Raw genomic sequence first — 87,932 nt, forward strand, 5'->3', positions numbered from 1 at the left:
TCAAGGGGCGAGGGCAAATTGGTTGCTGCATGGCGGCTCCAGGGCACGGAAAGGTCGCGCATTGTCGAGCCGCTCCTATGCTGTGTCCGTGAAGGTTCAGTGAAAAAAACGTCAAGCCGCCTGAATTCATCCAAAGGCTGGCACCCCGCAGGCTTAGGCCTTAAGCTGCGCCTGCCGCGCATCACCGCGAGCAGCGTCGCACAGGAGAAATTCATGCGCATCCTCTTGGTTGAAGACAACCGCGATATTCTGGCCAACCTTGCCGACTACCTTGGCATGAAGGGCTATACCGTCGACTGTGCCCAGGATGGGTTGTCGGGCCTGCACCTGGCAGCGACCGAGCACTATGACCTGATCGTGCTCGACATCATGTTGCCGGGTATCGATGGCTATACGCTGTGCAAGCGCCTGCGCGAAGACGCCCGCCGCGACACGCCGGTGATCATGCTTACCGCCCGCGATCAACTGGACGATCGGCTGCAAGGCTTCCGCTCCGGCGCCGATGACTACCTGCTCAAGCCCTTCGCCCTGTCCGAGCTGTCCGCGCGTATCGAGGCTGTGCTGCGCAGGGCGCAGGGGGGTGGCCGTCGCACGCTGCAGGTCGCCGACCTGAGCTACGACCTCGACACACTGGAGGTCAGCCGGCAAGGCCGCCTGCTCAAGCTCAACCCGGTCGGCCTGAAACTGCTGGCGGTACTCATGCAGAAGAGCCCGCACGTGTTGCGGCGCGAAGTACTGGAAGAGGCCCTGTGGGGCGATGACTGCCCTGACAGCGACAGCCTGCGCAGCCATGTACACCAGTTGCGTCAGGTGATCGACAAACCTTTCGAAAAACCCCTGCTGCATACCGTCCATGGCGTCGGCTATCGCCTCGCCGAGGGTCGCGATGGAGTTTAAACAGAGCCTTGCCCAGCGCATCATCATTGCCTTTGCGCTGATGAGCGCGCTGGTGGCCGGGGCTTTCGCGGTGGGTATCGTTTCCACCGTGCACCTGGTGGAAGAGCGCCTGATTTCCTCGGTGCTCGGCGGTGACCTGCAGCGGCTGTTGCGCATGGACAGCGTCAGCGACTGGAGTCACCGCCCGCGACCGGACCAACTGTTCTACTTCAGCGGGGGGCGGGACGACTTCGAGCTGCCCAAGGACCTGCGCCATCTGGACCGAGGTTTCCACGAGGTCTTTCGCGACCAGCTTTCGTATCACGCCATGGTGGAGATCGTGGACGGTCGTCGTTACGTGCTGTTGCAGGATCAAAGCGACTTCGAGGAGCGAGAGCGGCTGCTGTTCGCCGTAGTGGTCGTAGGGTTCGTATTGAGCCTGGTGCTCGCCGTGATCCTGGGCTGGTTGGTGGCGCGTCGGGTGATGGCACCGGTCATCCGCCTGGCGCGCCAGGTGCGCCATCGCGACCAGCTGCTTGGGTTGGCGCCACCCTTGGCACCTGACTACGCCGCTGACGAGGTCGGGCAGTTGGCAGTGGCCTTCGATGACACCCTGGGCCGTCTGCGCGATGCCTTGACGCGCGAGCGCCTGTTCACAAGTGACGTCAGCCACGAGTTGCGTACACCACTGATGGTGCTGGCGACCTCATGCGAGTTGCTCATGGAAAACCCGGCCTTGGATGCGCGTTCGCGCAGTCAGGTCGAACGGGTGGCACGCGCCACCGAGGAAATGCGCGAGCTGGTGAAAACCTTCCTCATGCTGGCCCGGGCCCAAAGGGACGAAGGTGCTGTGGCATCGCGGGCAACCCTGCGCGAAGTAGGGGACGAATTGATCGGGGTTTGGCGCGACACCATCGAACAAAAGGGGCTGACGCTGCATTACGAAGGCCGTGGCAACGCAGGTCCGGTCTTGTACAACGCCACCTTCCTGCAATCGGTTATGGGCAACCTGCTGCGTAACGCCGCCCATTACACCGACAGCGGTTACATTCGTCTGACTCTGCAAGCCACAAGTTTCACCGTGGAGGACAGCGGGGTAGGCATCCCCGAGGAGCAGCGCGAGGCCATGTTCAAGCCCTTCGTACGCGGGGAAGAACGCCGAGGGGAAGGCCTTGGCCTTGGCTTGTCGTTGGTCCAGCGCATTTGCGATGACCAAGGCTGGCAGGTCACGCTGACCTCGACCCATCCCCATGGCTGCCGATTCCAAGTGGACCTCAGCAGTACCGTGGTCAAGGGTGAGCTGAATACACTTTCGTAATAGCCTGTAAGAAATATCCTGTTGAAGAACGCTTTTTTCACAACGTCATAACCTGATTCCAACGCTTGGCTGCTTAGTCTGGCCGCCATTGGAATCAGGAGATGCCCGATGCGCAGCCCCATCAACCTCGAGTTTTCCCGTAAATACGACAAGGCCCATGCCCAACAGTATTTTTTGAAGCACCAGGCCGGCTTGGCCAGGCGCCTGTCCCATAAACGCGATGAGCAGTTGGCTCGCCGGGCCCTGATGCTGGCGGGCGAACCGGGCTTGGTCTTGGACCTGCCCTGCGGAGCGGGTCGCTTCTGGCCACTGCTGGCGGAAAAAGCCAACCGCGTGATCATTGGAGCAGACAATTCCGCCGACATGATCGAGACGGCATGCGCGTCCCAACCACCGGAAGTCGTGGCCCGGGTACGACCTTTGCAGACCTCGGCCTTTGCCATCGAGTTACCGGATAACGCGGTGGACAGCATTTTTTGCATGCGTCTGTTTCACCATACTGGCGAAGCGGCTCACAGGAAAGCGATTCTTAAGGAGTTTCAACGGGTTAGCCGAGACAGCGTGATTGTGTCGCTGTGGGTGGATGGCAATTTCAAAGCCTGGCGGCGCAGGAAACTCGAGCACCGTCGCGATACCGAGCACGGGCCGGACAGTTACCAGAACCGTTTTGTGTTACCTGCCGAAACGGTTGAGGCGGAGTTCGCAGCCGCTGGTTTCAGGATCCAGGAACGCCTCGACTTCCTGCCGTTTTATGCCATGTGGCGCGTGTATGTGTTGCGCAAGGGTTGAGGTGCATGACGGTTCACAAGGCCTGTACCCTTTGCGCAGGCACCCACGATACCGGTGCTGCCATTCGTCGTTGAGCGGTGCAAAGGCGCCTAGGTTGCACTACGTTTATCCAATGGCGTTTGGCAGCGCTGTCAAAGGGTTAGGGCAATGAAACTAGAAATAGCTCGAACTTTGTTTCTGGTTGGGGGCTTGGCGCTCACCACGGTTGCAGTGGCAGCCTGGGAACAACCGAAAACCGTGGTGTTCAGCCAATCGGAACTGGCTGAGCAATGTGCTTTGCCGCGCGAGGTAAAGCCACAGCAGCATGCCAAGGTGCAGCCTGATCACGACCTGCTGTTGTTCCTGTTCGGCATGCGCCAGGGGCTGCGGCCGTTTGGTTGAGCCGCAGGGCACAGCCTGACGCCCGTTTCAGATCACATGCAGGTGATTGTCCCAGAAGCCTGAAGGCAGGTTCAGGGGCTGGCCGACGAGCTGGTGCTTGCGGCAATCATAGAACCGGCAGCGGCCTTGGCCCGATGTCACCACGAACCCGTCCTTCACCGCGCCAACGCCGGCACAGTCGGGCATGGGCGCATCCAGACGCACGGCGCCGCTGTCCAGGTCCCAGACGAACAGGCGGTTGGCCCGTGGTGCTGTCAGTGCCACCAGGCGCAGTTCGTCGTGTATGGCCACGCTGGCCGTATACTGGGCCATGGCCTGTAACTGGTGGTGCGGAACTGGGAAGGCCTGGAAAGCCTGGCCTGGTCGTTTGATTGCCAGCAGCTCGGCAGTTTCCGAGGCATCCCCCATGAACTGCTGACACGCGGCAATGGTGCCATCGCGGGCTACCGCCAAGTGACGAACACTGTTCATCTGCTGGGCCAGGGTTTCCTTGCTCAACAAGGTGCCGTCGCGCTGCATCAGCACCAGGCTCGGCTCCATGGCATCAAGGTTCATCTCCACTCGGCTTTCGGCCTCGGTGCGGATACCCCCGTTGGCGACCACCAGCGTTTCGCCGTCCGGCAGCCAGGCGACTTCATGCGGGCCAATGCCGTGGGTGCTGAGCTCGCCGGTGCGCACCAGGCGCTCGTCGTCGAAACGGTAGACCCCCAGCACGCCACGGCCGGGGTCTCGAGTATCGTTTTCGGTGGTGTACAGCCACTGACCGTCCTTGTGCAGCACGGCATGACCATAGAAATGCCGGTCAGGCGGCGATACCACCGTCTGCAACAGCTTCCCGTCGCGCAGGTCGACCAGGTAGCTTTCAGTCCCTGGGCGGCGAGCCACGAACAAGGCAATGGGCCGCTCCGGGTGATCGATGATGGCATGGCAACGCTGGGCCACCTGGGTACTGAACACCTGGGTGCCGTCCAGGCGATAGCCCACGGCATAGTGCTTGCCGTCGGCGTCGTCGCGTGCCGACAGCAGCAAGGGCTCGCTGCCTTTTTTGCGCAGAAGACTCCAGCCGCCCAAGGTGAGGGCACTGAGTACAACGCTACCGAGTTTCAAGGCCTGGCGTCGCAGCATGATCAGTCACCGTCGTTGGCGTTGAAGCCCAACTGAATGTTAAGCGCCTTGGCCAATTCACCTTCATGCAGGCGATGCACGACGTTGAGGCTGTCGTAGATCTGGTTGAGGGTCTGCTGACCTGCATCGTCGGCCAGTAGCTCGCCCAAGGTTTTCTGGTTATCAGCCAGCAACTTCAATGAATTGGCGTAGGCATCGTCTATCTTTTGCGCAAGCGCCTTCTGATCGCCTGGCAGCAGCCCGCGCAGCCCTTTATTGTCCACACCCACCCAAACCGCCTGGGCCGCCTTGAGGCTGGCCTGGAGGCTATTCATGGAGTTGTGGCTACGCCAGGCTTCCGCTTGCAGGGGCTGTGGGATGCCTTTGCTTTGCCGTCCCATGGGCGCACCCAGCTTCTTCTTCAGCGAGTCCAAAGCGGTTACCTGTGCACGCAGCAGGTCGGCGATGGCTTCGTGCGAATCGGCGTAGCGCTGGTTGGGGAACTTGGTCATCTGCGAGAGCATGCCCTCGGTGCTGTTCCAGCCCTTGAGGATTTCCTCGGCCAGCCCCTTCTGGTGCTCGGCGATGGCCACCAGCATCGGGCAGTAACGCGCCTTCTGCTCGGCCGTGGCGATGTCCGGCTTGCTGTCGAACAAGATGTACTCATAGGCTGACAAACCGCGGACCACAACGCTCGCCTTGGCGAGGGAGGCCGCATCGACAGGCTTGTCCCCATTGACCAATTGCTCGACCTGACGGCCGACCAGGTTCTTCTTGTCAGGCCAGAACTGTACTTGCCATGCACGGTTGCCCTCGGCCAGCGGGCCCACCAGCAAGGGCTGCAGCTCGGCCCAGGCCTTTTGCGCATTGAGGAAATCGGCACGCGCCTTTTCCAGGGTTTCCTTGCCTTCGCAGAACGCCAGGGCGCTGGCGGCCAGCATGCGGTCGGCTTCGACCCAGCGGCTGTAGGTGGGCAGGATCACCTGCTTGGCGATGGCCGCGGAGGTGACGGCCTGCGGATCCTGCGGGGAGCAGGCGCCAAGGGCCAGGGCAGCGAGGCTGGTAAACAACAGTTTGGGTCGGAACATGGCCGGCTCCTGTGCATGTTTAAAGTGATTTCAAAAACGCCAGCAGGGCAGCGCGCTGCTCGGCATCGAATGTAAGGACGAAATCGCGTGCTGCCTGGGCTTCGCCGCCGTGCCACAGCACCGCTTCGAGCAGGTTGCGCGCGCGTCCGTCATGCAGAAATTGCGAGTGACCGCTGACCGTTTCGCTCAGGCCGATTCCCCAGAGCGGGGCCGTACGCCAGTCCTGGCCGTTGGCGGCAAATTCGGTTCGTTCATCGGCAAGGCCGGGGCCCATGTCATGCAGCAGTAGATCGGTATAGGGCCGGATGATCTGGCCGGCGAGTTCCGGCTCGGCGGCATCGCTGGCGGTGGTGAACTGAGGGATATGACAACCCTGGCACCCGGCCTTATAGAACAGGTTCTTGCCTGCCAGCACCTGGGGGGTGGCCACATCCCGACGGGCCGGCACGGCCAAGTGGCGGGTATAGAAGGTGACCAGGCGCAGGATGTTGTCACTGACTTCCTTTTCCCCTGCCACGCCGTCGCCATTGGGCGCGGCGCGGCATTCGACCTGAGCCTGGGTGCAGTCGTCGTTGGGCTGCAATGTCGTCGTCAGGCCCATGTCGCCGGCGAACGCATGCGCATTCTGCTGGTTCACAGTGGGCTGGCCCGCTTTCCACCCAAAGCGGCCGACAACCGTGCGCCCCAGCGCATCGTCCCACACGCGGTTGGCGCGTCCCCGAATCCCATCGCGATTGCGGTCGTCCGGGTCTTCGTTGGCCAATACGTCAGCCTCGGGAATCGCCTCGAGCAGGCCCAGGCCGATCATCGGTGGCGCCACGCGCGCCGAAAAGCGCGTGTCCGGGTGCATGGCCCCGTAGCCCAGTTGGGTGATCTGCAACGCCGGCATGCGCAGCTCGACCTGATGGCCATCCTTGAACGAGACCGTCTGCGCCGTGTAGGTCATGCGCACCTTGCCTTCAGGCGCTACGCCAGGGATGGCCATGTCCTGAAGCTGGGTGCCGTATACAGGTTCTGGTACCACCCCCAGACGTTCGATGACCTTGGCCAGGTAGGGTTGGTCAGGTATCGACAGGCGCACGAGCATGCCGACCGCATTGCTGGCACTTGCCGCGGGTGGGTGACCGCGCCCGTCGCGCACATGGCAGTTCTGGCAGGCGTTGGTGTTGAACAAGGGGCCCAGGCCGTCGCGCGCCGTGGTGGTGGAGGGGGCGATGACCCAAGGGTTGCGAAAGAAGCTGTTGCCTACTGCAAAGTCCAGGCGCCGCTCATGGGAGAGGTTGGCGGCGGGCAGCGAATACGCATTGCGGTCACTGCGCAACACGGTCGTCTTGCCACCTGACAGCGCTTCGCCCGGCTCGGCCTGGGTAAAACGCGGGGCGTCGTCACAGGCGGCGAGGGCAAAGACCAGCAGCAGAGGGGCAAGTCGGGACAGCGGCAGGGACATGCAGAATCCTGGGCCTGAACGAAAATCCGGCGTGCAAGCTTATCAGGCCCAGGATCATTGAATAAGAGCAATTTGCGTTTGCTAGATGAAATCGTCGACGTGAGTGCTCCTGTCGTAAGTAATGCTGGCCATGGTTTAACCCCTCTACGGCCCAGACATGAAAACGCCCGGCTCAAGGCCGGGCGTCGGGTGCCGCACCAGATGGGATCAGAATTCGTGGTCGGCTGTGTCGGGGTTCAGGTTGTCGATGCCCAGTTTGCCGGCGGCCTGTTCGATGGCACCGGTCTGCTTGACCAGGGCTGCAATCGCATCACGCACGATCTGGTTGCCGGCGGCGTTGTCGGCGGCGATCAGTTGGTCATAGTGCTCGCCCTTGAGGGCGTGGTCGACGATCACCTGGATCTTCGCTTCGGTGGCTTCCAGGTCTGCGCGCAGGGTCGCATCGGCAGCAGGGTCGGCCTTGGCCACCAGTGAAGACAGGCTAGGCCCGGTCAGCTTGGTACCATCAGGGCGGGTGTACTCGCCCAGGTAGACATTGCGAATGCCCTTGGCATCGTAGAAATGCGAGTAATGGGTGTTGTCGCTGAAGCAGTCGTGCTCGTCCTCGGGCGAGTTCGCCTCCAGGGACACCTTCATACGCTCGCCAGCCAGCTCACCGAGCGAAAGGCTGCCCATGCCGAACAGCATCTTGCGCAAGCCGTCGGTGGCAGGCGCGGCTTCGAGCTTGGCGCGATAGTTGTCGGCCACGTTCGGCGCCCAGTTGGCCACCATCTCGTCAAGGTCGGCGACCAGAAGGTCGGTGACCGCCTTGAGGTAGGCGCGGCGGCGGTCGTTGTGGCCACCCGTGGCGCCCTCGCCTTCGAGGTAGTCCGACGCCGGACGATTACCCGCACCTGGGCCGGTACCGTTCAGGTCCTGGCCCCACAGCAGGAATTCGATGGCGTGGTAGCCGGTGGCGACGTTGGCTTCGGAGCCGCCCAGTTCGTTGAGGCTGGCCAACTTCTCGGGGGTGATGTCCTTGACGTCGATTTTCTCTTCGCCCACCTGGATCTCGGTGTTGGCGATGATGTTGGCGCTGGCTGCCGGGTTACCCAGGGCGTGCTCGTAGCTGGTGTCGACGTAGTCGATCAGGCCTTCGTCCAGGGGCCAGGCGTTCACCTGGCCTTCCCAGTCGTCGATGATGGTGTTGCCGAAGCGGAACACTTCGCTTTGCAGGTAGGGCACGCGCGCAGCGACCCAGGCGTCCCTGGCGGCCTTGAGCGTCTGATCGTTGGGCGTGGCGAGGAATGCGTCGACGGCGGCCTGCAGGGTCTTGGCGGTGCTCAGCGAGTCGCTGTACACGGCATGGACCATCTCGGCGTAGTGCTTGACCACGGCCTTGGCAGCGGCTTCGTCGACAGCCCCTGGCGTTGCTGCAGGGGTGCTGGCGGCAGCGGGAGCCTGGGCTTGCGGCGCGGCGGCCTTGTCGTCCTTGCCTTCACCGCAACCGGCGAGAGCGATGGCAATGGCCAGCAGACTGGCAGAGGCCAGGGGCATTCGAATCATTGTTGGTTTCCTGCGTCGTGTGGTTGGACCATGGGTGAACCGTGCGCGATGGCACGCTGAACCGACACATCATGCGAAAGATTTGCATTTGCTGTAAAGGGTTCAGCCTGCGATTCATGTAAAAGCAGGTCACGGCGTTTCACCTGTGCATTCAGAGCATGGAAACCTGATTGCGCTGGGCCTGCCTGAGGAAGCTGGTCAGTTCCCGGGCCGACAGCGGCTTGCTGTAGTGGTAGCCCTGGCCCTCGTGGCAGCCTTGGGCAATGATGTAGGCTTCCTGTTCGGCGGTTTCCACGCCTTCGGCAATGACCTGCATGCCCAGGCTTTTGCCCAACTGAATGATGGCGCGCACGATGGTCGCGTCATCGTCGTCATCGAGCAGGTCCTGCACGAAGCTCTTGTCGATCTTGATCTTGTCCAAGGGCAAGGACTTGAGGTAGCTCAAAGACGAGTACCCGGTACCGAAGTCGTCGATGGCGATCAGGGCGCCCGAACGCCGCAGGCTCAGCAAGTGCTGGGCTGCGGTGCTGATGTCCTCCATCAGGCCGGTTTCGGTCACCTCCAGTTCCAGGCTGCGCGGAGGCAGGCGATAGGCCTGGAGCAAATTGTTCACCACCCGCGGCAGTTCGCTGTGGTGAAGTTGCACAGTGGACAGGTTGACCGCCATGCGCAGCTCGCTGAAGCCCAGGTCGTGCCATTCGCGCAACTGCCGGCAGGCCTGATCCAGCACCCACTCGCCGATCCCGATGATGCTGCCGTTCTGTTCGGCCAGCGGTATGAACTGATCGGGCGGCACCATGCCCAGTTCCGGATGCTGCCAGCGCAGCAACGCCTCGACCCCTACAACGCGATGATCGCAATAGCTGATCTGCGGTTGGTAGACCAGGTACAGCTGGTTGCGTGGCAGGGCCTCGCGCAGGTCCTTTTCCAGTTCGCGGCGCCGGCGCATCTCGGTGTCCACGCTGGCGATGTAGAACTGGTAGCGATTGCGTGAACGCGCCTTGGCCAGGGTCATGGTCTGCTCGGCTTTTTGCAGGAGCTTCTCGGTGCTGTCGCCGTCTTCCGGGAACAGGGTGATGCCAATGGTGGCGCGCAGGCGGATCTGCTGGTGGTGGTCCAGGTCGAAAGGCACCTCCAGGTCGTCCAGGATGCTTTGCGCAAGCTCTGCCGCTTCGTAGGGCTGTTCGATGTTGGCCTGCACCAGGGCGAACTGGTCGCCCCCCAGCCGCGCCAGCGCGCCCAAGCGTCCGCTGTGGGCCCTCAGGCGATCGGCCAGGGCCAGCAGCAGCTGATCGCCGACCTGATAGGTGAACTGCTCGTTGATGCCCTTGAAGTCGTCAAGGCCTACGCAGAGCACGGCCACCCGATGTTGCAGGCGCCCACCGTCCACCAGGATCTTGTCCAGTTGCTGCTGCAGTTGCTGGCGATTGGGCAGGCCGGTGAGGAAGTCGTACTGGGCCATGCGCTGCAGACTGTTCTCGGCCTCATGGCGCAGGTGGGTATTGCGTTCGATTGATGCCAGCAACTGGTTGGCGGTGTTCACCCAAAGGCCCAGCTCGTTCTTCTCATGGCCCTTTATCAGTGGGAGCTGATGCTGGCTGGGGCGGTCTGGATTGATCTGGGTGAGGTGTTCGATGATTTTGGAGAGTGGCTTGGTCAACAGCCAGTGGTAGACCAGGTACAGCACCAGCCCCATGGCAAGCGCCCGAAGCACGCCAGAGATGAAGATGATCACGGCGTTGATCAGAAAGTCTTCGCCATAGGCGGCCGTGTCGAGGGTGATGTTGAGGTCGCCGTAATATTCACTGTAGGGCCCCCGGCCTACCAGCTGCGTGGTGTAGGTACGCTCCTGGCCAAGAATTAGATCGGTGAGCCAGCGCAGGGGCATGTCCTGCAACGGCCTGGACTTTTCTGCCAGCATGGTTTCGTTGGGGTGACCGATGGAGGCCATTCGCACCGACTCGTCCTGAAACAGACCTTCCATGACCTGCATGCCCATTTCACGGTCCAGGCTGTAGACCGCCTGTGTAGAAGGATCGCGGAACATGTCAAGAATGCGCTGGGCGTCATTGTTGACGGCCTGGCGGGTCTTGTAGGTGTCATAGACGATTTGCGCACAGCTGAGCACGACGCCGACCGCTAGCGCCGCCAGGAGCACGACCCTGAGCAACTTGACCGACAAGCTGTTACGCAATTCCAGCTTCAATGGAGGTTCCTTAATCCATGCAAATGACATTATTTTGCCATCAATCATGACCGTTCACTACGGGACGGTCATTAGCAGTGTATCGGTTGAAACCCTGGGTAACTTGAGTGGGACGTCGTCAAGAAACCGAAAATTTGATGTTAGCGCGCTATGCACGCTGAGCAAGTGCGGCATCGCCCAGTAGCAGGCATGAAAAAGCCCGGCACGTGGCCGGGCTTCAAGAACAGTGCTGGACTCAGGCCTTGAAGGTCTTGCCTTCGAACTGCTCAGCCACGAAGGCCCAGTTGACCAGGTTCCAGAACGCCTCGACATACTTTGGACGCAGATTGCGGTAGTCGATGTAGTAGGCGTGTTCCCAGACATCGCAGGTCAGCAGCGGGGTATCGCCGCTGGTCAGCGGGTTGCCGGCACCGATGGTGCTGGCCAGCGCCAGGGAACCATCCGCTTTCTTGACCAGCCAGCCCCAGCCGGAACCGAAGGTGCCGACGGAGGTCTTGGTGAACTCTTCCTTGAACTTGTCGAAGGAACCGAAAGCGGTGTTGATGGCTTCTGCCAGGGCGCCGGTCGGCTGGCCACCGCCGTTTGGCGACAGGCAGTTCCAGTAGAAGGTGTGGTTCCACACTTGAGCGGCGTTGTTGAAGATGCCACCCGACGACGAGGTGACGATCTCTTCCAGGGTCTTGCCTTCGAATTCGGTGCCCGGTACCAGGTTGTTCAGGTTCACGACATAGGTGTTGTGGTGCTTGTCGTGGTGATACTCCAGGGTTTCCTTGGAGATGTGCGGCTGCAGGGCATCGTGGGCGTAGGGCAGCGGCGGCAATTCAAAAGCCATGGTAGATCTCCTGATTCAGGTCTAGTTCGCGGTTTGCGCAGGGCCGATCACGGGCGGCCCTATGTGCGTCGGCGAGTTTGTACTCTTTGCGACGCAAGGGCTGGATCATAGCACCAAGCCTTGGCGCATAACCACGCAACAAACATAGGGATTAGAGGTTCCAGGTGCCTTGGCGGGCAGCGACCGGTGGCGGTCGTTTCCAGGCAGGATGGGCAGGGACGTCACGCGCTGGCACCCTGGGCTCGAATGATCAGTTGAAGATCAGTTGCGCTGCCACGGCAAACATCATCACGGCCACCATCAGGTCCAACAGACGCCAGGTGCCTGGCCGTGCCAGCCAGGGAGCCAGCCATGCCGCCCCGATCGCCAGGGTCGAGAACCACAGCAGCGAGGCGCTGGCAGCCCCCGCCACGTAGGCCCCTGGCGCCGTCTGCTGGGCCCCGAGCGAGCCGATCAGCAGCACAGTGTCAAGATAGACGTGGGGGTTGAGCAAGGTGACCGCCAGGGCACTGAGCAGCACGGCCCGCCGTGAACGCATGCCCTGGCCCTGCTGGTGCTGCAGGCTCTGGTCGGAGAAGGCACTGCGCAGGGCTTTGATCCCGTACCAGATGAGGAATACCGCGCCCCCCCAGCGGGCCACGCTCAGCAGCGTCGGATTATGGGCCAAGGCCGTGGCAAGACCGAACACACCTGCGGCGACCAACAGGGCATCACACAGGATGCACAGCGCCGCTACCGGCAAGTGATGCTCGCGGCGCAGGCTTTGCGCCAGAACGAATGCGTTCTGCGTGCCAATGGCCATGATCAGGCCCAGGGCGACCAGCAGGCCATTGAGATAACTCTGCCACATGGAAGACGACTCCTCGAAAGATGCTGGCCAGTGTGACAACTGGCGGGTTATAAGAAAAATCAATAAAGCTCACCGGTCATTAGGAAAATCGATGTTCGACTACAAGTTGCTTGCGGCCCTCGCTGCCGTCGTCGAGCAAGGCGGCTTCGAGCGTGCAGCGCAGGTGCTGGGCCTGTCCCAATCGGCCGTGTCGCAGCGCATCAAGTTGCTGGAGGCGCGCGTGGGGCAGCCGGTACTGGTTCGTATTGCTCCGCCTGGCCCGACGGAGGTAGGCCGGCAATTGCTCAACCATGTGCAGCAGGTGCGCCTGCTTGAGCGCGACTTGCAGCGCCAGGTACCCGCGCTCGAGGACGGGGGCATGCCGGAACGTCTGCGCATCGCGCTCAATGCCGATAGCCTGGCCACGTGGTGGGCCAGCGCAGTGGGGCAATTCTGTGCCGAGCACAAGGTGCTTACCGATCTGGTAGTCGAGGACCAGGAAGTAGGTCTCAAGCGCATGCGCGCCGGTGACGTGGCGGCCTGCCTGTGCGGCAGCGAACGCCCAGTGGCCGGCGCCCGCAGCCTGGCCCTGGGGGCAATGCGTTATCGGGCGTTGGCCAGCCCTGCCTTCATGAAGCAGCATTTTGCCCAGGGCTTCGATGCCCGCCGCCTGGCCCGCACGCCCGCAATCGTCTATGGCCCCGACGATTTTCTACAGCACCGCTACTTGGCTTCTTTAGGTATGCAGGACGGTTTTCTGCATCATTTGTGCCCCTCTTCCGAAGGCTTTTTGCGCATGACCGAAGCGGGGTTGGGTTGGGGGCTGGTGCCGGAGTTGCAGGCCCGCGAGCAACTGGCAAGCGGCCAATTGGTGGAAATCTGCAGCGATACCCCGATCGACGTACCGTTGTACTGGCATCATTGGCGTAACGGCGGGCAACTGCTGGCACAGCTGACCGACCACCTGCGCCACAGCGCCCACCACTGGCTGGTGCCGTTGTAGCGCCGAAGGGCGTCAAAGGCTTCTGAACATCAGGCAAGGCGGAGTGTTACATGCGAATTCTGGTCACTGGCGCGAGTGGCTTCATCGGCGGGCGTTTCGCTCGGCTGGCCCTGGAGCGGGGGCTGGATGTGCGGGTCAGTGGCCGGCGTGCCGAAGGTGTGGAGCATCTGGTGCGGCGTGGCGCGCAGTTCATCCCGGGCGACCTTGGCGACGCGGAATTGGCCCGGCGCCTGTGCCAGGGCGTCGAGGCCGTGGTGCATTGCGCCGGTGCTGTGGGGCACTGGGGGCCCTATCAGACGTTCGCCCAGGGCAACGTGGTGGTCACCGAGAACGTCGTCGAAGGCTGCCTGAAGGAACACGTACGTCGTCTTGTGCACCTGTCTTCGCCGTCGATCTACTTCAATGGTCGTTCACGCATGGCCATTGGCGAGGATCAGGTGCCCGGCCGGTTTGCCAATCACTACGCCAGGACCAAGTTCATTGCCGAACAGAAGGTTTTCGGCGCCCAGGAGTTTGGCCTCGAAGTGTTGGCGCTGCGCCCACGTTTCGTCATCGGTGCCGGCGATACGAGCCTGCTGCCGCGGCTGGTGCACCTGCAACGCAAAGGCAGGCTGGCAATTATCGGCAACGGCTTGAACAAAGTTGACTTCACCAGTATTCACAACCTGAACGAAGCGCTGTACAGCGCAGTGTTCGCTGACGGGCGCGCGCTTGGGCAAGCATACAACATCAGCAATGGCCAGCCCTTGCCGTTATGGGACGTGATCAACTATGTCCTGCGCCAGCTTCAGCTCCCCCAGGTCACCCGCTACCGAGGCTATGGGCTGGCCTACGGCCTGGCCGCGCTCAACGAGGCGGCGTGCGCCCTATGGCCGGGGCGGCCCGAGCCTACGCTGTCACGCCTGGCCATGCAGGTGATGAGTCGCGATTTTACCCTGGACATCAGCCGCGCCAGTCAGTACCTGGGCTACCAGCCCACCACTAGCGTATGGGCGGCATTGGACGAATTCTGCACCTGGTGGAAACACCAGCCGCCTGGCCGGTAAGCGCTCACCACGACGTCGGGCATCACCTGGCTGCGCGCGCGGTTTATAATCCCGCTTATTTGCAACCTCTGTGGTGGGATGCTCATGCGCTTTGATGCTCGCGATGATTTCGATGATGTACCGGCCTTGCGCGCAGGGACGCCGGATGACGACGATGAGGTGCTTGCGGCCCATGTCCCGCGCAGTCGTCGTCAAGCGACCAGGCCACCGAGCACCGGCCCGTTGTGGGCGATGCTGGTGGCCGCGTTCATCGCCCTGGGTTGTCTAGGGTGGTGGAGCTATCGGCAGATCTCCCTGATGGAGCAGCAACTGGTCGCCACCCAGGAGAGCTTCGCGCGCATCAGCGAAGACGCGGCAGGGCGATTGCAAGCGATCAGCGGCAAGGTCGAAGCCAGCGCCTCGTCCAACAACAGTGGCAGTGAAGCCCTCAAGCAGCAGATCAGCCAGTTGCAGGCCAGTCTGGCCGAACAGGGCAAGCAGCAGGCGGGTGTGGCGGGCCAGGCCGGGGACCTTGGCAAGCGCCTGGAGCAGGTCCTGGCCGACACCCGTGAACAGCAGAGGGCGGTGACAGAACTGCAAACGCAGTTGCAGGCGCAGTTGAAGGCGGTGAACGGCGAGTTGGCAGCGCTCAAGTCGGGCCAGGTCGATGGGGGCAAGCTCGACGGGCAACTCAAGAGCCTGAGCGAGGAAGTGGCGGCGCTGAAAAAACAAGGCAACCCCAAGGCCGCCATCGAAAGCCTGGAGCAGGATGTGCTGGTGCTCAAAAGCCAGCTGGACAACCGCCCCAATACCACGGCCGGCGGTGGCGCATCGGTGCAGGAGTTCGACGCGTTTCGTGGTCAGATGACCCGTAACCTGAACAACGTCCAGAGCCAGTTGCAGAACCTGCAACAGCAGATCAACGCCAAGCCTTGACCGGGAAGGACAGGGGCCGGGTCCTGGCCCCTGTCTAAGGCCTTACAGGCGTGGGTAATCGATGTACCCCACCGGACCTTGGCCATAGAACGTTTCTGGGTGAGCTTCGTTCAATGGCGCATCGCCAGCCAGGCGTGCAGGCAAGTCCGGGTTGGCGATGAACGGCACGCCAAAGGCCACGGCATCAGCCTTGCCATTGGCCAAGGCCGCATTGGCACTGGCCTTGTCGAAACCTTCGTTGACGATATAGACGCCGCCAAATGCTGCTTTGAGTGCAGGGCCAAGGCTGTCGTCGCGCTCACGTTCCCGTGAGCAGATGAAGGCAATGCCACGCTTGCCCAACTCCCGCGCCACATACGTGAAGGTCTGGGCACGGTCGGTATCGCCCATGTCGTGGGCATCGGCGCGCGGCGCCAAGTGCATCCCGACGCGCTGCGCTCCCCATACCTGGACTACGGCGTCGGTGATCTCCAGCAGCAGGCGGGCCCGGTTTTCCAGCGAGCCGCCGTACGCGTCAGTACGCTGGTTGGTGCTGCTTTGCAGGAACTGGTCGAGCAGATAGCCGTTGGCGCCATGAATCTCGACGCCGTCAAAGCCTGCGGCCTTGGCGTTTTCGGCGCCCGTGCGGAAGGCCTCGACGATGTCGCTGATCTCTTCGGTATCCAGCGCCCGAGGCGTGGGGTAGTCGCTGAGCGGGCGAACCAGACTCACGTGCCCCTTGGGTTGGATGGCGCTGGGTGCGACCGGTAACTGGCCATCGAGGTAGCGTGGATGGGAAATGCGGCCGACATGCCACAGCTGCAAGAAGATTCGGCCGCCAGCGGCATGCACGGCATTGGTGACATTGGTCCAGCCCCTGACCTGTTCAGCGCTCCATATGCCCGGCGTGTCCGGGTAGCCCACGCCCATGGGGCTGACCGAGGTCGCCTCGCTGATGATCAGGCCGGCACTGGCACGTTGCACATAGTATTCGGCCATCAGTGCGTTCGGCACGCGGCCGGCGTCTGCGCGGCAGCGGGTGAGTGGGGCCATGATGATGCGATTGGGCAGTTCCAGGTCGCCCAGGGTGATTGGATCGAATAGCGTGGTCATGACGGATACCTGAGAGTCAAAGGGAGTCGCAAAGCTTTAAGTGTTCCGAACAGATAGCCAGACGGTATATCGCTCGGCGGCGATGCATTCCAGGCAAGTGATAGACTGGCGCCATGAATTATCTTGCACACCTTCACCTTGGGGGACCAGCCCCACAGCAGTTGCTGGGCAGCCTCTACGGGGACTTTGTCAAAGGCTCGCTGGAAGGGCGGTTCGCGCCGCAAATCGAGGCGTCCATCCGCCTGCACCGACACATCGACAGTTTCACCGACGCACACCCTGTCGTGCTGGCCTCCCTGGCGCGTTTTACGCAGGTGCGACGCCGGTTTGCGGGGATTGCGCTGGACGTCTTCTTCGACCATTGCCTGGCGCGCCACTGGCCTGAATATGGGCACCAGCCGCTGCGTCAGTTCACCCATGGGTTCTATCAGGTGCTGTTGGCCGAGCCCGCGCTGCCGGGCCGGTTGGCCCACATCGCGCCTTCCATGGCGCAGTCTGACTGGCTGGGCTCCTATGCTGACTTCGCCACGCTGGAGCAGGTGTTCGCCGGGATCGCCCGGCGCTTGTCACGGCCTGAAGGCTTGGCAGGGGTCATGGAGGAACTTGATCGCCTGTACGTGCCGTTGCTCGATGATTTCCGCGCGTTCTACCCCCTGGTACAAGCCTTCGCTGCCAGCCATCGGGCACAGGCCGGCCCGCTCGTTGATTGACTGATCTGCCGCGTGGTTGGCGCCAGGGCGCTGCGTTCAGGTGGCGGTCGCACACGGCCTGTGAAGTACCGGTGGCTCTGGTGTGCCGTAGAGCGCCTGATGGATCGAACGCTGGGCCTGGAGCGCCAGCAGCGTGCGGCCCTTGCCATGACTTGTCAGTGGATCGAGCAGGTGAATGCGTACTTGGCCGCGAGGTTGTGCCAGCAACCGCAGCAGGTGTGACACTAGATCATCATCCCCCACGAAGGGCGCCAAGGAGTCGATCTGGCCCCGCCGCTGGTATTGGATGGCCACCGGTTGCACGGCGATGCCCTGGTCGATGGCTGCCGCCAACAGGCGCCCATGAAACGTCCTGAGCTGGTGCCCGTCGGTGGTCGTGCCTTCGGGGAACAGCAGCATGGGGTGGCCTGTGACCAACTGCTGGCCGATCTGCACGCGTAGCTGCTGCCCATCGCCGGCGCCGCGCCTGATGAACAGGGTGCCTGCCTGCTCGGCCAGCCACCCGGCAAGCGGCCAGTGCCGGACCTCCGCCTTGGACAGAAACGACATAGGCGCCAGCATGCCCAGCAGGGGGATGTCGGTCCAGGACACATGGTTGCCGACCCACAGCATGGGCGTGCTCGGCAGCTTGCCCGTCACGCAGACTTCGAAGGGCAGTGCTGCTACCAGGCGCCGCATGAACAGCCGGGTCCAGCGTTGCCGGCGTTCGAGCGAGGTTTTGATGCCAAGGTGCATCCCGATGACGAGCAGGCTGGCCATCAGCAGCCCCAGCACCACCACCAGCAGCATGTGAACCAGGCGCCCCACCTGCCGAAGACGGCCCCTCACACAGCGGCCTTGAAGTGACGGGCGTAGCGCGGGCACAGCGCCTCGCGCTTGAGCAGGATGAACACATCGGCGACCTGGAAGTCTTCATCCCAGCACGGCTCGCCACAGACCTTGGCGCCCAGGCGCATGTAGGCCTTGAGCAAGGCCGGCATCTGGGCGCTCACGTTATCCGGCAACGTCAGCGGCGGCAGCGGATTGCGGGGTTCGGCACGCAGGTCCTGGGTGCACAGGTGGCGTTCGCGCAGGCGTTGCATGACGGCATGCGCCTGCACCCCGCCGTCCTGCATCGAGATGCTGGCGCAACCCATCAGGTAGCGATAACCGCCTTCGTTGAGTACGTCGGCCAGCTCGCTCCAGAGCGTGGCAATGGTGCCCCCGTTGCGGTACGGCGCGGCCACACAGGTACGACCCACTTCCAGGATAGGGCCCTGGAGTTGCAGCAGCCCTTGCAGGCTGAACCCCTCCTCGCTGTAGAAGCGGCCCAGGTTGCTGGCCGCCTCGTGGTCGAGCAGTCGCGTGGTGGCCACCAGCCGTCCGCTGGTGACATCGCGTACGCCGATATGGCGGCAGTGCGGGTCAAATTCGTCCTGGTCCAGGCCGTGCTCGGCACCCTTGAACCTTGCGTCGAACGCTTCGCTGAAGACCTGATAGCGCAGGGCCTGAGCCTCCTGCAACGCGGCGTGACCCATCAGGCGCTCGGCGTGCAGGCGGTGTCCGGTGCAGGTGTCGGCAACATGAGCGATTCGCGTCATTACGAGTCTCCATAAAATCAGCCATGCAAGGGTGGCCGGTAGGCTTTTATGTGCGCGTTCAGGCTAGAAACACGGGATGTCATGGCGATGAAGGTTCGATGATGCTTGCATGACCCGCCGGTTGGGCGTGGCGGCGAACGTGCTGGCGCTTGCTGTGCCAAAGACCTGCGCGGTAAGGTGAGTCGCCTGCATTTTCGAGACCCCTCATGCTCAAGTCACTCCGCCTATGGCCTGCACTGCTGCTTGCGTTGTGCCTGCCTGCACACGCCAATTGGCACCTTGACGGCGAGTCGTCTCGCCTGTCGTTCATCACCGGCACCAATGGCGAAGCGGCGCAGGTGCACCGCTTCCTGGTGCTGCATGGCACGGTGGACCGCAAGGGCGCCGCTAGCCTTCGTATCGAGATGGATTCGGTCAGCAGCGGCGTCCCGTTGCGGGATGAGCGCATGCGGGACACATTGTTCGACGTCGCACGGTTTGCCGAAGCGACCGTGCAGGCGCAACTGGATCTGCGCCCGATCAACGACCTGGCCAACGGTGCGCAGATCGAATTGCGCCTACCGCTGACGGTAACGTTGCACGGTCAGTCCCACCGCTACGACGCCTTGCTGTTGGCCACCCGCCTGGACGAGCGTCGGTTCCAGGTCGTCACCCTGGAGCCTCTGGTGCTGCGCGCCGAGGATTTCGGCCTGATGCCGGGGCTGCAAGCCCTGCGCAAGTTCGCCAACCTTACGGCCATCAACCCATCCGTACCGGTCAATGCGGTACTGATCTTCACTGCACGCTGACATGCCGGGCCCGGTCTTCCCCTGGCGGGATGGCAACCAGTTCGAGCTGCTGATCGATGGGCCACAATTCTTCCCCCGCATGCTGTCGGCCATTGAACATGCCCGGAAGCAGGTCGACCTGGAACTGTACCTGGTCGAGTCCGGGGCCTGCGCCGAGGCTGTGGTCCAGGTGCTGGAGCAGACGGCCCACCGCGGGGTACGGGTGCGCTGCCTGTTCGATTATTACGGGTCGCTGGCCTTGAGCGCCAAGCTGCGGCAACGTCTGCTGGATGCCGGCGTTTACCTGCGCTGGTACAACCGGCTGCATTGGAAACGCGGGCTGCGCAATCTGTACCGCGACCATCGCAAGTTGCTTGTGGTCGACGAGCAGTGGGCGGTGGTGGGCGGTACCGGGGTTACCGATGAGTTCTGGCAACCGGGCCAGCCCAGCAGCGAATGGCACGAGGTGATGGTGCTGATGCAAGGCCCGGTGGTGAGCGACTGGCAATTGCTGTTCGATCGCCAGTGGCAGGCCAACCATCGCCGCACGGCCTGGCGCCCTGCCGAGGGCTTCGGCCTGCCGCGCCTGCCCAAGGTGCCTGCGCAAGGGCAGGGCATGGGCCGGGTGGCCTATGCCGACGCCCGCCAGCATCAGGACATCCTGCATTCATTGGTACGTGCCCTCAACAGCGGCAAGCAGCGCATTTGGCTGGCCACGCCTTACTTTCTGCCGACCTGGAGCGTGCGTCGCTCGCTGCGCCGCGCAGCTGGCAAGGGCGTCGATGTGCGGTTGCTGCTCACCGGCCCGCGCACCGATCATCCTTCGGTACGGTATGCCGGTCACCGGTACTATCCACGCCTGCTGCGCGCTGGCGTGCGTATTTTCGAGTATCAGCCGTGCTTTCTGCACCTGAAGATGGTGGTGGTGGACGATTGGGTAAGCATCGGCTCCTGCAACTTCGACCATTGGAACCTGCGCTTCAATCTGGAGGCCAATATAGAAGCGTTGGACCTGCCGCTGACGAGCGCGGTGGTCGAAAGTTTCGAACGCGATTTTGCCCTGAGCGAGGAAGTTGACCTGGCGCATTGGAACGCCAGGCCGTTCTGGCGACGGGTCAAACAGCGCATCTGGGGATGGCTGGACCGGTTGGTGGCCAACGTGCTCGACCGGCGCGACTGAGCGCAGCTATCGTGCAATGACGGTTCACAGGCAATCGAGGGAATGGATGCGATGACGGTTAAGAAGATACTCATGCTGGTGGGCGATTACGTCGAGGACTACGAGGTCATGGTGCCCTTCCAGGCGCTGAGCATGGTTGGGCATACCGTGCACGCCGTGTGCCCGGAAAAGGTGGCGGGCCAGACCGTGCGCACGGCTATCCACGACTTCGAAGGCGACCAGACCTACAGTGAAAAGCCGGGGCACCAGTTTGCCCTGAACCACGATTTCGTCCGGGCCCGCGCCGAAAGTTACGATGCACTGGTAATCCCGGGCGGGCGTGCCCCGGAATACCTGCGCCTTAACGAGAAAGTGCTCGAGCTGGTGCGAGCGTTCGACCAGGCAGGCAAGCCCATCGCTGCCGTGTGTCACGGCGCCCAGTTGCTAGCCGCTGCCGGGGTGCTCAAAGGCCGGGAGTGCAGTGCGTACCCGGCCTGCGCGCCCGAGGTGCGCCTGGCCGGCGGCACCTATATCGACATTGCGGTGGACCAGGCCCATGTGGACGGCAACCTGGTCACTGCGCCCGCCTGGCCGGCTCACCCTGCGTGGTTGGCGGCGTTTTTGAAGGTGTTGGGCACCCGTATCCTCTGACTCATCAGGCCGGCCAGTCCATGGGTCAGCCGACTTGCTCGACCCAATCGTTGAGGTTGTAGTAGTTGGTTACGCGGGCGATCTTGCCGCAATGGATATAGAAGAACGCGCCGGCCGGCAGGACATAGGTCTGGCCGGTGGCCGCAGGCAGGCCTTCGTCATCGGCCACATATTGCCCGTGCACGGTGAATTCCGCCGCCGCGCGACTGCCGTCGGCATTCTGCATCACCACGATGTCGGCCAGGCGCTCGCGGTAGCAGCGGTTCATCTTGTCCATGAAGGCGGCGAACCTGGCCTTGCCCATCTGCCGCTCACCCTGATTGATGTCGTGAATCACATCTTCGCTGAGCAGGGCCAGAAACCCTGGCATGTCACCTGCGTTGAACGCGGCGTAGTAAGCGTTTACCAATTCGGTAGCGGTCATGGAACATTACCTGTCGTGTAGGGAAAAGGCGTGTCGTTGGCCTGGATGATAGGGTTTCCCCTCAAGCCCGGCTTAGCCGAGCGCGTCATCCACATCGACAAAACGACCGCCAAGCATGCAAATACGCCTACTGCACGGCGCCGCCATCGCGCCCTATATCGATGACCTCGCTCGTCTGCGCCTAACTGTGTTCCGCGAGTTCCCCTACCTCTACGATGGCTCGCCCGAGTACGAAGCCGACTACCTGGCCGCCTATGCCCGTTCCGGGCGCAGCCTGGTGGTGCTGGCCATGGATGAGGACAAGGTAGTGGGCGCCTCCACGGGCCTGCCCCTGGTCGACGTTGCGCCCGAGTTCCAGGAGCCGTTCGTGGCCCAGGGCCGCGACCCGGCCAGCGTCTACTATTTCGGCGAGTCTGTGGTTCTGCCGCCATACCGAGGGCAGGGGCTTGGGGTACGTTTTTTCATCGAACGCGAATCCTATGCCCACAAACTGGCCGAGTTCGATTACTGCGCGTTCTGCGCCGTGGAGCGGCCCGGTGTACATCCGCGCCGCCCGGCCGACTACAAGCCTTTGCATGGGTTCTGGCGCAACCGCGGTTTCCTCCATGACCCATCACTGCGTACCCGGTATGCCTGGCGCGACCTGGACGAGCAGGAAAGCTCGGACAAGCTGATGTCGTTCTGGCTCAAGGAACTGCCCCTTTGATCCGTGTCGCGGCCTGCCAATACGCCATTGAGCTGCACGAAACCTGGGAGGCTTATGCCGACCACCTGCAGGGCTTGTGTGCAGAGGCGGTGGAGGCGGGCGCGCGCCTGCTGCTGCTGCCCGAATATGCAGGGCTGGTGCTCAGCGGGCAGCTGACACCCGAGCAGCGGGGGGACCTGAAGGCTTCCATTGCAGGCATCCAGCCTTTGATCGAGCCGTGGAAGGCCCTGTGTGCAGGCCTGGCCAAGCGTTGGGGCATCTACCTGCAACCAGGCACGCTTCCGGTACTGGACAGCGACGGCGCCTACCGCAACCGCGCCTGGCTGTTTGGCCCCAAAGGCGCGCTAGGGCATCAGGACAAGCTGATGATGACCCGCTTCGAGCGGGAACAGTGGGGCATTGCCGCAGGCCATGGGCTGACGGTGTTCGACACCGATCTGGGCCGTCTTGGCATCCTGGTCTGTTACGACAATGAGTTCCCGCTCTTGGCACGCCGGTTGGCAGAGCGTGGGGCCGACCTGATCCTGGCGCCCAGCTGCACCGACACCGAAGCCGGCTATCACCGTGTACGGATCGGGGCTCAGGCACGCGCCTTGGAAAACCAGCTGGCCGTGTTGCAGAGCCCGACCGTGGGGCTGGCACCCTGGTCGCCGGCATTGGACGAGAACCTAGGCCGGGCAGGGCTGTTCGTGCCGCCTGATCGTGGCATGCCGGGAGATGGGGTAATGGCACTGAGCGAATCGCTCGACCCGCAGTGCAGCCGTTGGCTGGTGTGCGATCTGGACCTGGAGGCCGTGCGCCGGGTCAGGCAGCAGGGGCAGGTATTTACCCGCAGGGACTGGCCCGAACAATTCGAACGTCTTTAAACGCAACGGCGGCGGGCCCTGGCATCAAGGTCCGCCGCCGCAGGTTGGGCTGCGCATGGCTGCGCACGCGAGCGGCCCGTGAAAGCGCCGCCCGCTGTTGCCATGGGTTACTTCACTTCGACGGCCAGGCTCTGGGCAATCTTGTTCTGCCACAAGGCGGGGCCTGTGATGTGCACCGACTCACCGTTGCTGTCCACGGCCACGGTCACGGGCATGTCCTTGACCTCGAACTCGTAGATGGCTTCCATGCCCAGTTCGGCAAAGGCCAGGACCTTGGATTTGCGGATGGCTTGCGCAACCAGATAGGCGGCGCCACCTACAGCCATCAGGTAGACGGCCTTGTTGTCCTTGATCGCTTCGATGGCGGTCGGGCCGCGCTCGGACTTGCCGATCATGCCCAGCAGACCGGTCTGCTCCAGGATCTGGCGGGTGAACTTGTCCATGCGCGTGGCGGTGGTGGGGCCAGCAGGGCCGACCACTTCGTCGCCTACCGGGTCGACCGGGCCGACGTAGTAGATGAAGCGGCCCTTGAGATCCACCGGCAGTGCTTCGCCGCGGTTGAGCATTTCGACCATGCGCTTGTGGGCTGCGTCCCGGCCGGTCAGCATCTTGCCGTTGAGCAGGATGGTTTCACCCGGTTTCCAGCTGGCCACTTCTTCGGGCGTGATGCTGTCGAGGTTGACACGACGGGCGCTTGGCCCCGCTTCCCAGACGATCTCGGGGTAGGCGTCCAGCGAAGGCGCTTCGAGCTCCGCAGGGCCTGTGCCGTCGAGCACGAAGTGGGCGTGGCGAGTGGCCGCGCAGTTGGGGATCATGCACACCGGCAGCGAGGCGGCGTGGGTCGGGTAGTCCATGATCTTGACGTCGAGGACGGTGGTCAGGCCACCGAGGCCCTGGGCGCCGATGCCCAGTTGATTGACCTTCTCGAACAGCTCCAGGCGGATTTCTTCCAGGCGGTTCTGCGGGCCGCGTGCCTTGAGCTCATGGATGTCGATGGACTCCATGAGCACTTCCTTGGCCATGACCGCGGCTTTTTCGGCAGTGCCGCCGATACCGATGCCCAGCATGCCAGGCGGGCACCAGCCAGCGCCCATGGTCGGAACGGTCTTGAGTACCCAGTCGACGATGGAGTCGGACGGGTTGAGCATGGCCATCTTGGACTTGTTTTCCGAACCGCCGCCCTTGGCTGCAACATCCACCTCGACCTTGTCGCCGGGGACGATGGAGTAGTGGATAACGGCCGGCGTGTTGTCCTTGGTGTTCTTGCGGGCACCGGCCGGGTCGGCCAGGATCGATGCGCGCAGCACGTTTTCAGGCAGGTTGTAGGCGCGGCGCACACCTTCGTTGATCATGTCGTCGACGCTCAGGGTGGCGCCGTCCCAGCGCACATCCATACCCACGCGCACGAATACGGTGACGATGCCGGTGTCCTGGCAGATAGGCCGGTGACCGGTGGCACACATGCGCGAGTTGATCAGGATCTGGGCGATGGAGTCGCGCGCAGCCGGCGACTCTTCGCGCAGGTAGGCCTCGTGCATGGCCTGGATGAAATCGACGGGGTGGTAGTACGAGATGAATTGCAGGGCGTCGGCCACGCTCTGAATCAGGTCGTCTTGCTTGATCACGGTCATGCAGCGCGCTCCTCTTAAAGACGGGAACATTCAGTGAGACGTTCGACGGAGCCGACCAGCCTGTCGAAACGCCTTGCAAAGGCGCGCCGACAGTCTGCCGACGCAAAAAAGGCGCGGCAGTATAGCGCGCCTGCCCCTGTGAAACACCTGCGAGTGGTCAGGACCATGGTCTGGCCGGTAGCCGGCATCCTTTTTGCTGCTAGGCACAGGACAGGGCATTAGAATCGACGGGCGCGCGGTCGCGTCCATCGGCACAAGGGGTTTGAACAGGTGAGTGAACATGCCCGAAATTAGGGTGGGCACGCGTTGTTGGGCGGTGCCGACGGGTGCCAACTTGCTCGATGCCCTGAACGAGGCAGGGCTCGGGGTGCCCTACAGCTGCCGCGCAGGGAGCTGCCATGCGTGCCTGGTACGGTGTGAGGACGGGTTGCCCCTCGACGCCCTGCCAGAAGCCCTGGCGCTGGACAGGCATGCCGTGGGATGGCGCCTGGCTTGCCAGTGCCGCGTGGTCGAAGACCTGCGCGTGGAGGTGTTCGATCCGTTGCGCGACGGCGTAGGTGGCACTGTCAAAGAACTGGACTGGTTCGGTGATGTGCTGCGGTTGCGCCTGCGGACCGAGCGCAGCGTCCGCTATCAGCCGGGCCAGCACGCGGTGCTCTGGTTGGGTGGGGTGGCGCGGCCCTATTCGCTGGCCAGCCTGCCGGGTGAAGATGATTACCTGGAGTTTCATATCGATTGCCAGCACCCCGGTGCATTCTGTGACCGGGCGCGGGCGCTGGAAGTGGGGGATGTGTTGCGCGTTGGCGAGGTGAGGGGCGGGGCATTGCATTACGACCTTGACTGGCAGGACAGACCGTTATGGCTACTGGCTGCCGGTACCGGGCTTGCACCGCTGTGGGGCATCGTGCGCGAAGCCTTGCGCCAAGGCCATCAGGGGGAGATCAGGTTGCTGCACGTGGCCCGCGACCGCGCAGGGCACTACTTGGCAGCGCCGTTGCAGCAGTTGCCAGGTGTAAACGTGGAATTGGTGATGGTCGCGCAGCTGGAGGAGGCACTGGCTGCGCTGCGGCCTTCATCGAGACAGACTTTGGCCTTGCTGTGCGGCGCGCCCGCCAGCGTCGAACGCTTTGCCCGACGGCTGTTCATCGCTGGGGTGCCGAGGGGGCAGGTGTTTGCAGACAGCTTTGTCGAGCACGCCTGAGCCGACGTATCTGCGGTGCCTGAACAGGGCCGCTTGCGCACGGGGGAACGCGCGCGAAGCAACCCTGGCTCGTCAGCCGATCAGCCGACCAGCGGATCACCGACATGCAGGATCTTCATGCCGTTGGTCCCGCCGATGGTGTGGTAGCTGTCGCCCTTGGTGAGGATCACCCAGTCACCTTGCTCGACCAGCCCACGCTTGAGCAGTTCGTCCACGGCGGCCTGGCTGACCTTGTCGGCCGGCAGTGATGCCGGGTCGAAATCGATCGGGTAAACACCGCGGAACATCGAGGCACGGGCCTGGGTGGCGCGGTGCGGAGACAGGGCGAAGATTGGCACGTGCGAGCGCAGACGGGACATGATCAGTGGGGTATAACCGCTCTCGGTCAGAGCGATGATCGCCTTCACACCCGGGAAGTGGTTGGCCGTGTACATGGCTGCCAGGGCGATGCTTTCGTCGCAGCGCTCGAACGTGGTGTGCAGGCGGTGGCTGGAGCGCTGGCTGGTCGGGTGCTTCTCGGCACCCAGGCAGATGCGCGCCATGGCCTGGACCGCTTCGATCGGGTATGACCCGGCGGCGCTTTCGGCCGACAGCATCACGGCATCGGTGTTGTCGAGCACGGCGTTTGCCACGTCGGACACTTCGGCACGGGTCGGCATCGGGTTCTGGATCATCGACTCCATCATCTGGGTCGCGACGATCACTGCCTTGTTGTTGCGGCGGGCGTGCTGGATGATCTTCTTCTGGATGGCGATCAGCTCGGCGTCGCCGATTTCCACGCCCAGGTCACCACGGGCAACCATGACGGCGTCGGAGGCTGCAATGAGCTTGTCGAGGGTTTCGTCGTCGGCAACCGCTTCGGCGCGTTCGATCTTGGCCACCAGCCAGGCGCTGCCACCGGACTCGTCACGCAGTTTGCGGGCGTATTCCATGTCGCTGGCGTCACGCGGGAAGGATACGGCCAGGTAGTCCAGGTCCATCTCGGCAGCCAGCTTGATGTCGGCCTTGTCCTTCTCGGTCAGGGCCGGTGCAGTCAGACCGCCACCTTTGCGGTTGATGCCCTTGTGGTCCGACAGCGGGCCACCGATGATCACCACGCAGTGCAGGGCGTCGGCGGTGGCGGTTTCGACGCGCATGACCACGCGGCCATCGTCGAGCAGCAGTTCGTCGCCAACGCCACAGTCCTTGACCAGGTCGGGGTAGTCGATACCGACGATGTCCTGGTTGCCTTCTGTCAGCGGATGAGCGGTCGAGAAGGTGAAGGTGTCACCGACTTTCAGTTCGATGCGCTTGTTGGCGAACTTGGCGATGCGGATCTTCGGACCCTGCAGGTCGCCGAGCAAGGCCACGTGACGGCCATTCTTGGCAGCGATTTCACGGATCAGGCGGGCGCGTGCCTTGTGCTCGTCCGGAGTGCCATGAGAGAAGTTCAGGCGAGCCACGTCCAGGCCGGCGAGGATCAACTGTTCGATCACTTCCGGCGAATTGCTGGCGGGGCCAAGGGTGGCGACGATTTTGGTACGGCGGATGGTCATGCACAGACTCCTATAGTGAAGCGCAGCGAGAGGCTACTCCTGAATCGGGCTGTAGTCATCGTTAGGTTGCACTACCTGCCTTTGGAAAACTGTGCAGGTGACAGGGGCACGGGTTTGTTGGCTGGTATGTGTCGGTCAACAAACGCGGTAAGTGCCGATCGTTGAAGAATCCGATGGGTCGGCCGATATGCTGTTCAGCAAAGGAGAGTCCCATGCGCATGCTGATCGTTTTAGCCCTCGCGGCCAGTGCCGTCGGGTGTACCCGCTGGTCCATGGACCACCATCTCAACAATGCCTACCGCGCTTATGATCGGGGTGATTGCCAGCGGGTAATGCTGGAGCTGTCCCAGGTCGATCGTACCAGCCGCGCCCGGCCGTTCATCCACCCGGAAGTCGCGTTGCTGCGTGGGCAGTGCCTGGAGCGGCAAGCGTTGTATGTGGATGCCGCACAGACCTACCAGTACCTGATCCAGCGCTATCCGGGCAATGAATATGCCTACCGTGCCCAGGCGCGCCTGCAAACACTGGAGAAACTCGGCCACTACCGCGGCGGTGAACCGGCCGTGACCAGGCCAGCGACGAGCGTACCTTGGCGCTAATGCCAAGGTGTGTTGTATTGACAGGGAGATTTGCCGCAGCGTGCGCTAACCTGTCACTCAACTGATACAACAACCGCCAGTACCAGGCATTCCTGGCATCGCGGACGGACTGCCCTTGACGCTATTCAATAAACGACTTATCGACCGCCACCAGCTGCCCTTTGTCCTGAAAGTGTTCAATCGCTTCAACGGCCAGGAGATGGGCCAGCTCGGCAACGCCTCCGAAAACGGCATGATGCTGATCAGCGAACTGCCGGTCATGGTGGGCCCCGATTACGAATTGCAGTTGCGCCTGCCGTTGACGGGGGGTGGGCATCAGTTCGTCAATCTTACGGCCAGTTGCCTGTGGTGCCGCGAGGACCAGACCCCTGGGTATTACGATTCGGGTTTCATGTTGTTGCAGGCCCCTCGCGAATACGATGGCTTTGTACGCTCCCTGCAGGAGTATTTCAGTTTTCGCGCTTCCTCTACCTCGGTTTGACAGGTCGGTATTGCCAACGCTGATGCCTGCCCATGGGACTGGCCCGGGCCAATAGGGGCTGCATAGCACCGCCTACTGGCCCCAGGTCGCTTCATCGGCTCGACGTCAGGCCCGGCTCAACGCGTTAGAATCAGGGCGACCCTGCAACAGGACGGCCCTGTGACCTCAAGCATCTTCTGGCATGACTACGAAACCACTGGCATCAACCCGCGCTGCGACCGGCCCGTGCAGATGGCAGGGGTACGTACTGACCTTGACCTCAATGAAATCGACGATCCGGTCAACCTCTATTGCCGCCTATCGGACGATATACTGCCGCACCCTGCTGCCTGCCTGGTGACGGGCGTCACGCCGCAACAGTTGGCCGAAAAAGGCCTCGGCGAGGCCGAGTTCATGGCGCGGGTGCACGCCGAGCTGGCACAACCCGGCACCTGTGGCGCCGGCTACAACACGCTGCGTTTCGACGACGAGGTCACCCGCTACAGCCTCTACCGCAACTTCTTCGACCCTTACGCCCGCGAATGGCAGGGCGGCAACAGCCGCTGGGACTTGATCGATGTCGTTAGAGCGGCGTGCGCCTTGCGGCCCGATGGCATCCAATGGCCCCAGCAGGACGGGCGCACCCGTCTGCGCCTTGAGTTGTTGAGCAAGGCCAATGGCATCGAGCATGGCCATGCACACGAAGCGCTGTCCGATGTTCGGGCGACCATTGCCCTTGCTCGGCTGATACGCGAGAAGCAGCCCAAGTTGTACGACTGGTTGTTTCAGCTTCGCAGCAAGCATAAGGTCATGGAGCAAATACGGTTGCTACAGCCGATGGTGCATATTTCCGGGCGTTTCAGTGCCGCGCGTCATTACCTGGGCGTCGTGTTGCCATTGGCCTGGCACCCTAAGAACCGCAATGCATTGATTGTTTGCGATCTGCATCAGCAAACCCTGCCGCTGGTTGAGGAAAATGCTGAAACTTTACGCCAGCGGCTCTATACCCGTCGAGAAACACTTGGCGAAGGCGAGCTGCCCGTACCGCTCAAACTCATTCAGATCAACCGCTGTCCGGTGGTCGCGCCCCTTTCTGTAATACGACCGGCCGATCAAGCGCGTCTTGGGATCGACCTGGATACGTTACAACGGCGCGCAGAGGCATTGGCCCGTCAACAGGATCAATGGCAGGAAAAACTGGCGCTTATTTATACACAAGACGGTTTTACGGCCAGTGAAGATCCTGAGCAGCAATTGTATGAGCGGTTTCTCGGCCAGCGTGACCGGCGGCTATGCGATCAAGTGCGTTCGCTGGCGCCCGAACAGTTGGGCGCCGGGCAGTGGATGTTCGATGATCCACGCCTGCCCGAACTACTCTTTCGCTACCGTGCGCGTAACTTTCCGGACACCTTGAACGATGAAGAGCGCGCGCGATGGCAGGATTTTTGTAGGCAGCGTCTGGCTGACCCCCGCTGGGGTGCGCCCAATACCTTGGGTGATTTCGCCCAGGCCCTGGCCGTAGCCTGGCCTGACGCGGATGAAGCAGGACGGCAAGTGCTGACTGCCTGGCAACTGCATGCCAACGCGTTGCAAACGCGGTTCGCCGTCAATTGAAACCCATAAAAAAACGCCGGTTATTAACCGGCGTTTTCTTTACGAATATCAAATAGCGGGCAACGGACAATCAGTCCAGCAGGGTTGCCCAGCTTTCTACCTCGTCACCGCCCCATTGAGCTTTCCACTCTTTCAGGGTTTTGTGGTTGCCACCTTTGGTTTCGATGACTTCACCGTTGTGCGGGTTCTTGTATTGCTTGACCTTGCGCGCGCGTTTAGTGCCAGTGGTTTTCACGGCGCCACGCGGCAGTTTGCTCATCTTGGCATCAGGGTCGAGCAGGGCAATGATGTCACGCAGCGATTTGGAATATTCGCCCATCAGGGTGCGCAGTTTGCCTTCGAACTCCAGTTCTTTTTTCAGCTTGTCATCCTGAGACAGGTTGGCCAGGCGGGCCTGAAGTTCCTTGATGGCTTCTTCGGTGGCACGGTACTCGTTGATCAGGGACATGGAGTGTTCCTTAATGCGTGTTCGGGAATGTGTGGAGCAATAGTAAACAGGCAACTCTCGCAAGTAAACATATGATTGATGTATTAACAGTTGGATAAGCTGTGACAGTATTTCTCCAAGTGAACAAAAATTTACCTAGGTTGCCGTTTCATCCATAAATCTTGTCAGAAGATTCCCAACGCGTAGGCCCAACGGCCCTATGCAGCACGTCGCAATCATTACTGCGTTTTTCTCAGCGTGCCGCTAGAATGAGCGCCTTTGCGAGTTCTGGAGTCTTATTCATGCGCACCTACCGTCTGGTGATCGCTTGCCCCGACCGTGTCGGCATCGTGGCGAAAGTCAGTAATTTCCTGGCCTTGTACAACGGCTGGATCACCGAAGCCAGCCATCACTCCGACGAGCAGACTGGCTGGTTCTTCATGCGTCATGAAATTCGCGCCGAGTCGCTGCCCTTCGGCATCGAGGCTTTTCGCGAGGCGTTCGCGCCCATCGCCGAAGAGTTCTCCATGACCTGGCGCGTGACCGATTCTGCCCAGAAGAAGCGGGTCGTGTTGATGGCCAGCCGTGAATCCCATTGCCTGGCTGACCTGCTGCACCGCTGGCACAGCGATGAGCTCGATTGCGACATTCCCTGCGTCATTTCCAACCACAATGACTTGCGCAGCATGGTCGAGTGGCACGGTATTCCGTTTTTCCATGTTCCAGTAGACCCCAAGGACAAGGCCCCGGCGTTTGCCGAAGTGTCACGCCTGGTGCAGGAACATGCAGCCGATGTGGTCGTGCTGGCGCGGTACATGCAAATTCTGCCGCCGCAACTCTGCCAGGACTATGCTGAGAAGGTGATCAACATTCACCATAGCTTCCTGCCATCGTTCGTCGGCGCCAAGCCGTACCACCAGGCAGCGCTGCGTGGCGTGAAACTGATCGGCGCGACTTGCCACTATGTGACCGAGGAGCTGGACGCCGGCCCTATCATCGAGCAGGACGTGGTGCGGGTTACCCACGCCGACAGCATCGAGGACATGGTCCGCTTCGGGCGCGACGTGGAAAAAATGGTGCTGGCCCGCGGCCTGCGCTATCACCTGGAAGACCGGGTTCTGGTGCACGGCAACAAGACAGTGGTGTTCGACTGATCGCAGGGCTACTCCCAGACCTGTTGAGCAACGTGAGGATCGACCCATGGGACGGCGCGGTACCCCTACAGCCTCACCTCCCCCTGTAGTGGGTCAGGGTTGCCTGGCCCGCTACGATCCCGACGCCTTGCAGGACACCGACGGTACCGACTTCCCCGGTGCCGCGGCGCTTTGGCAAGCGCTCAACCCACCTGACGGCGCCAGCGCTCCAGCAGCGGACGCGCCAGCAGGCACACGAACACCGGCCCTCCGGCGAGCAGATACAGGTAGTAAGTGATGGCACGCCAGATCAGGATCGCTGCCGCCGCCGTCGAGCTGCCCACCATGGGTGTCAGCAGGCTGGCCGAGGTCAGCTCGGCAGCGCCTGCGCCCCCGGGCATCATGCTGAACTGACCGGCGCTGAGCGATAGCATCTGGACCAGGAAGCTGGGAATCCAGGCCAGCTCCACGCCCAAGCCCCTGACCACGAGATACAGCACGCTAAAGCGCAGCCCCCAATGGACGCATGTCAGGCTGAACACCAGAAACAAAGTGCGCTTGGGCAGCTGCCAGGTCTGCGCCAAGGCCTGCACGAAACGAAGTAGCTTGCGCGCCCAGCGTCGTTTACGCGGTGCGCTGGTGCCCAGGCGCTGCAACAGCCGGCCGTTCAGACGCATCACCTTGCGCCGGTAGCGCAGCAACATCACCACGCCTGCCAGCGCCGCGCACAGCAGTGCGGCACTGCCCAGCAACATGCTTTCCTGGCTGCGCCCAAGGCTATGAAACAACGCATAGCCTGCGATCGCCAACATGGCGCAGAAGAAAAACACCAAGTCATTGAGCTGATCCATCGCGAACACCGCGCCGCTGCGGGCTGCACTGATGCCCTCGCGGGCCAGCAAGGCCATCAGGGTCAAGGGGCCGCCGCCGCCACCTGGAGTGGTGCAGATGGCGAACTCGGTGGCCATGACCACACCCAATGTGCGTACCCGCGATACGCGCGCTGCCTGATCGCCCAGCAGCAGGCGCATCCGGCAGGCGTTGATCACCCAGCACAGCAGGATCATGCCCACCAACGTCATCAGCAGCTGCGGATCGAAACGGCTCAGCTTGGGCAGCAGTTCGCTGCCGCCCAACAGTGCAGGCACCAACGCTGCGCCCAACAGCGCCAAGCCCAGCAGCAGCCAGCGGTTCACGCTGCCACCTGCCGCTCCAGCCAGGCTGACTTGGTCAAGGGTTCACGGCCGTCTTCGATCAGTTTTTCAAGGGTGCGCAACCAGTAGTCCCGTGAGTAGCGATGGCGCATGTCCACCGGATGCAGCCCGAGGCGCAGGGTGTTGGCGCCTTGCCAACGTCGACATTGCCAGTCACTGAGCACCCGCGACACGCCACGGCGCCAGGCGCTGCGCGCGCTCCAGACCAGACCGGGTGCATCGATGGCGGTAAAGTCCGGCAGGCGATAGAGGTGCTGCGGGGTGCTGGTGTACTTCAGCGGTAGTTGGCGCAGTGCTTGTCGTGTGCCCTGGCTCATCAACCAGGCGGGGGCCACGAAGCCTGCCACGGGCCAGCCTTGACGGTCGAACAGCGCCAGGCCGTCTTGTAGTCGGGCGATGGCCTGGTGTTCGTCCAGCGCGTAGAACTCGCCTTCATGGGTATAAATCCGCCGCATGAAGTAGTCCAGGGGCGTGCGCGGCGTGGGACCTTCATCGGCATGGGCATAACCGTGCAGGGCCAGCTCGTCACCCGCGGCCAGACGGCGATCAAGCAACTGGCAGAAGCCGGGAGACTGAGTCAGCAGGTTACGTCGATGAAAATCGGGTACCACTAGCCAAGTCATGGGCACGTTACCCAATGCATCGACCGCCTGCACGAACGGCTCGTAGTCTGGCCAGGTCTCTGGGGCCACGTCATGCAGCACCAGCATCACGCTGCGGGAACGGGGACAGGCCTCAAGCATGTGCCCGCACCTGCTGTTGGTGGCCCAGTACGGCTTGGTAATGCTCAAGCAGGCCGTTGACCACGTTGTCCCATGAGTAATGCTGCTCTACATGGCGCCTGGCCTGGGCACCGAGCTTGCGCGCACCCGCTTCGAACGCCTCGCGCACGGCCAGGGCCATTGCCCTGGCGTCGTTGGGTTGGCACAAGCGACCGCACTGGTCGTTGACGATTTCGCCGAAGGCGCCGGCACGCACTGCAACCACGGGCGTACCACTGGCCATGGCTTCGAGGATGACCAGGCCGAACGTTTCCTGGTCGCCGGCATGCACCAACAGGTCGGCGCTGGCCATCAGGCGAGCCACCTGGTCAGGTGGGCAGAACTGGCCGATCACGCTGACGTTGTCGGGCACATTGGCGGGCATATTGGACCCCACCAGCAGCAGGTGATAACCGCGCCCCAACTGCCGCATGCACTCAAGCAGAACGGGCAGGTTCTTCTCCCGTGAGCCACGGCCTGCATAGATCAGCAGCCGGCAGGTGTCGGCGACGCCCAGTTCGGCTCGCACCTGTGGATCGCGGCGTGCAGGATTGAAGGTTTCCAGGTCTACGCCCAAAGGCTGCACGTGGACATCACGTACTCCCAGGCGACGGAGCTTGTCTGCCATGACCTTGCTCGGTGCGAGCACCCGGTCGAAATTGCCATACAACTTGCTGACATAAGCCTCGACGTTGGGCGTGAACCAATTGCCCATGCGGTTGCTCACCAACAGCGGCAGGTCGGAGTGATAGAAGCCAATGACCGGCACGTCCAGCTGACGGCGAGCTTCCAGCGCCGCCCAGGCGGTCAGATACGGATCGCCGACTTCGATCAGGTCTGGCTTTAGCGTGCGCAGCGTGTTGCACCATGGCGCCAGGCGTACCGGAAAGCGGTAGCCTTTGCCAAAGGGCAGGGGTAGTGCAGGCACATGATAGACACCGCCTTCATGCCGAGCGCTGGCGCCGGGGATCAACAGGCTGTGACGGACACCTTGCACGGCATCCAGGCGGTGGTGTTTGGCATCAAGGTAAGTGCGTACGCCGCCGCTGGCCGGGGCGTAGAACATGGTGATGTCGGCAATGTGCACGATCTGCGTCCCTCCGGGATCGTCTTTCGGGTCTGTCATCGCGCGGTAACGAAACCGGCGTTGACATGCCATGAAGTTGACCTTTCAGAAGGGTAGTTTGTTCGATCAGCTTGTGCGGTTGGCCGCCCGGCAGCCGAGCGCTAGGCGATAGCGCTCGGTGGGTCGGTGCCGGGGCTGGGCCGGCTTCAGATACGGAAGGTGCCGACCAGGTGTTTCAGGCGGCTGGCCTGCTGCTCCAGGTCAGAACAGGCACGCAGCGTCGCCTGCAGGTTTTCCACGCCTTCCTGGTTGAGCATGTTGATTTCGTTGATATCCATGTTGATGGCTTCGACCACGGCCGTCTGCTCTTCGGTGGCCGTGGCCACGGACTGGTTCATGCCATCGATTTCGCCAATGCGCACGGTGACACTGTCCAGCCGCTCACCTGCCTGGTTGGCGATCTGCACGCTGTCCAGGCTGTGACGCTGGCTCTGGTCCATGGTTTCGACCGACTCGCGGGCACCCACTTGCAGCTCCTCGATCATGCCCTGGACCTGCTGCGCGGATTCCTGGGTGCGATGGGCCAGGTTGCGCACCTCGTCGGCCACCACTGCGAAACCACGACCTGCTTCACCGGCGCGCGCGGCCTCGATGGCGGCGTTGAGCGCCAGCAGGTTGGTCTGCTGGGAGATGCTGGTGATCACTTCGAGAATCTGGCCGATGTTGACGGTCTTGCTGTTGAGCGTCTCGATGTGGGCGCTGGACGTTACGATCAAGTCGGAAAGACGGTTCATGGCGGCGATGTTGCGATCGACCACCTGCTGGCCTTCTTCTGCCAGGCGCCTTGCAGAGCTTGCGTGCTGGGACGCCTGCGCCGCGTTGCCGGCGATCTCCTGGGCGGCAGCGCCCAGCTCGTTAATGGCGGCCGCCACGCTGTTGGTGCGGTTGGACTGTTCGTCGGAATTGGCCATCGACGAGTTGGACGCACTGATGACACGCAACGCGACTTCGTTCACCTGCTCGGTGGCCGAGGACACTTCACGGATCGAGCCGTGGATACGCTCGACGAAGCGGTTGAAGGCGTTGCCCAGGATGCCGAACTCGTCGTGGTGGTGGATGCGCAGGCGCTTGGTAAGGTCGCCTTCACCCTCGGCGATGTCCTCCATGGCCCGTGTCATGGTGTGCAGCGGCTGCATCAGCACACGGATCAGCAGCCCCAGCAGGGCGATGATGATCACCACGGCCACCACGGTGGCAATCACGGCGGAGGTGCGGAATGTGCTGAGCATCGCGAAGGCCTTGTCCTTGTCCAACGACAGGCCGATGTACCAGTTGGCCGAAGGCAAGCCGGTCACCGGTGTGAACGTCAGCAGGCGGGCCTGGCCGTCACTTTGCACTTCGGTGAGCTCGGACGTGAGCTTTGGTGTGCGCTCGGGGAACAGGTCTGACAATGATTTCATCACCAGGCCTTGATCCGGATGGACCAGGATCTTGCCTTGGTCATTTACCAGGAACGCATAGCCCATGCCGCCGAAATTCAGCGAGTTGATGATTTGCGCCAGGCCGTCCAGTGCCAGGTCACCCCCGACCACGCCCACCGAATCGGCCACCTTGTCGAGGATGCCGATGACCATCTTGTTGGTGGTCATGTCGATGTAGGGTTCGGTCAGCAGGGTGCCGCTGGCACTCATGCCATCCTTGTACCAAGGGCGTGTGCGGGGGTCGTAGCCGTCAGGCATCTTTGCATCCGGGCGTACGCTGAAGCTGCCATCGACCCTGCCCAGGTAGACGGTTAGGAAACTCGATGTCAGCGCCTGCTGGCCCATCAGGGTTTCAGCGTTGGCCGGTTGCTGGGCAATATTCTGCGCCAGGTTTTCGACCAGTTTGATACGCCCCTCGAACAAACTGCGGATGTTGGTCGAAGTGGAAGCGCCCATCTCAGTCAGGTAGTCCTGAAGGTCCTCGCGAATCGCATTACGCTGCAGATAATCGTTGTAGAGGGTGAACAGGCTGAATGCGAGGATCACGATCAGTGATGCTGCCAGCAGAATCTTGTGGCTGAAACGAAGGCTTTTGTTCATGAAATCATCGGGTCCGCTAAGGTTTTGTATCAGGCGTTCGCAGCTGTAGGGCCCAGCCAGTGCAACATCCCGAAAAGTCCTTTTTCGGTTGTTCTCTCTGAGTAAGGCGAATATCACCCAGAGGTATCGGCCGGAGTAAGACAAAGCTTGAGCAGAGGATTAAAGAGATGTCGGAATCTTCATTTATCGTTGTAGGATCGAGCCCTGATGGCCAGCCCGTAGGGCAGGCGATGCGGCTTGCCAACCGGCACGGGCTGGTGGCAGGGGCCACCGGTACCGGCAAGACCGTGACCCTGCAACACTTGGCCGAAGCGTTCAGCGATGCCGGGGTGGCGGTGTTCGCGGCCGACGTCAAGGGCGACCTGTGTGGGCTGGGCGCCAAAGGCGCGCCTGAGGGCAAGGTGGCCGAGCGCATCGCCGGGATGCCTTGGTTGCGCCACCAGCCACAGGCCTATCCGGTGAGCGTGTGGGACATCGCGGGCCAGTCGGGTCATCCGTTGCGTACCACGATCAGCGAAATGGGGCCTTTGCTGCTGGGCAACCTGCTTGAGCTCACCGATAGCCAACAGTCAGCGCTATATGCCAGTTTCAAGGTGGCTGATCGCGAAGGCCTGCTGTTGCTGGACCTCAAGGACCTCAAAGCGCTGCTTGGCCACTTGAAGGACAACCCGCAGGTGTTGGGCGAAGACAGTGCGCTGGTGACCGGCGCGTCCGTTCAGGCGTTGCTGCGCAGGCTGGCCACCCTGGAGCAACAGGGGGCAGAGGCGTTGTTCGGTGAACCGGCATTGCAGCTCGAGGACATTCTACGGCCCGACCCGGATGGGCGAGGGCGCATCCATTTGCTCGACGCCAGCCGACTGGTGCATGAGGCACCCAAGGTCTATGCCACGTTTCTGCTGTGGCTGCTGGCCGAACTGTTCGAGCAACTGCCCGAGCGTGGCGATGCCGAAAAACCGGTGCTGGCGTTGTTCTTCGATGAAGCGCACCTGCTGTTCAAGGACACCCCCAAGGCATTGCAGGACCGCCTGGAGCAGGTGGTGCGGCTGATTCGCTCAAAGGGGGTAGGGGTGTATTTCGTCACCCAGTCCCCAGCGGATCTACCCGATGCAGTCCTGGCCCAACTGGGTTTGCGAATCCAGCATGGCCTGCGGGCTTATACGGCCAAGGAGCAGAAGGCGTTGCGTGCCGTAGCTGAGGGCTTTCGCCCCAACCCTTCATTCGATGCGTTGTCTTCGCTGACCGAACTGGGTATCGGGGAGGCCTTGGTCGGCACGCTTGAGGACAAGGGAACACCTGCCAGGGTGCAGCGGGTGCTGATTGCGCCCCCGCAATCGCGTATCGGCCCGTTGAGTGAGTCTGAACGCAGTGCGCTGATTGCGCGTTCACCCTTGGTTGGCCGTTATGACAAACCCATAGACCGGGACTCGGCTTACGAAAGGCTCAACCAGCGCAAAGGCGAAGCGGTGGAGCCCGCGCCGCAACCCAAGGCCGATGACAGCAGTTTTGCCGAAAAGGCGGGCGAATTCCTGCAAGGCGCGGCCGGGCAGGCGATCAAGTCGGCGGTGCGTCAGGCTGCCAATCAACTGGGGCGGCAGCTGGTGCGCGGGCTGATGGGCTCGTTGCTGGGCGGGAAGAAGAAGTAGCTGCGCGGTGTGAAGCCATCGCCCATAAAAAAGGCGCCCTACGGCGCCTTCTTATACGGGCTGAGGTCAGCCGATTGCCTTGGACGCCAACCAGAACAGGCCGGCTGCAAGACCCATCGAGGCAGGCAGGGTTAGCACCCAAGCCATCAGGATGGTCTTCACCGTGCCGCCCTGCAGGCCGCTTTTGTTGGCGACCATGGTGCCGGCAACGCCGGAAGACAGTACATGCGTGGTGGAAACCGGCAGCGCAAACACGTTGGCCATGCCAATGGCGCAGGCCGCGGTGATCTGCGCCGACATGCCCTGGGCGTAAGTCATGCCCTGCTTGCCGATCTTCTCGCCGACGGTCAACACCACGCGGCGCCAGCCAACCATGGTGCCCAGGCCCAGGGCCAGGGCAACGGCCACGATCACCCAGAACGGGGCGTACTCAGTGGTGGCGGTCAGGTCCTTGCGCAGCTTTTCAAGGTCGGACTTTTCACGCGCGTCCAGGCCTGGCAGCTTGCCAACCTTCTTCGCGGTGTCGTCCAGGCACAGCAGGTAACGGCGTACTTCGACACGCTTGTCCGCGTCCAGGGCCCGGTAGTCGGTCACGCCCTGCAGCGAGGATTGCAGCGCGGCGATGGTCGGCTCGGTCTGCTGCGGATTGCAGCTGAACTGCTCAGGCAGGTCACTGGCCTTGGCCTTGCCCAGCGCCAGGAATTCACCCAGCGTGGCAGCGTTGCGCTCGTAGAACTGGCTCATGTGCAACGTGGCATCACGGGTGCGTTCGATCTGGTAGGTGGTGCTGTTCAGGTCGAGCACGAACTTGGCCGGTACGATGCCGATCAATACCAGCATGATCAGGCCAATGCCTTTCTGACCGTCATTGGAGCCGTGCACGAAGCTCACGCCCATGGCCGAAATCACCAGCACCAGGCGATTCCAGAACGGCGGGTGCTTCTTGTCGTCCAGTTTGCGGCGTTGTTCAGGCGTCTTGTGCATCTTCGACAGCGGGCGCCACCATTTCAGGCCAAGCAGGACCAGCGCAGCCACGGCAAACCCGGCAATCGGCGAAACCACCAGGGACATGGCGATATCGATGGCTTTCTGCCAATTGACGCCGTCACCCAGCGGAATGCCGTTGATGAGCGCGTTGGCCAGGCCCACCCCCAGGATCGAGCCGATCAGGGTGTGCGAGCTGGACGCAGGAATACCGAAGTACCAGGTGCCCAGGTTCCAGGTAATGGCCGCGGCCAGCAGCGAGAAGACCATGGCCAGGCCATGCCCGGTGTTCACATTGATCAGCAACTCTACCGGTAGCAGGTGCACGATGGCGTAAGCCACCCCGACCCCACCCAGCAGAACGCCAAGGAAGTTGAACACGCCGGAGAAGAACACGGCCAGGTGTGGCGGCATGGCTTTGGTGTAGATGACGGTGGCTACCGCGTTGGCGGTGTCATGAAAGCCATTGATGAACTCGAAGGCGAGCACGAAGGTCAAGGCGAGCAGCAGGCTCACCAATACCCAGGCATCCAGTCCGCTGAATAAATCGATCATGAAGGTTGTCTGGCGGTCGTAGGGGGGCCGGATTATGCCAGAAAACGTTGGCAATCGATGCACCCACCGCAGCCGCTGATCATGTCGCGCAGGTCAGAAAACGCCATTCGCAGCCGCAGGTGGGCCGGCATCATCTAAGGCAAATGCATTCAACGTCAGCGAAAAATCAACAAAATACGCGAAAAGGTGATGCCTTTGTCGTTTTAAACGGCTGTATGAAATTTGTGAAATTCCGTTACAACCACTGCGCCAGAGCAGTCAGGCGCTTTGGGCACCCCTTGCGCAACTTGACGACTGGGCAAAGCACTCAGGGTGCGGCGCTGCGCAATTCCTTCTCCATGCGTTCCAGCTCCTGACTGAATGCCTGGTCGCGCATATTGGCACGTTTACGCCATGGTTTGCGTTCCGGTTCCGGCTGCGCCGCATAGGTGGTCACTTCGCCGCCATACACATCCTTGAAACGCTCGGCCTGGCGCTCGAGTTCTGCGCGCAATTCTTCTTTTGTCACATGCAGTACCTGAATTGATTTGAAAAGGGGACCGCCCTGTCGGCGTAACCGTTATGCGGTATCGACACGTTAACATGCCAGCGGGATCTACATCGGCGAGTCGTCCAACAAGACGATCGGAGTATATCAACACGCGAACAAGGCTAGCGCGATGGGATTGGCGCGATGGGCAATCAAACACATGTCGAAATTAAGAAAACCTCAACGTATGAAAGTTCGATACCCAACGATGCGAGTCGCACAAACAAAACGGCCCCACCAATTGGCAGGGCCGTTGCCTGGGACTTCTACGGTGGGTACCTGACCAGTCTCTCCAAAGAAGCCACAAGTGGCACTGGAAAGGTATAAGCAAACGTGTCGCCGGTCAATTGCGATTATCGGCCGGTTGTTCGATAATCGCACAAGTCGGCGATTTTTTTGAGGTGTGCGATGAAGGACGTTAAAACAGCCCGTGACGGTGGCCTGCCCGAAACAGCGCGCAGCCCGGCGCCAGCCCTGGCCCCGCCGATCGTGGCATCACCGGCCAAGCGCATTCAGGCGTTCACCGGCGATCCTGACTTCATGACCTCCTTAGCGCGCGGGCTTGCCGTCATCCAGGCATTTCAGGAACGCAAGCGGCACCTGACCATCGCGCAAATCAGCCACCGCACTGAAATCCCCCGGGCAGCCGTGCGCCGGTGCCTGCATACCCTGATGAAGCTGGGGTACGCGACCACCGACGGGCGTACCTACTCCTTACTGCCCAAAGTGCTTACGCTCGGCCATGCGTACCTGTCATCGACACCCCTGGCCATTTCCGCGCAGCCTTACCTGGACCGAATCAGCGACCAGTTGCACGAAGCGGCCAACATGGCGACCCTCGAAGGGGACGATATTCTGTACATCGCCCGCTCGGCGACAGTAGAGCGCCTGATCTCGGTGGACTTGTCTGTCGGTGGGCGCCTCCCGGCGTATTGCACGTCCATGGGCCGCATCCTCCTGGCGGCCATGGACGACACCAGCCTGCGCGAATACTTCGACCGCGCCGACCTCAAGGCGCGCACCAGCCGTACCCTGCACGACGCCCCGTCGCTGTTCGCCTGCATCGAGCAAGTGCGTAGCCAGGGATGGTGCGTGGTCGACCAGGAACTCGAACAGGGGCTGCGCTCGGTTGCCGTGCCCGTCTACGACGCCTCAGGCCAGGTGCTGGCGGCGTTGAACGTCAGTACTCACGTCGGGCGTGTGCCGCGCAGTGAACTGGAACAACGGTTTCTTCCTGTTCTGCTGGAGGCTAGCCAGGAGTTGAGCCATCAGCTGTTTGGTTGAGAACGCATGCTTGCCTGCGGATCATCAGCCCAGCCTGCCTGACAAAAGCGTTCGATAATCGCCCATTTCAGCCTTGAGCCAATTGTGGTGGATCCGCCTTTGTCCCTAACCTGATGCCCATTCGGCGGACAGTTGCAGTAACCGATTGTGCCTCTGTCCCCGGCGCCCATGGCCATTGCAGGAGAGGCAAGATGCGCGAGGTGTATATCTGTGATGCCGTTCGTACGCCCATTGGCCGATTCGGCGGTGCCTTGGCCGGCATACGGGCTGACGATCTGGCGGCGGTACCACTCAAGGCGCTGATCGCGCGCAACCCCGGTGTGCACTGGACGCAACTGGACGAGGTGTTTTTCGGCTGTGCCAACCAGGCCGGCGAAGACAACCGGAACGTGGCGCGCATGGCGCTGCTGCTGGCCGGGCTGCCGGAATGCGTGCCAGGCGTCACCCTCAACCGCTTGTGCGCTTCAGGCATGGAGGCCGTTGGCGCGGCGTTCCGCGCCATCGCCTGCGGCGAGATGGAGCTGGCCATCGCGGGCGGCGTGGAGTCGATGTCGCGTGCGCCATTTGTCATGGGCAAGGCACAAAGCGCTTATTCACGCAGCATGCAACTTGAAGACACCACCATTGGCTGGCGTTTCGTCAACCCGCTCATGAAAGCGCAATACGGTGTGGATGCCATGCCGCAAACGGCCGACAACGTGGCTGACGACCACGGTATCTCCCGCGCCGACCAGGATGCGTTTGCCTTGCGCAGTCAGCACAAGGCCGCAGCGGCGCAAGCTGCCGGGTTCTTCGCCGAGGAAATCGTGCCGGTGTGCATCGCGCATAAAAAGGGTGAGACCTGGGTAGAGCATGATGAGCACTTGCGGCCCAATACCACCCTTGAGGCCTTGGCCAAGCTCAACCCCGTCAATGGCGTGGGCAAAACGGTCACGGCGGGCAATGCATCGGGGGTCAACGATGGCGCGGCAGCGATGATCCTGGCATCTGCCGAGGCCGTGCACACCCATGGCCTGACCGCTCGCGCCAAGGTGCTGGGCATGGCCAGTGCGGGGGTAGCCCCGCGGGTCATGGGCATCGGGCCGGTGCCTGCGGTGGGCAAGCTGATCGAGCGACTGGGCATTTCCATCAGCGCCTTCGATGTCATCGAACTCAACGAAGCCTTCGCCAGCCAAGGGCTGGCTGTTCTTCGCGGGCTGGAGGTGGCGGACGATGCGCCCCAGGTCAACCCCAACGGCGGGGCCATCGCCCTGGGCCACCCATTGGGCATGAGCGGTGCGCGCCTGGTGCTGACGGCGCTGCACCACCTTGAGCGCACAGGCGGGCGCAAAGGCTTGGCCACGATGTGCGTAGGTGTCGGCCAAGGGCTGGCGCTGGCAATTGAACGCCTTTGACGAAACCAGCCCGCAGGTGCCTCAGGGATCAGGGCAGCCTCCACCGCCTCGCTGCGCCGGATTGCACACCACGCGGAACGACTGTGTAACCAGGTATGTCTAGACTTACCTTGTATCCTCCAGGAGCACGACTGACATGACCACCCCTCACTACACCGGCGAGGAGCGTAGCAAACGCATCTTCGCCATCGTCGGCGCCTCTTCAGGCAACCTGGTGGAATGGTTCGACTTCTATGTCTACGCCTTCTGCGCCATTTATTTTGCCCCGGCGTTCTTCCCCTCCGATGATCCGACCGTGCAACTGCTCAACACCGCCGGCGTGTTTGCCGCAGGCTTTCTGATGCGGCCTATCGGCGGCTGGATCTTTGGGCGCCTGGCCGACCGCCACGGTCGCAAGAACTCGCTGATGATCTCGGTACTGATGATGTGCTTCGGGTCCTTGGCCATCGCGTGCTTGCCCACCTACGCCAGCATCGGTACCTGGGCCCCGGCATTGCTGCTGCTGGCGCGCTTGATTCAAGGCCTGTCGGTGGGTGGCGAATATGGCACCACGGCGACCTACATGAGCGAAGTGGCCCTGCGTGGCCAGCGGGGCTTCTTTGCATCGTTCCAGTACGTGACCTTGATTGGCGGCCAGTTGCTGGCAGTATTGGTGGTGGTGATCCTGCAGCAGTTACTGACCGAAGACGAGCTGCGCGCCTGGGGCTGGCGAATTCCTTTCGTGGTCGGTGCGGTCGCTGCCGTTATCTCCTTGATGCTGCGCCGCTCGCTGCACGAAACCAGCAGCGCAGAGACGCGCCAGGACAAGGACGCCGGGAGTATTCGCGGTCTGTTCGGCAATCACCTGGCGGCCTTCATCACGGTGCTGGGCTATACCGCCGGCGGCTCGCTGATCTTCTACACCTTTACCACCTACATGCAGAAGTACCTGGTCAACACGGCCGGCATGACCGCCAAGCACGCCAGCTACGCAATGACTGGGGCGCTGTTCCTGTTCATGGTGATGCAGCCGTTGTTCGGCATGTTGTCCGACCGCATTGGCCGGCGCAACTCCATGCTGCTGTTCGGCGCGCTGGGCACGGTGTTCACGGTGCCATTGCTCATGGCGCTCAAGACGGTCAGCAGCCCATTCATGGCGTTCGTGCTGGTGAGCCTGGCGCTGTGCATCGTCAGCTTCTACACCTCCATCAGCGGCCTGGTGAAGGCCGAGATGTTCCCACCCCAGGTACGGGCATTGGGCGTGGGGCTTGCGTATGCGGTGGCCAACGCCATGTTTGGCGGGTCAGCGGAGTACGTGGCTTTGGGCCTCAAAACCCTGGGCATGGAGAACACGTTCTACTGGTACGTGACGGCAATGATGGCCGTTGCCTTCCTGTTCAGCCTGCGCTTGCCAAAACAAGCCAAGTACCTGCACCACGATCATTGAGGGCCGACACAGGACGTCAGGCTCGGTGGGCCGTCTGCTGTAACGGGACGGCCTGCCGGCGATGTCAGTGTCGCATGGCCTTACGCACCGCCACGGGGCCGGCGGCGCGCTCGACCTGACGCTTGAGCGAAGGGCACAGGCCCATCAGGAACGCCGCCTCGGCCACCACGAACAGCGGCCCGATGATCAAGCCGCTGATGTCATCGACGAACGCTGGCTTGCGCCCCTCGTAGTGGTGACCGACGAACTGAATGATCCAGCCCACCACGAACGCCCCCACGCCTATCGACAGCCACAGCGCCGTGGTCTGCACCGCCAGCAGGTGACCCAGCCACAGACACAGGCCCAGCAGGACGCCCATCACCAGCCCGAAGCGAAGCTCAAGACGCAGGTAGAACCAGGTAGCCGCCGCCGAGACAAACAGGGCAGGGGATAACCAGATGCCGCCCAGGGACACGCCTGGCCGCGACAACAGAATGGCCACGGACAGGACGATCAAGGGTATGCCGACGAAATGGGTGACGATATTGCGTGGGTCGCGGTGATAGCCCGCGTAACGGATCAGGTGCTCGGCGAGGGTGTTCATGGTGCTGCCTCCTGGTGGGCTTGCCGGGGTGTGCCCGATATAGCTCAGGATAGCTGTGGTCACCATCATCATCAGCCTGGCGAATGCCAAGGCCGCGCATTGCTCACCACCCACCGCGTCTGTTGGGGCCTGGCCGGTGGTGAGCAAGCGGGCGGGTATCAGCCGCGGGGCGTCTGTACCGAAGCCTGTTGGCTGGCCTGTCCGGTGCGCTCGTACCAGCCACCACCGAGCGCCTTGTACAGGTTGACCTCGCTGGTCAACTGCGAAAGGCGGTCACCGATCAGCGCCTGCTGCGCACTGAACAGGTTGCGCTGGGCGTCGAGGAAGGTCAGGTTGCTGTCGATGCCGATACGGTAACGACGCTCGGCCAGGCGGTAGTAGTCCTGGTTGGCTTGCACCAGGTCTTGCTGGGCCTGCAATTGCTCCTCGAAGGTCTTGCGCGCGGCCAGCCCGTCGGACACTTCCTGGAACGCAGTTTGAATGGACTTCTCGTAGCGGGCGACGTTGATGTCCTTCTGGATTTTGGCGTAATCCAGGCTCGCTTTCAGGCTCCCGGCGGTGAAGATCGGCAGGTTGATCTGCGGCTGGAACAGCCAGGTGCCCGACCCCCCCTTGAACAGCCCGTCCATGTCAGTGCTCAAGGTGCCTGCATTGGCCGTGAGGCTGATGCTGGGGAAGAAGGCCGCGCGGGCAGCGCCGATGTTGGCGTTGGCCGCCTTGAGCAGGTGCTCGGCCTCCTGGATGTCAGGGCGGCGCTGCAACAGGTCCGACGGCAAGCCCGCCGGTACCTCGGCCAGCTGATCGGCATCCAGGCGCAGCGGCTCAGGCAGGTTGGTGGGGATGCTGGTACCCAGCAGGACGGTCAGGCTGTTCACGTCCTGGGCAACCAGGCGCTGGTACTGCGAGTACTTGACCCGGGCACCTTCGACAGCCGTGCGGGCCTGGCTCAGGTCCAGCGCCGACGCCACGCCCACCTCGTTGCTGCGGCGGGTGAGGTTGTAGCTTTCCTGATAGTTCTTCAGGGTTTCCTCGGTCAGCTTGAACAGCGCCTGGTCGGCCTGCCAGGTGTAGTAGGCGTTTGCCACGCTCGCTACCAGGCTGATCTGGGTGGAGCGACGCGCCTGCTCGCTGGACAGGTAGGTCTCCAGCGCCTGCTCCGACAGGCTGCGCACGCGGCCGAACAGGTCGAGTTCATAGGCACTGACGCCCAGGGTCGCCGAATACTGGCTGGTGATGTCCGACTGGCCCGTCTGCGACATGTTCGCCGGGATGCGCTGGCGGCTGCCGCTGCCGTTGGCCGATACCGCCGGGAACAGGTCCGCACGCTGGATGCGGTACTGAGCGCGGTAGGCGTCGATGTTCAGCGCCGCGACGCGCAGGTCCCGGTTGTTGACCAGTGCGGTCTGGATCAGTTGCTGCAGCGCCGGGTCGTTGAAGAACTGCCGCCAGCCCTGTTCGGCGGCAGCGACGTCCGCCGATTGGGTAGGCGAGTAGGCCGGGCCTTGCGGCCACTGGGCAGCCACCGGTGCTTCCGGGGTCTGGTAGTCGGGGATCAGCGAGCAGCCGCCGAGAATCAAAGCGGTGACTGCCAGGGACAACAAAGACTTGGTCATTGCCCAGCCTCATAACGTGGAGTTTCAGGGGTGTCATCTTTTTTCGGCTCTTTGCTGCCGAACAGCGACGACACTGCGACGAAGAACAACGGTACCCAGAAGATGGCCAGTACGGTCGCACTGATCATGCCGCCGATCACGCCGGTACCAATGGCGTGCTGGCTGCCGGCGCCGGCGCCGCTGGCGATGGTCAACGGTACCACGCCGAGGATGAAGGCCAGCGAGGTCATGATGATCGGACGCAAACGCATGCGGCACGCCTCGATCGCCGCGTCGTACAGGCTGCGGCCCTGCTCGTGCAATTCCTTGGCGAACTCGACGATCAGAATGGCGTTCTTGGCCGCCAGGCCGATGGTGGTCAAAAGGCCGACCAGGAAGTACACGTCATTGGACAGCCCGCGCAGGCTGGTAGCGATCAACGCACCAATGATGCCCAGTGGCACCACCAGCACCACGGCGATCGGGATCGACCAGCTTTCGTACAGCGCTGCCAGGCACAGGAACACGAACAGCAGCGACAGGGCGAACAGGGCCGGCATTTGCGAACCGGAGAGCTTCTCCTCGTAGGACATGCCCGTCCAGGAGAACCCTACGCCGCTTGGCAGTTCACCCGCGATGCGCTCGACCTCGGCCATGGCCTCACCGGTACTGTAGCCAGGTGCAGGGGCACCGAGGATTTCCATGGCTTCCACGCCGTTGTAACGCGAAAGCTTGGGCGAGCCGTAGGTCCATTCACCTTTGGCGAAGGACGAGAACGGCACCATTTCGCCGTCGGCGTTGCGCACATACCACTTCTGCAGGTCTTCCGGGCTCATCCGGGCATTGGCTTCGCCCTGGATGTAGACCTTCTTGACCCGGCCGCGGTCGATGAAGTCGTTGACGTAGCTGGCACCGAAGGCAATCGACAGGGTGTTGTTGATGTCCGAGATGGTCACGCCCAGGGCGCTGGCACGCTCGTCATCGATGGTCAGCTGGTACTGCGGCTCGTCGTTCAGGCCGTTGGGGCGTACACCGCTGAGCACCTTGCTCTGCGAAGCCTTGGCCAGGAACTGGTTGCGAGCCTCCATCAGCTTGGCATGGCCGACACCGCCGCGGTCTTGCAGGAATACGTCGAAGCCGGTGGCGTTACCCAGCTCGAGCACCGCTGGCGGGGCGAACGCGAAGACCATGGCGTCGCGGAAGCTGAAGAAGTGCTGCTGCGCCCGCTGAGCGAGACCGAATACGCTATTTTCCGCCGTACGCTCACCCCAGGGCTTGAGCATGATGAACGCCATGCCCGAGCTCTGGCCGCGGCCGGCGAAGTTGAAGCCGTTGACGGTGAACACCGAGGACACCGTGTCGGCTTCGTCCTTGAGCAGGTATTCGCGCATCTGGTCGACCACAGCCTGGGTACGCTCGGCACTGGAACCGGCCGGCGTCTGGACCTGGGCAAACAGTACACCCTGGTCTTCCTCGGGCAGGAACGCAGTCGGAATGCGGGTGAACAGGAAAATCATGCCAGCCACGATCAGGGCATAGGCCAAGAGGAACGGAATCTTGTTGCGCAGGATGGCCCCCACGCTGCGCTCGTAACCGTTGACGGTGCGATCGAAGTTGCGGTTGAACCAACCGAAGAACCCGCCCTTGGCCTCATGGTGCTGGCCCTTTTTCAAAGGTTTGAGCATGGTGGCGCACAGCGCCGGGGTGAAGACCAGCGCCACCAGCACCGACAGGCCCATGGCCGAGACGATGGTGATGGAGAACTGACGGTAGATCACACCGGTGGAGCCGCCGAAGAACGCCATGGGCAGCAATACGGCCGACAACACCAGGGCGATACCCACCAGCGCGCCCTGGATCTGCTCCATGGAGCGCTTGGTGGCCTCCTTGGGTGGCAGCCCTTCTTCGGACATCACCCGCTCGACGTTTTCCACCACCACGATGGCATCGTCCACCAGCAGGCCGATGGCCAGCACCATGGCGAACATGGTCAGGGTGTTGATGCTGAAACCAGCGGCGGCAAGGATGCCGAATGTGCCCAGCAATACCACCGGTACGGTCATGGTGGTGATGACGGTGGCGCGGAAGTTCTGCAGGAACAGGTACATCACCAGGAACACCAGCACGACGGCTTCGATCAGGGTATGGATAACCCCGCTGATCGATTCGGTGACCACCGGCGTGGTGTCATACGGGAATACCGCCTTGACCCCTGGCGGGAAGAACGGCTCCAGGTCGGCAATGGTCTGGCGCAAGGCCTTGGCCGTGTCCAATGCGTTGGCGCCCGTGGCCAGCTTGACGGCCAGGCCCGAGGCGGGCTTACCGTTGAACTGGGCGCTGACGGCGTAGTTCTCGCCGCCCAGGCTGACCTGGGCGACATCACCCAGGCGGACCTGGGAGCCATCGTTGTTGACCTTGAGCAGGATCTTCTCGAACTGCTCGGCAGTCTGCAGGCGGGTCTTGCCGATGATGGTGGCGTTGAGCTGCGTCCCAGGCATGGCAGGCAGGCCGCCGAGCTGGCCGGAGGACACCTGTACGTTCTGGGCTGCCACGGCGGTCTTGACGTCCACCGGGGTGAGTTGGAACTTGTTCAACTTGGCCGGATCGAGCCAGATGCGCATGGCGTACTGGGCGCCGAACACCTGGAAGTCACCCACACCGGCCGTCCGCGAGATCGGGTCCTGCATGTTGGAGACGATGTAGTTGGCCAGGTCGTCCTTGGTCATGCTGCCGTCTTCGGATACCAGGCCGATCACCATCAGGAAGTTCTTCACGGCCTTGGTGACGCGGATACCCTGTTGCTGCACTTCCTGCGGCAGCAGGGGGGTGGCCAGGTTGAGCTTGTTCTGCACCTGAACCTGGGCGGTGTCGGGGTTGGTACCCTGCTCGAAGGTGGCGGTAATGGTCATGCTGCCATCGGAGTTACTTTCCGACGACACATAGCGCAGGTTGTCGATACCGTTGAGCTGCTGCTCGATCACCTGCACCACGGTGTCCTGCACGGTTTGCGCCGAAGCGCCCGGGTAGGTCACGGCAATGGCGATGGCCGGTGGGGCAATGCTGGGGTACTGGTTGATCGGCAACTTCAGGATCGACAAGGCGCCGACCAGCATGATCACCAAGGCGATCACCCAGGCGAAGATCGGGCGATCAATAAAGAACTTCGACATGGTTTACTCCGCTTTGGCGTCTGCTTTCGCTGCGTTGCCCTGGTTCGGGCTGTCCGGCTTCTTGACGTTGGTGGCTTCGCTGACCTTGACCTCGGCGCCTGGGCGCACGTACTGCAAGCCTTCGGTGATCAGGCGGTCGCCTGGGTTGAGGCCTTCCTCGATCAGCCAGTCGCTGCCCACGGTCCGGCTGGCCTTGAGCTGGCGCAGTTCGACCTTGTTGTCCTTGTTCACCACCAGCGCGGTAGGGGCGCCCTTGAGGTCGCGCGTCACGCCCTGCTGCGGTGCCAGGATGGCGTTGGCGTTCACGCCGGCCTTGAGCCGTGCATGCACGAACATGCCAGGCAGCAACGTGTGGTCAGGGTTGGGGAAAATGGCACGCAGGGTGACCGAGCCGGTGGTTTCGTCCACGGCCACTTCGGAGAACTCCAGGCGGCCTTCCTGCTTGTACAGGGTGCCGTCTTCGAGCACCAGTTGCACGGACGCTGCGTTGTCGCCGGCGCGCTGCAGTTGGCCGCTTTCCAGCTCGCGCCGCAGCTTGAGCAGCTCGGCGGTGGATTGGGTCACGTCCACGTAGATCGGGTCCAGTTGCTGGATGGTGGCCATGGCATTGGTCTGGCCGCTGTTGACCAGCGCACCTTCGGTTACCGCCGAACGACCGATGCGGCCACTGATGGGGGCCAGGACCTTGGTGTAGCGCAGGTCGATCTGCGCACTCTTGAGCGAGGCCTCGGCTTGCAGGCGCTTGGCATTGGCGTCGTCGTATTCCTGCCGGGAAACCGCCTGCTCCTCGATTAGCTGCTTGTAGCGATCAGCCAGAGAGCGGGTAGCCTGCAGGTCCGCCTGGGCCTTGCTCAGGTTGGCTTCATACACGGCCGGGTCGATCTGATACAGCTGCTGGCCCTGCTTGACCTCGCTGCCTTCCTTGAACAGGCGCTTGAGGATGATCCCGTTGACCTGTGGACGAACTTCGGCGATCCGGTAGGCATTGGTGCGGCCCGGCAGCTCGGTGGTCAAGGTGAAGGCTTGCGGCTGTAGGGTCACTACACCGACTTGAGGCGCCTGCTGCTGCTGTTGCTGCTGCTGCGCGGCTTGGTCTTCTTTATTGCAGCCACTGAGCAGGGTTGCGAGGGCTACGGCTGAAACCAGGGCGGTAACGGCTGGCTTGAATTGCATGAGAATCCTCGGATCGCAGGAGCAGGGAGACGCTCAAGAGTAATGGAATGTCTTGATCTGGATAAATGGCTATCCGGTGGATAAATAGCTTGCTAAGGAATATACTTACATTCATGGTTGTTTGTAAATACCGCCGGGTTGTCCATGGCTACCGCCACAGCCCTTGATTAGCTTGATCCGCCAGGTGCCCCCAAGAGGCGCCCCGGAGCCTTCCCGCACGCGTCGCCGCGTTCGGGCCAGATGAGGTTGTACTGCCATGGTCCGTCGAACCAAAGAGGAAGCCCAGGAAACCCGCGCCCAGATCATCCAGGCGGCGGAAAGGGCTTTCTACAAGCGCGGGGTTGCGCGAACCACCCTCGCGGACATCGCCGAACAGGCGGGCGTCACGCGAGGTGCAATCTACTGGCACTTCAATAACAAGGCCGAACTGGTGCAGGCACTGCTCGACAGCCTGCATGAAACCCATGACCATCTTGCACGCGCCAGCGAAAGCGAAGACGAACTCGACCCGCTCGACTGCATGCGCAAATTGCTGCTGCAAGTGTTCAACGACCTGGTGCTCGACGCCAGGACACGCCGTATCAATGAGATTCTGCATCACAAGTGCGAGTTCACCGATGACATGTGCGAAATCCGCCAGCAGCGCCAGGTGGCGGTAGTGGACTGCCATACAGGCATTACCCTGGCCTTGGCCAATGCCGTGCGCCGCGGCCAACTGCCGGTGGAGCTGGATGTGGAGCGGGCCGCGGTGGCCATGTTTTCCTACGTCGACGGGTTGATCAGGCGTTGGCTGTTGCTGCCCGACAGCGTGGACCTGCTGGGCAACGCCGAGAAATGGGTCGACGCCGGGCTGGATATGCTGCGCTTGAGCCCGGCGATGCGCAAATGAGACTTTGTGAAGGTTTGTGAGGGCTTGATTCCCAGGGGACGGGCCAGTGAGCCGCACCTGAGCCTACCTGCGTGCCACCTCAGTGCCCACGCAGTGGCCGATCAGGCAGCAACACCGCCACCACCAGTGCAATGACGCCAACCCCTGCGCTGGCCATCAACAGATGCCGGAACGTGACCGCCAGGTGTGCCTGCAGTTCGGGGCTCACCGGGTTGGCCTTGAAAGTCCCTAGCAGCGGATTGTCCAGCAACGCCAGCCCGCCTCGGTGCAGCAAGGCCAGCAGCAGGCTCGACATGCACGCCACGCCCATGGCGCCACCGAGGGACCGAAACAGGTTGGTGGTGCTGGTGGCGACCCCCATGTCCTGGATCTGCACGGCATTCTGTGTGCCTACCAGTGACGTCGGGAACTGCATCCCGCACGCGATTCCTGTCAGCAGCATGAACAGTGCACTGGCCAGTCCGGCCTGTGGCGGGGTGATCGCCAAGGCCAAGATAGACACGGGCATCAGCAGGGCGCCCACCAGGATCTGCGGCTTGTAGCGGCCAAGCCGCGTTGTCAGTCGTCCTGCGGTAAAAGCACCGATGGGTAGCCCCATGGCCAACGGCAGCAGATGCAAGGCGGCGCTGTCGGCACCGGCACCGGTGAGGCCTTGGTAGCGCAAGGGCATCAGCATGGTCAGGGAAATGGCCTGGAAACTGGCGAAGAAAATCACCCCCCAGCACAGCACCGCGGCGCGATTATTGAATAGCTTCAACGGCAGCAGTGGCTCGTCGCAGCGACGCTCCTGGAGGATGAACATGGCCATGGCGACCACGGTGCAGGTGAACAGGCCCAGCACGCTGGGGGCCGTCCAGGCCTGCCCCTGGCCGACCAGGGTGATGCCGAGCAGCAGGCTGCCCAGCCCCACGATCAGCAGCAGCGCGCCCGGGTAATCCACTTGTGCGGGCCGATGCTGCACGGGCAGACCGGCCAGAGCGCGCTGGATAGCCCACAGCGCGGCGATGCCCAGCGGCAGGTTGATCCAGAACACCCAGCGCCAGGACAGGTACTCGGTCAGCCAGCCGCCCAGTACCGGCCCCGCCACGCTGGCCAGGGCATACATGCTGCTGAAATAGCCCTGATAACGCCCACGTTCGCGCGGGGGCACGAAGTCGCCGATGATCGCCTGGCTCACCGATACCATGCCGCCGGCGCCGATGCCTTGCAGCACTCTGGCCAGGACCAGTTGCGGCATGTCCTGAGCCAGCGCACAGCCGATCGAGGCGACGGTGAACACGCCAATCCCGGTCAGGATCATGCGACGCCTTCCATAGAGATCGCCCAGCTTTCCGTAGATCGGCACGGCCACGGTCATGGCTACCATATAGCCGGAAATGACCCAGGCCAGCAGACCGACATCGTTGAACTGCGCGGAAATCGCAGGCAATGACACTGCCACGATGGTTTGATCCAGCGCGCCGAGAAAGATGGCCAGCATCAAGGCGGTCAGGATCTGGCGCAGGGCAATCGCGGGCAGGGCAGGGGGCACGGCAATTCCTTGTTTTTGAGCAGTTAAAGCATGGCAGTGTAACCTGAGTTACGTAGCTTCCTATGTACTCTGGGCATCGCCTATGCACGATCGGCATCAGAGCATTCATCCAGCAAAGGCTGGCCCCGTGATATCTTTGGTATGCCAATCCCGCTCTAAACCCCTGTTTGCACCAGCTTGGTGCGACCTCTCGGGGGTTAATCGGATTCCCCTGGCTCCTACACCTTTATTCCTCTGCCTGCATGTGGAGCATGACCCCGAATTGAGTGGTCCATGAATTGTGCAGGTACGCCTGATACAGAGGCCGGTAGTTACCGTTCAGAAATTTCTACAATTGCGGAGTGATCATGCCCAAGGCTTCCCACCAAGATCTGCGTATTGCCTTCCGCGAGCTGCTCGCTTCAGGTTCTTGCTACCACACCGCCTCGGTGTTCGACCCCATGTCTGCGCGTATTGCCGCAGACCTGGGTTTTGAGGTCGGCATCCTTGGAGGGTCGGTGGCATCGTTGCAGGTACTGGCTGCGCCGGATTTTGCCCTGATCACACTCAGCGAATTCGTCGAGCAGGCCACGCGAATTGGTCGCGTAGCCCAATTGCCGGTACTGGCAGACGCTGACCACGGATACGGCAATGCGCTTAACGTGATGCGCACGGTCACGGAGCTGGAGCGCGCCGGTGTGGCGGCGTTGACGATCGAAGATACGCTCTTGCCGGCCCAGTTCGGCCGCAAGTCCACCGACCTGATATCGGTAGAAGAAGGCGTCGGCAAAATTCGCGCGGGGCTTGAGGCGCGCGTCGATTCGTCCCTGTCGATCATCGCCCGTACCAACGCCGGCGTGCTGAGCACCGAGGAAGTGATCGTGCGGACCCAGAGCTACCAGAAAGCGGGTGCTGACGGCATCTGCATGGTAGGGGTGAAGGACTTCGACCAGCTCGAACAGATCGCCAGCCACCTGACCGTACCCTTGATGCTGGTGACCTACGGTAATCCCAACCTGCACGACGACGAGCGCCTGGCAAGCCTTGGCGTGCGCATCGCCGTCGACGGTCACGCGGCTTACTTCGCCGCCATCAAGGCGACGTACGACTGCCTGCGCCAGCAGCGTGGCCAGCAGCACAAGTCCGATAACTTGAGCGCCACCGAGCTTTCGCATACCTACACCCAGCCCGAGGACTACATCCGCTGGGCCAAGGAATACATGAGCGTCGAAGAGTAAGCGGGCGCTTACAGGTCCCGGTCCCAGGCCGGTTCCTCCTCAAAGCGCTGGACGAGAAAGTCCAGCAGGGTGCGCAAGGTCGCCGGCATGTGCTTGCGTGAGGTATAGACCGCCGTCAGGTCCAGGGCCTGCGGCCTGGCCTCGGGAAGCAGGCGCACCAGTTCTGCGCTGCGCAGGGCGGCGGCCGCCTGGTAGGACGGGAGCAAGGCGATGCCGGCCCCTGCTGCTACGGCCCTTTGCAAAGTCAGGGATTCGTTGGCACTGATGTTGCCCTTGACCGGCACCGCAACCGGTTGGCCGTCGACCTCGAATTGCCACACGCCATTGCCGTAATAGCTGTGTGTCAGGCAATTGTGGTGCGCCAGGTCCTCGACCCGCTCGGGCGTGCCGTGTTCGGCCAGGTAGGCGGGCGCGGCGCAGATCACCGAGCGGCATACGCTCAGGCGGCGGGCAACCAGGCTGGGGTCCAGGTCATTGCTGTTGCGGATGGCCAGGTCGATGCGTTCGTCCACCAGGTTCACGGTGCGATCGAGCATCTGCAGATCGACTTTTACCAAGGGGTACTGGCGCACGTAGGCGGCCACGGCATCGGCCAGCTGCGCCTGTCCAAATGACGTACTGACGCTGATACGCAATGTCCCTCGCGGTGTCTGGTCTTGCTGTTGTACGGCCCCCTGCAGTTCGCTGGCCAGCTCCAGCAATTGCCTGCAGCGCGGCAGGATGTCCTGGCCCGCGGCAGTGAGGCTGAGCCGGCGCGTGGTGCGCTGCATCAACCGCGCCCCCACCCACGCTTCAAGCTGTGCCAGGTACCGAGAGATCACGGGCCGCGAGAGCAGCAGGTGCTCGGCCGCCGCCGACTGACTGCCAAGGTCCACGACCGTGACGAAAACGCGCATAGCGGTTAGACGATCCATCATTTGCCCGATTTTAGAAACAAACCATGTGCAAGCATGGCATTTTTCTGCAGGGTATCGCCCCTTAAGCTCCCAGGCATTCCCATTCTGACGGATGCCTGCGATGACACTGCTTTCTCCCTTGCGTGGCCTGGTGCTCGGATGCCTGGCCTGTGCCGCCCCACTGCTGGCAGCCGCTCCCCTGCAACTGGACGTCTACAACCCTGGCGCCGATGCGCCGTTCGCGGTCAGCTCCGTGATCGTAAGCGGTCAACGTGACGCCGTGTTGATCGATGCACAATTTGGCAATGACCACGCCCGGCAACTGGTGCAGCGACTGCGCGCCAGTGGCAAGCGCCTGACGACGATCTACATCAGCCAGGGCGACCCCGATTACTACTTCGGCCTGGCAACCCTGACCCAGGCGTTCCCGGACGCCGAGGTAGTGGCCTCGGCCGCCACTGTCGAACACATCCGCAACACCATGGAGGCCAAACTGGCGTACTGGGGGCCTGAAATGGGGGCGGACAAACCTGAACGGCTGGTGCTGCCCAAGGCGCTGGCAGGCAACCGTCTGCTGCTCGAGGACCAAGTGCTGGAGGTGCGCGGCCTCGAAGGACCGCAGCCAGACCGCAGCTTTGTCTGGATACCTTCGATCAAGGCAGTGGTTGGCGGCGTCGTGGTTTCGCAGAACATTCATGTGTGGATGGCCGACACACAATCGGCACCCTCGCGTGCCCATTGGCTGCAAACCCTGGCGGACATCCAGGCACTTGCGCCGCAAACCGTGGTGCCCGGCCACTTTGTCGGTGCCAGTGATTACTCACCGCAGTCCGTTGGCTTTACCGCCGATTACATCCGCACCTTCGAGGCGCAGGCGCGAGTGGCAAGGGATGCGGCGGCGCTGGTCGAGGCCATGAAACGACACTATCCGGGGTTGGGCGATCAGAGTGCGCTTGAGCTCAGCGCCAAGGTGGCCAAGGGCGAGATGCAATGGCCGCTTCAGTGACTGTGCGCGTTACGCTATGCAGCGCTGCGGTGATCTCGTTGTCGCTACACCGCGCTTGACCGCAGCCGGGCCATGTCACGGATAGGCGGTGCGCCGTAAAGGCGGCTGTACTCACGGCTGAATTGCGACGGGCTTTCGTAACCTACCCGATAGGCCGCCACGGCGGCCTCCAGGCCATCGTTGAGCATCAGACGCCGGGCTTCCTGCAAGCGCAGTTGCTTCTGATACTGCAGCGGGCTCATCGAAGTTACCGCCTTGAAACGATGGTGCAGGGTAGAAACGCTGAGGTTGACCTCGCGGGCCAGGTCCTCGATGCGCAGTGGCCGCTGATAGTTGTCGTTGAGCCAGCTGATGGCCTGGCACACGCGGTGGGTCTGGCTATTGGCCAAGGCAATTTCGTACAGCCGATAGCCCTGCGGGCCGCGCAGCAGGCGGTAGAGAATCTCTCTGCGCACCAGCGGGGCCAGCATGGCGATGTCGCGTGGCGTGTCGAGCAGGCGCAGCAGACGCAGCAAGGCATCGAGCAGCGCGCCGTCGGTTTTTTCCACATACAGGCCGCGCCCATAGGGGCGATTGGGTACCAGCATCGGACCGCTGTCGGCGATCAGCTGGCTGATCTCGGCAGGGTCCAGGTCCATGCGCAAACCCAGGCTCGGGCGCTGCGGGCTGGCGTCGAGCTTGACCGCGCTCAGGGGCAAGGTGACCGACACCACCATGTAGTGCAGCGGGTCGTAGGCGTACTGTTCGTCCCCGAGAAACAAGCTCTTGCTGCCTTGGGCCAGAATGCACAGCGCAGGTTGCGCCAGGGTGGGTACGGAACGAATGTTCTCGGTGTAGCGCACCAGGAAAAGGTTGTCGATGGCTGAGGCCGGCCCATAGGGGTCGCCTGCATGGCGAGCGATCAAGTCGGCCAGCTCCTGGCGCTGAACCTCCAGGTGCGGATCTAGGGACGGGGCGATGGGCATGGGGCTTTCCTCTGCTGACCGACGCAGCATAGGTTTGGGCAATCGTCGAAGCTAGTCGAATACTGCAGATCGATTGCCTGATCCTGCCGCGTTGCAGAATCAGGCAATCGGTGTGCAGTAATGGCCTAACGCGCAGACGCGCCCAGGCCCTAGCCTTGCAAGCCAGGTATTGGACTGCTTGAGGGAGATTGTGCAATGAGGCTACAACAACCGGTCACCCATCTTGCCTTGATTCGGGCCAGCAGCGGGCGCTCGGCCGAACTCGGCGCACGCTTGCGCGACCTGTTGGTGCCGTCGCTGGATACCCCGGGTTGCCTGAGCTTTTCGGTGCAGCGCTCGCAGGCCGATGACGACTTGTGGTTATTGAGCGGTAGCTGGCAGGATCAGCAGGCGATGAATGGTTACTTCGCTTCGCCAACGCTCAATGTGTTCGGTGAGTTGGTGCAAGCCCAGGTGGTGAGCAGCCTGGATCTGCACACGTTCGGCTGAGCCGGTGCTGCGGGCGCCCAGGCCAGTGATTGGCGCGTCAACGAGCCAGTGGGTACCATCTCGGTTTCACTCACAAGGCGTATGGCAAAGATGGCACGTAGAGAGTTTCCCCAGTACGAAGCCGTGTCGGCAATGGTGCCGGCCGAAGGCGGTGGCTACCACGCAGCCATTGCCGTGAAGGCCATTGGCATGGGCGGCGCACCGCGCTTTCACAAGGTGCTCGATGGGCAAGTGTTCAAGGGCGCCGTGGCTGCCGACGAGGCGGCCACGGGCCAGTTGCAACGCCTGCAAGGGGTCAGCGAGGCGGGTGAGCTGATCTGGTGATCAGGCTTTGGGTCTGGGCATCTTGAACAGGTTGCCCAGCTCGAAGTAGTCCGCCGGGCCACCGCCACGCAGGATGGGCTCGGCTGCCGCGGTGTCGTAGATGCCGTCCTTGAGCAGGCGCTCGGCGATGTGCACCGCCGCCACCTCGCCCAGGATCAACCAGCTGGGTACCAGTGCCTGGTCGGCGCGCTGCAGTTGCACGATCTGCGTCACCTTGCATTCGAACGCCACGGGGGTTTCCCCTACCCGTGGCACCTTCACCACGCTCGAGGGCGTGGCCGTCAGGCCGCTGAGGTCGAACTCGTTCACCTCCGGCGGCACAGCAGAGCAGCTCAGGTTCATCTGCTCGGCCAGAGGGCGGGTGGCCAGGTTCCAGACGAACTCACCGGTTTGCTCGATATTGTTCAGGCTGTCTTTGCGCCCGACGCTGCAGAAACCGATGATCGGTGGAATGTAGTTGAAGGCGTTGAAGAAGCTGTAAGGCGCGAGATTCAGACGGCCTTGCTGGTCCTGCGAGGATATCCAGCCGATCGGGCGAGGGCCGACGATGGCGTTGAACGGATCATGGGGCAGGCCATGGCCTTTGGCGGGTTCGTAGTAATACATCTGCGCTGGGCTTGCCGGCCCACCTCCTGGTTTGAGAGGCGACCAGTGTGCCAAGGCTGAGGCCAACTGGGAATGCTGGAGCCCGGCGAAAGCCGGGCTGGATACGCATGGTTGCTATCAGCTGATGCGATGAGCGTTGGTGCGGTCGAAGCCGTCTTCGGCGAAGCGCTGGCCGCCGGTGCGGTCAAAGCCGTCTTCGGCGAAGCGTTGGCCACCGGTGCGGTCGAAGCCGTCTTCGGCGAAGCGCTGGCCGCCGGTGCGGTCGAAGCCGTCTTCGGCGAAGCGCTGGCCGCCGGTGCGGTCGAAGCCGTCTTCGGCGAAGCGTTGGCCGCCGGTGCGGTCAAAGCCATCCTCGGCATAGCCGGTGGCTTGAGCGGGCGCTGCCGCGAAGGTATGCGCATGGGTGCGATCGAATCCGTCTTCGGCGGATGCGCCTGCGGCAAATGCGCAAAGGGCGAGGGTCAGGATGAGTTTGCTTTTCATGGGGATGCTCCAGTAAGTGGGTTGTCTCGATAAATTTAATGTTACGCCGATTAATGCGATTAAAAAGCGCTAAAAATAGTCCTTAATGATCGGTTTATTCGATTGTTTTGGGTGCGCAGCTGGATTGGTATGTAGCCAATCAGTGGGTTCGCACAGCAGGTACTTGCGCTGGTGCTGAGGGATGCAATATGCCGGGGTGTGATTAATAGGCCATTAAGCCAAGCGCGTCTGATGAACGTCGTGCCAGTGCGGGCGGCGTGGAGGTGCAAGCTGGGCCTGCAAGGAAGGGCTGGCGCCTGGATAATCCAACCAGGCTCGGGGTGTCCAAACGCAATCGGGCGCCCTTTAGGCGCCCGAAGCAGTGCTAAGCGTGGGATGGCTTAGTCAGTGGTGATACGCGAATGCTGCTTGGTGTCCTTCATGGTGGCGTACACCAGCAGCGAGCAGGCGATGCAGCCTGTGACGTACCAGTAGAAACCGCTTTCCATGCCGGCGCTCTTGAACCACAAGGCCACGTATTCGGCCGTACCGCCGAAGATGGACACGGTCAAGGCGTAGGGCAGACCAACGCCCAGGGCACGGATCTCGGTCGGGAACAGTTCAGCCTTCACCACTGCGTTGATCGAGGTGTAGCCGCTGACGATGATCAACGCCGCCATGATCAGGAAGAACGCGCCCCACCAGGTCTGGATGGTATGCAAGGTGCTGAGGATCGGCACCGTGAACAGCGTACCGAGCACCCCGAAGGCAATCAGAATAGGGCGCCGGCCGATCTTGTCCGACAGCCCACCCACCAAAGGTTGCAGGCACATGAACAGGAACAGCGTCGCGGCAGAGATAGTGGTCGAATCGCTGATGCTCATCCCGACTGTATTGACCAGGTATTTCTGCATGTAGGTGGTGTAGGTGTAGAAGGCCAGGGTACCGCCCATGGTCAGGCCGACCACGGTCAGCAGTTCCTTGGGGTGGCGCATCAAGGTGCGCATCAGGCTTTCCTTGGCTTTCTCCTTCTTGGTGAACGACGCGGTTTCTTCCATGCCCCGTCGCAGGTAGAGGGCAACCACCGCACACAGGGCACCGATCACGAACGGCACGCGCCAGCCCCAGGCGTACAGTTGCTCGGTGGTCAGGGTCTGTTGCAGAACGATCAGGACCGCCAGGGCGATGAGCTGGCCCGAGATCAGCGTCACGTATTGGAAGCTGGAGAAGAAGCCCCGACGCTCCTTGCTCGCCATTTCACTCAGGTAGGTGGCCGAGGTGCCGTATTCACCCCCCACCGACAACCCTTGCATCAAGCGAGCGACCACCAGCAGGACCGGCGCTGCCACACCGATGGTTTCATAGCCGGGGGTGAGGGCAATCACCAGCGAGCCTGCGCACATCAGCAGCACCGAGGCCATCAGTGCAGCCTTGCGCCCCTTGCGGTCGGCATACATGCCCATCAGCCAGCCACCAATCGGGCGCATCAAAAAGCCCACGGCAAAGATGGCAGCGGTATTGAGCAGTTGAGCCGTGGAATCGCCGGCCGGGAAGAAAGCCTTGGCGAAATACAGCGAGAACGCTGCATAGACGTACCAGTCGTACCATTCGACCATGTTGCCGATCGAACCGCTGAAGATCGATTTGAGGCGACTGGCAGTGGTTCTTGGCGCGGCAGGCGTTGCGGCCGCCCCGTTAGGCAGGGAGGTAGCGTTATCCATCAGGGACACCTTCTCATTGTTGTTGTGAAAGCGCGCAGGGCGCAGCTTGCAGGGGCTTTTGCAGAAGGTGTGCCAAAACGAAGCGCGATTGCTTCATCCGGGTGCACGCTGACGTGGAACCCGTATGGATCATGGCGTTGAGCAGAAGTTGAGATGCACTCAGTACGGCGTGCGCGCAAAGGCGGTTCACCTATATAAGCAAGATTCCGCTCATCAGTGCGTAGATGTAGGCGAGTTTCCGCTTATGGCGCGTTGACGAATTCGTCCCGCACCAGCCCATGGCGCTGCATTTTCTCGTTCAAGGTACGGCGGGGCATTTGCAGGTCCTGCATCACCGCCTTGATCTCGCCGGCATGTTGGCGCAGGGAAGCACGCAGGCACTGCGCCTCGAATGCTTCCACGCGCTCAGCCAGCGACTGCCCGACAGGCGCCTGTTCTGGCATGGGCGAACCGAGCCCCAGCACGTGGCGCTCCGCCGCGTTGGCCAGTTCACGCACGTTGCCTGGCCAATCATGGGTCAGCAGTTGCGCCAACTGCTGACCCGACTGGGGCAGGGCTGTGCGGCCGATTCGGGACGCGGCTGCCTGCGCGAAGTGCTCGAATAACAGGACGATGTCTTCCCGTCGTTCGCGCAAAGGCGGCAGGCGCAACTCTGCAACATTCAGGCGGTAGGCCAAGTCCTCGCGAAAGCGGCCGGCCCGGGCTTCATCGAACAGGTCGGGCTTGGTGGCAGCGATGATGCGCAGGTCCACGCCGATGCTCTGGTTCGCGCCCAGGCGCTCGATCTTCTGGTCCTGGATCACGCGCAGCAATTTGGCCTGTTGCGCCAGGGGCATGCTTTCGATTTCATCGAGAAAGACCGTGCCGCCATCGGCGTATTCCAGCCTGCCGATGCGTTTGCCCTGGGCGCCGGTGAAGGCGCCGCTTTCATGGCCGAACAGCTCGGCCTCGAACAAGGCTTCGGGAATGGCGGCGCAGTTGAGCGCGACGAAAGGTTTGCTGGCGCGTGGGCCAAAGTCGTGCAGGCAGCGGGCGACCTGCTCCTTGCCGCTGCCGGTTTCGCCGCGAATCAGCACGTTCACCGGCAAGGCGGCCAGGTCCAGCACTTGCCGGCGCAACTGCTGCATACCCGGTGATACCCCAAGCAGCGTGGCTTCAAGCCGCGTCCTGAGGTCTGCCTGCTGATGCAGGCGTCGATTTTCCAGCACCAGCTGGCGCTTTTCCAGCGCGCGGCGAAGGCTGCCGAGCAGGTGCTGTGGAGTGAAGGGCTTTTCCAGGAAGTCGTAGGCGCCGCTGCGCATGGCCTCGACCGCCATGGGTACATCACCGTGACCGGTCAGCAGGATCACGGGCAGGTCCGGATCGTTGGCCTGCAGCCGTTCGAGCAGTTGCAGGCCGTCCATGCCAGGCATGCGCACGTCGCTGATGATCACGCCTGGATAGTCCTGGCCGATGTGCGCCATGCCCTCATCGGCACGGGCAAAGACCTGGACTTCGAAGCCTGACAGGCTCAGCCATTGCTCGACGGCCGTACGAATACTGGCTTCATCGTCTATGACCATCACTGAGTTCAACATGCAGGCTCCTGATCGCGAGGCAAGGTGATGCTAAGGCGCGCGCCGCCCGGTACGTTTTCGGCCAGCAGTTGCCCACCGGCGTCGTGCACGATGCCATAGGAGATCGCCAGTCCCAAGCCCAGGCCATCACCTACGGGCTTGGTGGTGAAGAAAGGGTCGAAGATCCTGGGCAGGTCCTCGGCCGCGATACCACCCCCCGAATCGAGCACGCTCAGGCGCCAATGCTGCGCATCGGGCTCGATGCGGATTTCCAGCCGCCGGTAGCGCTTGTCTGCCATCGCGTCCAACGCGTTGCTCAGAAGGTTGATCAGCACCTGTTCCAGGCGGATGGCATCGCCGCGCACCCACGCCGGACGCGCCAGGTACAGGGCCAATTGCACGTCCAGTGCATGCAGGCGCGCCTGCAACAGGTCCAGCGCCTGGTCGACCACGCCGGCCAAGTCCAGGCGCTCGCGCAAGCCGCCTGGGCTGTTACGGGCAAACGTCTTCAGGTGCCCGGTCAGCGACGCCATGCGCGTCAACATCTGCTCCAGTGGTTCCAGGGCCTGACGAGCCTCGTCGTAGCGCCCGTGGTCCAGCAGCAGCTTCAGGGTTTCCAGCTGCATGCGCTGGGTCGTGAGGGGCTGGTTGATTTCGTGCGCCATGGCGGCGGACATCTGCCCCAGGGCCGCCAGCTTGGCCGTTTGCACTAGCCCCTCCTGGGCCGTGCGCAGCTCGCGGGTGCGTTCCTCGACCTGGCGCTTGAGCTCCTCGCGGCTGCGTTGGCGCAGGCGTGACAGGCGCAGGCGCTGGCTGACCAGCAAGGCGGCGAATACCAGGCTCAGCCATACCGCTGCAGCACCCAGGCCGGCATTGCGCGCGTCGGTTCCCACCTGGGGCTTGCGCAGCAGGTGCAGGGTCCATTGCTCGCTTTCCAGCGGCAGGCTTTCCCACAAGAACTCGGTCTCGCCTTGCGGGGCCTGCACCCGGCTGAGGGTGCTGTTTTCAGCGAAACGCGTCAGCACCTGGTGCATCAGCGGTATCAACGGGTGCTTGTCGTACTGACGGGTCTGCGCCAGTTCGGCCCGGTCAGCGCCGTCCAATGGGCGCAGTTCCCGGTAACGCCAGCCGTCCTGGTTGGCGATGAAGGTAATGCCACGGGCATCGCTGACCAGCAATATGTCGCTGCCCTGGCGCCACTCGCGCTCAAGCTCGGGAAATTCCAGCTTGACCACCATGGCGCCGAGAAAGCGACCCTGTTCGTCGTTCACCGCGCTGGACAGAAAGTAGCCGGGTACCCCGCTGGTCACGCCAACGGCATAGAAGCGGCCATTACCCAGGCTGCGGGTTTGCTTGAAATAAGGGCGAAAGCCGTAGTTGGAACCCACATAGCTGGTGGGTAGCCGCCAGTTGCTGGCTGCCACCGCCAGCCCGTTGCGGTCGAGCAGTTCGAGGGTGGAAGAGTTGGCTGCACCGTTGATGCGCTCGAGCTTGCGGTTCAGGGCATCCTGGGTTCGCGCCTGGATCGGGCCGCGCAAAGCGTCGATCAGTTCCGGGTCCAGGGCCAGTACTGCAGGCAGGGCCCGATAGCGGTCGATGAGGGTGTGCAAGGCATTGGCATACAGCCCCAGTTGCTGGCTGGCCTGGCGGGCGTCCGCTTCCATGGCCTGGCGTTTGGCCTGGTGCATGGCCCAGCTGGCACAGAGGACGGTACCCAGCACGATCACCAGGGTGATCAGCCCCAGACGCAGGGCGCGAAAGGAAAAAGGCATTGGGAGCAGATCCGCGTGGGTGGGGAAGGAGCCTGCTTTGGCGAAACCGGAGCGCTGCACCGCCGCCCCAGTCTGTCCGCGAAAAGGCCGTCAAGGATCGACACTTACAGCAGTTCGAAGCCCTGCTGTTGCACCGCGTCGGAGTCCAGGCCCACCTGGACGTTGAACGCCCCGGGCTCGGCAACGCGCTGCAGCTGGCCATTGTAGAACTTCAGGTCTTCTTCGCTAATGCTGAAGGTCACGGTCCGTGTTTCGCCGGGCTTGAGCATGAGCTTCTGGAAGTTCTTCAGCTCCTTGACCGGGCGGCTCATCGAGGCGGACACATCCTGCACGTACAACTGCACCACCGTCTCGCCGGCCACCTTGCCGGTATTGCGCACCACGATGCTGGCTTGCAACGTGTCCCCGCGCTTGAGCTTGTTGCCAGAAAGCGCGAGCCCCGACAGTTCGAACGTGCTGTAGCTCAGGCCGTAACCGAAGGGATACAGCGGCCCGTTGGGTTCTTCGAAGTACTGGGAGGTGTAGTTGCCGGGTTTGCCAGGTGTGAACGGACGGCCAATACGGGTGTGGTTGTAGTACATCGGAATCTGCCCGACCGAGCGTGGGAAGGTGATCGGTAGCTTGCCGGAGGGGTTGTAGTCGCCGAACAGCACGTCGGCAATGGCGTTGCCACCTTCGGTACCGGCGAACCAGGTTTCGAGCAGGGCATCGGCCTGCTCGCGCTCCCAGCCGATGGACAGCGGCCGGCCATTCATCAGCACCAGCACCAGCGGCTTGCCGGTGGCCTTCAAGGCCTCGATCAGTGCACGCTGGTTGGCCGGTACCTGCAGCGTGGTGCGGCTGGAAGATTCATGGGACATGCCGCGCGATTCGCCGATCACCGCCACGACCACGTCCGCCTGCTGCGCGGCCTTGACCGCTTCGTCGATGAGCACCGCAGGTGGGCGAGGGTCGTCGACGATTTCCGGCGCATCGAAGTTGAGGAAGTTCAGGTAGTCGAGAATGGCCTTGTCACCGGTGACGTTGGAGCCCTTGGCGTAGACCAGCTTGCCCTTGCCCTCGATGGCGCGGCGCAGCCCTTCGCGCACCGTGACCGAGTGGGTGGGGCGCCCGTCTGCTGCCCAGCTGCCCATCATGTCGATCGGTGCGTCGGCAAGGGGACCGACCAGGGCGATGGTGGCATCTTTACTGAGCGGCAGCGTCTGCCTGCGGTTTTCCAGCAGCACCAGGCTGCGGCGCGCCACGTCGCGCGCAGCGTCGCGGTGCAGGCGGTCCTCGCCGTAGTAGTCCTTGAGGTCGTTCTGCGCCGCGCCGATGCGCACGTAGGGGTTCTTGAACAGGCCCATGTCGTATTTGGCGCCCAGCACTTCGCGCACGGCCTGATCCAGCTCTGCCTGGCTCACGTCGCCCGCCTTGAGCAACCCTGGTAGCTCCTCGCCGTACAAGGTGTCGTTCATGCTCATGTCGATGCCTGCCTTGATCGCCAGCTTGGCCGCCTCGCGACCGTCGCGCGCCACGCCATGGCGGATCAGCTCCTGGATGGCGCCATGATCGCTGATGGTCACGCCCTTGAAGCCCCACTCCTTGCGCAGCACGTCGTTCATCAGCCAGGTGTTGGAGGTGGCCGGCACGCCGTTGATCGAGTTCAGCGCAACCATCACACCACCGGCGCCGGCATCGATCGCGGCGCGGTAGGGCGGCAGGTAATCGTTGTACATCTTCGGCAGGCTCATATCGACCGTGTTGTAGTCACGCCCGCCTTCCACTGCGCCGTAAAGGGCGAAATGCTTGACGATGGCCATGATGCTGTCCGGGTTGGCCGGGCTGCTGCCCTGGAACGCGCGGACCATTACCTGGCCGATTTTCGCGGTCAGGTACGTGTCTTCGCCAAAGCCCTCACTGGTGCGACCCCAGCGCGGATCCCGGGCGATGTCGACCATCGGCGCAAAGGTCATGTCCAGTGCGTCGGCAGCCGCTTCGATGGCCGCTGTGCGGCCGACCTTGGCGACGGCGTCCATGTCCCAGGTGGCGGCCATGCCCAGGCCGATGGGAAATATGGTGCGCTCGCCATGTACCGTGTCATAAGCGAAAAACATCGGGATCTTCAGCCGGCTGCGCATGGCCGCGTCCTGCATCGGCCGGTTTTCCGGTGCCGTGCGCGAGTTGAAGGTGCCGCCGATGCGTCCGGCGGCGATCTCCTCGCGGATCTTCTCCCGGGGCATTTCAGGGCTGATGCTGATCAGGCGCAACTGCCCGATTTTTTCGGCCTCGGTCATCTGGCTGATCAGATGGTCGATGAATGCCTGTTTGTTCTCGAGCGGCGGCGCGGAAGTGGCGGCGACAGCCGCCTGGCTGACGAGGCCCATGGCCAGGCCCAGCAGAGACAGTTTCATCATGAATTCCGTAAGGGGGCCGATGCATGGTCAACGGTGACACACGCATGGGCGAGGTTTTCGGGCGGCTGTTGTTGTACGATTTGCACGCAGATCTTCCTGCGGCGGATTATGCCTGAATCGGCCGCGTGCTGACGAAGCCCCGTACACCGGGAAAACAACTATAAGAACGCTCACGAGAACACGGCATGACTCCGCTTGAACCCTACCAGCAGCGTCAGCTCGCTGAAGCCATGGCCGGTGTTGGCCGGCGCACGGATGTCGCGTTGCTGGCAGTGCTCGCCCGCCGCGCCGATGATTACGCCTATTTCCCACTATTCTGGTCCGCCGTGCTGGCGCTGGCGCTGCCAGGCGTGCTGCACGCGGTGCTGGGCTGGCCCAGCGTGCGCGGCCTGATCGTTGCCAATGTACTGCTGTTCGTAGGCCTCTGCGTGCTGTTGCGCAGCCCGCGCCTGGAACCATGGACCGTACCGCGGGCTTGGCGCCGCTGGCGAGCGTCGCGCCTTGCCACTCGTCAGTTTCTCGACCTCGGCGCTCGGGCCTTTACAGGCGCCGGATGCGTAATGATCTTCGTCAGCGAGGCCGAGCAGTACGCACAGCTGCTGATGGACAAGCAGGCCGCGCTTTGCCTTGACGAGGCGCTGCGCGTTACGCTCACTGACCGTCTGGCCAGCCAGGTTCGCCAGGGGCAAGCGCTGCAGGGCATGATCGAGTGCGTCGAGGCGTGCGGCCATCGCCTTGGCCAGCAGGCGCCACGCGCACTTGCGTGCAGGCATCTGCCCCAGCCGCTGGTAATCCTCGACTAACGCAACCCTGGCCGACTGTGCGGGGGTGTAGAATACGGCCCCCGCTATTGGAGGTACCGTTTGCCCATGTCTGCCCTTTCTACTTCACCGGATGCGCGCGTCCAGTTTCTCGACCTGCTTCGCACCGGCCTGCAGGGCAACACCGTGGTCAAGCTGGTACTGGCGCGGCCTGTCGGCACCGACCCGACCCTGCAACGCATCATCGCCAAGCCCTTGCTGGTCAAGGGGCAGGCGAACCTGTCCCTGGTCTACCGCCACCAGACCCGCGACATCACCCGCAACCTGCCGCTCGATGATGCTCTGCAGTGCATCGCCGAACTGTTGCCAGAAGGCTTTCGCAATGCCCACCTGTTCGATGCAGAGGGTGAGCTGCAACTGACCTTCAGCAAGAAGGGCAAGCCCATGCTGCAGCGCCATGGCGCCCAGGCGCCCCGGGAAACCGTTGGCAGCAACGGGCATGACCGCGAGAAAAAGCGCTACCTGGACATTGCCCGACCGTTTCTGCGTGACCTTGGCGTAACGGACGCCCAGGGCGCACTGATCCCGTCGATGTCGCGCAAGTGGAAGCAGATCAACAAGTTCATCGAGGTCTTCGACCACGCCCTGGCCAATGCCCCCTTGTCGAGCGAGCAACGCCTGCGGGTGGCCGACTTCGGCTCGGGCAAGGGTTATCTGACCTTCGCCATGCACGATTACCTGCGCAATACGCTGGGCCGCGATGCCCAGGTAACGGGCGTTGAGCTGCGCCAGGACATGGTCGAGCTGTGCAACGCCGCCGCCGCGCGGCTCGAACACCCAGGGCTGGAGTTTCAGTGCGGCGATGTGCGCAGCGTGGTGCCCGATGCCATCGAGGTAATGATCGCGCTGCACGCCTGCGACGTGGCGACCGACTACGCCATCCATACCGGTATCCGCTGCAACGCGGCAATCATCATGTGCTCACCGTGCTGCCACAAGCAGATCCGCCCGCAGCTGCACAGCCCGGGCCTGCTGCAACCGATGCTGCAATATGGCCTGCACCTGGGCCAGCAGGCCGAAATGCTCACCGACAGCCTGCGTGCACTGTACCTGGAGGCCTGCGGCTACGAGACCAAGGTGTTCGAGTTCATATCCCTGGAGCACACCAACAAGAACAAGATGATCCTGGCCGTCAAACGGCGCCAGCCAGCGGATCAGTCAGCCTTGCTGGAGAAGATAGAACAGCTCAAGGCGTTCTATGGGGTGAAGGCGCATTGTCTTGAAACGTTGCTGCGGGCGGATGGGTTGCTTTGACATTCAAGCGCGAATACAGCCTGGGAAGATGTCTTGGGGGCCGTAGGATAGTTCTGAATTAGCGTCCGTTATCCATCAAGCCGTCGTTCTGCGATTACGCTGAGGCAGATTGCATCAGGGTTGTCAGTTGACAACCGAAGTCTCTGTGCCAGAATCGAGGAAGTCGATGCCGCGCCCAACCCATCCCAATAAGGAAATCGAGTCAGCTTTACGATACGCCCAGTCTAGAGGCTGGAAAGTCATTGAAGGGGGAGGGCATTGTTGGGGAAAGCTCTATTGTCCATGGAACAGTGCAAATTGCAGGTGCAGTGAATTCTGTATCGTCAGCATCTGGAGTACGCCAAAAAACCCCGGCAATTTTGCCCGCCAGATCAAACGCGTGGTCAACAATTGTGTGATCGAAAAGGCAGTATCCGGCGATATGGACCTTGATACGGAACACCTCCATGAACTATGAATTTACTCTCAAATTTCAGGTAAGTGACCGTCACGACATTGATGGTCTTCTTGAGCGTTTGGTATCGCATGGGTGTGACGATGCGTTGGTGGGGATTGGCCAACCGGGAAGGCTGGCGCTCTCATTCGTTCGTGAGGCCAGCTCTGCTGACGACGCAATACGAAGTGCCTTGTTTGACGTGCAGCGGGCAGTACCCACGGCCAACCTCATCGAAGCGACTCCCGACCTCGTTGGACTGACGGATGTTGCAGAATTGATAGGGGTATCCCGTCAGAACATGCGCAAGTTGATGCTCGTGCATTCAATTGACTTCCCCCCTCCCGTGCACCATGGCAGAACATGCCTATGGCATCTTGCAGACATCCTTGCCTGGCTCCAGAAGCGAGGTACATGCCCTGTTAGGCAAAACGTGGTCGAGCTTGCCCATAGCGCGATGGTCATCAACATCTGCACGGCCTATGAGCGCGTATTCGGCGCTGTTAAGCCTGCTTCGTAAGCAAATGGCGACTATCCGCTTGTGCGACTGGTGTACCTAGTAGTGCGCTTGCTATCGCCAGCGGATGCGTCTGGGCGTCGAAGAAGTGCAGGGCCGTGTCCGGCATGTCTTCGAAGCGGCTGGTGAAATGACGCTTCTGGTTGATGACCGATGCCTCTCCCAAAGGGCGTATGGCAATCGCCAGGTGGCTGGGCCGGGCTGAGCGGATGGCGTCGAGCAGGTGCCGGTCGTTGCTGTCCAGGTGCTGACCGAACAGGCACATGCCCCGGTGTTCACTGGCCAACTGGCCCAGGCTCCAGCTCAGGTAGTCCGAACTACGGATGGCACGCAGCTTTTCGTCGCTGCGCTCTTCGTTGACGAACAGCGGCACTTCACCTGGCACATTCACGGCGAACCCTTCGAGCATTTCAACGCTGCTGGCACTGCGTTGCCGGGTAGTGCCGTCAGGCAGCTTGAGCAGGTGCATGCCACCGTGCAGGTGCAGCACCCGCGTGCCTTGACCCGCCGTTCGGCGCACGTCGAAAAAACCCTGCTCGTCGAACAGTTCGGCAAAGCCCTTCGGATCGTGCTGCACGGCCCAGACCAGCAGCAGGTCATAGTTGCTGGTATAGACGTTGCGGTAGCCGCGCAGGGCCTGGTTGAGGGTGCTCAGGGCGGCTTCGGGCATTGCCGACCAAGGCATGTGCACGGTGCGCACGGCGTGGATCAGCGCCTCCTTGATGGAGTAATAGCGGTTCAGCGGCGCGGTCGAGTTGATGGCCAGCGCAGCGTTGGTACGCACCGTGGTGTTGAGGGCGGTCAGCACTGGTTCGAACAGCTCGGAGCTCAATGACTTGAACAAGGCCTGATCGCTGATGGCCAAGCCCTTCTTACGCCCGGCCCGTTGCGCCTCCTCGTACAGCGAGAAATACCCGAACGGCTTCCAGAAGGCCCGGCTTGCGCCGTTACCGACCATGAGGGTTTCACAGGGGTACTGGTCGGCAAGGTCTGACCAGGGGAGAAGAGTGGCGTCTAGTGCGGGCATGCTGGAGTCCGTAAAGCGGGATCCGGCAGACTTTACCACGTCAAGCCTAGGCCATGAGTGCGCCGCGCCAGTGCTGGCAGCGCGTTGCAGGCTGCATCGGTGAGCTTGACGGCAACTGCAGGGGATTGAAAGTGAACACGAGCGGACTTGAATCCCTCCAAGGTCTTGAGTGGCCACGGGGCAGCGCCTAGCCAGCACCGGCCACACCGACACGTAGATCGTCATGTCTTTACCTGAACAGGAGATCTGTCATGGACACCTATCATGTAAGCCCTGCCAATGACGGGTGGGAACTGAAGAAGGCAGGTGCTGCGCGCGCTTCAAAGCACAGCGCGACCAAGCAAGAACTGGTGGGGTCGCTGGCCACATTCTTCGAGGGCAAGACAGCCTCGGTGAAGATTCACAAGGCCGATGGCACCATCGAGCAAGAGCGCACCTACCCTCGCTCCGCTGACCCGCGGCGCACCAAGGGTTGATACTGGTCAGCGCCGCGCTGCTTGGCATCGACATACACCAGTGCCATGGGCGCGGCCTCTATAAGTGGTTGCTTGCCAGCTTTCTGATCGGCAAGCGCATTCGTGCCAGTGTCGCGATCCAGGCCTACCGGCTGCTGGTCGATACCCATGGCCTGGACACCCCAGGCAAGCTGGCGAGGTGCCCGCATCACACGCTGGTGAAGCTTCTGGGTCAGGCCGGTTACGCCCGCTACGACGAATCCACGGCCCGGCGGCTGCATCGCTTGGGCAGTGGGCTTGAAGCGGAAATGGATGAGGTGTTGCTCAATGCGGCGGTGGACATGGCGCACGCCAATACATGGCTGCTGGGATTTGAAGGCGTGGGGCCCAAGACGCTCGAGATTTTTATGCGGGAAGCGGCGGTGGTACTGCAGCATCAACGTGTGCAGTGAGGATGGGCGGTAGAGGAAGCGTAAGCCATGTGAACGCTGGCTTGAAGATGGAGCGGGTAGAGGGAATCGAACCCTCAACTAAAGCTTGGGAAGCTTTCGTTTTGCCACTAAACTATACCCGCATCTGAGCTGCACTTTTTACCAGAACGTTCGGCAAATTAGAAGCCCGCGTTATAAAAAATGTCTTTTCCCTCCGCGCTCCTGCGCCTTTTCCCTACGTCACAAGGCTCACCTATACGGCAGCGATTTCCTCGAGCGTGAGTTCTCGGTATGCCCCCGGCGGCAGGTTCATGTCCAGCGCGATCGCGCCCATGCGCTCCCGGTGCAGCTTGACCACCTTGTTGTCATAGAACCCGAACATGCGTTTGACCTGGTGGTAGCGCCCTTCGACGATGGCGAGCCGGGCCAGGCGCGGCCCGAGGATCTGCAGGTCGGCCGGTTGGGTCGTCAGGTTTTCGAAAGCAAAGTGAAACCCCTCCTGAAACCGGGCCACATAGTGCTCGCCGATTTCGTCCTGGGTTTCGACCAGGTAATGCTTGGGCAGCTTGGTGGCCGGCTGGGTCAGGCGCCGGGACCACTGCCCGTCGTTGGTCAGGATCATCAGCCCGGTGGTATTGAAGTCCAGGCGCCCGGCGATATGCAGGCCCTGCGCGAGCGCGTCGGGCAGCAAGTCCATGACGGTTGGATGCTGGGGATCGTGGGTGGCGCTGACGCAACCGGGCGGCTTGTGCAGCATCAGGTAGCGTGGCGGGAGGCCCGCCTGCAGCACCTCATCGTCCAGCTCGACCCGGCTGAACGCCCGTACTTCCGTTAGCGGGTCGCTGGCCACTTGGCCATCGAGCCGCACGCGACGTTGAGCCAGCATCAGGCGCGCTTGCTGGCGGTTGCAGGTCGGTAGGTTGGCAAGAAAACGATCAAGGCGCATGGTCGTCACCTGCGGGCGATGCCAATTGGGCCTCGACGCCTGCGCAGCTTGGGCACAGGCAGGCACGGTCGCGCAGTTCGGCAGGCAAGGCCTGCAATACCGCCGGGTCGATGCGCACGTTGTAGCACCAGCAAGCCTGGGTGGCCTGCGCAGGATCGGCCAGGGTGCACCGGTTGAGGGCACCGCAGGCGGGGCAACGTTGATCGTCGTTCATTTCAGGTTTCACTGCAGACACGGTTGCGGCCAGCCTGTTTGGCACGATAGAGGGCGCCGTCGGCGCGGGTCAGTAGGGTGTGCAAGGTATCGCCTGGCTGCAGATGACTCACCCCGATGCTGGTGGTCAGGCGCAGGGGCTGGTCCTCGTAACTGAAGGTCAGTTGCTCGGCGCGGCGCCGGATCTTTTCGGCAGCCTCGTTCGCCTGGCGGGCATCGGCCTCACGCAGCAGCACGATGAACTCCTCGCCTCCCCAGCGGCAGAGTATATCGGACTGGCGAATGCTGCCTTGCAGGACATTGGCAAATTGGCGCAGCACTTCGTCGCCTGCCAGGTGACCATAGGTGTCGTTGAGGGCTTTGAAGTGGTCCAGGTCGATCAGCAACGCCACCAGCGGACTGTTGTCACGCTGGGCCTCGCGCAGCGCCTGGGCGGCCAGCAGGTCGAAGCTGCGCCGATTGGGCAGCCCGGTCAGGCTGTCGAGCGTGGCCAGGGCTTCGGTGCTGGCCTGGTGGCGGCGCACCATCGCATGCACCAGGGCTACCACCACAAGGGTGATCATGGCGCAGATCGCCAGGTTCAGGTACAGCGAATGACGGATCCGGTCCAGCGCCCCGGTCTCGCGTTTGTCCACCAGCAGGTACCAATCCAGTTCCGGCAAGTGGCGCACGTTCAGAAAATGGCTGTGGCCTTCAAGGTCGCGGTATTCATGACTGCCTTCGCCAGGCACCGGCTGGCGTGCCAGAACGCCGCCCAGGTCCGGGCTGTCGACCAGCGACTGGCCGACGCGCAGGCCCTGCGGGCCACCGCCTGAGCCTGTCATCAACACCTTGCCCTGGGCGTCGACGAAGACCACGGATCGCTGATAGCGGTGTTGGTACTGGTCGATCATCCTGACCACGGTGGAAACGCTCAGCCCCACCCCTGCCGCGCCGATGAAGCGATCCTGGTAGTCGTGCACCTTGTAGTTGATGAACACGGTCAGGTTGTCCTGGTTGGCCATGTCCAGGTCTACATTGATCTCGTAAGGTGCCGCCTGGTCGCGCAGGCGGAAGTACCAGGCATCGCGCCAGGCCTGTGGCTGGACCTGCTTGAGCACGCCCTTGGCCTGGTAGTAGGTCAGCGTGTGTTCGGAGACGAAAAAGGACGTGAAGATGCCCTGCTTGCCCGTTACCTCGCCCAGGTAGCGGGTCATGCGCTGGGCATCCTGCTCACCGGCCAGCACCCAGTCCCGCAGGAAGGTGTCCTGGGCCATCATCGAGGCGATCAGAACAGGGCGGATCAGGTCTTTCTGGATTTCCGAATAAACCGTGTCGGAGGTCAGCGGCAATTCGGTATTGATGATGCCGTCACGTATGGCACTGCGCGATGAGAAGTAGCTCAGCAGCGACGTGGCGAGGAAACCGCAGGCCAGCAGCATCAGCAGGGCGGCGATTAACGAACGCTGCGATGACGGAGCGGAGCGTGAAGGCATGATCTTCCCATGATGTGTGCCGGGCCGCACATTCTAGTGTTCCGGGCTTTAAATGACTGCAAGATTTTGTCCAGAAGCCGCAGCTGTATCAAATTATTACCAGTATGGCACTGCACGGGTTGGCGCCTGTCCTATTCCATGTCGATCAACGTGTCGTGCATCGACGCTCGGCAGCGTTCGCTGCACGGGCACCTCAGCGGTCCGGGAGGCCGCCTATGTCCTATCGAATTCTGCTTGTGGCCCTGCTCGGGCTGACGCTTGGCGCCTGTGCGCCCTACGCTGGTCGGTCGACCTACTACCGCTCCGACTATTACGTTACCGACCGATATGTTTCGCCCGGCTATGCGCCCGGCTACTACCGGTACGATCGTTATCCGGTGCCACCACAACCGCGCTACTACTATCAACCGGTGCCTCGTTACCATGCGCCGCCCGGCTACCGACCGTTGCCGCCGCCCGATGTGCGCCGCTGGCACGGCAACCCGCGCTACGATTACGGTCATCGCCAGCGCTGGGACTACAGGCGCGACCGCGATCGACACGACTACCGCAACGATGGCCCGCGCTTCCAGGATGGAGGTCGGCATCAAGGCGGCTGGGGTGACAGGCGTGGGCGAGGCCATTGATCAGGTGATGAGCGCCCTGCGCCCGACGCGCCGCTAGTGCAGGTCCGCCAGCGGATGATGGCCTTCCCACGGCGCTTGGAAGTGTGCCTGCACCACGGCTGCGGGCACGTGGTCCACATCCGGCCAGTGCCAGCGCGGTTGGTGATCCTTGTCCAGCAGGCGGGCACGCACCCCTTCGCTGAACTCCGGATGACGACAGCAGTTCAGGCTTATGGCGTATTCCATCTGCAACGCCTGCGCCAGTGACAGGTGTCGGGCCCGCTGAATTTGCTCCCACACCAGATGAGCCGTCAGCGGACAGCCGCCCAGCATGCGCTCGGCGGCTGCCGACAGCAGCGGGTCGTCGTGCTGGCGCAGGCTCGCCACTGCCCGCCAGGCAGCGCCCGCGCAGGTGACATCGAGCAGCGCGTCGATGAGCGCGCGGCGTGGCAACCACTGGGCCGCCGGCAGTGCCTGGCGGGCGCAATGCGCCTCAGCCCTGAGCAGGCTGTTGAGTTGCAACGCGGTCTGCTCCTGCCAGTTCATCTGCAGCAGTTCGTCGATCAACGCCGCTTGTCGGTCTTCGCCCATGAAACGGTCAGCCAACCCCAAGTCCAGTGCATCGTGCGCATTGATAGGCGCACCTGTGAGCCCCAGGAACAACCCCAGCTTGCCCGGCAAGCGGGCCAGGAACCAGCTGGCCCCCACGTCGGGGTACAGACCAATGCTGATCTCAGGCATGGCCAGTGCGCTGCTGGGGGTCACGATGCGTACATTGGCGCCTTGGAGCAAACCCATGCCGCCGCCCAGCACATGGCCATGGCCCCAGCACAGCAGTGGCTTGGGGTAGGTGTGCAAGGCATGGTCCAGGCGATATTCGGCGGCGAAGAACGATGCAGCCAGCGGTGGCACGCTGCCAGGCTGCTCGCGGCACGCCTGGGCCAGCGCTCGCACGTCGCCCCCGGCGCAGAATGCCTTGGCGCCATTGCCACGCAGCAGCACACAGGCGATGTCCGGGTCTTGCGCCCAGCTGTGCAACTGCTCGGCCAGCGTCTCTATCATTGGCAGGTCGAGGGCATTGAGCGCCCTTGGCGCATCAAGGGTAGCGATGCCCAGGCGAGCGCCATCGGCGCCTGTCAGTACTTGGCAACGAATGCTCATGGCTTACCTCATTCAGGTCACCGCTCAAGTATGGCCTGCCTGGTCGATCCCGCCGGGCACTGGTCGGATCGTTTGACAAGCGTCGGTGTCACCCCTAGTGTCGCCCCATTGTTTACGGAAGCCCCCATGACTGACGACGATCGCATCAAACTCGAGCCCAGTTGGAAAGCCGCCTTGCGTGCCGAGTTCGAGCAGCCCTACATGCAGCAGTTGCGCGAGTTCCTGCGCGGTGAATATGCCGCCGGCAAACAGATCTACCCACCTGGTCCGCTGATCTTCAATGCACTCAACTCCACCCCCCTGGATCAGGTCAAGGTGGTGATTCTCGGCCAGGACCCCTACCACGGCCCAGGGCAGGCCCATGGCCTGTGCTTCTCGGTGCAGCCTGGCGTGCCCACGCCGCCGTCGCTGGTGAACATCTACAAGGAGCTGTACCGCGACCTGAACATTCCCATCCCCAACCATGGCTACCTGCAAAGCTGGGCCGAGCAGGGCGTGTTGCTGCTCAACACCACCATGACCGTGGAGCGCGGCAACGCGGCCTCCCATGCCAAGAAAGGCTGGGAATTCTTCACCGACCGTATCATCGAGGTGGTCAGCGAGCAGTGTGAGCATGTGGTGTTTCTGCTGTGGGGGGCTCATGCGCAGAGCAAACAGAAGCTGATCGACGGCACCAAGCACCTGGTGCTCAAGTCGGTGCACCCCTCGCCGTTGTCGGCGTACCGTGGGTTTCTTGGCTGTGGGCATTTCAGCCGTGCCAACGGCTTTCTCGAGCAGCGCGGGCTGGCACCCATCAACTGGGCGTTGCCACCGCTGTGAGCCAGACGGGGCCGTCAGGCCCCGACAGGTCATGCGGGCCGCTTGCTCATCCAGTAACGGAACAAGGGCTCGGCCAGGAACAGCACGAAGAGCAGGCGCATCACTTGCAAAGCAGTCACCAGCGGCACCGACAGTTGCAGCGTTTCGGCCGTCAGGCTCATTTCAGCGATGCCGCCGGGCATCATGCCCAGCGTCAGTGAGCGCAGATCCAAAGCTGTGAGCAGGCTCAAGCCCCAGGCGGCAGCGCCAGCCAGGGCCATGCTCAAGGCTGTGGCCACCAGCGTGCGCCCCAGAAATGCCGGCGCGCGGCGGAAGAATGCACGGTTGAAATGGCAGGCCAGACCGCTGCCGATCAGCCATTGGCCGATCTGACTGGCGCCATTGGGCAGGGCGATCTGCAAGTTGCCGGCAAGGCTGACGGTGGCTGCCACCAGCAGCGGCCCGAACAGCCATGGGTTGGGTTGCTGCAGCCGCTGCCAGAGCCAGCCAGCTGCCACGCCCAGCGGTGCGATGAGGGCCAGCCAGGCCCAGCTGACGCTGCCGGTGTGGTTGAGCGCTACGCCATCGCCCAACAGCAGCTTGAACAGCGCCGGCACGCACAGCACCACCGCCAGCACGCGCAGGCTTTGGGCTGCGGCTACCTGGCTCAATACCGCGCCATTGCGCGCACCCAGGTTGACCATTTCACCGGAACCGCCTGGCATGCTGGCAAAGAACGCAGTGGCGCGGTCCTCACCCGAGCGGCGCAGCAACCACACCCCAAGCACGCTCGAAACGGTAGTGAACAAAGCGCCGAAGAAGATCAAGGCGAAGTGACTGCCCACTTGCTCGATGACCTGGGGCGTGAAGTGCAAGCCGATGCCAAGGCCAATGATGCATTGCCCGCAGCGCCGGCCATTGGGTATTTCTGGCAGCTGCCAAGGGCTCAGGCAACGTACCGCGATGATCGCCAGCAACGAGCCGACCATCCACGGCAAAGGCCAGCCGACCTTGCTGGCGGCGAAACCGCCAGCAAGGCCGACCAGCCCAGTTGCCCAGTACAGCGGCAACCCACGATCAGGCATCGGCCATGGCCCGGCGCTGCAGGCTACGCTTGCGCCAGATGCGCACCATAGGCAGTGCGAGCATGAGCGCTACCAGTGCCCAGACACCCATGCTGATCGGGCTCGACCAGAGAATGCCTAACTCGCCGTTGGAAATTGACAATGCCCGGCGCAGGTTCTGCTCCATCAGGCCACCCAGGATGAAGCCCAGCAGAATCGGCGAAAGCGGGAAGTCCAGCTTGCGCAGGATGTAGCCCATGATGCCGATGCCGACCATCAGGAACAGGTCGAAAGTGGTGGCATGCACGGCATAGACACCGATCCCGGTGATGATGGCGATCACCGGCACCAGGGCCCAGTTCGGCACGGCCAGGATGCGGGTGAAGATGCGGATCATCGGGATGTTCAGGATCACCAGCATGATGTTGGCGATGAACAGCGACGCGATCAGGCCCCAGACGATGTCAGGTTGCTGTTCGAACAGCAGCGGGCCTGGGGTGATGTTGTAGAGCGTCAGCGCGCCGATCATCACCGCCGTGGTACCTGAACCGGGCACGCCCAGGGTCAGCATGGGCACAAGGGCGCCACAGCAGGAAGCGCCAATGGCGGTTTCCGGTGCCGCCAGGCCACGGGCGTCACCCTTGCCGAACTTGCCGCTGGCACCGGCCATGCGTTTTTCGGTCATGTAGGCCACTGCACTGGCCAGTGTGGCACCTGCGCCTGGCAACACGCCCATCACAAAGCCCAGCAGGCCGCAGCGAATGTTCACCGCGAACACCGACGCCGCTTCCTTGAAGTTAAACAGCATGCGCCCGGTGGCCTTGACCGCCTGGTGACCGTGGTGGGTCTTTTCCAGCAGCAACAGAATTTCGCTGATCGAGAACAGGCCCAGCACCAGCACGACGAACTGAATGCCGTCGGCCAGGTGCACGCTGTCACCGGTGAAGCGGTACACGCCACTGTTGGCGTCGATGCCCACCGCCGACAGGAACAGGCCGATCAAGGCGGCGATGAAAGTCTTGAGCGGCTTGTCGCCGGCCATGCCGCCCAGGGCGACGATGGCGAACACCATCAGCACGAAGTACTCGGCCGGGCCGAAGGCGATTGCCCACTTGGCCAGCAGCGGGGCGAACAGCACCATGCCGCAGGTGGCGATGAAGGCGCCGATGAACGAGCTCCAGGCCGACAGGGACAGGGCCACGCCCGCCAGGCCCTGGCGGGCCATCGGGTAGCCGTCCAGGGTGGTCATCACGGTCGATGCTTCGCCCGGAATGTTCAGCAGGATCGAGCTGATCCGCCCACCGTACTCGCAGCCCAGGTACACCGCAGCCAGCAGGATCAGTGCCGACTCCGGAGGCAAGCCCAGGGCGAAGGCGATGGGGATCAGCAGGGCCACGCCATTGATCGGGCCCAGGCCCGGCAGCAGGCCGACGACGGTACCGATCAGCGTGCCGGACAGGGCCGTGACCAGATTGTAAGGGGACAGGGCGACGCCGAAGCCCTGGCCCAGGTAGCTCAAGGTATCCATATGTCAGTTCTCCAGTACGCTCAGCAGGCCAAGGGGCAGGGGCACGTCCATGACGCGGTCGAACAGCCAGTAGAGGAACAGGCTCATGCCGACCACGACGATGGCGCTGTGCAGCCAGCGACCGCCATACAGGCGCGCCATGGGCACACCGGCCAGGATGGCGCTGAGGATGAAGCCAAGGGATTCGAAGGTGGCCGCGAAGATCAGCAGCAGGCCGATGCAGGCGGCGATCTTGGTCAAGGTCGCCTTGTCCAGCGCCGGCTCGTCGTCCTTGTGCACGATCGGCGTGGGGCGGATCGCCATGTACAGCAAGCCCAGGCTCATCAGGCCGAGCATCAGCAGCGGGTAGGCACGTGGGCCTACCGGCTCATAGGAAAACGCCGCCTGATAAGGCCAGGCCATCACGGCCAGGGCGGCGCAGACGGCCAGCAGAATCAGGGCGAAGATGCGTTGCAGGATCATGGAGGAATCCTCGGTAAGTAGCGATGGGAGCGGCACACCCGTGAACCTGGGCCAAGGCCCAGGCTAGGCACGGCAGCGTCTGCCTGCTCCCGCCAGGAAAGCCCAGTGGTCTGGATTACTGGACCAGGCCGAATTCCTTGGCCAGCATCTTGTAGTCAGCGACTTGCTTCTTGACGTAGCCATCGAGCTCTTCACCCGTCATGGCGAAGGGGAACAGTTCGCGCTGGTCACGCAACTTGGCGAAGTCTTCGGAGGCCAGCATCTTGTCGAACGATGCTTTCCACCAGGCGTAGTCTTCGTCGCTCACTTTCGGGCCGAGGTAGAAGCCGCGCACCACAGGCCAGACGATGTCGTAGCCCTGCTCCTTGGCAGTGGGGATGTCCTTCATGGCCGGGTCGTCCAGGCGCTTTTCCGAAAACACGGCCAGCAGGCGCATGTTGCCGCTCTCGATGTGCGGCATGGAGTCGGAAATGTCGGTGGAGCCTACCTGGATATGGCCACCGAGCAGTGCGGTGGCAATTTCGCCGCCGCCTTCGAGTGCCACGTAGCGCAGGTCGCGTGGGTTGATGCCGGCTGCCTTGGCGATCAGGGCGGTTTGCATCCAGTCTTGGCTACCTACGGTGCCACCGGAGCCAATCACCACCTTGCTCGGGTCTTTCTTCAGGGCAGCGACCAGGTCGTCGAGGGTTTTGTAGGGCGAGTCGCTCTTGACCGCGATTGCGCCATAGCTGGTGCCGACGGCAGCCAGCCATTTCACTGCATTTTCATCGAAGCGACCAAACTTGCCCTGGGCCAGGTTCAGCAGCGAACCGCTCGACCAGGCCACCAGGGTCCCGGCATCGGCAGGGCGCTGTGCCACCACGGCGTTGTAGGCCACGGCGCCGACACCGCCCGGCATGTAGGTCACGCGCATGGGCTTGCTCAGGATCTTCTCCTGCACCAGGGCGCTTTGCACCAGCTTGCAGGTCAGGTCGAAGCCACCGCCAGGCGAGGCCGGGGCGATGCACTCGGGGCGTTTGGGTTCGGCGGCCAGGGCATTGCCTGCCAGTAGTAGGCAACCGGTTGCCAGTACGATATGGCGCAGTGAAAAGGTCATGGTCTATCTCCGTAGGCGTTGTTGTTATCGGGTTACCACAGGGCGACGCTGTAGCTCACCAGCAGCCGCACTTCGTCGGCGTCACGGGCGAAATTGGAGCGGAAGGTCGCGTTTCGCAGGCGCACCGCCACGTTCTTGAGCGGGCCGTTCTGCACCACGTATTTCAGCTCGGTATCGCGTTCCCATTCCTTGCCCTCGCCACCGCTGGCACGGCTGACGTTGTCGCCGCTGATGTAGCGGGTCAGGAACGTCAGGCCAGGCACGCCGAGTGCGGCAAAGTTGTAGTCGTAGCGGGCCTGCCAGGAGCGCTCGTCGGCATTGGCGAAGTCGTTGATCTGGACGAAATTGACCAGGTATGGGTCGGCACCATCGACATAGGGGAACGCGCTGTCGCCGGTCAGCTGCTGCCAGCCGGCGCTGAACTTGTGCCCGCCCAAGGCATAACTGACCATGCCGTTGAAGGTGGTATTGTCGATGCTGCCGGCCCTGGCAGCGCCTGCGTCATCGCTCAGCGCCAGGCGCAGGTCGAAGGCCAGTGCGCCTGGGCCCACGGCTTGGGTGGCGAGCAGGCCGATGAAGTGCTGGCGGTAGATGTCGTCCAGTTGGGCGAAGTGGTAGCTGCCGGTCAGCCGGTCGTTGAACTGGTAGTCCAGCCCGGCCAGGGACAGGTTGTCTGCGCTGAACGAGCCACCGAAGCGGCCGTTCTTGTTGTTCAGTGCCAGGTCTTCCCAGTTGGTGTCGTCACGGTCCTTGGCCTTGTCCAGGCGCCCGCCGGTGATGGTCAGGCCCTTGATTTCCTTGGAGGTGAGCAGCCCGCCTTCGAATGTCTGCGGCAGAATGCGGCCATCGTTTGGGCGCAGGGTGGGCAGGGAAGGGATCAGCGTGCCGATCTTGAGTTCGGTTTTGGAAATCTTGGCCTTGGCGGTCAGGCCGAGCTTTGAGTACTCGTCGGCAGCTTTGCCGTTGTCATGGGTCGGCAGCAGGCCGCTGCCGGTACGGTCTGGGCTTGAATCGAGCTTGATGCCCATCATGCCGAGCGCATCTACGCCGAAGCCTACGGTGCCTTCGGTATAACCGGATTCGAGGTTGAGCATGAACCCCTGGGCCCATTCGTCGCGCTTGGATTGTTGCGCACTGGTGCCATCGCGAAAGTCGCGATTGAAGTACATGTTGCGGGTTTCGAAGGTGGCCGTGCTGTCTTCGAAGAAGGCGGCCTGACTGAGCGGGGCGACGCCGGCGAGCGCGAGGGCGCTGGCAATGGCGCTGGGGCGTGCGGCAAAGGAACGAGCAGGTGCGAATGCCTGCGGCTGCAATGACAGCATCGTTGTGGCTCCGTTTCTTGTTCTTATTCGATTGCACCTTGCTGGTGCTTTATTCGGCGCTCGGGGCGACCGTGGTGCGATGCTAGGTAACGAACCTTTCGCTAACCTTTCAGCGTGAAAGGTTTGTCGAGCCGGCTTCACAGGTCGCCGCGGCGGGGTACACTCCGCGCCATCGCCCCACCGAACAGGGACAATCCGATGCGTGTGTTGCTGGTAGAAGACCATCTGCAATTGGCTGACAGCGTGGCCCAGGCCCTGAAAGGTCTAGGCCTGACGGTGGATGTGCTGCATGACGGGGTAGCTGCCGACCTTGCGCTTGGCAGTGAGGACTACGCCGTGGCCGTGCTCGACGTGGGCTTGCCGCGTATGGATGGCTTCGAGGTGCTGGCACGCTTGCGCGGGCGTGGCAAGACCGTGCCGGTACTGATGCTCACCGCCCGTAGCGACGTCAAGGATCGGGTCCATGGCCTGAACCTGGGGGCTGACGATTACCTGGCCAAGCCGTTCGAGTTGACCGAGCTTGAGGCACGGGTCAAGGCGCTGCTGCGCCGTAGTGTGCTGGGGGGCGAGCGCCAGCAGCGCTGCGGGCCGCTGGTGTATGACCTCGATACCCGGCGGTTCACCTTGGGTGAAGCGCCGTTGTCCCTGACCTCCCGCGAGCAGGGGGTGCTCGAAGCCTTGATTGCCCGGCCGGGCCGGGTGATGAGCAAGGAACAGTTGGCGGCCCAGGTGTTCGGCCTGGACGAGGACGCCAGCCCCGATGCCATCGAGATCTACGTCCATCGCCTGCGCAAGAAGCTCGATGGCCATCCGGTGGCCATCGTCACCTTCCGCGGCCTGGGGTACCTGCTCGAGCATCGCGATGCGTGAAAACATCAGTCTGCGTGGGCGCCTGCTGGGCAATCTGGCGTTGCTGTTGGTGGTCCTGATGCTGGCCAGTGGGCTCAGTGCCTACTGGAACGGCCGTGAGGCAGCGGACACCGCCTACGACCGAACCCTGCTGGCGTCCGCCCGCACCATCGCCGCGGGCCTGTCGCAACGCGACGGCTCGTTGAGCGCAGATGTGCCCTATGTGGCGCTCGATACCTTTGCCTACGACAGCGCTGGACGCATCTACTACCAAGTCCTGGACATCAACCAGCGGCTGATTTCAGGGTATGAAAAGCTGCCGCCTCCGCCGCCTGGCACCCCGCGCACGGATGACTATCCCGCCCTGGCGCGATTCTATGACGCGACGTATCTGGGACAGAACGTGCGAGTGGTCAGCCTGCTCAAAGCGGTGAGCGAGCCGAACATGAACGGCATGGCGGAAATCCGCGTGGCCGAAACGGATGAGGCGCGGGTGAGCATGGCTCGCGGCCTGATGGGCGATACGTTGCTGCGCCTGGGCATGTTGGCCTTGGGCGCTTTGGTGATGGTGTGGTTCGCCGTCAGTGCGGCGCTGCGACCGCTCGAGCGCCTGCGCACAGCGGTCGAAGAGCGCCAGCCGGACGATCTGCGCCCGTTGCCGGTGGTGCAGGTGCAGCCTGAGCTGCGGCCACTGGTAGGGGCGCTCAACCATTTCACCGAACGTCTGCGTGCACAGTTCGAGCGCCAGGCGCAGTTCATCGCCGATGCTGCCCACGAGCTGCGTACGCCCTTGGCGGCGCTCAAGGCGCGGGTGGAGCTGGGTTTGCGCGCCAGTGAACCGCAGCAGTGGCATCAAACGCTGGAAGCGGCGGCCCAGGGCACCGACAAATTGACGCACCTGGCCAACCAGTTGCTTTCACTGGCACGAGTGGAAAACGGCGCGCGCGCAATCGCCGAGGGGGGCGCCCAGCGCTTGGACCTCAGCCAGCTGGCGCGCGAGCTGGGCATGGCCATGGCGCCGTTGGCGCACAACCGCGGGGTTGCGCTGGCCCTCGAGGCGCAGGCGCCGGTATGGCTCAAGGGCGAGCCAACGTTGCTCAACGAGCTGTTGAGCAACTTGGTCGACAATGCCCTGGCCCACACCCCCAAGGGTGGCAACGTCATCCTGCGCGTGCTCGCGCCTGCGGTGCTCGAGGTGGAAGACGACGGCCCCGGCATTCCAGAGGCCGAGCGTGAGCGGGTGTTCGAGCGTTTTTATCGCCGTAGCGCCCAGGGCAGCGGGTTGGGCCTTGCGATCGTGGGAGAGATCTGCCGGGCTCACCTGGCGCAGATCAGCCTGCATGATGGTGACAACGGCGGGCTGCGCGTGCGGGTGAGTTTCATCGCTGACTGAGCGCAGGCGGCCGGAGTACCCGGCGTCCAGACAGTGTGAAGCCCTCAGCGCAACAAGCTTCGGGCTTCGAGCAGGTCCTCGGCGTGCAGCTCGCTGCCCATGGGCAAGCCCAGGTGTCGGTAGGCTGGCAAGGCTGCCAGCGGCCTTTCCCGACCACGTTGGCTGACACAGCGAGCGATCTGGACCACATCGATGTAGTCGATGCGGTCGGTCTGCCGATCCAGGTCCTGAACCAGGCCAGGCAGCTTGACCAGCTGTTCGGGGAACTCCCAGGCCTTGAGTATCTTGTCGCCCAGGACGGGCTGGATCAGTTCGATGACATGGTGCAGGCAGACCGGATCGGACAGCAGTTCGTTGTGCTCCTCGGCGTAGATCAGTACCGGCAGCGCGCCGATCTGGTTGACCAGGCCGCCCAGTGCCGCCTGATCAGGCTTGAGCCGCGTGTAGCGCCGGGCCAACTCGTAGCTCATCCCCGCGACTTCGAGGCTGTTGGCCCAGATTTCGCGCAGTTTCTGCTCCACGGCAGGCGAGCGCGCATGGAAGATCTGCTCGATGACCAGGCCGATGGCCAGGTTGCAGCTGTAGTTGATGCCCAGGCGGGTGATCGCCGTGTGCAGCTCGGTAACCTCGACCGTGGCTCGCAGCAGCGGGCTGTTGACCACCTTGATCAGGCGTGCCGACAAGGCGGCATCGCGGCCGATCACCCGGCTCAAGGCCGCCACGCTGATCTCGCTGTCTTCCGCAGCCTCGCGGATGCTCAAGGCAACCTCAGGCAAAGTCGGAAGTACCAGGTCATCCTTTTCAATGGCATCCAGCAATTGCGCCTGGACCATTTCGGCCAGCTTGTTCATGGACATGTCTACCGCGGTGGTGAAGCGGCCCCGCTGTCGTGGCAGGGCGGGGCTGGTCAGCGCTGGATTTCCCTGTCGCGGTCCAGTTCGTAGGGCAGGGGCAGCACCTGCAGGCGCGGGCCTTCGAGATGACCCAAGTGCAGGTTGCCATCTTCCACGGCATCGGCTGCGATCACGGCGAGCAGTTCACAGCCAGTGCCGGTACTGGCCGCCATCACCACGTCGCCCACCGAGGAGCCATGCACGGGGGAGAACAGCTGCTCCCCGGCTGCCGGCAGGGCTTGCTGATCGATGGCCAGGCGGTACATGCGACGCTTGAGCTTGCCCAGGTACTGCATGCGCGCAACGATTTCCTGGCCGGTGTAGCACCCTTTCTTGAAGCTGACACCATCGACGGCTTGCAGGTTGATCATTTGCGGAATGAACTGCTCGCGGGTAGGGCCCAGCACCTGGCCGATGCCGGCGCGTATCTGCCCTAGCAGCCATGGGTTGAGGTCACCTTCGGGCAACGTACCGGCCAGGGTCTTGCGCACCTCGCCTGCCAGCTCCGCCGGTGCCCAGAGTTCAGCGCGACCTGTGCTGACCGTTACAGCGATCAGCCCTTCTCGCCGTGCAGTGCTGCCGGCTTCAGGTGCCAATTCCAAACCCAGCGCCGCAAGCGCTGCCTGGCCGTCGTGCAGGCCGAAACGCACCCAGGCGGCGCTCTCGTCGGTCAGGGTGGCCTTAGAGAATACGGCGTACTTCTTCAGGTCGGCCAGTTGCGGCTCCAGCAGTTCACTGGCCATGGCCAGGAGGTAACCGTTGCCTTCGGGCAGAATCCTGAAACTGGACTGCATGCGCCCCTTGACCATGCAACGTGCGCCAAAGCTGGCGTATTCGGGGCTGAGGTAGTTGATGTTGCAGGTCAGCTGGCCCTGCAGGAACTTGCCTGCATCGGAGCCGCGGACAGCGAGAATGCCTTCGTGGGACAGAGGGCAGAAGAAAGCGGTATCGGCCATGGGTCATCGCGGTGGCTTAAAGTCTGGGGCCATCATAGAACGCCGGTAACAAAATAGGTAGGTGACTTAGACCAACAGCTGGCTGTCGCTTCGCGCGGCTGACTGTATACTGGCGGGCCACTCGAGGAGGGCCCCATGGTCGAACAAACTGAACTCAACCGGCTTTTCTGGCACAGCCGCCGAGGCATGCTGGAACTGGACGTCCTGCTGGTGCCTTTCACCCAGGAGGTCTACCCCACCCTCAACGAAGCCGATCGTCAGTTGTATGTTCGGCTGCTGAGCTGTGAGGACCAGGACATGTTCGGCTGGTTCATGGAGCGTACCGAGTCCGAGGACCCGGAGTTGCAGCGCATGGTTCGCATCATCCTGGACCGTGTCCAACCCAAGTGAGTGGTTCGAATGCCGCTGGCAGGGCTCACGCCTGTTGCTGGCGGCCTACCTGATCTGCCAGGTACTCGCCTGGTTCGCCGTGCTTGTCAGCCCGTTACCGTCCTGGTTGGTGTTGCTGGTGATCGCCGCGTGCATTAGCCATGCGGCCTGGGCTATTCCGCGTCGTATTCTGTTGACCCATGTTCAGGCTGTCACCGGGCTGCGCCGTGATGGGGCCGGGTGGTGGGTGTTTTCCCGCGCTCGGGGGTGGCAGCCGGTACGGCTGTGTCGTGACAGCATCGCGTTGCCGTCGCTCGTGGTGCTGAGATTCATCCCTGTTGGGGCGTGGTGGGGGCGCAGCCAGTGTGTGCCCAGGGATGCGCTTGGGACAGATGAGCATCGGCGTTTGCGGGTAAGGTTGAAGTTCAGCCGCAGGCGCTGGGTGGCGCCCATACAGCCCTAACGACCGAGCCGAGCGCCGCGTCTCCTCGCTCTCGCTCTCGCTTCTAAGCGCGCGGTAGCCCAGGCGCCGCAGATCGCGACTTCAGGAGGCCGAGCGTAGGGCTTGCGGAGGGAGGTGACAGGCATGGATGCCTGTCAAGCGCTGGGCCCCAGGATGGGGCCTGCAGCGCGGTCCTCCCG

Annotated in this window: 85 protein-coding genes, 1 tRNA gene and 1 pseudogene (1 of these 87 cut by a window edge); 39 read left to right on the forward strand and 48 right to left on the reverse strand. The window is 62.6% G+C overall.

Annotated features, from left to right (window positions below; all coding sequences use genetic code 11):
• Window positions 1-31, reverse strand: the beginning of a protein-coding gene (locus ACF8GB_RS15665; protein WP_058637146.1) for a phosphatase PAP2 family protein. The gene continues 698 nt to the left of window position 1, outside the view; 31 of the gene's 729 nt are visible here — the first part of the coding sequence; it begins with the start codon at window positions 29-31; the stop codon falls past the left edge of the window.
• A 182-nt stretch (window positions 32-213) separates the two neighbouring features.
• On the opposite strand from ACF8GB_RS15665, the gene colR reads away from it, so the two are divergent.
• From colR to ACF8GB_RS15685, 4 genes are all read left to right on the forward strand, one after another.
• On the forward strand, window positions 214-897 hold the full coding sequence (gene colR / locus ACF8GB_RS15670) for a two-component system response regulator ColR (protein ID WP_023534349.1): 684 nt from the start codon (window positions 214-216) through the stop codon (window positions 895-897).
• Complete coding sequence (locus tag ACF8GB_RS15675; protein WP_058637145.1) at window positions 887-2,194, forward strand: HAMP domain-containing sensor histidine kinase; 1,308 nt, start codon at window positions 887-889, stop codon at window positions 2,192-2,194. Before colR ends, ACF8GB_RS15675 begins: the two co-directional genes overlap by 11 nt.
• A gap of 108 nt (window positions 2,195-2,302) precedes the next feature.
• A complete protein-coding gene (locus ACF8GB_RS15680; protein WP_392527297.1) occupies window positions 2,303-2,983 on the forward strand; it encodes a class I SAM-dependent methyltransferase in 681 nt (226 codons plus the stop codon).
• Between the two features lie 147 nt (window positions 2,984-3,130).
• Entirely contained in the window at window positions 3,131-3,364 is a 234-nt protein-coding gene (locus tag ACF8GB_RS15685) for a hypothetical protein (RefSeq protein WP_058603276.1), read from the forward strand.
• Between the two features lie 27 nt (window positions 3,365-3,391).
• Here ACF8GB_RS15685 and ACF8GB_RS15690 read toward each other — a convergent pair whose 3' ends face one another.
• The 7 genes from ACF8GB_RS15690 to ACF8GB_RS15720 form a co-directional block, all read right to left on the reverse strand.
• Window positions 3,392-4,489: a DUF1513 domain-containing protein gene (locus ACF8GB_RS15690; protein WP_078478042.1), complete on the reverse strand. Its 1,098-nt coding sequence runs from the start codon at window positions 4,487-4,489 to the stop codon at window positions 3,392-3,394.
• Window positions 4,490-4,491: 2 nt separating this feature from the next.
• Window positions 4,492-5,556: an imelysin family protein gene (locus tag ACF8GB_RS15695; protein ID WP_058637143.1), complete on the reverse strand. Its 1,065-nt coding sequence runs from the start codon at window positions 5,554-5,556 to the stop codon at window positions 4,492-4,494.
• 19 nt (window positions 5,557-5,575) lie between these two features.
• Window positions 5,576-7,003 carry a di-heme oxidoredictase family protein gene (locus ACF8GB_RS15700; RefSeq protein WP_078478043.1) on the reverse strand — a complete coding sequence of 476 codons (1,428 nt, stop codon included), beginning with the start codon at window positions 7,001-7,003 and terminating at the stop codon, window positions 5,576-5,578.
• A 207-nt stretch (window positions 7,004-7,210) separates the two neighbouring features.
• Complete coding sequence (locus ACF8GB_RS15705) at window positions 7,211-8,548, reverse strand: imelysin family protein (RefSeq protein WP_196185179.1); 1,338 nt, start codon at window positions 8,546-8,548, stop codon at window positions 7,211-7,213.
• Window positions 8,549-8,699: 151 nt separating this feature from the next.
• Complete coding sequence (locus ACF8GB_RS15710) at window positions 8,700-10,754, reverse strand: EAL domain-containing protein (protein ID WP_326383637.1); 2,055 nt, start codon at window positions 10,752-10,754, stop codon at window positions 8,700-8,702.
• 235 nt (window positions 10,755-10,989) lie between these two features.
• On the reverse strand, window positions 10,990-11,586 hold the full coding sequence (locus ACF8GB_RS15715; RefSeq protein WP_023534404.1) for a superoxide dismutase: 597 nt from the start codon (window positions 11,584-11,586) through the stop codon (window positions 10,990-10,992).
• A gap of 250 nt (window positions 11,587-11,836) precedes the next feature.
• Complete coding sequence (locus ACF8GB_RS15720) at window positions 11,837-12,436, reverse strand: LysE/ArgO family amino acid transporter (RefSeq protein ID WP_058603268.1); 600 nt, start codon at window positions 12,434-12,436, stop codon at window positions 11,837-11,839.
• Between the two features lie 91 nt (window positions 12,437-12,527).
• Between ACF8GB_RS15720 and ACF8GB_RS15725 the strand changes: the two genes are divergently transcribed.
• The 3 genes from ACF8GB_RS15725 (at window position 12,528) to ACF8GB_RS15735 (ending at window position 15,379) form a co-directional block, all read left to right on the forward strand.
• Entirely contained in the window at window positions 12,528-13,418 is an 891-nt protein-coding gene (locus ACF8GB_RS15725) for a LysR family transcriptional regulator ArgP (protein WP_392527301.1), read from the forward strand.
• 50 nt (window positions 13,419-13,468) lie between these two features.
• Window positions 13,469-14,464: an NAD-dependent epimerase/dehydratase family protein gene (locus ACF8GB_RS15730; protein WP_392527302.1), complete on the forward strand. Its 996-nt coding sequence runs from the start codon at window positions 13,469-13,471 to the stop codon at window positions 14,462-14,464.
• 84 nt (window positions 14,465-14,548) lie between these two features.
• Window positions 14,549-15,379 (forward strand): hypothetical protein, encoded by an 831-nt coding sequence (locus tag ACF8GB_RS15735; protein ID WP_058637135.1) that lies wholly within the window; start codon window positions 14,549-14,551, stop codon window positions 15,377-15,379.
• Between the two features lie 42 nt (window positions 15,380-15,421).
• Here ACF8GB_RS15735 and ACF8GB_RS15740 read toward each other — a convergent pair whose 3' ends face one another.
• Complete coding sequence (locus ACF8GB_RS15740; RefSeq protein WP_058637134.1) at window positions 15,422-16,471, reverse strand: alkene reductase; 1,050 nt, start codon at window positions 16,469-16,471, stop codon at window positions 15,422-15,424.
• 113 nt (window positions 16,472-16,584) lie between these two features.
• On the opposite strand from ACF8GB_RS15740, the gene ACF8GB_RS15745 reads away from it, so the two are divergent.
• Window positions 16,585-17,181 carry an ACP phosphodiesterase gene (locus ACF8GB_RS15745; protein WP_058603263.1) on the forward strand — a complete coding sequence of 199 codons (597 nt, stop codon included), beginning with the start codon at window positions 16,585-16,587 and terminating at the stop codon, window positions 17,179-17,181.
• A 36-nt stretch (window positions 17,182-17,217) separates the two neighbouring features.
• Here ACF8GB_RS15745 and ACF8GB_RS15750 read toward each other — a convergent pair whose 3' ends face one another.
• Window positions 17,218-17,970 (reverse strand): 1-acyl-sn-glycerol-3-phosphate acyltransferase, encoded by a 753-nt coding sequence (locus ACF8GB_RS15750; protein WP_058637132.1) that lies wholly within the window; start codon window positions 17,968-17,970, stop codon window positions 17,218-17,220.
• A 35-nt stretch (window positions 17,971-18,005) separates the two neighbouring features.
• Window positions 18,006-18,761, reverse strand: coding sequence for a GNAT family N-acetyltransferase (locus tag ACF8GB_RS15755; protein WP_058603261.1), 756 nt, complete (start codon window positions 18,759-18,761; stop codon window positions 18,006-18,008).
• Window positions 18,762-18,967: 206 nt separating this feature from the next.
• Between ACF8GB_RS15755 and ACF8GB_RS15760 the strand changes: the two genes are divergently transcribed.
• The 3 genes from ACF8GB_RS15760 to ACF8GB_RS15770 are packed head-to-tail and all read left to right on the forward strand — an operon-like array spanning window position 18,968 to window position 21,338.
• A complete protein-coding gene (locus tag ACF8GB_RS15760; protein ID WP_196121581.1) occupies window positions 18,968-19,549 on the forward strand; it encodes a YceI family protein in 582 nt (193 codons plus the stop codon).
• A 1-nt stretch (window position 19,550) separates the two neighbouring features.
• Window positions 19,551-20,708 carry a phosphatidylserine/phosphatidylglycerophosphate/cardiolipin synthase family protein gene (locus tag ACF8GB_RS15765; RefSeq protein ID WP_182139217.1) on the forward strand — a complete coding sequence of 386 codons (1,158 nt, stop codon included), beginning with the start codon at window positions 19,551-19,553 and terminating at the stop codon, window positions 20,706-20,708.
• Window positions 20,709-20,759: 51 nt separating this feature from the next.
• Window positions 20,760-21,338, forward strand: coding sequence for a DJ-1/PfpI family protein (locus tag ACF8GB_RS15770; protein ID WP_058637230.1), 579 nt, complete (start codon window positions 20,760-20,762; stop codon window positions 21,336-21,338).
• Window positions 21,339-21,363: 25 nt separating this feature from the next.
• Here the strand turns inward: ACF8GB_RS15770 and ACF8GB_RS15775 are convergent, their stop codons facing one another.
• Complete coding sequence (locus tag ACF8GB_RS15775) at window positions 21,364-21,762, reverse strand: nuclear transport factor 2 family protein (RefSeq protein ID WP_027914521.1); 399 nt, start codon at window positions 21,760-21,762, stop codon at window positions 21,364-21,366.
• 115 nt (window positions 21,763-21,877) lie between these two features.
• Between ACF8GB_RS15775 and ACF8GB_RS15780 the strand changes: the two genes are divergently transcribed.
• The gene (locus tag ACF8GB_RS15780; protein WP_058603257.1) at window positions 21,878-22,468 is read left to right on the forward strand and encodes a GNAT family N-acetyltransferase; all 591 of its coding nucleotides are present in this window, start codon (window positions 21,878-21,880) and stop codon (window positions 22,466-22,468) included.
• A complete protein-coding gene (locus tag ACF8GB_RS15785; protein ID WP_058637127.1) occupies window positions 22,465-23,334 on the forward strand; it encodes a carbon-nitrogen hydrolase family protein in 870 nt (289 codons plus the stop codon). The genes ACF8GB_RS15780 and ACF8GB_RS15785 overlap by 4 nt, the downstream gene beginning before the upstream one ends.
• A gap of 107 nt (window positions 23,335-23,441) precedes the next feature.
• On the opposite strand, the gene ACF8GB_RS15790 is transcribed toward ACF8GB_RS15785, so the two are convergent.
• Window positions 23,442-24,965 (reverse strand): fumarate hydratase, encoded by a 1,524-nt coding sequence (locus ACF8GB_RS15790; protein WP_023534301.1) that lies wholly within the window; start codon window positions 24,963-24,965, stop codon window positions 23,442-23,444.
• Window positions 24,966-25,245: 280 nt separating this feature from the next.
• Here ACF8GB_RS15790 and ACF8GB_RS15795 point away from each other — a divergent pair, with 280 nt between their 5' ends.
• Window positions 25,246-26,166 carry an iron-sulfur-binding ferredoxin reductase gene (locus ACF8GB_RS15795; RefSeq protein ID WP_392527303.1) on the forward strand — a complete coding sequence of 307 codons (921 nt, stop codon included), beginning with the start codon at window positions 25,246-25,248 and terminating at the stop codon, window positions 26,164-26,166.
• An 80-nt stretch (window positions 26,167-26,246) separates the two neighbouring features.
• Here ACF8GB_RS15795 and pyk read toward each other — a convergent pair whose 3' ends face one another.
• Window positions 26,247-27,701, reverse strand: a complete 1,455-nt coding sequence (gene pyk / locus ACF8GB_RS15800) for a pyruvate kinase (RefSeq protein ID WP_027914526.1) — start codon at window positions 27,699-27,701, stop codon at window positions 26,247-26,249.
• Between the two features lie 212 nt (window positions 27,702-27,913).
• Here pyk and ACF8GB_RS15805 point away from each other — a divergent pair, with 212 nt between their 5' ends.
• From ACF8GB_RS15805 to sbcB, 3 genes are all read left to right on the forward strand, one after another.
• Window positions 27,914-28,300: a hypothetical protein gene (locus ACF8GB_RS15805; RefSeq protein ID WP_023534272.1), complete on the forward strand. Its 387-nt coding sequence runs from the start codon at window positions 27,914-27,916 to the stop codon at window positions 28,298-28,300.
• Window positions 28,301-28,415: 115 nt separating this feature from the next.
• The gene (locus ACF8GB_RS15810; protein WP_196185186.1) at window positions 28,416-28,781 is read left to right on the forward strand and encodes a PilZ domain-containing protein; all 366 of its coding nucleotides are present in this window, start codon (window positions 28,416-28,418) and stop codon (window positions 28,779-28,781) included.
• 159 nt (window positions 28,782-28,940) lie between these two features.
• Complete coding sequence (sbcB, locus tag ACF8GB_RS15815) at window positions 28,941-30,374, forward strand: exodeoxyribonuclease I (RefSeq protein ID WP_326383642.1); 1,434 nt, start codon at window positions 28,941-28,943, stop codon at window positions 30,372-30,374.
• 70 nt (window positions 30,375-30,444) lie between these two features.
• Here the strand turns inward: sbcB and mvaT are convergent, their stop codons facing one another.
• Window positions 30,445-30,822 (reverse strand): histone-like nucleoid-structuring protein MvaT, encoded by a 378-nt coding sequence (gene mvaT, locus ACF8GB_RS15820; protein WP_023534419.1) that lies wholly within the window; start codon window positions 30,820-30,822, stop codon window positions 30,445-30,447.
• Between the two features lie 281 nt (window positions 30,823-31,103).
• Here mvaT and purU point away from each other — a divergent pair, with 281 nt between their 5' ends.
• The gene (purU, locus tag ACF8GB_RS15825) at window positions 31,104-31,955 is read left to right on the forward strand and encodes a formyltetrahydrofolate deformylase (protein WP_023534293.1); all 852 of its coding nucleotides are present in this window, start codon (window positions 31,104-31,106) and stop codon (window positions 31,953-31,955) included.
• A gap of 182 nt (window positions 31,956-32,137) precedes the next feature.
• On the opposite strand, the gene ACF8GB_RS15830 is transcribed toward purU, so the two are convergent.
• The 5 genes and pseudogenes from ACF8GB_RS15830 to ACF8GB_RS15850 all read right to left on the reverse strand — a co-directional run.
• Window positions 32,138-33,130 (reverse strand): lysylphosphatidylglycerol synthase transmembrane domain-containing protein, encoded by a 993-nt coding sequence (locus tag ACF8GB_RS15830; protein ID WP_058637124.1) that lies wholly within the window; start codon window positions 33,128-33,130, stop codon window positions 32,138-32,140.
• Complete coding sequence (locus ACF8GB_RS15835; RefSeq protein ID WP_058603250.1) at window positions 33,127-33,891, reverse strand: DUF2334 domain-containing protein; 765 nt, start codon at window positions 33,889-33,891, stop codon at window positions 33,127-33,129. The genes ACF8GB_RS15830 and ACF8GB_RS15835 overlap by 4 nt, the downstream gene beginning before the upstream one ends.
• Complete coding sequence (locus tag ACF8GB_RS15840; protein WP_326383659.1) at window positions 33,884-35,035, reverse strand: glycosyltransferase family 1 protein; 1,152 nt, start codon at window positions 35,033-35,035, stop codon at window positions 33,884-33,886. Before ACF8GB_RS15840 ends, ACF8GB_RS15835 begins: the two co-directional genes overlap by 8 nt.
• A gap of 146 nt (window positions 35,036-35,181) precedes the next feature.
• Entirely contained in the window at window positions 35,182-35,946 is a 765-nt protein-coding gene (locus tag ACF8GB_RS15845) for a methyl-accepting chemotaxis protein (protein ID WP_392527317.1), read from the reverse strand.
• A gap of 93 nt (window positions 35,947-36,039) precedes the next feature.
• Window positions 36,040-37,056 (reverse strand): annotated as a pseudogene (locus ACF8GB_RS15850) (cache domain-containing protein); the annotation flags it as partial.
• A gap of 167 nt (window positions 37,057-37,223) precedes the next feature.
• Here ACF8GB_RS15850 and ACF8GB_RS15855 point away from each other — a divergent pair.
• Window positions 37,224-38,699: a helicase HerA-like domain-containing protein gene (locus tag ACF8GB_RS15855; RefSeq protein WP_326383644.1), complete on the forward strand. Its 1,476-nt coding sequence runs from the start codon at window positions 37,224-37,226 to the stop codon at window positions 38,697-38,699.
• A 66-nt stretch (window positions 38,700-38,765) separates the two neighbouring features.
• On the opposite strand, the gene ACF8GB_RS15860 is transcribed toward ACF8GB_RS15855, so the two are convergent.
• Window positions 38,766-40,238: an inorganic phosphate transporter gene (locus ACF8GB_RS15860; RefSeq protein WP_058603246.1), complete on the reverse strand. Its 1,473-nt coding sequence runs from the start codon at window positions 40,236-40,238 to the stop codon at window positions 38,766-38,768.
• A 307-nt stretch (window positions 40,239-40,545) separates the two neighbouring features.
• Complete coding sequence (locus tag ACF8GB_RS15865; protein WP_196141401.1) at window positions 40,546-40,746, reverse strand: hypothetical protein; 201 nt, start codon at window positions 40,744-40,746, stop codon at window positions 40,546-40,548.
• A 429-nt stretch (window positions 40,747-41,175) separates the two neighbouring features.
• Here ACF8GB_RS15865 and pcaR point away from each other — a divergent pair, with 429 nt between their 5' ends.
• From pcaR to ACF8GB_RS15880, 3 genes are all read left to right on the forward strand, one after another.
• Window positions 41,176-42,051, forward strand: coding sequence for a pca regulon transcriptional regulator PcaR (pcaR, locus tag ACF8GB_RS15870; protein ID WP_230375064.1), 876 nt, complete (start codon window positions 41,176-41,178; stop codon window positions 42,049-42,051).
• A gap of 191 nt (window positions 42,052-42,242) precedes the next feature.
• Window positions 42,243-43,445 (forward strand): 3-oxoadipyl-CoA thiolase, encoded by a 1,203-nt coding sequence (gene pcaF, locus ACF8GB_RS15875; protein ID WP_326383645.1) that lies wholly within the window; start codon window positions 42,243-42,245, stop codon window positions 43,443-43,445.
• 136 nt (window positions 43,446-43,581) lie between these two features.
• Entirely contained in the window at window positions 43,582-44,871 is a 1,290-nt protein-coding gene (locus tag ACF8GB_RS15880) for an MFS family transporter (RefSeq protein ID WP_058637118.1), read from the forward strand.
• 64 nt (window positions 44,872-44,935) lie between these two features.
• On the opposite strand, the gene ACF8GB_RS15885 is transcribed toward ACF8GB_RS15880, so the two are convergent.
• The 4 genes from ACF8GB_RS15885 to ACF8GB_RS15900 all read right to left on the reverse strand — a co-directional run bounded on the left by ACF8GB_RS15885 (window position 44,936) and on the right by ACF8GB_RS15900 (window position 51,392).
• Entirely contained in the window at window positions 44,936-45,457 is a 522-nt protein-coding gene (locus tag ACF8GB_RS15885) for a DUF962 domain-containing protein (RefSeq protein WP_196126414.1), read from the reverse strand.
• A 158-nt stretch (window positions 45,458-45,615) separates the two neighbouring features.
• Window positions 45,616-47,070, reverse strand: coding sequence for an AdeC/AdeK/OprM family multidrug efflux complex outer membrane factor (locus tag ACF8GB_RS15890; protein WP_392475709.1), 1,455 nt, complete (start codon window positions 47,068-47,070; stop codon window positions 45,616-45,618).
• Window positions 47,067-50,219 carry a multidrug efflux RND transporter permease subunit TtgB gene (gene ttgB / locus ACF8GB_RS15895; RefSeq protein ID WP_100850951.1) on the reverse strand — a complete coding sequence of 1,051 codons (3,153 nt, stop codon included), beginning with the start codon at window positions 50,217-50,219 and terminating at the stop codon, window positions 47,067-47,069. Before ttgB ends, ACF8GB_RS15890 begins: the two co-directional genes overlap by 4 nt.
• Window positions 50,220-50,222: 3 nt before the next feature.
• Window positions 50,223-51,392 (reverse strand): efflux RND transporter periplasmic adaptor subunit, encoded by a 1,170-nt coding sequence (locus ACF8GB_RS15900; RefSeq protein WP_058603240.1) that lies wholly within the window; start codon window positions 51,390-51,392, stop codon window positions 50,223-50,225.
• Between the two features lie 256 nt (window positions 51,393-51,648).
• Between ACF8GB_RS15900 and ttgR the strand changes: the two genes are divergently transcribed.
• Window positions 51,649-52,281 (forward strand): efflux transport transcriptional regulator TtgR, encoded by a 633-nt coding sequence (gene ttgR / locus ACF8GB_RS15905; RefSeq protein ID WP_058603239.1) that lies wholly within the window; start codon window positions 51,649-51,651, stop codon window positions 52,279-52,281.
• A gap of 79 nt (window positions 52,282-52,360) precedes the next feature.
• On the opposite strand, the gene ACF8GB_RS15910 is transcribed toward ttgR, so the two are convergent.
• A complete protein-coding gene (locus tag ACF8GB_RS15910; protein WP_392527305.1) occupies window positions 52,361-53,812 on the reverse strand; it encodes an MDR family MFS transporter in 1,452 nt (483 codons plus the stop codon).
• Between the two features lie 347 nt (window positions 53,813-54,159).
• Here ACF8GB_RS15910 and ACF8GB_RS15915 point away from each other — a divergent pair, with 347 nt between their 5' ends.
• Window positions 54,160-55,029, forward strand: a complete 870-nt coding sequence (locus ACF8GB_RS15915; protein WP_058603237.1) for an oxaloacetate decarboxylase — start codon at window positions 54,160-54,162, stop codon at window positions 55,027-55,029.
• Window positions 55,030-55,037: 8 nt separating this feature from the next.
• On the opposite strand, the gene ACF8GB_RS15920 is transcribed toward ACF8GB_RS15915, so the two are convergent.
• Window positions 55,038-55,943 (reverse strand): LysR family transcriptional regulator, encoded by a 906-nt coding sequence (locus ACF8GB_RS15920; RefSeq protein WP_058637225.1) that lies wholly within the window; start codon window positions 55,941-55,943, stop codon window positions 55,038-55,040.
• Between the two features lie 103 nt (window positions 55,944-56,046).
• Here ACF8GB_RS15920 and ACF8GB_RS15925 point away from each other — a divergent pair, with 103 nt between their 5' ends.
• Window positions 56,047-56,931, forward strand: coding sequence for an MBL fold metallo-hydrolase (locus tag ACF8GB_RS15925; protein WP_058637114.1), 885 nt, complete (start codon window positions 56,047-56,049; stop codon window positions 56,929-56,931).
• Window positions 56,932-56,975: 44 nt separating this feature from the next.
• On the opposite strand, the gene ACF8GB_RS15930 is transcribed toward ACF8GB_RS15925, so the two are convergent.
• A complete protein-coding gene (locus ACF8GB_RS15930) occupies window positions 56,976-57,896 on the reverse strand; it encodes an AraC family transcriptional regulator (RefSeq protein WP_058637113.1) in 921 nt (306 codons plus the stop codon).
• A gap of 195 nt (window positions 57,897-58,091) precedes the next feature.
• Here ACF8GB_RS15930 and ACF8GB_RS15935 point away from each other — a divergent pair, with 195 nt between their 5' ends.
• Window positions 58,092-58,385, forward strand: a complete 294-nt coding sequence (locus tag ACF8GB_RS15935; protein ID WP_058637112.1) for an antibiotic biosynthesis monooxygenase family protein — start codon at window positions 58,092-58,094, stop codon at window positions 58,383-58,385.
• Between the two features lie 81 nt (window positions 58,386-58,466).
• Complete coding sequence (locus ACF8GB_RS15940) at window positions 58,467-58,709, forward strand: hypothetical protein (RefSeq protein WP_058637111.1); 243 nt, start codon at window positions 58,467-58,469, stop codon at window positions 58,707-58,709.
• Here ACF8GB_RS15940 and ACF8GB_RS15945 read toward each other — a convergent pair whose 3' ends face one another.
• The 6 genes from ACF8GB_RS15945 to bglX form a co-directional block, all read right to left on the reverse strand.
• A complete protein-coding gene (locus tag ACF8GB_RS15945; RefSeq protein ID WP_392527306.1) occupies window positions 58,710-59,315 on the reverse strand; it encodes a flavin reductase family protein in 606 nt (201 codons plus the stop codon).
• 117 nt (window positions 59,316-59,432) lie between these two features.
• A complete protein-coding gene (locus ACF8GB_RS15950; RefSeq protein ID WP_058603231.1) occupies window positions 59,433-59,798 on the reverse strand; it encodes a hypothetical protein in 366 nt (121 codons plus the stop codon).
• 380 nt (window positions 59,799-60,178) lie between these two features.
• Entirely contained in the window at window positions 60,179-61,498 is a 1,320-nt protein-coding gene (locus ACF8GB_RS15955) for an MFS transporter (RefSeq protein WP_058603230.1), read from the reverse strand.
• A 242-nt stretch (window positions 61,499-61,740) separates the two neighbouring features.
• Complete coding sequence (locus ACF8GB_RS15960; RefSeq protein WP_392516074.1) at window positions 61,741-63,075, reverse strand: sigma-54-dependent transcriptional regulator; 1,335 nt, start codon at window positions 63,073-63,075, stop codon at window positions 61,741-61,743.
• Window positions 63,069-64,826: an ATP-binding protein gene (locus tag ACF8GB_RS15965; RefSeq protein ID WP_058637106.1), complete on the reverse strand. Its 1,758-nt coding sequence runs from the start codon at window positions 64,824-64,826 to the stop codon at window positions 63,069-63,071. The genes ACF8GB_RS15960 and ACF8GB_RS15965 overlap by 7 nt, the downstream gene beginning before the upstream one ends.
• A 104-nt stretch (window positions 64,827-64,930) precedes the next feature.
• Window positions 64,931-67,222, reverse strand: coding sequence for a beta-glucosidase BglX (bglX, locus tag ACF8GB_RS15970; RefSeq protein WP_392527307.1), 2,292 nt, complete (start codon window positions 67,220-67,222; stop codon window positions 64,931-64,933).
• A gap of 185 nt (window positions 67,223-67,407) precedes the next feature.
• Here bglX and ACF8GB_RS15975 point away from each other — a divergent pair, with 185 nt between their 5' ends.
• The 4 genes from ACF8GB_RS15975 to ACF8GB_RS15990 all read left to right on the forward strand — a co-directional run bounded on the left by ACF8GB_RS15975 (window position 67,408) and on the right by ACF8GB_RS15990 (window position 70,250).
• The gene (locus ACF8GB_RS15975) at window positions 67,408-68,025 is read left to right on the forward strand and encodes a hypothetical protein (protein WP_392527308.1); all 618 of its coding nucleotides are present in this window, start codon (window positions 67,408-67,410) and stop codon (window positions 68,023-68,025) included.
• Between the two features lie 66 nt (window positions 68,026-68,091).
• Window positions 68,092-69,297, forward strand: coding sequence for an SAM-dependent methyltransferase (locus tag ACF8GB_RS15980; RefSeq protein ID WP_196185200.1), 1,206 nt, complete (start codon window positions 68,092-68,094; stop codon window positions 69,295-69,297).
• Window positions 69,298-69,463: 166 nt separating this feature from the next.
• Window positions 69,464-69,754 carry a hypothetical protein gene (locus ACF8GB_RS15985; RefSeq protein WP_230382534.1) on the forward strand — a complete coding sequence of 97 codons (291 nt, stop codon included), beginning with the start codon at window positions 69,464-69,466 and terminating at the stop codon, window positions 69,752-69,754.
• A complete protein-coding gene (locus ACF8GB_RS15990) occupies window positions 69,744-70,250 on the forward strand; it encodes a helix-turn-helix transcriptional regulator (RefSeq protein WP_392527310.1) in 507 nt (168 codons plus the stop codon). Before ACF8GB_RS15985 ends, ACF8GB_RS15990 begins: the two co-directional genes overlap by 11 nt.
• Here ACF8GB_RS15990 and ACF8GB_RS15995 read toward each other — a convergent pair.
• Window positions 70,234-71,274 (reverse strand): DUF4917 family protein, encoded by a 1,041-nt coding sequence (locus tag ACF8GB_RS15995; RefSeq protein ID WP_392527311.1) that lies wholly within the window; start codon window positions 71,272-71,274, stop codon window positions 70,234-70,236. The two genes, ACF8GB_RS15990 and ACF8GB_RS15995, sit on opposite strands and share 17 nt — an antisense overlap.
• Before the next feature lie 251 nt (window positions 71,275-71,525).
• Between ACF8GB_RS15995 and ACF8GB_RS16000 the strand changes: the two genes are divergently transcribed.
• Both ACF8GB_RS16000 and ACF8GB_RS16005 read left to right on the forward strand, forming a co-directional pair.
• Window positions 71,526-71,750, forward strand: coding sequence for a DUF2188 domain-containing protein (locus tag ACF8GB_RS16000; protein ID WP_078478074.1), 225 nt, complete (start codon window positions 71,526-71,528; stop codon window positions 71,748-71,750).
• Window positions 71,747-72,181, forward strand: a complete 435-nt coding sequence (locus tag ACF8GB_RS16005; protein WP_145256058.1) for a DNA methylase — start codon at window positions 71,747-71,749, stop codon at window positions 72,179-72,181. Before ACF8GB_RS16000 ends, ACF8GB_RS16005 begins: the two co-directional genes overlap by 4 nt.
• A gap of 48 nt (window positions 72,182-72,229) precedes the next feature.
• Here ACF8GB_RS16005 and ACF8GB_RS16010 read toward each other — a convergent pair.
• The 4 genes from ACF8GB_RS16010 to ACF8GB_RS16025 form a co-directional block, all read right to left on the reverse strand.
• A tRNA-Gly gene (locus ACF8GB_RS16010) sits at window positions 72,230-72,303 on the reverse strand.
• A gap of 110 nt (window positions 72,304-72,413) precedes the next feature.
• A complete protein-coding gene (locus ACF8GB_RS16015) occupies window positions 72,414-73,106 on the reverse strand; it encodes a pseudouridine synthase (protein WP_058637100.1) in 693 nt (230 codons plus the stop codon).
• Window positions 73,096-73,320, reverse strand: a complete 225-nt coding sequence (locus tag ACF8GB_RS16020) for a cysteine-rich CWC family protein (RefSeq protein WP_058603200.1) — start codon at window positions 73,318-73,320, stop codon at window positions 73,096-73,098. The genes ACF8GB_RS16015 and ACF8GB_RS16020 overlap by 11 nt, the downstream gene beginning before the upstream one ends.
• A gap of 1 nt (window position 73,321) precedes the next feature.
• Window positions 73,322-74,794, reverse strand: coding sequence for a diguanylate cyclase domain-containing protein (locus ACF8GB_RS16025; RefSeq protein WP_058603199.1), 1,473 nt, complete (start codon window positions 74,792-74,794; stop codon window positions 73,322-73,324).
• A 215-nt stretch (window positions 74,795-75,009) separates the two neighbouring features.
• Between ACF8GB_RS16025 and ACF8GB_RS16030 the strand changes: the two genes are divergently transcribed.
• Window positions 75,010-75,420, forward strand: coding sequence for a hypothetical protein (locus tag ACF8GB_RS16030; RefSeq protein WP_058603198.1), 411 nt, complete (start codon window positions 75,010-75,012; stop codon window positions 75,418-75,420).
• Window positions 75,421-75,453: 33 nt separating this feature from the next.
• Here the strand turns inward: ACF8GB_RS16030 and ACF8GB_RS16035 are convergent, their stop codons facing one another.
• Window positions 75,454-76,560 carry an enoyl-CoA hydratase/isomerase family protein gene (locus ACF8GB_RS16035; protein ID WP_392527313.1) on the reverse strand — a complete coding sequence of 369 codons (1,107 nt, stop codon included), beginning with the start codon at window positions 76,558-76,560 and terminating at the stop codon, window positions 75,454-75,456.
• A gap of 126 nt (window positions 76,561-76,686) precedes the next feature.
• Between ACF8GB_RS16035 and ung the strand changes: the two genes are divergently transcribed.
• Complete coding sequence (gene ung / locus ACF8GB_RS16040; protein WP_392527314.1) at window positions 76,687-77,379, forward strand: uracil-DNA glycosylase; 693 nt, start codon at window positions 76,687-76,689, stop codon at window positions 77,377-77,379.
• A gap of 29 nt (window positions 77,380-77,408) precedes the next feature.
• On the opposite strand, the gene ACF8GB_RS16045 is transcribed toward ung, so the two are convergent.
• The 5 genes from ACF8GB_RS16045 to ACF8GB_RS16065 form a co-directional block, all read right to left on the reverse strand.
• Window positions 77,409-78,443 carry an AbrB family transcriptional regulator gene (locus ACF8GB_RS16045; protein WP_392475718.1) on the reverse strand — a complete coding sequence of 345 codons (1,035 nt, stop codon included), beginning with the start codon at window positions 78,441-78,443 and terminating at the stop codon, window positions 77,409-77,411.
• Window positions 78,436-79,950, reverse strand: a complete 1,515-nt coding sequence (locus tag ACF8GB_RS16050) for a tripartite tricarboxylate transporter permease (RefSeq protein ID WP_023534356.1) — start codon at window positions 79,948-79,950, stop codon at window positions 78,436-78,438. Before ACF8GB_RS16050 ends, ACF8GB_RS16045 begins: the two co-directional genes overlap by 8 nt.
• Before the next feature lie 3 nt (window positions 79,951-79,953).
• Window positions 79,954-80,412: a tripartite tricarboxylate transporter TctB family protein gene (locus tag ACF8GB_RS16055; protein WP_058603193.1), complete on the reverse strand. Its 459-nt coding sequence runs from the start codon at window positions 80,410-80,412 to the stop codon at window positions 79,954-79,956.
• Between the two features lie 115 nt (window positions 80,413-80,527).
• Window positions 80,528-81,508, reverse strand: a complete 981-nt coding sequence (locus tag ACF8GB_RS16060; RefSeq protein WP_058603192.1) for a tripartite tricarboxylate transporter substrate binding protein — start codon at window positions 81,506-81,508, stop codon at window positions 80,528-80,530.
• Between the two features lie 32 nt (window positions 81,509-81,540).
• Window positions 81,541-82,830, reverse strand: a complete 1,290-nt coding sequence (locus ACF8GB_RS16065) for an OprD family porin (protein ID WP_145256055.1) — start codon at window positions 82,828-82,830, stop codon at window positions 81,541-81,543.
• Window positions 82,831-83,028: 198 nt separating this feature from the next.
• On the opposite strand from ACF8GB_RS16065, the gene ACF8GB_RS16070 reads away from it, so the two are divergent.
• Both ACF8GB_RS16070 and ACF8GB_RS16075 read left to right on the forward strand, forming a co-directional pair.
• Window positions 83,029-83,700, forward strand: a complete 672-nt coding sequence (locus tag ACF8GB_RS16070; protein WP_078478079.1) for a response regulator — start codon at window positions 83,029-83,031, stop codon at window positions 83,698-83,700.
• Window positions 83,693-85,072, forward strand: coding sequence for a sensor histidine kinase (locus ACF8GB_RS16075; protein ID WP_058639953.1), 1,380 nt, complete (start codon window positions 83,693-83,695; stop codon window positions 85,070-85,072). The genes ACF8GB_RS16070 and ACF8GB_RS16075 overlap by 8 nt, the downstream gene beginning before the upstream one ends.
• Before the next feature lie 44 nt (window positions 85,073-85,116).
• Here the strand turns inward: ACF8GB_RS16075 and ACF8GB_RS16080 are convergent, their stop codons facing one another.
• Complete coding sequence (locus ACF8GB_RS16080; protein WP_058603188.1) at window positions 85,117-85,923, reverse strand: HDOD domain-containing protein; 807 nt, start codon at window positions 85,921-85,923, stop codon at window positions 85,117-85,119.
• 56 nt (window positions 85,924-85,979) lie between these two features.
• Window positions 85,980-86,921: a YgfZ/GcvT domain-containing protein gene (locus ACF8GB_RS16085; protein ID WP_392527315.1), complete on the reverse strand. Its 942-nt coding sequence runs from the start codon at window positions 86,919-86,921 to the stop codon at window positions 85,980-85,982.
• A gap of 135 nt (window positions 86,922-87,056) precedes the next feature.
• Between ACF8GB_RS16085 and ACF8GB_RS16090 the strand changes: the two genes are divergently transcribed.
• Both ACF8GB_RS16090 and ACF8GB_RS16095 read left to right on the forward strand, forming a co-directional pair.
• A complete protein-coding gene (locus ACF8GB_RS16090; RefSeq protein ID WP_058603186.1) occupies window positions 87,057-87,311 on the forward strand; it encodes a succinate dehydrogenase assembly factor 2 in 255 nt (84 codons plus the stop codon).
• Window positions 87,295-87,753 carry a protein YgfX gene (locus ACF8GB_RS16095; protein WP_196185207.1) on the forward strand — a complete coding sequence of 153 codons (459 nt, stop codon included), beginning with the start codon at window positions 87,295-87,297 and terminating at the stop codon, window positions 87,751-87,753. Before ACF8GB_RS16090 ends, ACF8GB_RS16095 begins: the two co-directional genes overlap by 17 nt.
• The last annotated feature ends 179 nt before the right edge of the window (window positions 87,754-87,932 follow it).

Source organism: Pseudomonas sp. xss_4 (genome assembly GCF_043104125.1).
GTDB classification, from domain to species: Bacteria; Pseudomonadota; Gammaproteobacteria; order Pseudomonadales; family Pseudomonadaceae; genus Aquipseudomonas; species Aquipseudomonas parafulva_B.

Coding starts and splice junctions, on each gene's coding strand:
- colR (WP_023534349.1), top strand. CDS start 214: ATGCGCATCCTCTTGGTTGAAGACAACCGCGATATTCTGGCCAACCTT.
- ACF8GB_RS15675 (WP_058637145.1), top strand. CDS start 887: ATGGAGTTTAAACAGAGCCTTGCCCAGCGCATCATCATTGCCTTTGCG.
- ACF8GB_RS15680 (WP_392527297.1), top strand. CDS start 2,303: ATGCGCAGCCCCATCAACCTCGAGTTTTCCCGTAAATACGACAAGGCC.
- ACF8GB_RS15685 (WP_058603276.1), top strand. CDS start 3,131: ATGAAACTAGAAATAGCTCGAACTTTGTTTCTGGTTGGGGGCTTGGCG.
- ACF8GB_RS15690 (WP_078478042.1), bottom strand. CDS start 4,489: ATGCTGCGACGCCAGGCCTTGAAACTCGGTAGCGTTGTACTCAGTGCC.
- ACF8GB_RS15695 (WP_058637143.1), bottom strand. CDS start 5,556: ATGTTCCGACCCAAACTGTTGTTTACCAGCCTCGCTGCCCTGGCCCTT.
- ACF8GB_RS15700 (WP_078478043.1), bottom strand. CDS start 7,003: ATGTCCCTGCCGCTGTCCCGACTTGCCCCTCTGCTGCTGGTCTTTGCC.
- ACF8GB_RS15705 (WP_196185179.1), bottom strand. CDS start 8,548: ATGATTCGAATGCCCCTGGCCTCTGCCAGTCTGCTGGCCATTGCCATC.
- ACF8GB_RS15715 (WP_023534404.1), bottom strand. CDS start 11,586: ATGGCTTTTGAATTGCCGCCGCTGCCCTACGCCCACGATGCCCTGCAG.
- ACF8GB_RS15720 (WP_058603268.1), bottom strand. CDS start 12,436: ATGTGGCAGAGTTATCTCAATGGCCTGCTGGTCGCCCTGGGCCTGATC.
- ACF8GB_RS15725 (WP_392527301.1), top strand. CDS start 12,528: ATGTTCGACTACAAGTTGCTTGCGGCCCTCGCTGCCGTCGTCGAGCAA.
- ACF8GB_RS15730 (WP_392527302.1), top strand. CDS start 13,469: ATGCGAATTCTGGTCACTGGCGCGAGTGGCTTCATCGGCGGGCGTTTC.
- ACF8GB_RS15735 (WP_058637135.1), top strand. CDS start 14,549: ATGCGCTTTGATGCTCGCGATGATTTCGATGATGTACCGGCCTTGCGC.
- ACF8GB_RS15740 (WP_058637134.1), bottom strand. CDS start 16,471: ATGACCACGCTATTCGATCCAATCACCCTGGGCGACCTGGAACTGCCC.
- ACF8GB_RS15745 (WP_058603263.1), top strand. CDS start 16,585: ATGAATTATCTTGCACACCTTCACCTTGGGGGACCAGCCCCACAGCAG.
- ACF8GB_RS15750 (WP_058637132.1), bottom strand. CDS start 17,970: ATGCTGCTGGTGGTGGTGCTGGGGCTGCTGATGGCCAGCCTGCTCGTC.
- ACF8GB_RS15755 (WP_058603261.1), bottom strand. CDS start 18,761: ATGACGCGAATCGCTCATGTTGCCGACACCTGCACCGGACACCGCCTG.
- ACF8GB_RS15760 (WP_196121581.1), top strand. CDS start 18,968: ATGCTCAAGTCACTCCGCCTATGGCCTGCACTGCTGCTTGCGTTGTGC.
- ACF8GB_RS15765 (WP_182139217.1), top strand. CDS start 19,551: ATGCCGGGCCCGGTCTTCCCCTGGCGGGATGGCAACCAGTTCGAGCTG.
- ACF8GB_RS15770 (WP_058637230.1), top strand. CDS start 20,760: ATGACGGTTAAGAAGATACTCATGCTGGTGGGCGATTACGTCGAGGAC.
- ACF8GB_RS15775 (WP_027914521.1), bottom strand. CDS start 21,762: ATGACCGCTACCGAATTGGTAAACGCTTACTACGCCGCGTTCAACGCA.
- ACF8GB_RS15780 (WP_058603257.1), top strand. CDS start 21,878: ATGCAAATACGCCTACTGCACGGCGCCGCCATCGCGCCCTATATCGAT.
- ACF8GB_RS15790 (WP_023534301.1), bottom strand. CDS start 24,965: ATGACCGTGATCAAGCAAGACGACCTGATTCAGAGCGTGGCCGACGCC.
- ACF8GB_RS15795 (WP_392527303.1), top strand. CDS start 25,246: ATGCCCGAAATTAGGGTGGGCACGCGTTGTTGGGCGGTGCCGACGGGT.
- pyk (WP_027914526.1), bottom strand. CDS start 27,701: ATGACCATCCGCCGTACCAAAATCGTCGCCACCCTTGGCCCCGCCAGC.
- ACF8GB_RS15805 (WP_023534272.1), top strand. CDS start 27,914: ATGCGCATGCTGATCGTTTTAGCCCTCGCGGCCAGTGCCGTCGGGTGT.
- mvaT (WP_023534419.1), bottom strand. CDS start 30,822: ATGTCCCTGATCAACGAGTACCGTGCCACCGAAGAAGCCATCAAGGAA.
- purU (WP_023534293.1), top strand. CDS start 31,104: ATGCGCACCTACCGTCTGGTGATCGCTTGCCCCGACCGTGTCGGCATC.
- ACF8GB_RS15835 (WP_058603250.1), bottom strand. CDS start 33,891: ATGCTTGAGGCCTGTCCCCGTTCCCGCAGCGTGATGCTGGTGCTGCAT.
- ACF8GB_RS15840 (WP_326383659.1), bottom strand. CDS start 35,035: ATGACAGACCCGAAAGACGATCCCGGAGGGACGCAGATCGTGCACATT.
- ACF8GB_RS15845 (WP_392527317.1), bottom strand. CDS start 35,946: ATGGCCAATTCCGACGAACAGTCCAACCGCACCAACAGCGTGGCGGCC.
- ACF8GB_RS15855 (WP_326383644.1), top strand. CDS start 37,224: ATGTCGGAATCTTCATTTATCGTTGTAGGATCGAGCCCTGATGGCCAG.
- ACF8GB_RS15860 (WP_058603246.1), bottom strand. CDS start 40,238: ATGATCGATTTATTCAGCGGACTGGATGCCTGGGTATTGGTGAGCCTG.
- pcaR (WP_230375064.1), top strand. CDS start 41,176: ATGAAGGACGTTAAAACAGCCCGTGACGGTGGCCTGCCCGAAACAGCG.
- pcaF (WP_326383645.1), top strand. CDS start 42,243: ATGCGCGAGGTGTATATCTGTGATGCCGTTCGTACGCCCATTGGCCGA.
- ACF8GB_RS15880 (WP_058637118.1), top strand. CDS start 43,582: ATGACCACCCCTCACTACACCGGCGAGGAGCGTAGCAAACGCATCTTC.
- ACF8GB_RS15885 (WP_196126414.1), bottom strand. CDS start 45,457: ATGAACACCCTCGCCGAGCACCTGATCCGTTACGCGGGCTATCACCGC.
- ACF8GB_RS15890 (WP_392475709.1), bottom strand. CDS start 47,070: ATGACCAAGTCTTTGTTGTCCCTGGCAGTCACCGCTTTGATTCTCGGC.
- ttgB (WP_100850951.1), bottom strand. CDS start 50,219: ATGTCGAAGTTCTTTATTGATCGCCCGATCTTCGCCTGGGTGATCGCC.
- ACF8GB_RS15900 (WP_058603240.1), bottom strand. CDS start 51,392: ATGCAATTCAAGCCAGCCGTTACCGCCCTGGTTTCAGCCGTAGCCCTC.
- ttgR (WP_058603239.1), top strand. CDS start 51,649: ATGGTCCGTCGAACCAAAGAGGAAGCCCAGGAAACCCGCGCCCAGATC.
- ACF8GB_RS15915 (WP_058603237.1), top strand. CDS start 54,160: ATGCCCAAGGCTTCCCACCAAGATCTGCGTATTGCCTTCCGCGAGCTG.
- ACF8GB_RS15920 (WP_058637225.1), bottom strand. CDS start 55,943: ATGGATCGTCTAACCGCTATGCGCGTTTTCGTCACGGTCGTGGACCTT.
- ACF8GB_RS15925 (WP_058637114.1), top strand. CDS start 56,047: ATGACACTGCTTTCTCCCTTGCGTGGCCTGGTGCTCGGATGCCTGGCC.
- ACF8GB_RS15930 (WP_058637113.1), bottom strand. CDS start 57,896: ATGCCCATCGCCCCGTCCCTAGATCCGCACCTGGAGGTTCAGCGCCAG.
- ACF8GB_RS15935 (WP_058637112.1), top strand. CDS start 58,092: ATGAGGCTACAACAACCGGTCACCCATCTTGCCTTGATTCGGGCCAGC.
- ACF8GB_RS15940 (WP_058637111.1), top strand. CDS start 58,467: ATGGCAAAGATGGCACGTAGAGAGTTTCCCCAGTACGAAGCCGTGTCG.
- ACF8GB_RS15945 (WP_392527306.1), bottom strand. CDS start 59,315: ATGTATTACTACGAACCCGCCAAAGGCCATGGCCTGCCCCATGATCCG.
- ACF8GB_RS15950 (WP_058603231.1), bottom strand. CDS start 59,798: ATGAAAAGCAAACTCATCCTGACCCTCGCCCTTTGCGCATTTGCCGCA.
- ACF8GB_RS15955 (WP_058603230.1), bottom strand. CDS start 61,498: ATGGATAACGCTACCTCCCTGCCTAACGGGGCGGCCGCAACGCCTGCC.
- ACF8GB_RS15960 (WP_392516074.1), bottom strand. CDS start 63,075: ATGTTGAACTCAGTGATGGTCATAGACGATGAAGCCAGTATTCGTACG.
- ACF8GB_RS15965 (WP_058637106.1), bottom strand. CDS start 64,826: ATGCCTTTTTCCTTTCGCGCCCTGCGTCTGGGGCTGATCACCCTGGTG.
- bglX (WP_392527307.1), bottom strand. CDS start 67,222: ATGATGAAACTGTCTCTGCTGGGCCTGGCCATGGGCCTCGTCAGCCAG.
- ACF8GB_RS15975 (WP_392527308.1), top strand. CDS start 67,408: ATGACTCCGCTTGAACCCTACCAGCAGCGTCAGCTCGCTGAAGCCATG.
- ACF8GB_RS15980 (WP_196185200.1), top strand. CDS start 68,092: ATGTCTGCCCTTTCTACTTCACCGGATGCGCGCGTCCAGTTTCTCGAC.
- ACF8GB_RS15985 (WP_230382534.1), top strand. CDS start 69,464: ATGCCGCGCCCAACCCATCCCAATAAGGAAATCGAGTCAGCTTTACGA.
- ACF8GB_RS15990 (WP_392527310.1), top strand. CDS start 69,744: ATGAACTATGAATTTACTCTCAAATTTCAGGTAAGTGACCGTCACGAC.
- ACF8GB_RS15995 (WP_392527311.1), bottom strand. CDS start 71,274: ATGCCCGCACTAGACGCCACTCTTCTCCCCTGGTCAGACCTTGCCGAC.
- ACF8GB_RS16000 (WP_078478074.1), top strand. CDS start 71,526: ATGGACACCTATCATGTAAGCCCTGCCAATGACGGGTGGGAACTGAAG.
- ACF8GB_RS16015 (WP_058637100.1), bottom strand. CDS start 73,106: ATGCGCCTTGATCGTTTTCTTGCCAACCTACCGACCTGCAACCGCCAG.
- ACF8GB_RS16020 (WP_058603200.1), bottom strand. CDS start 73,320: ATGAACGACGATCAACGTTGCCCCGCCTGCGGTGCCCTCAACCGGTGC.
- ACF8GB_RS16025 (WP_058603199.1), bottom strand. CDS start 74,794: ATGCCTTCACGCTCCGCTCCGTCATCGCAGCGTTCGTTAATCGCCGCC.
- ACF8GB_RS16030 (WP_058603198.1), top strand. CDS start 75,010: ATGTCCTATCGAATTCTGCTTGTGGCCCTGCTCGGGCTGACGCTTGGC.
- ACF8GB_RS16035 (WP_392527313.1), bottom strand. CDS start 76,560: ATGAGCATTCGTTGCCAAGTACTGACAGGCGCCGATGGCGCTCGCCTG.
- ung (WP_392527314.1), top strand. CDS start 76,687: ATGACTGACGACGATCGCATCAAACTCGAGCCCAGTTGGAAAGCCGCC.
- ACF8GB_RS16045 (WP_392475718.1), bottom strand. CDS start 78,443: ATGCCTGATCGTGGGTTGCCGCTGTACTGGGCAACTGGGCTGGTCGGC.
- ACF8GB_RS16050 (WP_023534356.1), bottom strand. CDS start 79,950: ATGGATACCTTGAGCTACCTGGGCCAGGGCTTCGGCGTCGCCCTGTCC.
- ACF8GB_RS16055 (WP_058603193.1), bottom strand. CDS start 80,412: ATGATCCTGCAACGCATCTTCGCCCTGATTCTGCTGGCCGTCTGCGCC.
- ACF8GB_RS16060 (WP_058603192.1), bottom strand. CDS start 81,508: ATGACCTTTTCACTGCGCCATATCGTACTGGCAACCGGTTGCCTACTA.
- ACF8GB_RS16065 (WP_145256055.1), bottom strand. CDS start 82,830: ATGCTGTCATTGCAGCCGCAGGCATTCGCACCTGCTCGTTCCTTTGCC.
- ACF8GB_RS16070 (WP_078478079.1), top strand. CDS start 83,029: ATGCGTGTGTTGCTGGTAGAAGACCATCTGCAATTGGCTGACAGCGTG.
- ACF8GB_RS16075 (WP_058639953.1), top strand. CDS start 83,693: ATGCGTGAAAACATCAGTCTGCGTGGGCGCCTGCTGGGCAATCTGGCG.
- ACF8GB_RS16080 (WP_058603188.1), bottom strand. CDS start 85,923: ATGAACAAGCTGGCCGAAATGGTCCAGGCGCAATTGCTGGATGCCATT.
- ACF8GB_RS16085 (WP_392527315.1), bottom strand. CDS start 86,921: ATGGCCGATACCGCTTTCTTCTGCCCTCTGTCCCACGAAGGCATTCTC.
- ACF8GB_RS16090 (WP_058603186.1), top strand. CDS start 87,057: ATGGTCGAACAAACTGAACTCAACCGGCTTTTCTGGCACAGCCGCCGA.